At 57.0% G+C, this 113101-nt stretch carries 111 protein-coding genes (1 of these 111 cut by a window edge); 53 read left to right on the plus strand and 58 right to left on the minus strand.

The window, feature by feature from the left end; translation table 11 throughout:
• Window positions 1-461: 461 nt before the first annotated feature.
• On the plus strand, window positions 462-1415 hold the full coding sequence (locus tag USF70_RS18325; protein ID WP_320735894.1) for a nickel/cobalt transporter: 954 nt from the start codon (window positions 462-464) through the stop codon (window positions 1413-1415).
• A 33-nt stretch (window positions 1416-1448) separates the two neighbouring features.
• Here USF70_RS18325 and proP read toward each other — a convergent pair whose 3' ends face one another.
• Window positions 1449-2951 carry a glycine betaine/L-proline transporter ProP gene (gene proP, locus USF70_RS18330; RefSeq protein ID WP_029740241.1) on the minus strand — a complete coding sequence of 501 codons (1503 nt, stop codon included), beginning with the start codon at window positions 2949-2951 and terminating at the stop codon, window positions 1449-1451.
• Between the two features lie 648 nt (window positions 2952-3599).
• Between proP and kdgT the strand changes: the two genes are divergently transcribed.
• Window positions 3600-4592, plus strand: coding sequence for a 2-keto-3-deoxygluconate transporter (kdgT, locus tag USF70_RS18335; RefSeq protein WP_033144443.1), 993 nt, complete (start codon window positions 3600-3602; stop codon window positions 4590-4592).
• A gap of 44 nt (window positions 4593-4636) precedes the next feature.
• Here kdgT and USF70_RS18340 read toward each other — a convergent pair whose 3' ends face one another.
• Together USF70_RS18340 and crfC are read right to left on the minus strand one after the other, a co-directional pair.
• The gene (locus USF70_RS18340) at window positions 4637-5512 is read right to left on the minus strand and encodes a diguanylate cyclase regulator RdcB family protein (protein ID WP_033144442.1); all 876 of its coding nucleotides are present in this window, start codon (window positions 5510-5512) and stop codon (window positions 4637-4639) included.
• On the minus strand, window positions 5509-7854 hold the full coding sequence (crfC, locus tag USF70_RS18345) for a clamp-binding protein CrfC (RefSeq protein ID WP_182382930.1): 2346 nt from the start codon (window positions 7852-7854) through the stop codon (window positions 5509-5511). The genes USF70_RS18340 and crfC overlap by 4 nt, the downstream gene beginning before the upstream one ends.
• Window positions 7855-8449: 595 nt before the next feature.
• Between crfC and USF70_RS18350 the strand changes: the two genes are divergently transcribed.
• From USF70_RS18350 to phnP, 16 genes are all read left to right on the plus strand, one after another.
• Entirely contained in the window at window positions 8450-8785 is a 336-nt protein-coding gene (locus tag USF70_RS18350) for a zinc ribbon domain-containing protein YjdM (RefSeq protein ID WP_023310096.1), read from the plus strand.
• An 80-nt stretch (window positions 8786-8865) separates the two neighbouring features.
• Complete coding sequence (gene yjdN, locus USF70_RS18355; protein ID WP_045889388.1) at window positions 8866-9309, plus strand: VOC family metalloprotein YjdN; 444 nt, start codon at window positions 8866-8868, stop codon at window positions 9307-9309.
• A 173-nt stretch (window positions 9310-9482) separates the two neighbouring features.
• Entirely contained in the window at window positions 9483-10271 is a 789-nt protein-coding gene (gene phnC / locus USF70_RS18360) for a phosphonate ABC transporter ATP-binding protein (RefSeq protein WP_033144439.1), read from the plus strand.
• A gap of 24 nt (window positions 10272-10295) precedes the next feature.
• Window positions 10296-11312 (plus strand): phosphonate ABC transporter substrate-binding protein, encoded by a 1017-nt coding sequence (gene phnD, locus USF70_RS18365; RefSeq protein WP_232938892.1) that lies wholly within the window; start codon window positions 10296-10298, stop codon window positions 11310-11312.
• Between the two features lie 117 nt (window positions 11313-11429).
• Complete coding sequence (phnE, locus tag USF70_RS18370) at window positions 11430-12209, plus strand: phosphonate ABC transporter, permease protein PhnE (RefSeq protein ID WP_023334213.1); 780 nt, start codon at window positions 11430-11432, stop codon at window positions 12207-12209.
• A gap of 20 nt (window positions 12210-12229) precedes the next feature.
• A complete protein-coding gene (gene phnF / locus USF70_RS18375; protein ID WP_023310091.1) occupies window positions 12230-12955 on the plus strand; it encodes a phosphonate metabolism transcriptional regulator PhnF in 726 nt (241 codons plus the stop codon).
• Window positions 12956-13408, plus strand: a complete 453-nt coding sequence (phnG, locus tag USF70_RS18380; RefSeq protein WP_033144437.1) for a phosphonate C-P lyase system protein PhnG — start codon at window positions 12956-12958, stop codon at window positions 13406-13408. It begins immediately after the preceding gene.
• A complete protein-coding gene (gene phnH, locus USF70_RS18385; protein ID WP_032662532.1) occupies window positions 13405-13989 on the plus strand; it encodes a phosphonate C-P lyase system protein PhnH in 585 nt (194 codons plus the stop codon). The genes phnG and phnH overlap by 4 nt, the downstream gene beginning before the upstream one ends.
• Complete coding sequence (locus USF70_RS18390) at window positions 13989-15053, plus strand: carbon-phosphorus lyase complex subunit PhnI (protein WP_320735895.1); 1065 nt, start codon at window positions 13989-13991, stop codon at window positions 15051-15053. Before phnH ends, USF70_RS18390 begins: the two co-directional genes overlap by 1 nt.
• A complete protein-coding gene (phnJ, locus tag USF70_RS18395; protein ID WP_033144435.1) occupies window positions 15046-15891 on the plus strand; it encodes an alpha-D-ribose 1-methylphosphonate 5-phosphate C-P-lyase PhnJ in 846 nt (281 codons plus the stop codon). The genes USF70_RS18390 and phnJ overlap by 8 nt, the downstream gene beginning before the upstream one ends.
• Window positions 15888-16643, plus strand: a complete 756-nt coding sequence (gene phnK, locus USF70_RS18400) for a phosphonate C-P lyase system protein PhnK (protein ID WP_048976472.1) — start codon at window positions 15888-15890, stop codon at window positions 16641-16643. The genes phnJ and phnK overlap by 4 nt, the downstream gene beginning before the upstream one ends.
• Window positions 16644-16652: 9 nt before the next feature.
• Window positions 16653-17333, plus strand: a complete 681-nt coding sequence (gene phnL / locus USF70_RS18405; RefSeq protein WP_232938894.1) for a phosphonate C-P lyase system protein PhnL — start codon at window positions 16653-16655, stop codon at window positions 17331-17333.
• Window positions 17330-18466 carry an alpha-D-ribose 1-methylphosphonate 5-triphosphate diphosphatase gene (gene phnM / locus USF70_RS18410; protein ID WP_069303539.1) on the plus strand — a complete coding sequence of 379 codons (1137 nt, stop codon included), beginning with the start codon at window positions 17330-17332 and terminating at the stop codon, window positions 18464-18466. The genes phnL and phnM overlap by 4 nt, the downstream gene beginning before the upstream one ends.
• Entirely contained in the window at window positions 18463-19014 is a 552-nt protein-coding gene (gene phnN, locus USF70_RS18415; RefSeq protein ID WP_134211171.1) for a ribose 1,5-bisphosphokinase, read from the plus strand. The genes phnM and phnN overlap by 4 nt, the downstream gene beginning before the upstream one ends.
• On the plus strand, window positions 19007-19441 hold the full coding sequence (gene phnO, locus USF70_RS18420) for an aminoalkylphosphonate N-acetyltransferase (RefSeq protein ID WP_069303537.1): 435 nt from the start codon (window positions 19007-19009) through the stop codon (window positions 19439-19441). The genes phnN and phnO overlap by 8 nt, the downstream gene beginning before the upstream one ends.
• 9 nt (window positions 19442-19450) lie before the next feature.
• Window positions 19451-20209, plus strand: a complete 759-nt coding sequence (gene phnP / locus USF70_RS18425) for a phosphonate metabolism protein PhnP (protein WP_073001676.1) — start codon at window positions 19451-19453, stop codon at window positions 20207-20209.
• A gap of 40 nt (window positions 20210-20249) precedes the next feature.
• On the opposite strand, the gene yjdP is transcribed toward phnP, so the two are convergent.
• The gene (yjdP, locus tag USF70_RS18430; protein WP_033144428.1) at window positions 20250-20573 is read right to left on the minus strand and encodes a DDRRRQL repeat protein YjdP; all 324 of its coding nucleotides are present in this window, start codon (window positions 20571-20573) and stop codon (window positions 20250-20252) included.
• A gap of 69 nt (window positions 20574-20642) precedes the next feature.
• Window positions 20643-22925, minus strand: coding sequence for an ATP-binding protein (locus USF70_RS18435; RefSeq protein ID WP_320735896.1), 2283 nt, complete (start codon window positions 22923-22925; stop codon window positions 20643-20645).
• A gap of 233 nt (window positions 22926-23158) precedes the next feature.
• Here USF70_RS18435 and USF70_RS18440 point away from each other — a divergent pair, with 233 nt between their 5' ends.
• The 6 genes from USF70_RS18440 to USF70_RS18465 all read left to right on the plus strand — a co-directional run bounded on the left by USF70_RS18440 (window position 23159) and on the right by USF70_RS18465 (window position 29322).
• Window positions 23159-24679 carry a sugar ABC transporter ATP-binding protein gene (locus tag USF70_RS18440; RefSeq protein ID WP_023310078.1) on the plus strand — a complete coding sequence of 507 codons (1521 nt, stop codon included), beginning with the start codon at window positions 23159-23161 and terminating at the stop codon, window positions 24677-24679.
• Window positions 24676-25671: an ABC transporter permease subunit gene (locus USF70_RS18445; protein WP_032662554.1), complete on the plus strand. Its 996-nt coding sequence runs from the start codon at window positions 24676-24678 to the stop codon at window positions 25669-25671. The genes USF70_RS18440 and USF70_RS18445 overlap by 4 nt, the downstream gene beginning before the upstream one ends.
• 32 nt (window positions 25672-25703) lie before the next feature.
• Complete coding sequence (locus USF70_RS18450) at window positions 25704-26645, plus strand: ABC transporter substrate-binding protein (RefSeq protein WP_320735897.1); 942 nt, start codon at window positions 25704-25706, stop codon at window positions 26643-26645.
• Between the two features lie 115 nt (window positions 26646-26760).
• Window positions 26761-27447 (plus strand): D-lyxose/D-mannose family sugar isomerase, encoded by a 687-nt coding sequence (locus USF70_RS18455; RefSeq protein WP_047059282.1) that lies wholly within the window; start codon window positions 26761-26763, stop codon window positions 27445-27447.
• 10 nt (window positions 27448-27457) lie between these two features.
• The gene (locus USF70_RS18460; protein WP_033144425.1) at window positions 27458-28318 is read left to right on the plus strand and encodes a ketose 1,6-bisphosphate aldolase; all 861 of its coding nucleotides are present in this window, start codon (window positions 27458-27460) and stop codon (window positions 28316-28318) included.
• Window positions 28318-29322, plus strand: coding sequence for a carbohydrate kinase family protein (locus USF70_RS18465; protein ID WP_039262394.1), 1005 nt, complete (start codon window positions 28318-28320; stop codon window positions 29320-29322). Before USF70_RS18460 ends, USF70_RS18465 begins: the two co-directional genes overlap by 1 nt.
• On the opposite strand, the gene USF70_RS18470 is transcribed toward USF70_RS18465, so the two are convergent.
• The gene (locus USF70_RS18470; RefSeq protein WP_029740750.1) at window positions 29319-30050 is read right to left on the minus strand and encodes a response regulator; all 732 of its coding nucleotides are present in this window, start codon (window positions 30048-30050) and stop codon (window positions 29319-29321) included. The two genes, USF70_RS18465 and USF70_RS18470, sit on opposite strands and share 4 nt — an antisense overlap.
• 256 nt (window positions 30051-30306) lie before the next feature.
• On the opposite strand from USF70_RS18470, the gene fdhF reads away from it, so the two are divergent.
• From fdhF to USF70_RS18485, 3 genes are all read left to right on the plus strand, one after another.
• Window positions 30307-32454 carry a formate dehydrogenase subunit alpha gene (gene fdhF, locus USF70_RS18475; protein ID WP_080352831.1) on the plus strand — a complete coding sequence of 716 codons (2148 nt, stop codon included), beginning with the start codon at window positions 30307-30309 and terminating at the stop codon, window positions 32452-32454.
• Between the two features lie 323 nt (window positions 32455-32777).
• Complete coding sequence (locus USF70_RS18480; protein WP_032644722.1) at window positions 32778-32930, plus strand: Hok/Gef family protein; 153 nt, start codon at window positions 32778-32780, stop codon at window positions 32928-32930.
• Window positions 32931-33051: 121 nt separating this feature from the next.
• A complete protein-coding gene (locus USF70_RS18485) occupies window positions 33052-33726 on the plus strand; it encodes a tetratricopeptide repeat protein (RefSeq protein WP_064672981.1) in 675 nt (224 codons plus the stop codon).
• Window positions 33727-33809: 83 nt separating this feature from the next.
• Here the strand turns inward: USF70_RS18485 and gltP are convergent, their stop codons facing one another.
• Entirely contained in the window at window positions 33810-35123 is a 1314-nt protein-coding gene (gltP, locus tag USF70_RS18490; RefSeq protein ID WP_023310067.1) for a glutamate/aspartate:proton symporter GltP, read from the minus strand.
• A 423-nt stretch (window positions 35124-35546) separates the two neighbouring features.
• Here gltP and acs point away from each other — a divergent pair, with 423 nt between their 5' ends.
• The 3 genes from acs to actP all read left to right on the plus strand — a co-directional run bounded on the left by acs (window position 35547) and on the right by actP (window position 39601).
• Window positions 35547-37505: an acetate--CoA ligase gene (gene acs, locus USF70_RS18495; protein WP_058842101.1), complete on the plus strand. Its 1959-nt coding sequence runs from the start codon at window positions 35547-35549 to the stop codon at window positions 37503-37505.
• 135 nt (window positions 37506-37640) lie between these two features.
• Entirely contained in the window at window positions 37641-37955 is a 315-nt protein-coding gene (locus USF70_RS18500) for a DUF485 domain-containing protein (RefSeq protein WP_023310065.1), read from the plus strand.
• The gene (gene actP, locus USF70_RS18505) at window positions 37952-39601 is read left to right on the plus strand and encodes a cation/acetate symporter ActP (protein WP_033144419.1); all 1650 of its coding nucleotides are present in this window, start codon (window positions 37952-37954) and stop codon (window positions 39599-39601) included. The genes USF70_RS18500 and actP overlap by 4 nt, the downstream gene beginning before the upstream one ends.
• Before the next feature lie 32 nt (window positions 39602-39633).
• Here actP and USF70_RS18510 read toward each other — a convergent pair whose 3' ends face one another.
• Both USF70_RS18510 and USF70_RS18515 read right to left on the minus strand, forming a co-directional pair.
• Window positions 39634-40323, minus strand: coding sequence for an LrgB family protein (locus USF70_RS18510; RefSeq protein WP_023310063.1), 690 nt, complete (start codon window positions 40321-40323; stop codon window positions 39634-39636).
• The gene (locus tag USF70_RS18515; protein WP_021242769.1) at window positions 40316-40726 is read right to left on the minus strand and encodes a CidA/LrgA family protein; all 411 of its coding nucleotides are present in this window, start codon (window positions 40724-40726) and stop codon (window positions 40316-40318) included. The genes USF70_RS18510 and USF70_RS18515 overlap by 8 nt, the downstream gene beginning before the upstream one ends.
• A gap of 102 nt (window positions 40727-40828) precedes the next feature.
• Between USF70_RS18515 and USF70_RS18520 the strand changes: the two genes are divergently transcribed.
• Window positions 40829-41716 carry a LysR family transcriptional regulator gene (locus USF70_RS18520; RefSeq protein WP_023310061.1) on the plus strand — a complete coding sequence of 296 codons (888 nt, stop codon included), beginning with the start codon at window positions 40829-40831 and terminating at the stop codon, window positions 41714-41716.
• A gap of 509 nt (window positions 41717-42225) precedes the next feature.
• On the opposite strand, the gene USF70_RS18525 is transcribed toward USF70_RS18520, so the two are convergent.
• The 4 genes from USF70_RS18525 to soxR all read right to left on the minus strand — a co-directional run bounded on the left by USF70_RS18525 (window position 42226) and on the right by soxR (window position 47165).
• Window positions 42226-43872: a Na+/H+ antiporter gene (locus USF70_RS18525; protein ID WP_033144417.1), complete on the minus strand. Its 1647-nt coding sequence runs from the start codon at window positions 43870-43872 to the stop codon at window positions 42226-42228.
• 150 nt (window positions 43873-44022) lie between these two features.
• Window positions 44023-45372: a guanine/hypoxanthine transporter GhxP gene (ghxP, locus tag USF70_RS18530; protein ID WP_023310059.1), complete on the minus strand. Its 1350-nt coding sequence runs from the start codon at window positions 45370-45372 to the stop codon at window positions 44023-44025.
• Between the two features lie 294 nt (window positions 45373-45666).
• Complete coding sequence (locus tag USF70_RS18535; protein WP_069303531.1) at window positions 45667-46338, minus strand: glutathione S-transferase family protein; 672 nt, start codon at window positions 46336-46338, stop codon at window positions 45667-45669.
• Between the two features lie 368 nt (window positions 46339-46706).
• Window positions 46707-47165 (minus strand): redox-sensitive transcriptional activator SoxR, encoded by a 459-nt coding sequence (gene soxR, locus USF70_RS18540; RefSeq protein WP_023331806.1) that lies wholly within the window; start codon window positions 47163-47165, stop codon window positions 46707-46709.
• 98 nt (window positions 47166-47263) lie between these two features.
• Between soxR and soxS the strand changes: the two genes are divergently transcribed.
• Window positions 47264-47590: a superoxide response transcriptional regulator SoxS gene (soxS, locus tag USF70_RS18545; RefSeq protein ID WP_013095071.1), complete on the plus strand. Its 327-nt coding sequence runs from the start codon at window positions 47264-47266 to the stop codon at window positions 47588-47590.
• Between the two features lie 6 nt (window positions 47591-47596).
• Here the strand turns inward: soxS and USF70_RS18550 are convergent, their stop codons facing one another.
• Entirely contained in the window at window positions 47597-49162 is a 1566-nt protein-coding gene (locus USF70_RS18550) for an EAL domain-containing protein (protein WP_029740210.1), read from the minus strand.
• A 645-nt stretch (window positions 49163-49807) separates the two neighbouring features.
• On the opposite strand from USF70_RS18550, the gene USF70_RS18555 reads away from it, so the two are divergent.
• Window positions 49808-50089 carry a YjcB family protein gene (locus tag USF70_RS18555; RefSeq protein ID WP_008503385.1) on the plus strand — a complete coding sequence of 94 codons (282 nt, stop codon included), beginning with the start codon at window positions 49808-49810 and terminating at the stop codon, window positions 50087-50089.
• A gap of 62 nt (window positions 50090-50151) precedes the next feature.
• Here the strand turns inward: USF70_RS18555 and ssb1 are convergent, their stop codons facing one another.
• Complete coding sequence (gene ssb1, locus USF70_RS18560; RefSeq protein ID WP_029740211.1) at window positions 50152-50682, minus strand: single-stranded DNA-binding protein SSB1; 531 nt, start codon at window positions 50680-50682, stop codon at window positions 50152-50154.
• Between the two features lie 251 nt (window positions 50683-50933).
• Between ssb1 and uvrA the strand changes: the two genes are divergently transcribed.
• Entirely contained in the window at window positions 50934-53756 is a 2823-nt protein-coding gene (gene uvrA / locus USF70_RS18565; protein ID WP_320735898.1) for an excinuclease ABC subunit UvrA, read from the plus strand.
• 3 nt (window positions 53757-53759) lie between these two features.
• Here the strand turns inward: uvrA and USF70_RS18570 are convergent, their stop codons facing one another.
• The 4 genes from USF70_RS18570 to tyrB form a co-directional block, all read right to left on the minus strand.
• The gene (locus tag USF70_RS18570) at window positions 53760-54113 is read right to left on the minus strand and encodes an MmcQ/YjbR family DNA-binding protein (protein WP_023310053.1); all 354 of its coding nucleotides are present in this window, start codon (window positions 54111-54113) and stop codon (window positions 53760-53762) included.
• Window positions 54114-54115: 2 nt separating this feature from the next.
• Window positions 54116-54532 (minus strand): secondary thiamine-phosphate synthase enzyme YjbQ, encoded by a 417-nt coding sequence (locus tag USF70_RS18575; RefSeq protein ID WP_023310052.1) that lies wholly within the window; start codon window positions 54530-54532, stop codon window positions 54116-54118.
• 113 nt (window positions 54533-54645) lie between these two features.
• Window positions 54646-55359, minus strand: coding sequence for an acid phosphatase AphA (gene aphA, locus USF70_RS18580; protein WP_032662578.1), 714 nt, complete (start codon window positions 55357-55359; stop codon window positions 54646-54648).
• Window positions 55360-55628: 269 nt separating this feature from the next.
• Entirely contained in the window at window positions 55629-56822 is a 1194-nt protein-coding gene (gene tyrB, locus USF70_RS18585) for an aromatic amino acid transaminase (protein WP_069303530.1), read from the minus strand.
• A 206-nt stretch (window positions 56823-57028) separates the two neighbouring features.
• Here tyrB and USF70_RS18590 point away from each other — a divergent pair, with 206 nt between their 5' ends.
• The 6 genes from USF70_RS18590 to USF70_RS18615 all read left to right on the plus strand — a co-directional run bounded on the left by USF70_RS18590 (window position 57029) and on the right by USF70_RS18615 (window position 59978).
• A complete protein-coding gene (locus USF70_RS18590; protein WP_023334176.1) occupies window positions 57029-57586 on the plus strand; it encodes a DUF2589 domain-containing protein in 558 nt (185 codons plus the stop codon).
• A gap of 75 nt (window positions 57587-57661) precedes the next feature.
• Window positions 57662-58264 carry a DUF2589 domain-containing protein gene (locus USF70_RS18595; protein WP_033144414.1) on the plus strand — a complete coding sequence of 201 codons (603 nt, stop codon included), beginning with the start codon at window positions 57662-57664 and terminating at the stop codon, window positions 58262-58264.
• The gene (locus USF70_RS18600; RefSeq protein ID WP_048976345.1) at window positions 58264-58713 is read left to right on the plus strand and encodes a lysozyme; all 450 of its coding nucleotides are present in this window, start codon (window positions 58264-58266) and stop codon (window positions 58711-58713) included. The genes USF70_RS18595 and USF70_RS18600 overlap by 1 nt, the downstream gene beginning before the upstream one ends.
• An 18-nt stretch (window positions 58714-58731) precedes the next feature.
• Window positions 58732-59214 carry a ribonuclease domain-containing protein gene (locus tag USF70_RS18605; RefSeq protein WP_083239555.1) on the plus strand — a complete coding sequence of 161 codons (483 nt, stop codon included), beginning with the start codon at window positions 58732-58734 and terminating at the stop codon, window positions 59212-59214.
• A 65-nt stretch (window positions 59215-59279) separates the two neighbouring features.
• Entirely contained in the window at window positions 59280-59687 is a 408-nt protein-coding gene (locus USF70_RS18610; protein WP_032662592.1) for a hypothetical protein, read from the plus strand.
• The gene (locus USF70_RS18615; RefSeq protein WP_033144410.1) at window positions 59688-59978 is read left to right on the plus strand and encodes a hypothetical protein; all 291 of its coding nucleotides are present in this window, start codon (window positions 59688-59690) and stop codon (window positions 59976-59978) included.
• Between the two features lie 84 nt (window positions 59979-60062).
• Here USF70_RS18615 and USF70_RS18620 read toward each other — a convergent pair whose 3' ends face one another.
• A complete protein-coding gene (locus tag USF70_RS18620) occupies window positions 60063-60656 on the minus strand; it encodes a response regulator transcription factor (RefSeq protein ID WP_223862650.1) in 594 nt (197 codons plus the stop codon).
• A 317-nt stretch (window positions 60657-60973) separates the two neighbouring features.
• On the opposite strand from USF70_RS18620, the gene USF70_RS18625 reads away from it, so the two are divergent.
• On the plus strand, window positions 60974-62104 hold the full coding sequence (locus tag USF70_RS18625) for a hypothetical protein (RefSeq protein WP_320735899.1): 1131 nt from the start codon (window positions 60974-60976) through the stop codon (window positions 62102-62104).
• Window positions 62105-62155: 51 nt separating this feature from the next.
• On the opposite strand, the gene alr is transcribed toward USF70_RS18625, so the two are convergent.
• Both alr and dnaB read right to left on the minus strand, forming a co-directional pair.
• Complete coding sequence (gene alr, locus USF70_RS18630; RefSeq protein WP_029740224.1) at window positions 62156-63235, minus strand: alanine racemase; 1080 nt, start codon at window positions 63233-63235, stop codon at window positions 62156-62158.
• A 16-nt stretch (window positions 63236-63251) separates the two neighbouring features.
• Complete coding sequence (gene dnaB, locus USF70_RS18635) at window positions 63252-64664, minus strand: replicative DNA helicase (protein ID WP_023310046.1); 1413 nt, start codon at window positions 64662-64664, stop codon at window positions 63252-63254.
• 66 nt (window positions 64665-64730) lie between these two features.
• Here dnaB and USF70_RS18640 point away from each other — a divergent pair, with 66 nt between their 5' ends.
• Entirely contained in the window at window positions 64731-65714 is a 984-nt protein-coding gene (locus USF70_RS18640) for a quinone oxidoreductase (protein WP_039264131.1), read from the plus strand.
• Window positions 65715-65898: 184 nt separating this feature from the next.
• On the opposite strand, the gene pspG is transcribed toward USF70_RS18640, so the two are convergent.
• The 4 genes from pspG to USF70_RS18660 form a co-directional block, all read right to left on the minus strand.
• Window positions 65899-66141 (minus strand): envelope stress response protein PspG, encoded by a 243-nt coding sequence (gene pspG / locus USF70_RS18645; protein ID WP_023310044.1) that lies wholly within the window; start codon window positions 66139-66141, stop codon window positions 65899-65901.
• Window positions 66142-66277: 136 nt separating this feature from the next.
• A complete protein-coding gene (gene dusA / locus USF70_RS18650; RefSeq protein ID WP_232938901.1) occupies window positions 66278-67273 on the minus strand; it encodes a tRNA dihydrouridine(20/20a) synthase DusA in 996 nt (331 codons plus the stop codon).
• Window positions 67274-67355: 82 nt separating this feature from the next.
• Window positions 67356-68666: a conjugal transfer protein TraF gene (locus tag USF70_RS18655; RefSeq protein ID WP_167818942.1), complete on the minus strand. Its 1311-nt coding sequence runs from the start codon at window positions 68664-68666 to the stop codon at window positions 67356-67358.
• Between the two features lie 172 nt (window positions 68667-68838).
• Entirely contained in the window at window positions 68839-69327 is a 489-nt protein-coding gene (locus USF70_RS18660) for a cupin domain-containing protein (RefSeq protein WP_023310041.1), read from the minus strand.
• 115 nt (window positions 69328-69442) lie between these two features.
• Between USF70_RS18660 and zur the strand changes: the two genes are divergently transcribed.
• Window positions 69443-69955 (plus strand): zinc uptake transcriptional repressor Zur, encoded by a 513-nt coding sequence (gene zur / locus USF70_RS18665; RefSeq protein ID WP_219940418.1) that lies wholly within the window; start codon window positions 69443-69445, stop codon window positions 69953-69955.
• A 69-nt stretch (window positions 69956-70024) separates the two neighbouring features.
• Here zur and USF70_RS18670 read toward each other — a convergent pair whose 3' ends face one another.
• The 4 genes from USF70_RS18670 to USF70_RS18685 all read right to left on the minus strand — a co-directional run bounded on the left by USF70_RS18670 (window position 70025) and on the right by USF70_RS18685 (window position 72841).
• Complete coding sequence (locus USF70_RS18670; RefSeq protein WP_014830284.1) at window positions 70025-70234, minus strand: CsbD family protein; 210 nt, start codon at window positions 70232-70234, stop codon at window positions 70025-70027.
• Between the two features lie 120 nt (window positions 70235-70354).
• Window positions 70355-71692 (minus strand): MATE family efflux transporter DinF, encoded by a 1338-nt coding sequence (gene dinF / locus USF70_RS18675; protein ID WP_232938902.1) that lies wholly within the window; start codon window positions 71690-71692, stop codon window positions 70355-70357.
• A gap of 63 nt (window positions 71693-71755) precedes the next feature.
• Window positions 71756-72364: a transcriptional repressor LexA gene (gene lexA, locus USF70_RS18680; protein WP_023310039.1), complete on the minus strand. Its 609-nt coding sequence runs from the start codon at window positions 72362-72364 to the stop codon at window positions 71756-71758.
• Window positions 72365-72472: 108 nt separating this feature from the next.
• Window positions 72473-72841, minus strand: coding sequence for a diacylglycerol kinase (locus tag USF70_RS18685; protein WP_048980859.1), 369 nt, complete (start codon window positions 72839-72841; stop codon window positions 72473-72475).
• Window positions 72842-72995: 154 nt separating this feature from the next.
• Between USF70_RS18685 and plsB the strand changes: the two genes are divergently transcribed.
• Entirely contained in the window at window positions 72996-75416 is a 2421-nt protein-coding gene (plsB, locus tag USF70_RS18690; RefSeq protein ID WP_033144402.1) for a glycerol-3-phosphate 1-O-acyltransferase PlsB, read from the plus strand.
• A 119-nt stretch (window positions 75417-75535) separates the two neighbouring features.
• On the opposite strand, the gene gntU is transcribed toward plsB, so the two are convergent.
• The 5 genes from gntU to USF70_RS18715 form a co-directional block, all read right to left on the minus strand.
• Window positions 75536-76876, minus strand: coding sequence for a gluconate transporter (gntU, locus tag USF70_RS18695; protein WP_010436459.1), 1341 nt, complete (start codon window positions 76874-76876; stop codon window positions 75536-75538).
• A 3-nt stretch (window positions 76877-76879) separates the two neighbouring features.
• On the minus strand, window positions 76880-77407 hold the full coding sequence (gene gntK, locus USF70_RS18700; RefSeq protein ID WP_008503362.1) for a gluconokinase: 528 nt from the start codon (window positions 77405-77407) through the stop codon (window positions 76880-76882).
• A gap of 126 nt (window positions 77408-77533) precedes the next feature.
• The gene (gene gntR, locus USF70_RS18705) at window positions 77534-78529 is read right to left on the minus strand and encodes a gluconate operon transcriptional repressor GntR (protein WP_021242747.1); all 996 of its coding nucleotides are present in this window, start codon (window positions 78527-78529) and stop codon (window positions 77534-77536) included.
• Window positions 78530-78630: 101 nt separating this feature from the next.
• Window positions 78631-79326, minus strand: a complete 696-nt coding sequence (locus USF70_RS18710; protein WP_003861565.1) for a pirin family protein — start codon at window positions 79324-79326, stop codon at window positions 78631-78633.
• A gap of 122 nt (window positions 79327-79448) precedes the next feature.
• Entirely contained in the window at window positions 79449-80486 is a 1038-nt protein-coding gene (locus USF70_RS18715) for an oxidoreductase (RefSeq protein WP_320735900.1), read from the minus strand.
• Window positions 80487-80742: 256 nt separating this feature from the next.
• On the opposite strand from USF70_RS18715, the gene yhhY reads away from it, so the two are divergent.
• Window positions 80743-81231 (plus strand): N-acetyltransferase, encoded by a 489-nt coding sequence (yhhY, locus tag USF70_RS18720; RefSeq protein ID WP_045143059.1) that lies wholly within the window; start codon window positions 80743-80745, stop codon window positions 81229-81231.
• 88 nt (window positions 81232-81319) lie between these two features.
• On the opposite strand, the gene ggt is transcribed toward yhhY, so the two are convergent.
• Entirely contained in the window at window positions 81320-83065 is a 1746-nt protein-coding gene (gene ggt / locus USF70_RS18725) for a gamma-glutamyltransferase (protein ID WP_073001667.1), read from the minus strand.
• A 123-nt stretch (window positions 83066-83188) separates the two neighbouring features.
• On the opposite strand from ggt, the gene USF70_RS18730 reads away from it, so the two are divergent.
• The gene (locus tag USF70_RS18730) at window positions 83189-83566 is read left to right on the plus strand and encodes a DUF2756 family protein (protein WP_045888353.1); all 378 of its coding nucleotides are present in this window, start codon (window positions 83189-83191) and stop codon (window positions 83564-83566) included.
• On the opposite strand, the gene ugpQ is transcribed toward USF70_RS18730, so the two are convergent.
• The 10 genes from ugpQ to livK form a co-directional block, all read right to left on the minus strand.
• Window positions 83550-84296 carry a glycerophosphodiester phosphodiesterase gene (gene ugpQ / locus USF70_RS18735; RefSeq protein ID WP_320735901.1) on the minus strand — a complete coding sequence of 249 codons (747 nt, stop codon included), beginning with the start codon at window positions 84294-84296 and terminating at the stop codon, window positions 83550-83552. The two genes, USF70_RS18730 and ugpQ, sit on opposite strands and share 17 nt — an antisense overlap.
• Window positions 84293-85363: a sn-glycerol-3-phosphate import ATP-binding protein UgpC gene (locus USF70_RS18740; RefSeq protein WP_064672996.1), complete on the minus strand. Its 1071-nt coding sequence runs from the start codon at window positions 85361-85363 to the stop codon at window positions 84293-84295. Before USF70_RS18740 ends, ugpQ begins: the two co-directional genes overlap by 4 nt.
• A 1-nt stretch (window position 85364) precedes the next feature.
• Window positions 85365-86210 carry a sn-glycerol-3-phosphate ABC transporter permease UgpE gene (gene ugpE, locus USF70_RS18745; RefSeq protein WP_033144397.1) on the minus strand — a complete coding sequence of 282 codons (846 nt, stop codon included), beginning with the start codon at window positions 86208-86210 and terminating at the stop codon, window positions 85365-85367.
• Window positions 86207-87094, minus strand: coding sequence for a sn-glycerol-3-phosphate ABC transporter permease UgpA (gene ugpA / locus USF70_RS18750; RefSeq protein ID WP_033144396.1), 888 nt, complete (start codon window positions 87092-87094; stop codon window positions 86207-86209). The genes ugpE and ugpA overlap by 4 nt, the downstream gene beginning before the upstream one ends.
• Before the next feature lie 126 nt (window positions 87095-87220).
• Window positions 87221-88537 carry a sn-glycerol-3-phosphate ABC transporter substrate-binding protein UgpB gene (gene ugpB / locus USF70_RS18755; RefSeq protein ID WP_023310025.1) on the minus strand — a complete coding sequence of 439 codons (1317 nt, stop codon included), beginning with the start codon at window positions 88535-88537 and terminating at the stop codon, window positions 87221-87223.
• 351 nt (window positions 88538-88888) lie between these two features.
• Window positions 88889-89602, minus strand: a complete 714-nt coding sequence (livF, locus tag USF70_RS18760; protein ID WP_008500102.1) for a high-affinity branched-chain amino acid ABC transporter ATP-binding protein LivF — start codon at window positions 89600-89602, stop codon at window positions 88889-88891.
• A 1-nt stretch (window position 89603) separates the two neighbouring features.
• Window positions 89604-90371: a high-affinity branched-chain amino acid ABC transporter ATP-binding protein LivG gene (gene livG / locus USF70_RS18765; protein WP_023310024.1), complete on the minus strand. Its 768-nt coding sequence runs from the start codon at window positions 90369-90371 to the stop codon at window positions 89604-89606.
• Window positions 90368-91645 (minus strand): branched chain amino acid ABC transporter permease LivM, encoded by a 1278-nt coding sequence (gene livM, locus USF70_RS18770; RefSeq protein WP_023310023.1) that lies wholly within the window; start codon window positions 91643-91645, stop codon window positions 90368-90370. Before livM ends, livG begins: the two co-directional genes overlap by 4 nt.
• Window positions 91642-92568 (minus strand): high-affinity branched-chain amino acid ABC transporter permease LivH, encoded by a 927-nt coding sequence (gene livH, locus USF70_RS18775; protein WP_008500099.1) that lies wholly within the window; start codon window positions 92566-92568, stop codon window positions 91642-91644. The genes livM and livH overlap by 4 nt, the downstream gene beginning before the upstream one ends.
• Before the next feature lie 46 nt (window positions 92569-92614).
• Complete coding sequence (gene livK / locus USF70_RS18780) at window positions 92615-93724, minus strand: high-affinity branched-chain amino acid ABC transporter substrate-binding protein LivK (RefSeq protein WP_039264148.1); 1110 nt, start codon at window positions 93722-93724, stop codon at window positions 92615-92617.
• A gap of 424 nt (window positions 93725-94148) precedes the next feature.
• Between livK and panM the strand changes: the two genes are divergently transcribed.
• Complete coding sequence (panM, locus tag USF70_RS18785) at window positions 94149-94532, plus strand: aspartate 1-decarboxylase autocleavage activator PanM (RefSeq protein WP_023334145.1); 384 nt, start codon at window positions 94149-94151, stop codon at window positions 94530-94532.
• 177 nt (window positions 94533-94709) lie between these two features.
• On the opposite strand, the gene livJ is transcribed toward panM, so the two are convergent.
• From livJ to ftsY, 6 genes are all read right to left on the minus strand, one after another.
• Window positions 94710-95810, minus strand: a complete 1101-nt coding sequence (livJ, locus tag USF70_RS18790) for a branched chain amino acid ABC transporter substrate-binding protein LivJ (RefSeq protein ID WP_072163886.1) — start codon at window positions 95808-95810, stop codon at window positions 94710-94712.
• A 197-nt stretch (window positions 95811-96007) separates the two neighbouring features.
• Window positions 96008-97273 (minus strand): 4-aminobutyrate--2-oxoglutarate transaminase, encoded by a 1266-nt coding sequence (locus USF70_RS18795; RefSeq protein WP_029741816.1) that lies wholly within the window; start codon window positions 97271-97273, stop codon window positions 96008-96010.
• Between the two features lie 136 nt (window positions 97274-97409).
• A complete protein-coding gene (rpoH, locus tag USF70_RS18800; RefSeq protein WP_033144392.1) occupies window positions 97410-98267 on the minus strand; it encodes an RNA polymerase sigma factor RpoH in 858 nt (285 codons plus the stop codon).
• Window positions 98268-98518: 251 nt separating this feature from the next.
• A complete protein-coding gene (gene ftsX / locus USF70_RS18805) occupies window positions 98519-99574 on the minus strand; it encodes a permease-like cell division protein FtsX (RefSeq protein WP_032662628.1) in 1056 nt (351 codons plus the stop codon).
• Window positions 99567-100232, minus strand: a complete 666-nt coding sequence (ftsE, locus tag USF70_RS18810) for a cell division ATP-binding protein FtsE (RefSeq protein ID WP_025758973.1) — start codon at window positions 100230-100232, stop codon at window positions 99567-99569. Before ftsE ends, ftsX begins: the two co-directional genes overlap by 8 nt.
• 2 nt (window positions 100233-100234) lie before the next feature.
• On the minus strand, window positions 100235-101695 hold the full coding sequence (ftsY, locus tag USF70_RS18815; RefSeq protein ID WP_087823774.1) for a signal recognition particle-docking protein FtsY: 1461 nt from the start codon (window positions 101693-101695) through the stop codon (window positions 100235-100237).
• A gap of 127 nt (window positions 101696-101822) precedes the next feature.
• On the opposite strand from ftsY, the gene rsmD reads away from it, so the two are divergent.
• Entirely contained in the window at window positions 101823-102425 is a 603-nt protein-coding gene (gene rsmD, locus USF70_RS18820) for a 16S rRNA (guanine(966)-N(2))-methyltransferase (RefSeq protein WP_023334140.1), read from the plus strand.
• Window positions 102409-102690: a DUF1145 family protein gene (locus USF70_RS18825; protein WP_087823770.1), complete on the plus strand. Its 282-nt coding sequence runs from the start codon at window positions 102409-102411 to the stop codon at window positions 102688-102690. Before rsmD ends, USF70_RS18825 begins: the two co-directional genes overlap by 17 nt.
• A 60-nt stretch (window positions 102691-102750) precedes the next feature.
• Here USF70_RS18825 and USF70_RS18830 read toward each other — a convergent pair whose 3' ends face one another.
• Entirely contained in the window at window positions 102751-103107 is a 357-nt protein-coding gene (locus USF70_RS18830) for a DUF2500 domain-containing protein (protein ID WP_320735902.1), read from the minus strand.
• Window positions 103108-103236: 129 nt separating this feature from the next.
• On the opposite strand from USF70_RS18830, the gene USF70_RS18835 reads away from it, so the two are divergent.
• Both USF70_RS18835 and zntA read left to right on the plus strand, forming a co-directional pair.
• Window positions 103237-103863, plus strand: a complete 627-nt coding sequence (locus USF70_RS18835; protein WP_029741976.1) for a lysoplasmalogenase — start codon at window positions 103237-103239, stop codon at window positions 103861-103863.
• A 76-nt stretch (window positions 103864-103939) separates the two neighbouring features.
• A complete protein-coding gene (gene zntA, locus USF70_RS18840) occupies window positions 103940-106111 on the plus strand; it encodes a Zn(II)/Cd(II)/Pb(II) translocating P-type ATPase ZntA (protein WP_320735903.1) in 2172 nt (723 codons plus the stop codon).
• A gap of 88 nt (window positions 106112-106199) precedes the next feature.
• On the opposite strand, the gene ubiA is transcribed toward zntA, so the two are convergent.
• From ubiA to malK, 5 genes are all read right to left on the minus strand, one after another.
• A complete protein-coding gene (gene ubiA, locus USF70_RS18845; RefSeq protein WP_032662636.1) occupies window positions 106200-107069 on the minus strand; it encodes a 4-hydroxybenzoate octaprenyltransferase in 870 nt (289 codons plus the stop codon).
• 12 nt (window positions 107070-107081) lie between these two features.
• Window positions 107082-107579, minus strand: coding sequence for a chorismate lyase (gene ubiC / locus USF70_RS18850; protein ID WP_023334136.1), 498 nt, complete (start codon window positions 107577-107579; stop codon window positions 107082-107084).
• A gap of 180 nt (window positions 107580-107759) precedes the next feature.
• Window positions 107760-108713, minus strand: coding sequence for a maltose operon protein MalM (gene malM, locus USF70_RS18855; protein ID WP_320735904.1), 954 nt, complete (start codon window positions 108711-108713; stop codon window positions 107760-107762).
• 113 nt (window positions 108714-108826) lie between these two features.
• A complete protein-coding gene (locus tag USF70_RS18860) occupies window positions 108827-110164 on the minus strand; it encodes a maltoporin (RefSeq protein WP_072210885.1) in 1338 nt (445 codons plus the stop codon).
• Between the two features lie 71 nt (window positions 110165-110235).
• Window positions 110236-111345, minus strand: coding sequence for a maltose/maltodextrin ABC transporter ATP-binding protein MalK (gene malK / locus USF70_RS18865; RefSeq protein ID WP_023310005.1), 1110 nt, complete (start codon window positions 111343-111345; stop codon window positions 110236-110238).
• Window positions 111346-111715: 370 nt separating this feature from the next.
• Between malK and malE the strand changes: the two genes are divergently transcribed.
• Together malE and malF are read left to right on the plus strand one after the other, a co-directional pair.
• The gene (malE, locus tag USF70_RS18870) at window positions 111716-112906 is read left to right on the plus strand and encodes a maltose/maltodextrin ABC transporter substrate-binding protein MalE (protein WP_320735905.1); all 1191 of its coding nucleotides are present in this window, start codon (window positions 111716-111718) and stop codon (window positions 112904-112906) included.
• A gap of 125 nt (window positions 112907-113031) precedes the next feature.
• On the plus strand, window positions 113032-113101 hold the 5' end (the start) of the coding sequence (gene malF, locus USF70_RS18875; RefSeq protein ID WP_058842061.1) for a maltose ABC transporter permease MalF. It continues 1475 nt past the right edge of the window; only the first 70 of its 1545 coding nucleotides appear in the window; its start codon is at window positions 113032-113034; its stop codon lies off the right edge, out of view.

Raw genomic sequence — 113101 nt, forward strand, 5'->3', positions numbered from 1 at the left:
TTACGTATGTTCACTCAGAGACTTGGTATTCATTTTTCGTCTTGCGACGTTAAGAATCCATGTCACTTTGAGTGCCCACACAGATTGTCTGATAAATTGTTAAAGAGCAGTTGCAACGCGGCTTTCGCTCACCGTTGCGAGGTGGCGTATATTACGCTTTCCTCTTTCAGAGTCAACCCGTTATTTCAGAATTTTTCTCTTCAACCGACCGGGTTGTTTGTGAAGTGATTCACATCCGCCGTGTCGATGGAGGCGCATTATAGGGAGTTCTCAGCAGGCCGCAACCGCTAAATGACAGAAAAATGACTGACTGCTGAATTCCACAGCAAAACCCCGCCTTATACCTTTTTACACACAGACTTATCCACAATCATGAGCGGTTCGCGATGCGATCCTACGAATTGAGCGGGAAGATCAACTATACTAGCGGCAAATAATCTCCTCTGTGCAGGCCCCCCCTCATGACCACACAACGCCTCGCCCGCGACTGGCGTCTCCCTACCGCAGGTTTGATGCTGCTGGCACTCCTCTTTGCGGGTTTTACCCTGCATGCGCACTGGAACGCTTTTATCCAGTGGTGTCTCGCCACGCAAATTACGCTGCACCGCTATCTGGTGATGTATCTGCTGCAGCTTAATAACCACCAGTACAGCGGCGGATTATGGCTGTTAACGGGGGCTTTCCTTTATGGTGTCCTTCACGCCATCGGACCCGGACACGGAAAGTTCATCGTGACGACCTATCTGACCACCAATAAGGAAAGCGAACTGGCAGCCCGGGTTGTCCCCTTCCTGGGTAGCCTGATGCAGGGCGTCAGCGCCATTCTGTTTGTCTTTATTCTGGCGGTGGGGTTTAACCTCGCCTCAGGGGATATCAGTACCAGCCGCTGGTACGTGGAGAAGATAAGCGCTGTGCTTATTGGCGCATTCGGTGCATTCGTTATTTACCAGGCGCTGAAGAGCCTGCGCCCGCGCAGGATGACTATCTCCGCCATCAAGCCGCTTCATCATCATGACGAAAACTGTGGCTGCGGCCACCACGGCGTGGGGGTAAACCTGACACAAGGCGACTGGAAAACGCGCCTGGGCGTCATTCTGGCGATTGGCGCACGTCCGTGCAGCGGGGCGATCATGATTCTGATGTTTTCGAACGCGCTGGGCATTGTCACCTGGGGGGTAGCCGCGGTCATGACCATGTCTTTGGGCACCGCACTTTCTATTGTGGGGCTTTCCCTGGCTGTACGTTACGCCCGCGAGCGCACGGTGACCTGGTTCGGAGAGAGCGCCTCATTGAGATGGCTCGTACCGGCAGTCAAAATAGCCGGAGGGATAGTCCTGATCCTGTTTGCGACGGTGCTGTTCCTGACGGTGATCCCCGTCAGCGCCAATGGCGACTACATCGCTGCCGGATGCTAATAAAAGAAAACCCGCCGTTGGCGGGTTTCTTTATTACTCATTGATGCGTGGATGCTGGTCCACCAGTCGGGAGCGTTTTTTCTGCAGCTCTTCAATCTCTGCGTCAATATCCTCAATCTTCTGCTCTACGTTATCGTAGTGCTCGCGCAGGATCTCTTTCGCTTCCTGGATGTCAGACGCCGCAGGCGTTGCGCCTTTCAGAGGGCGATTCGCCGTCTCCTTCATGGTAAGACCTGTAATCAAACCAATCACCGCAATCACCATCAGGTAATAAGCCGGCATCATCAGGTTCTGCGTGCTCTCGACCAGCGAGGCGGCAAGCGTCGGGGTCAGACCGGCAATCAGCACCGAGATGTTAAAGGCCGCGGCCAGCGCGCTGTAGCGAATGTGCGTCGGGAACATCGCGGGCAACGTTGATGCCATCACCCCGATAAAGCAGTTAAGGATCACCGCCAGCATCAGCAGACCGGCAAAAATCAGCCCCAGCACATCACTGTTAATCAGAATGAATGCCGGAATTGCCAGAGCAAACAGCGCAACGCTTCCCAGGATAATGAACGGTCGACGACCAAAACGGTCACTCAACAGGCCCATAATCGGCTGCACAAACAGCATACCCACCATGATGGCGATAATAATCAGCACACCGTGATCTTCCGAGTAGTGCAGGTTATGCGACAGATAGCTCGGCATATAGGTCAACAGCATGTAGTAGGTCACGTTGGTCGAAATCACCAGACCAATACAGGTCAGCAGGCTGCGCCAGTGCTTAGTGGCAATCTCTTTGAACGACACCTTCGGACCATCCTGCAGCCCTTCGCGGTCACCCTGTTCCAGTTTTTCGACGTGCTGCTGGAAAGCAGGCGTCTCTTCCAGCGCATGACGCAGGTAAAGACCAATTATCCCCAGCGGCAATGCCAGGAAGAACGGGATACGCCAGCCCCAGTCGAGGAAGTTATCTTCGCCCACCACGGTTGAAATCAGTACCACTACGCCCGCGCCCATGACAAACCCGGCAATCGAGCCGAAGTCCAGCCAGCTCCCCATAAATCCGCGCTTACGGTCCGGGGAATACTCGGCAACAAAGATTGAAGCACCGGTATATTCACCGCCCACGGAGAAGCCCTGCGCCATCTTACATATCAGCAGGAGAATCGGTGCCCAAATGCCGATGGTGGCGTAAGACGGTATAAGGCCGATACAGAATGTACTGATCGACATAATGACGATGGTGATGGCCAGGATCTTCTGACGACCATATTTATCGCCGAGCATACCGAAGAACAGACCACCCAGCGGGCGAATCAGGAAGGGAACGGAGAACGTACCCAGTGCGGCGATCATCTGCAGGCTGGGATCGGCCCCGGGGAAAAACACTTTACCTAACGCATAGGCCACAAAGCCGTAGACACCAAAATCGAACCATTCCATCGCATTACCGAGCGAGGCTGCGGTAATGGCTTTACGCAGCTTTGCGTCATCAATAATGGTGACGTCGCGAAGCGTGATGGGTTTAATCTTTTTCCTTCTCAGCATAGCTATCCTCGTTGACTCGGCCCTGTCTGTTTCACAGTTCAGTTAGCGTTCTGTGAACCATGGGATCCGCTCCATGCGAATCGCCTTATTCAAGCGTAGCAGGTTTACTTACATTGACGTTTTACGTCGATACAACCGAACCTGTTGACGCCTGCCTGGGCAGTTAATGACCTTTTTACCCTACCAGCGTTTATATTTGTGATCAACTTCACACATATTTTCGTGTCTGGTCAGCTCAGGCAAATTTTTGTCAAGGAGTGCCAATAAGTACTTCCTTATCCCACCTAAAGAACATCCTCCCGCACGTCATTATTTCTTTCGTAACAGAAAAACAAACCACATTAATTCACATCAGGTTTACATAAATTTTCATCAGCAGGAACCGGCCTCAGGTTTTACATTGAATATGTGATAAAGATAACTAAAACGATGTTTTATTTTCATTGAATCAATATTCCAATGATCGCATCATAAATCCGAATTCAGCGTTTTACGTGTTTAAGGAAAAGGTTAATTGAGAGCACGCATTTAATTTTGTTGCAGGGCTTTCGAAAAAACACCACAAACAATACGAGCAATCAATTGAATTTATTGACTAATTTTTAACACCTATCCCCCGTACTGCGGGATCCGATGTGAGGTTTGTCTATGAAGATTAAAGCCACGATAGAACGTATACCCGGCGGCATGATGCTGGTTCCGCTGGTACTGGGCGCGATCCTGAATACCCTTGCTCCCAATACCGGAGCTTATTTTGGCGGTTTCACAAAAGGCATGATAACAGGCACGGTTCCCATTCTTGCCGTCTGGTTTTTTTGTATCGGCGCATCCATTAATTTACGGGCAACGGGGACAGTATTACGGAAATCCGGCACGCTGGTGATCACCAAAATAGCCGTAGCCTGGGCAGTGGCAATGATATGCGCGATGTTCATTCCGGAGAATGGAATTCAGACCGGGTTCTTTGCGGGTTTATCGGTCCTGGCGATTGTCTCGGCGATGGATATGACCAACGGCGGATTGTACGCCAGCCTGATGAATCAGTACGGGACGAAAGAAGAGTCCGGCGCATTTGTGTTGATGTCTCTGGAGTCCGGCCCATTGATGACGATGCTGATCCTGGGGTCTGCTGGCCTGGCCTCGTTTGAACCGCACCACTTTGTCGGCGCAATCCTGCCCTTCCTGGTCGGTTTCGCCCTTGGCAATCTCGATCGCGATCTGCGTGATTTCTTCAGCAAAGCCACGCCGGTGCTGATTCCGTTCTTCGGTTTCGCACTGGGGAACACCATCAACCTGAAGGTCATTCTTGATACCGGCCTGCTGGGCATTGTGCTGGGTGTCGCCGTGATCGTCATCACCGGTATTCCGCTGATTATTGCCGACCGCGTTATCGGAGGAGGAAACGGCACGGCCGGCGTCGCCGCCTCTTCAGCCGCGGGGGCTGCTGTTGCAAACCCGGTGATTATCGCCCAAATTAACCCGGCCTTCGAACCGGTCGCCGCTTCAGCGACGGCACTGGTTGCCGCGAGCGTAATTGTCACCGCGATTCTGGTCCCTATCATCACGGCGCTGTATGCGAAACGCTACGGGAATATGCAAGAGACCCTGCCTGAACCGAAGCCGATAGAAATGAATCATTAACACACCGCACCATTCCCTCTCCCAACGGGGAGAGGGTGAGGGATTTAGCCAAAAATCTCTTCCACCATCCCGTCCACAAGCCGTTTTGCCGAACAAAGCCTCGGCATACCCAGCGCGACGGTCTGCCAGTTTTGCGTCACTGACCAGCTCACCGGATGTTGATCCGCCTGACACCAGTCCCCCAGCCAGCCCAGCATGTCTTTATGATCGATTAAACCCGGAGAGGCCGGCGTTGTCAGCCACTGGTGATAGAAATGGCGGGTCGTGGGGGACGCATTGATGCCCTGTGCCAGATAGTTAGCCGCCATGCTGCGCAGGTTATCCTTAAGCATTGCCGCCACATCTTCATTCGCGAGGCGGCATGCGTCACCAAATGCCCCCCAACGCAGCTCTTCCAGGACGATAAAACAGCGCCCGGCCAGCGACCAGCCATCATAATGCCCGGCCCGCCAGCGGGTAAAAATCTGCTCGCTATGCTCACCCGCCTGCACCGTCAGCCCGCGCTGGGTTAGCGCCTTCTCTTTATAGGCGGCGCGTTGGGTAAAATGAGAAGCGAGTTCAGCGTACTGCTGCATCAGACCGGGGGACTGCTGGGCGCGCGGGTGCGTCTGCTGGCGCAAAGCAATCAGTTTCTCTGCCATCAGCGTCAGCGCGAGATGACCCGGGTCAAGCATGCCGGCCAGTTTTTCCGCCAGCCCCAGGCGCAGCGCCGCATTTTCATTGAGCATACCCGCCATCGCCCAGGGGCGCAGCCGGGTATGCGTCATGATTTCCTGAGTCAAACGCTCACGAAACTGAAGCTGTTGTGGTCCCAGGTGAGGATGACGCGCCGCGTCCACTCCCTGAACCAGATCGACCATAAATTTTGGATTAATACACTCCAGCGTTCGCCCGGGGCCGTCCAGTAGTGGTGTTGTCATGGTTGCTCTGCCGCGAATAGAGTTTGAATATCATCGCGTAACAGTCGGGTATCTTCCTGTATCCACGCCGCAGTCGTAATACTTTGCTTCAACAGCTGGCAGAGCGCTCGGGTTGAATGCTCATTCTGTTGACGCACTGCGAGGCTATCACGCAAGCTTTCCTGTAACCCGGTCAGGCACAGCGAGAATTCTGCAAAGAACGTCGCCATTCCTGCCGTAACAGAGACATCGACCTGCGCGGACAAAGCTTTACGTATTTGTTCACAAAACAGCTCAATATGTTGCTTAAATTTGTCATGTAGCTGCGCAATATCGATAACATAGCGCGTGCGCGTTTCCACATATTCATCCCAGCCCCAGCCCGGATTATTGAGCCAGCGAGAGACCGTTTCTCGCATGCTGCTCCCGCCTGATGACGGGCCTGCCTGGCTGTCATCCTGCGCTATCGCATCGTTAAACAGCGCCCGCGTATTGAAGTTGAGCTGGTGAGCCTGAAACGCCGGGAAACTGATTCGCGCCCGAAAACCCGCATGGCTCAGATGCTCTTTAATACGCGTTTCGATGGGGCGCATGGCTTCGTTCAGGGAACGCGCCAGCGTAGACTCTAGCTGGTCGAAGCGTAACGCCAGCTCCCGGCAGATTTTCGTCTGTGCATCCAGCATCACCAATTCGCAGGAGGAGCGGATTTTACTCAGCGCGATCTGCGCCTGTCCTTCATCGTCCAGAACCAGCTGCTTCAGCTCGTCACCGTGAGGGTTCTGCCGATCGATACCTGCCAAATCAAGAATATGCTGAGCGCTGAACACCTCGCCAATCGCCTGGTTAAGCGCGGTTTTTTGCGCTGCCATAAAGTCCGCGGTGGCGTTCAGCGCCTCCTCAACTTCATGTTTCACCTCATCGCTCACCACGCTCTGACGCGTCTGGAGAAGCGCCATGTCCTCTTCCAGACGTGCGATATTCAGTTCCAGCGCCTCAAAGGCAACCGTCAGCCCCTGATAGCGGAAGTCGAGGTACTCCCGGGCATTTTGTGCGTAGTTGAGCAGCTTGTGCGAGGCCGAACGCAGCGCGTAAAGCGAGGCATTGGCATAGGCGGCGTAGATCAGTTTGCGTATCGGTTGTTCGAAAAGCGAATCTTCCCAGAGCAAATCGGCAGCATGACGAATATGGTCTATATCGTCCAGGTCCGCCGTACGCCAGCGTCGCCCAAGCGCCGCTTCGGCAAAGTCCTGTACCCAGGGTTGCTCCTGATGATCCGGCAGTTGTCCGTGGGTACTCATCTCGTAGCGAGCGCGGTTCGCCAGATAGGCCCACATGGACGAAACGGGGTAGATCTGGCCAGGCGAAATATTGCCTTTCATTAAGGTGCCGGAGATCATCGCCCGGATCTGCTCTTCATCGTCGCTATTGCGATCTTTCTGATCGAATTTATTGACCAGCGCATACAGCGGCACGGATTTTCCCGCCGCGGAAATGGCCTGGCGGACTTCTTCATCAGAGATGGATTTAAGCTGGGTATAATCCATCACGGCCAGCACCGCCGACGCGCGGGACAACTGCTCGCTTAGCATTTTTTGCAGGTGCGGCTGTCCGGCCTCATTCGGCCCGGGCGTATCGAGCAGCGTCAGCTGTCCGAGGTGAGCATCCAGACCCGCAAGATGCACGAACTCCACTTCAATCACCGGAATATGTTCGATAGCCGCATACTCAGAGAACGGAAACTCCACCCCTAACGCCTGGGAAAGCCTCACCAGGTCGTTGAGGCTTTTCAGACAATGAAATATCGGCTGCGCGCCCAGGTGATGCTTCTCAAAAGCCTCTCCTTTTTCAATGCGCTCCAGCAGCGTATTCATGTCTTTATCAATTTCCAGATGCTGGGCCAGCTTTCCGCGATCGTAATCGCATAGCTTTTTCTGAAGCAGTTGGATCAATTCATCAATGGGCGAGGCATGTGAGAAATGCAGCACCGGCTCCTTCTGACCCGGCGTGTGGCGAATCAGGGTAGGAAGCGCCGTCATCGGACGATTGCGGTTCGGCAACACTTCGGTCCCCACAATCGCATTAATGGTGGTCGATTTCCCCGCTTTCATAGTGCCAACAATAGCCAGGACCATTTCCAGCCGGGTTATTTTTCGTAATTCATTATTCAGCATCGCCTGCTGCGCTTCGACACCGCGCGCGCTAAAATGCAAAGGTAAAACGTTGTTCTTTTCACCCGTAATAGCAGCCGCGGTGCTCTCCAGCATCGCAGTCGGCATTGATTTCAACGTATCAAGGTTTTGCCGGGCGAGCTGTAGCAAACGCTCAGCTTCCTGGCTTAATTCAAAAATGGTCTGTGTGTGCATGATAAAAGCCTTTCCTTAACGCAAATTTATTACTTTTATTAAGCCACTGGTATTAATTATGTTGTTCAGGCTTATATGATCACGTGTGGAAAACATGTCCGCCGAAATATAACTGATTGATGATAATCAGAAATAATTCGCTATCCTTGCATGGCGTGTATAGCTCCCCTCCTGGCCTGACGGCCAAAGGAAAAAAGCGTAGCCCAATTTTAAGAAACTTCAGGATATATCATCATTATTTACCCACCTAAAAAGAGAGGTAATACGCCCCTGCCAAAAGATATGGATGGCAGCGAAGTCAGGAGATAAATAACAATGTGTCGCTTCACCTTATCCGAAATGAAGGAGCGTAGCAATTTGCTGCAATAAAATATTCGATATATTTAGCGTCATTTCTTCCCAACGTGTTAATGAGGTAAGCATCGCTTAACTGACTGACAGGAAGTGTCACTCCCGATACGCTTTTTGCATTTTTTTAATTCACAATGTCACCGACAAACGTGTGGATTTGCGCTATACTTGCCGCCTTTTTCGGCACGCTGCCGTCATTTAGCTGGCACTTTCCAGCGCGTTTACACTTTTTGAGGATACCGATATGTCACTCCCACACTGCCCAAAATGCAATTCTGAATACACCTATGAAGATAATGGCATGTTCATCTGCCCGGAATGCGCTCACGAATGGAATGATGCCGAACCATCCCACGATGCTGATGCACTTGTCGTAAAAGATGCGAACGGCAATTTGCTGGCGGACGGCGACAGCGTAACCGTGATTAAAGATCTGAAAGTGAAAGGCAGTTCTTCCATGCTGAAGATCGGCACCAAAGTGAAGAATATCCGTCTGGTTGAAGGCGATCATAATATCGACTGCAAAATTGACGGCTTCGGTCCGATGAAGCTGAAATCAGAGTTCGTGAAAAAGAACTGATTTACCCGCCCGGTGGCGCTTCGCTTACCGGGTTTTCGGGAACTACACTTAACGGGCTTTTCTTACGTGAGGTAAAGATTATGCCGTTAAGTCCCTACATCTCTTTTGCCGGCAACTGTGCAGAAGCCACTTCTTTCTACCAGCAAGCCGTCGGCGCAGAGCTTCTCTATAAAATCACCTTCGGCGAAATGCCAAAAAGCGATAACAGCGAAGAAGGCTGTCCGTCCGGTATGCAATTTCCGGATTCGGCTATCGCTCACTCCAACGTCCGCATTGCGGGCAGCGATATCATGATGAGCGACGGGATGCCGCCGGGCAGCAACGCGCAATACGCGGGCTTCACGCTGGTTCTCGACACCCAGGACGTTAATGAAGGCAAACGCTGGTTCGACAACCTCGCCGCGGGCGGGAATATCGACATGGCCTGGCAGGAAACCTTCTGGGCACACGGTTTCGGTAAAGTCACCGATAAATACGGCGTGCCGTGGATGATTAACGTCGTTAAGCAGCAGCAAACGTCTTAGGCCGGATAAGCGCAGCGCAGCCGGCAACAGCGCCCGGTGGCGCTGCGCTGACCGGGCCTACGGTGACTGTCATCGCTTTCACTTCAACTCTTCAAACTCCCGCAACCCAGACTTAACCCAAATGTCACATTGATGCGCCAGCATGAGGCCACATTTATCGTGAGGCCCAGCACATGCAAACCGTCATCCGCGTCGAGAAACTGAGCAAGACCTTCCATCACAATAAGGCTCTGCATGCCGTTGATCTGACCGTCCAGCAGGGCGAAATGGTGGCGCTGCTGGGGCCATCCGGTTCAGGTAAATCCACCCTTCTGCGTCATTTAAGCGGCCTTATCACCTGCGATAAAACGCCGGAAAGCCACGTCGAGCTGCTGGGCAATACCGTGCAGCGCGCGGGGCGTCTCGCCAGCGATATCCGCAAGAGCCGCGCCCAGACGGGCTACATCTTCCAGCAGTTCAACCTGGTGAACCGCCTGACGGTGCTGGAGAACGTGCTGATTGGCGCGCTCGGCAGCACCCCGTTCTGGCGCACCTGTCTGCGCTGGTTCTCTCCTTCACAGAAGCAGGAAGCCTTGCAGGCCCTGACCCGCGTCGGCATGGCGCATTTTGCCCACCAGCGCGTCTCCACCCTGTCCGGTGGGCAACAGCAGCGCGTGGCGATTGCGCGCGCGCTGATGCAGAAAGCGCAAATCATTCTTGCAGACGAACCCATTGCCTCGCTGGACCCGGAGTCTGCCCGCATCGTGATGGAAACCCTGCGCGACATTAACCAGAACGACGGCATCACCGTAGTGGTCACGCTGCATCAGGTGGATTACGCCCTGCGCTACTGCGAACGCATTGTCGCCCTGCGTCAGGGACATGTGTTCTTTGATGGCGCGAGCCATCAGTTTGATAACGAACGTTTTGACCATCTCTACCGCAGCATTAACCGCGTCGAAGAGAACGCGCAGGCTGCTTAATTAAACCCGATCCGAGGAAAGTACATGAGCTACAAAGCCGTTGCCGCGCTGGCCTTTACCAGCATGTTCAGCCTCAGCACCCTGTTAAGCCCGGCGTATGCACAAGAGCAGGAAAAAGCGCTGAACTTCGGCATTATTTCGACGGAATCACAGCAGAACCTGAAGCCTCAGTGGGAACCGTTCCTGAAAGATATGGAAACTAAGCTGGGGATCAAAGTGAACGCCTTCTTCGCCCCGGACTACGCGGGCATCATCCAGGGGATGCGCTTTAATAAAGTGGACATCGCCTGGTACGGCAACCTCTCCGCCATGGAAGCGGTGGACCGCGCGAACGGCCAGGTCTTTGCCCAGACCGTCGCGGCAGATGGCTCCCCGGGCTACTGGAGCGTGCTGATCGTCAACAAAGACAGCCCGATCAACAACCTCAACGACATGCTCGCCAAACGCAAAGAGCTGACCTTCGGCAACGGCGACCCGAACTCGACCTCCGGCTACCTTGTCCCTGGCTACTACGTCTTCGCCAAAAACAACGCCTCCGCCAGCGACTTCAAACGCACGGTGAACGCCAGCCACGAAACCAACGCCCTGGCCGTGGCCAACAAGCAGGTGGACGTTGCCACCAACAACACCGAGAACCTCGACAAGCTGAAAACTTCCGCGCCGGACAAGCTGAAAGAGATCAAGGTTATCTGGAAATCGCCGCTGATCCCGGGCGACCCGATCGTGTGGCGTAAAAATCTCTCCGAGAGCACCAAGGACAAGGTGTACGACTTCTTCATGACCTATGGCAAAACGTCGGAAGAGAAAGCGGTCCTGGCGCGTCTGGGCTGGGCACCGTTCCGCCCGTCAAGCGACCTGCAGCTGGTCCCGATTCGCCAGCTGGCGCTGTTTAAAGAGATGCAGGGCGTGAAGGACAACAAAGGGCTGAAGGACGAGGAGAAGACCAGCAAAGTGGCCGCAATTGAGGCGCAGCTGGAAGACCTCGACCGCCTGACCGCCGCGCTCGGTGCGATGACGAGCGTGAATAAAGCGGTGCAGTAGTGCCTTTCTCCCTCTCCCCGTGGGAGAGGGCCGGGGTGAGGGCATCAGCGCGCACATTTCCCCCTCACCCTAACCCTCTCCCTCAAGGGAGAGGGGACTAAACCCAAAGGAGCCAACATGCAAACCATCACCCTCCCGCCGCCGAAGCGCAGCTGGTTCTCGCTCATAAGCTGGGCCATCCTGCTGGCGGTGCTGGTTATCTCCTGGAAGGGCGCGGAAATGGATCCGCTGCTGCTCTTCAAAGACGCGGGCAACATGGCGACCTTCGCCGCCGACTTCTTCCCGCCGGACTTCAGCCAGTGGCAGGATTACCTCAGCGAAATGGCGGTCACCCTGCAAATCGCCGTCTGGGGCACCGCCCTTGCCGTCGTTCTCTCCATTCCCTTTGGCCTGATGAGCGCCGAAAACATCGTGCCGTGGTGGGTATACCAGCCGATGCGTCGCCTGATGGACGCCTGTCGCGCCATCAATGAAATGGTCTTTGCGATGCTGTTCGTGGTCGCCGTTGGCCTGGGTCCGTTCGCCGGCGTGATGGCGCTGTTCATCCACACCACCGGCGTGCTCTCCAAGCTGCTCTCCGAAGCGGTCGAAGCCATCGAGCCCGGCCCGGTGGAAGGCATCCGCGCAACGGGCGCCAACAAAATCGAAGAGATCCTGTACGGCGTCCTGCCGCAGGTTATGCCGCTCCTGATCTCCTACTCCCTGTACCGCTTTGAGTCCAACGTCCGCTCCGCGACGGTGGTCGGCATGGTGGGCGCAGGCGGGATTGGCGTCACCCTGTGGGAAGCGATTCGCGGTTTCCAGTTCCAGCAAACCTGCGCCCTGATGGTGCTCATCATCGTCACCGTCAGCCTGCTGGATTTCCTCTCTCAACGTTTGCGTAAGCACTTCATCTGAGAAGCGAGGCTTTGTTTTCTATGCACTTATCCAGACATCCGACCAGTTATCCCACCCGCTGGCAAGAGATTGCGGCAAAGCTCGAAGTGGAGCTGCGCACGCACTACCGCTGCGGGGACTACCTGCCCGCCGAGCAGCAGCTTGCCGACCGCTATGAGGTGAACCGCCACACCCTGCGTCGCGCCATTGACCAGCTGGTCGAGCGCGGCTGGGTCCAGCGCCGTCAGGGCGTGGGCGTGCTGGTGCTGATGCGCCCGTTCGACTACCCGCTGAACGCCCAGGCGCGCTTTAGCCAGAACCTGCTGGATCAGGGCAGCCACCCGACCAGCGAAAAGCTGCTCTCGGTGCTGCGTCCGGCCTCCAGCCACGTGGCGGACGCGCTGGGCATTCAGGAGGGCGACGACGTCATTCACCTGCGTACCCTGCGTCGCGTTAACGGCGTGGCGGTATGCCAGATAGACCATTACTTTGCGGACCTCGCCCTCTGGCCTGTGCTCCAGCATTTCTCCAGCGGCTCGCTGCATGATTTTCTTCAGGATGCGACCGGCATTGCGCTCAAGCGCACCCAGACCCGCATCAGCGCCCGTCGCGCGCAGGCGAAAGAGAGCAAAGTGCTCGAAATCCCCAATATGGCCCCGCTGCTCTGCGTGCGCACCCTCAACCACCGTGACGGCGAGATCAACGCGACGGAATACTCCGTCAGCCTGACCCGCGCCGACATGATCGAATTCACCATGGAGCACTGAATGCACTTCGACACCGCCACCCGACAGCGCTGGATGCGCGTGCTGGCCCACAGCCAGCCTGCCGCGCTGGCTGCCCGCATGAACGCGCTCAGCCTGACGCCAGACTACGACACCCTTCGCGCCCCGGAGATCGGCCTCGTTCAGATCCAGGCGCGCATGGGCGGCACCGGAGAACGCTTTTTCGCCGGAGATGCCACCCTCACCCGCGCGGCAATCCGCCTGAACAGCGGCACGCTGGGCTACAGCTACGTGCTGGGGCGCGACAAAGCGCACGCCGAGCGCTGCGCGGTGATCGACGCGCTTTTACAGGAACAACCCTATTTCCAGACGTTAATGGAAACCCTTATTGCCCCGCTGGAAGCCGACCGCGCCGCGCGCATTGCCGCACGTCAGGCCGAAGTGAATACCAGCCGGGTCGACTTCTTTACGCTCGTTCGCGGAGACAACGCATGACGCTTCAACCTGCTTTTACCCTGGCCGTCCAGGATGCCCAACACAGTTTTCGTCGCCTGCTGAAAGCGATGAGCGAGCCGGGCGTGATCGTCTCGCTGCACCAGCTCTCCCAGGGCTGGCTGCCGCTGAACCTGGCGACCACCAGCGTGCTGCTGACGCTTGCCGACAACGACACACCGGTGTGGCTTTCGGGCGCGCTGTCGAACGATATCGCCAGCCAGAACCTGCGTTTTCACACCAGCGCTCCGCTGGTCGATCAGCCCCAGCAGGCGGTTTTTGCCGTGGCTGACGAGCAAATCAGCCATGAGCAATTGAACGCCCTGAGCGAAGGCAGCGCCGTCGCCCCGGAGACCAGCGCCACGCTGATCCTGCAGGTCTCCAGCCTGAGCGGCGGCCGCATGCTGCGCCTCACGGGGGCAGGCATCGCCGACGAGCGCATGGTCGCGCCGCAACTGCCGGAGTGCATCATTCACGAGCTGACCGAGCGCCCGCACCCGTTCCCGCTGGGCATTGACCTGATCCTGACCTGCGGCGAGCGCCTGCTGGCAATCCCGCGGACCACCCACGTGGAGGTGTGCTGATGTACGTTGCCGTCAAAGGGGGCGAGAAGGCGATCGCCGCCGCCCATGCGCTACAGGCGCACAGACGACGGGGCGATGAACGGCTTCCCGAGCTGAGCGTCGCCCAGATTGAACAGCAGCTAAACCTCGCCGTCGACCGCGTGATGACCGAGGGCGGCATCGCCGACCGCGAGCTGGCGGCGCTGGCCCTGAAGCAGGCCAGCGGCGACAACGTGGAAGCCATCTTCCTGCTGCGCGCCTACCGCACCACGCTTGCCAGACTGGCGGTCAGCGAGCCGGTGAACACGGCGGAGATGCGCCTGGAACGCCGCATTTCTGCCGTTTATAAAGACGTTCCCGGCGGCCAGCTGCTTGGCCCCACCTACGACTACACCCACCGCTTGCTGGATTTTACCCTGCTGGCGAACGGTGAATCGCCGCAGCTCAGCACCTCCGACGCCGAACAGGAACCGTCTCCGCACGTCTTCAGCCTGCTGGCAAAACAGGGCCTGGCGAAGACGGAAGAAGATTCAGGCGCGCAGCCGGATGACATCACCCGCATGCCGCCGGTTTACCCGTGCTCGCGCTCGTCCCGCCTGCAGCAGCTGATGCGCGGCGACGAAGGCTATCTGCTGGCGCTGGCCTACTCCACCCAGCGCGGCTACGGGCGCAACCACCCGTTTGCGGCCGAAATTCGCAGTGGCTATATCGACATTGAAATCGTACCGGAAGAGCTGGGTTTTGCGGTGAACGTCGGCGAACTGCTAATGACCGAGTGTGAAATGGTGAACGGTTTCGTCACCCCGGAAGACGAAGACCCGCACTTTACCCGCGGCTACGGGCTGGTGTTCGGCCTCGGCGAGCGCAAGGCCATGGCCATGGCGCTGGTCGACCGCGCCCTGCAGGCACCGGACTACGGCGAGCACGTTGCAGGCCCGGCGCAGGACGAAGAGTTTGTGCTGGCCCACGCGGATAACGTTGAGGCCGCTGGCTTCGTCTCGCACCTCAAGCTGCCGCACTACGTCGATTTCCAGGCCGAACTGGAACTGCTGAAACGCCTGCAACGGGAGCGCAAAAATGGCTAACTTAAGCGGCTACAACTTTGCCTATCTGGATGAGCAAACCAAACGCATGATCCGCCGCGCCATCTTAAAAGCGGTGGCCATTCCGGGCTATCAGGTGCCGTTCGGCGGCCGCGAAATGCCGATGCCCTACGGCTGGGGCACGGGCGGTATTCAGATCACCGCCAGCGTGATCGGCGAGGCGGACGTGCTGAAGGTCATCGACCAGGGTGCCGACGACACCACCAACGCCGTGTCGATCCGCAGCTTCTTCCAGCGCGTAACCGGCGTCAATACCACCGAAAAAACCGAAGACGCAACGCTGATCCAGACCCGTCACCGCATCCCGGAAACCCCGCTCACTGAAGATCAGATTTTGATTTTCCAGGTGCCGATCCCGGAGCCGCTGCGTTTTATCGAGCCGCGCGAAACGGAAACCCGCACCATGCACGCGCTGGAAGAGTACGGCGTCATGCAGGTGAAGCTGTATGAGGATATCGCCCGCTTCGGCCATATCGCCACCACCTACGCCTACCCGGTGAAGGTGAACGGGCGCTACGTGATGGACCCGTCGCCAATCCCAAAATTCGATAACCCGAAGATGGACATGATGCCCGCCCTGCAGCTGTTCGGCGCCGGGCGCGAAAAGCGCATCTACGCCGTCCCGCCTTACACCCGCGTGGAAAGCCTGGATTTCGACGATCACCCGTTTACGGTGCAGGAGTGGGACGAGCCGTGCGCCATCTGCGGATCCAAACACAGCTATCTGGACGAAGTGGTGCTGGACGACACGGGCAAACGGATGTTTGTCTGCTCCGACACCGATTACTGCCGCCAACAGAGCGAGGCGAATAGCCAATGAAACCGCTGCTTTCGGTTAATAACCTGACTCACCTGTATGCGCCGGGCAAAGGCTTTAGCGACGTGTCGTTCGAGCTGTGGCCGGGCGAAGTGCTGGGGATCGTCGGCGAGTCCGGCTCCGGCAAAACCACCCTGCTGAAGTCCATCTCCGCGCGCCTGACGCCGCAGAAAGGCGACATTTTGTATGAGGGCGCCTCGCTGTACGGCATGAGCGAGGCCGGGCGCCGTCGCCTGCTGCGCACCGAGTGGGGCGTGGTGCATCAGCACCCGATGGACGGCCTGCGCCGTCAGGTCTCCGCCGGGGGCAACATCGGCGAACGCCTGATGGCTACCGGCGCGCGCCACTACGGCAATATCCGCGCCACGGCGCAGCACTGGCTGGAAGAGGTGGAAATCCCCGCCTCGCGCATCGACGACCTGCCGACGACCTTCTCCGGCGGGATGCAGCAGCGCCTGCAGATTGCCCGCAACCTGGTCACCCATCCGAAGCTGGTGTTTATGGATGAACCCACCGGCGGGCTGGACGTCTCCGTGCAGGCGCGCCTGCTCGACCTGCTGCGCGGTCTGGTGGTGGAGCTGAACCTCGCGGTGGTGATTGTCACCCACGATCTGGGCGTTGCGCGCCTGCTTGCGGACCGTCTGCTGGTAATGAAGCAGGGCCAGGTGGTGGAAAGTGGGTTAACCGACCGGGTGCTCGACGATCCACACCATCCGTACACCCAGCTGCTGGTGTCGTCCGTATTGCAGAATTAAGAGGCCAACATGATCCACGTACAAAACGTAAGTAAGACCTTTGTGCTCCACCAGCAAAACGGCGTGCGCCTGCCGGTGCTGCAAAATGCCTCGTTAGAGGTCAGCAGCGGCGAATGCGTGGTGCTGCACGGCCATTCCGGCAGCGGAAAATCCACCCTGCTACGCTCCCTGTACGCCAACTATCTCCCGGACGAAGGCCACATTCATATTCGCCACAACGATGAATGGGTCGATCTGGTGCAGGCCCCCGCGCGTAAAGTGCTGGAAGTGCGCCGCACGACGATCGGCTGGGTCAGCCAGTTTCTGCGGGTGATCCCGCGGATCTCCGCTCTGGACGTGGTGATGCAGCCGCTGCTGGATCTCGGCGTGCCGCGCGAAGCCTGCGCCGCCAAAGCCGCCAGCCTGCTGACGCGCCTCAACGTGCCGGAGCGCCTGTGGCATCTCGCCCCGTCGACCTTTTCCGGCGGTGAACAGCAGCGCGTCAATATCGCCCGCGGGTTTGTCGTCGACTACCCGATTTTACTTCTGGATGAACCCACCGCCTCGCTCGACGGCAAAAACAGCGCCGCCGTGGTGGAACTGATCGAACAGGCCAAAGCGCGCGGCGCGGCGATCGTCGGGATCTTCCACGACGACGCCGTACGCAGCCGCGTGGCGGACAGATTGCACCCGATGGGGGTCCACGCATGATTATCAATAACGTCAGGCTGGTGCTGGAAAATGAAGTCGTTAATGGCTCGGTTGAAGTTCATGAAGGCGTTATTCGCGCCTTTGCCGAAACCCAAAGCCGTACCCCTGAAGCGATGGACGGTGAAGGCGGCTGGCTGCTGCCGGGGCTGATTGAGCTGCATACCGATAATCTGGACAAATTTTTCACCCCGCGCCCGAAGGTCGACTGGCCCGCCCATTCGGCGATGAGCAGCCACGACGCGCTGATGGTCGCCAGCGGCATTACCACCGTGCTGGACGCGGTGGCGATTGGCGACGTGCGCGACGGCGGCGATCGCCTGGAGAATCTGGAGAAGATGATCAACGCCGTGGAGGAGACGCAAAAGCGCGGCCTCAACCGCGCCGAGCACCGTCTGCACCTGCGCTGCGAGCTGCCGCACCACACCACCCTGCCGCTGTTTGAAAAGCTGGTCGGGCGCGAGCCGGTCTCGCTGGTCTCCCTGATGGACCACTCGCCGGGGCAGCGCCAGTTCGCCAACATTGAAAAGTATCGCGAATACTATCAGGGCAAATATTCTCTCAGCGATGCGGAGATGGCCCGCTACGAGGAAGAGCAGCTGGCGCTTGCCGCCCAGTGGTCGCAGCCAAACCGTCTCAGGATTGCCGCGATGTGTCGTGACCGCAATATCGCGCTGGCCAGCCATGACGACGCCACGCACGATCACGTGCGCGAATCCCATCAGCTTGGCAGCGTGATCGCCGAATTTCCCACCACGTTTGAAGCGGCTGAAGCCTCCCGCAGGCACGGCATGAACGTGCTGATGGGCGCACCAAACATCGTGCGCGGCGGATCGCACTCCGGCAACGTCGCGGCAAGCAGGCTTGCCTCCCTGGGTCTGCTGGATATTCTCTCGTCCGACTACTACCCCGCCAGCCTGCTGGATGCGGCGTTCCGGGTCGCCGACGACGAGAGCAACAGCTTTACGCTGCCGCAGGCGATTCGCCTGGTGACGAAAAACCCGGCCTCGGCGCTTAATCTTCAGGATCGCGGGGAAATCGCCGAGGGTAAACGCGCGGATCTGGTGCTGGCCCACCGCAAGGGCGAGCACGTTCACATCGACCACGTCTGGCGTCAGGGAAAAAGGGTGTTCTGATGGGAAGGCTCATCTGGTTAATGGGGCCCTCGGGTTCCGGTAAAGACAGCCTGCTGTCCGCCTTACGGCAGCGGGAACATCCGCAGCTGCTGGTCGCACACCGCTATATTACCCGCGCGGCCAATGCCGGGAGTGAAAACCATATCGCCCTGAGCGAGCAGGAGTTTTTCATCCGTGCCGGGCAAAACCTGCTGGCGCTGAGCTGGCACGCCAACGGTTATTACTATGGCGTGGGCATCGAGACCGATCTGTGGCTGCATGCGGGCTTCGACGTGCTGGTTAACGGCTCGCGTGCGCATCTGCCGCAAGCGCGCGCCCGCTATGAGGCGGCTCTGCTGCCGGTCTGCCTGCAGGTTTCGCCGGACGTCCTGCGCAGCCGGTTGCAGAGTCGGGGGCGTGAATCAGCCCGTGAGATCGATCAGCGGCTTGAGCGTGCGGCCCGCTATGCCCCGTCCGACTGCCACATCCTCAATAACGACGGAAGTTTGCTACAGTCAGTCGAGACCTTTTTATCGCTTATCCGTCAGAAGGAGAAACAGCATGCCTGACTGCCAGCTTCGCCCCGCCACCGCCGACGATGCGCAGAGTGTTTACGCCCTGATCTGCGAGCTCAAGCAGGCAGAGTTCGATCGCCAGGCGTTCCACGCCGGGTTTCTTGCCAATCTGCAGGATCGCAACATGCGCTACCAGCTTGCGGAGAGAGAGGGACAGGTCATCGGCATGATCGGGCTGCACATGCAGTTTCACCTGCACCATGCGCGCTGGATCGGCGAGATCCAGGAGCTGGTGGTGATGCCGCAGGCGCGAGGGTTAAAGGTCGGAAGTCAGCTGCTGGCCTGGGCGGAAGAGGTAGCGCGACAGGGTGGCGCTGAACTGACCGAACTTTCCACCAGCGTGAAGCGCACCGACGCGCACCGTTTTTACGTTCGTGAAGGATACACGCAGAGCCATTTCCGATTCACCAAACCGCTGTAGAGGTGCGCTATGAGTCTGACCATCACGTTGACGGGAACGGGTGGCGCCCAGCTGGTGCCGGTCTTTGGCTGCGACTGCGCGGCGTGTCGCCGGGCGCGCCTGCAGGATAACTATCGCCGTCGCCCGTGCAGCGCGGTGGTGAAATTCAACGATGCCGTCACCCTGCTGGATGCCGGTATTCCGCACCTGATGGACGATTGGCCGGCGGGCAGCTTCCAGCAGTTCTTGCTCACCCATTACCATATGGATCACGTTCAGGGGCTGTTCCCCCTGCGCTGGGGCGTGGGGGCGACGATCCCGGTTTACGGTCCGCCGGACGACGCCGGATGCGACGACCTGTTTAAGCACCCCGGCATTCTGGATTTCAGCCACACGGTCGAACCGTTTGTGATGTTTGAGCTTCAGGGTTTACGGGTCACGCCGCTGCCGCTCAACCATTCAAAACTGACCTTCGGGTATTTGCTGGAATCGGCCCACAGCCGCGTGGCCTGGCTCTCCGACACCGCCGGACTGCCGGAGAAAACGGTGAAGTTCCTGCTCAACAACCAGCCGCAGGCAATAATTATCGACTGCAGCCATGAGCCGCGCGAGGAAACGCCGCGAAACCATTGCGACTTAAATACCGTGATTGCGTTAAACGAAGCGATTGGCTGCCCGCAGGTGATCCTGACGCACATCAGCCATCAGTTTGACGTGTGGATGATGGATAACCCGCTGCCGCAGGGCATAGAAGCGGGCTATGACGGGATGATGCTGGTGCTGGATTAGGTTTTCTCCCTCTCCTGTGGGGGAGGGCAACAGGCCGCACTTAGCCTCGATCGTAATCGTCTTCTAACCTGCGCTCATCCTCTTCCAGACGACGTCTGTCGTCATCCAGCTGACGCTGACGTTCATCTAAACGACGGCGTCTGTCTTCAAGCTGCCGACGACGATCGTCGTATTGTCGACTGTCGATTTGACGGCTGCGGTCATAACGATCGTCGTCGTCATTGCTGCGGCTGCTGCTGGGGTTATAGGCATCGTTGATCGCCTGCTGAATGTTGCCAATAGCATCATCAACAATATCGGCATGAGCCAGTTGGCTGGTGAGTGACAGCAGACCGAATAACAGAGCAGTTGAGTAACGTTTCATAAGGCCAGACTCGCAGGTGAACTGGCCTTACGATAATGAACGGCGGGAAGCCGGGGTAGCGGAGGAATCTCAAATTACCATAACCTTGCGCAGCGCCTGCGCCAGCTGCACCCGCGTAAACGGCTTACGCAGTAGCGGGACGTCCGGCAGCTGAGGGTTATGCGCGGGCCGTAGATCCTGGCCGCTGATCAGCAGCACAGGAAGCTGCGGATAATGGCTGCGCACATGGTTAATCACCTCGGCGCCGCTGAGGCTGCCGGGCAGCATCAGGTCGCTGATAAACATGCCAATATCCGGTGCAGCCTCCAGCATATTCAGCGCCTGCTCGCCGTTGTCCGCTTCCAGCGTCAGGTAGCCGAGCTGATGCAGCTGCTCGCACAGGGTTTGCCGAACATCGGCTTCATCTTCCAGCACCAGCACCAGCCGCTCGCTATCGACGGAGGCGGTGGCTGACAGCGCTTCATCGTCTGCCGCAGCAGGCAGCACCGAGCGCGGGAGGTGAAGCCGGACGGTCGTTCCCTGCCCCGGCGCGCTTTCAATTTCCACGCGGCCGCCGGACTGACGCACAAAGCCGTAGACCATCGACAGGCCTAATCCGCTCCCGCTTCCGGTCTGCTTGGTGGTGAAGAACGGTTCAAAGACCCGGGATTTCACCTCCTGCGACATGCCGCTGCCGCGGTCAATCACCTCCAGCGCCACCAAATCCTGCCTGCGCCCGTCGCTGCGGGTGACGCGCTGATTCCAGGTCCGGATTTTAATCACCCCGCTTTGCCCTTCCATCGCATCGCGCGCGTTCATCACCAGGTTGATGATGGCGTTTTCCAGCTGGCTAACGTCAATCCACGCGGGCCACGCCGGGGTTTGCGCTTCAATCTCCAGGGTGAGGGTAGCAGGCAGGGAGTGGCGCATCAGCTCCCGGAGGTTCTCCAGCAGCGGCAGCATCTCTACCGCATGCGGCGTCAGGGACTGCTTGCGGGAAAACGCCAGCAGGCGCTGCGTCAGTAAGGCACCACGCTCGGCCGCCTTCAGCGCCCGGGTAATGCGCGGCGCGTCTTTTGATTCGGGGTCGGTGAGCTCAAGGCTGCCGATGATCACCGCCAGCAGGTTGTTAAAATCATGCGCCAGCCCGCCGGTCAGCTGTCCGACCGCCTTCATCTTCTGGCTGTGCAGCAGCGCCTCTTCCAGCCCCTGACGCTCAACGCGGTCGATCTCCATCTGCGTGGTTTTCTCTTTCAGCAGGCGCGTGGTGTGCTCAAGCGAGGCGGTATTGCGGGCAAACACGTTAAACGCGCGCGCCAGCTCGCCCAGCTCATCGCGCCGCTGGAGGGCGGGAACGGAGACATCCTGCTCGCCGTGAGCAAGGCGCGACATCGCCCGGGAAATCGCCGTCAGGTTAGAGGCCAGATTGCGGTAGATATACCAGCAGGCACACCCGGTGATGATCAGCGCCAGCACGGCGAAGAAGCTGATAAACACGCTGATGGACTGCAGCTCGTGATGGCTCTGGGCCGTGCGAAGCCGGGAGGCCTGCGCCACCTGCCCGACGTACTGATTAATGTCGCTGTTGAGGATCGCCACCAGCGCCTTAATGTGGAACATATACCAGCTTATCGCCAGGTCGCTCTCTTCCAGCTGCTTCGACAGCGGGGCGAGCTTGCCTAACTCGGCATTAAAATCAGGCAGAACCCCCTTCACGACCGGCTGTACGGCACTCCGGGGCAGCGCTGCGGCCACGGCGTCCAGTTGCTGAACGGTCGCGCGCGGCGAAGGGGTGTCGATGGCGGCGGCGATCAGCCGGTCCATCTCCATCAGCTGCTGCGCATCCGGCACGTTGCTGTCGTAACGGCGGTTGAGGTCCTGCAGATGACGCAGGTAGCTCTGGCTTTGATACAGCGAGCTCAGCAGCGCGTTACGCTCCAGATGGCGCCGCTGGCCGCGCTCAAGCATCTCCGTCACGCTCTGCTGTAGCTCATTGCTTCGTTGAATAATACGCGCCACCAGCGCCGGCTCCTGCTGCGCCAGCGGCGCTTCCGCAAGCTGTTCCAGCGAGCGGCGCAGCGCCATTTGCGTCTGCTTCAGGCGCTCGGCTTCGCCTTTGTACTCCAGCGCCCCGACGACCTGCGAAAGCCGCACCGCCGCCGTCGCCACGTTGGCGGTATCGCGGGCCAGGTTCATGCTGCCGGTCATATCGTCCAGCGTTTGCTGCTGAACCTGCTCCTGGATTTGACTGGCGTGACGAAAGCCGAGCACCGCCACGCCGCTCACCATTAGCGTCACGGCGACCACCAGCAGATTAAAAATCAGCAGGCGGCCTCGGGCGCTGGCGAAAAAGGGCGGACGGCGTGATGGCATGGGCTTGGGCTCCTGTGCGGTTTGGTGTCCCCTCACCCTAACCCTCTCCCCAAAGGGGCGAGGGAATGATTTGCTCCCTCTCCCTTTCAGGGAGAGGGCCGGGGTGAGGGTAGTTCAATAACTGTGATCTACATTAGCTATTCATAACTATGACAAATATGAACAGCTTCTGACATTTTGCATTTACGCACCTGTGATGAAGTGCAGATATCGGCATTCGCAGGAGATCCGCCATGAGCAGAACCCCGGTATTAGAGATGCGCAGCATTGCCAAAACGTTTGGCAGTTTCCACGCGCTCAAGGGTGTGGATTTGACGGTCTTTCCCGGAGAGATCCACGCGCTGATGGGCGAAAACGGCGCGGGAAAAAGCACGCTGATGAAAATCCTCGCGGGAGCCTATACCGCCACCAGCGGTGAGATCCTGATCGACGGTCAGCCGTTTCACATTAAAGGGCCGAAAGATGCGCTGGCCGCAGGCATTACCCTGATTTATCAGGAGATGCAGCTCGCGCCCAACCTGACCGTTGCCGAAAATATTTTTCTTGGCAGCGAGCTGTCGCGCGGCGGGATGGTGCAGCGCAAAGAGATGGCCGCCCAGGCGCAGGCGGTGATTGAGCGCCTCGGCGCACAGTTCAATGCCACCGACCTGGTGATGAAGCTGACCATCGCCGAGCAGCAGCAGGTGGAAATCGCCCGCGCGCTGCACCGCAACAGCCGCATTCTGGTGATGGATGAGCCCACCGCCGCCCTCTCCTCGCGGGAAACGCATCGCCTGTTTGAACTGATTTTGCGCCTGCGCGATGAAGGGATGGCGATCATCTATATCAGCCACCGCATGGCGGAAGTGTATGAACTCTCTGATCGCGTCAGCGTTCTGCGCGACGGGCAGTACGTCGGCAGCCTGACGCGCGACAAGCTAAACGCCTCCGAGCTGGTGCGCATGATGGTGGGCCGCCCGTTAAGCGACCTGTTCAACAAAGAGCGTGATATTCCCCTCGGCAGCCCGCGCCTCAACGTCCACCACCTCACCGACGGTAAAAAGGTACAGCCGTGCAGCCTGCAGGTCCGTTCCGGCGAAATCGTCGGGCTGGCGGGCCTGGTGGGGGCCGGACGCTCCGAGCTGGCGCAGCTGATTTTCGGCGTGCGTAAAGCCACCGGCGGCATGATTGAGGTCGACGGCGAGCCGGTGGTGATCCACTCCCCGCGTGCGGCCATCGAAAACGGCATCGGTTTTCTCACCGAGAACCGCAAGGAGCAGGGGCTGTTTCTGGAGCTGGCGGCGCAGGAGAACATCACCATGGCGACGCTGGAGCGCGACGCCACCTTCGGTATGTTAAACCGCAAAAAAGCCCAGTCGATTTCCGATGACGCCATTGCATTGCTCAACATCCGCGTGCCCCATTCGCAGGTGCGGGCGGGCGGGCTGTCAGGCGGCAATCAGCAAAAGCTGCTGATCTCCCGCTGGGTGGCCATCGGTCCGCGCATTCTGATTCTGGATGAACCCACGCGCGGCGTGGACGTCGGCGCGAAAAGCGAGATCTACCGCATCATGAACCAGATGGCGCGCAAAGGGGTGGCGATTTTAATGATCTCCAGCGAGCTGCCGGAAGTGGTGGGCATGAGCGACCGGGTGTACGTGATGCGGGAAGGCAGCATTGCGGGTGAACTCCACGGGCGCGACATCTCTCAGGAAAACATTATGACGCTGGCAACCGGCGTGAACGACACTCATCATCAGGCGGTGCAATCATGACAACTCCAACCCATCCGCAGCAGGTGGCGAAATCCGCCTCCGCCAAAAAAATGCTGATGAGCGATCTGATGCAAACGGTCGGCATCCTGCCGATTCTTATCCTGATTGTGGCAGTATTTGGCTTTATCGCCCCGAACTTCTTCACCGAGAGCAACCTGCTCAACATTACCCGTCAGGCGTCGATCAACATCGTGCTGGCGGCGGGAATGACCTTCATCATTTTAACCGGCGGGATTGACCTCTCCGTGGGCTCGATTCTGGGCACCACGGCGGTAGCGGCGATGGTGGTCTCGCTTATCCCTGAATTTGCGATGCTCTCCATTCCGGCCGCGCTGATGCTCGGCATGGTGCTGGGTCTGTTCAACGGCGCGCTGGTGGCCTTTGCCGGGCTGCCGCCCTTCATCGTGACGCTCGGCACCTATACGGCGCTGCGCGGCGCGGCGTATCTGCTGGCGGACGGCACGACGGTCATTAACTCCAACATCAGCTTCGAGTGGATCGGCAATAACTACCTCGGCCCGATCCCGTGGCTGGTAGTCATTGCCCTCGCGGTGATTGCTATCTGCTGGTTCATCCTGCGCCGCACCACGCTCGGCGTCCACATCTACGCGGTGGGCGGCAACATGCAGGCGGCGCGACTGACCGGCATCAAGGTCTGGCTGGTGCTGCTGTTTGTCTACGGCATGAGCGGCCTGCTCTCCGGGCTTGGCGGCGTGATGAGCGCCTCGCGCCTCTACAGCGCCAACGGCAATCTCGGCACGGGCTACGAGCTGGATGCGATTGCGGCGGTGATCCTCGGCGGCACCAGCTTCGTCGGCGGGATCGGCACGATCACCGGCACGCTGGTCGGCGCGCTGATCATCGCCACCCTCAACAACGGCATGACGCTGATGGGCGTCTCCTACTTCTGGCAGCTGGTGATCAAAGGGGCGGTGATCATCATAGCGGTGCTGATCGACAAATACCGTACCCGACACCATCAAAGTGCATAACAACAAAACCCTACAGCTTCGAGGAAAACAACATGCGTTTGAAACCGTTAGTGACCGCGCTCTGTGCTGGCGCGCTGCTTGCCGCATCGCCGTTTGCGCAGGCAAAAGATCTGAAGTCCATCGGCGTGACGGTGGGCGACCTGGCTAACCCGTTCTTCGTGCAGATCACCAAAGGTGCCGAGCTGGAAGCGCGCAAGCTGGCAGGCGATAACGTCAAGGTGACGCTGGTCTCCAGCGGTTACGATCTGGGCCAGCAGGTGGCGCAGATCGACAACTTTATTGCCGCGAAGGTGGACATGATCATCCTCAACGCCGCGGATTCCAAAGGGATCGGCCCGGCGGTGAAGCGCGCGAAGGACGCCGGGATCGTGGTCGTTGCGGTTGACGTAGCGGCGGAAGGGGCGGATGCGACCATCACCTCCGATAACACCCAGGCGGGCGAAATGGCCTGTAAGTACATTACCGATCGCCTGAAAGGCAAAGGCAACGTGGTGATCATCAACGGACCGCCGGTCTCTGCGGTGCAAAACCGCGTGGAAGGCTGCCAGACGGAATTCAAAAAACATCCGGATATCAAGGTGCTCTCGGATAACCAAAACGCCAAGGGCAGTCGTGAAGGCGGTCTGGAAGTCATGACCTCCCTGCTGGCGGCCAATCCGAAGATCGACGGCGTGTTTGCGATTAACGATCCGACGGCGATCGGTGCCGATCTGGCCGCGAAGCAGGCACAGCGCAACGAGTTCTTTATTGTCGGCGTGGATGGCAGCCCGGACGGCGAGGAAGCGCTGAAGCGCGAAAACTCGCTGTTTGTCGCGACCCCGGCGCAGGATCCGCAGGTGATGGCGGCAAAAGCGGTGGAGATCGGCTATGACATTCTTCAGGGCAAACCTGCGCCGAAAGCGCCTGTGCTGATCCCGGTGACGATGATCGATAAAAAGAACGTCGGCACGTATAAGGGCTGGACGGTTAAGTAACTTCGGTGCGGCCTGATGCCCTCACCCTAACCCTCTCCCACAGGGAGAGGGAACTTACTCCCCCTCCCCCTTGAGGGTGAGGGCTAGGGTTTTGCAAAAAAAGCCAGGAGTCCCCATGAAACGCTCCGACATCAATGAAATTCTCGGCCACACGCGACAGTTTTTTTCCATGCACGACGTGCACCTCCCGCCGTTTGCCAGCTTCCCGCCCACAAAATGGCAGCAGCTTGACCAGGCCGCATGGCAGGAAGTGTTCGACCTCAAGCTCGGCTGGGACGTGACGGCGTTCGGCGGCAACAGCTTTGCCGCTGAGGGCCTGACGCTGTTTACCCTGCGCAACGGCTCGCCCAACGGCGTGCCTTATGAAAAGTGCTATGCCGAAAAAATCATGCACGTGCGCGACGGCCAGGTGACGCCGATGCATTTTCACTGGCGCAAGCGGGAAGACATCATCAACCGGGGCGGCGGAAATCTGATTATTGAGTTATGGAATGCCGGGGCGCATGAAGAGACGGAAAACACCGACGTGACGGTCACCGTCGACGGCTGTCGTCAGACCCACGCGCCCGGCAGCCAGCTGCGCCTCACGCCAGGGGAAAGCATCTGCCTGACACCCACTCTGTACCACAGCTTCTGGGGCGAACGCGGCTTCGGCGACGTGCTGGTTGGGGAGGTGTCATCGGTAAACGACGACGAGCACGACAACCACTTTTTGCAGCCCGTTGCCCGCTATAACAACATCGAAGAAGACGAACCGGCGCTGCTGGTGCTGTGCAACGAGTACAACCTGTTCCGGATATAAGGAGTAAATGATGCCATTGATCTCTCTTGCCGACGGTCTGGAGCACGCCAGGGCGCATCGCTACGCGCTGGGCGCGTTTAACGTGCTCGACTCCCACTTCCTGCGCGCGCTGTTCGCCGCCGCGAAGCAGGAACGCTCGCCGTTTATCATCAACATCGCCGAAGTGCACTTTAAGTACGTGTCTCTGGATTCGCTTGTCGAAGCGGTTAAGTTCGAAGCCGCCCGTCACGATATTCCCGTGGTGCTCAACCTCGACCACGGCCTGCATTTCGAGGCGGTGGTGCGCGCCCTGCGCTTAGGGTTCAGCTCGGTGATGTTCGATGGCTCTACGCTGAGCTATGAGGAGAACATTCGCCAGACGCGGGAGGTGGTGAAGATGTGCCACGCGGTCGGCGTGTCGGTGGAGGCGGAGCTGGGCGCGGTCGGCGGCGATGAAGGCGGCGCGCTGTACGGGCATGCGGATGAAGCGTTCTTTACCGACCCGCAGCTGGCGCGCGAGTTTGTCGATTCAACCGGCATTGACGCGCTGGCGGTTGCCATCGGCAACGCGCACGGCAAATACAAGGGCGAGCCAAAACTCGATTTCCCACGCCTGGACGCCATTCGCCAGCAGACGGGCCTGCCGCTGGTTTTACACGGCGGCTCCGGGATTAGCGATGCCGACTTCCGCCGCGCCATCGAGCTCGGCATTCATAAAATCAACTTCTACACCGGCATGTCGCAGGCCGCACTCGCCGCCGTTGAACAGCGCATGGCGAACCGCCAGCCGCTGTACGATGAATTTGCCGAGCTGCTGCTGGGGATAGAAGAGGCGATTGCCGATACGGTCGCCGAACAGATGCGCATCTTCGGCAGCGCGGGGCAGGCATAATGGAACGCAAAGGCATCATCGCCGCAGGCAACATGCTGGTGGATCACGTCCACCAGATCGTGCAGTGGCCGGAGCGCGGCTGGCTGGCGGAAATCACCCACAGCGAACGCTCAACCGGCGGCGCGCCGCTCAACGTGCTGCTGACGCTGGCGAAAATGCACGTTGGCCTGCCGCTGCAGGCGGTGGGGCTGATTGGCGAAGATGCCGACGGGGATTACATTCTGGCGATGCTCGACCAGTACCACGTCAACCGCCAGCGGGTTCAGCGCACCACCTTTGCCCCGACCTCCATGTCGCAGGTGATGACCGATCCCAGCGGACAGCGCACCTTCTTCCACTCGCCGGGCGCCAACCGCCTGCTGGATCTTCCCGCCTTCGATCGCTTAGACGGATCGATGAAGATCTTCCATCTCGGCTACCTGCTGCTGCTCGACAGCCTGGATATGCCCGATGACGAGTTTGGCACCCGCAGCGCGCGCCTGCTGGCGCAGATGCGCGACCAGGGGTATGAAACGTCGCTCGATCTGGTTTCCCGCAAGGGCGACCCGCGCTATCAGCCGCTGGTGCTCCCAGCCCTGCGCCACCTTGATTATCTGGTGATTAACGAGCTGGAAGCCGGGGAGTTTAGCGGACTGGAGATGCGCGACGCCGACGATGCGCTGAATATCGCCCATATCGCCGATGCCGCGACGCAGCTGCTGGCGGCAGGCGTGCGTCAGCGGGTGGTGATCCACTGTCCGGAAGGCGCATGGGGCGAAGCACCGGGTGAGCAAGGCCGCTGGATCCCATCATGGTTGCTGGAGCAGAAAGAGATTGTCGGCAGCGTTGGCGCGGGCGATGCGTTTTGCGCGGGGTTTTTATACGGCTGCCATGAATCGCTGCCGCTCACGGAGAGCATTTATCTTGCACACGCCTGCGCGCGGGCCAGCCTGCTGGCCGCCAACGCGATTGACGGCGCGAAAACGCTGGCCGAGCTGCAGCTGTTTATCAAAGAGAATACCTAGGCCGCTTTCTCGCTGTGGGAAACATCGGTGGCAAACACATAGCCCAGCCCACGGATGGTTTTGATGAGCGCAGGCTGATGCGGATTAGCCTCGATCTTCCGGCGCAGGCGCATGATCAGCACGTCAATCGTGCGGTCGAACACGTCCGCGCTTTCGCTGTGGGTCAGCTCAAGCAGCCTGTCACGGCTTAGCACCCGACGGGCATTTTGCGTAAGCGCCAGCAGCAAGCCGTACTCGCCCTGGGTTAAGGGGACAGGGTTACGCTGCGGATCGCTCAGCTCACAGCGGGTGGTATCAAGCGTCCATCCGTTAAAAGCAATGCCCGCGACGGGCGCTGCAGGGACTTCCGCCGCCAGCACGCCCGTACGGCGCAATACCGCTTTTACGCGGGCGACCACCACGCGCGGATTGAACGGTTTGCCAATATAATCGTCGGCCCCCATCTCCAGCCCCACCACCACGTCTGACTCACTGCCCAGCCCGGTTAGCATGATCACCGGTAGCGCCGGGCGCTGCTTTTGCAGCTGCAGCAAAACCTGTAAGCCGTTGATATCCGGCAGCATCATATCCAGCAGCACCAGCGCGATATTCGGCTCCTGCTGTACCTGCCGCAGTGCATCCTGGCCGTTATGGCAGACAAGCACGCTAAAGACGTGCTCGCTCAGCACGTCCTGAAGCAGTTCGCAGACTGCCGTATCGTCATCAACCACCAGGATCGCCGGTTTCATCGTATGCTTCCGTCAGGGGATTATGTTAAGTCTGAACCATTCTGCCGTCGGCTCCAGTCAAATGGTTTTTTCAGTGACGGAAATTCAACCCATGTCACATCCGCTGCCCTGTCGACACGTCAATTTTGACGATTGGCTGCTTTTTGTCAGGGTTTTCACCGCGAAGGGACCGTAAAGTCAGGGTATACCCATACAAAAAACATGGCATAGAAGCTGCATAGTGGGTGCGAATGATTCGATTAACTGGAGCAGACTGATGAAAAAAGTCGTCACGGTTTGCCCTTATTGTGCCTCAGGTTGCAAGATCCACCTGGTGGTCGATAACGGCAAAATCGTCCGGGCGGAGGCCGCACAGGGGAAAACCAACCAGGGCACGCTATGCCTGAAAGGTTACTACGGCTGGGATTTTATTAACGATACCCAAATCCTCACCCCGCGCCTGAAAACCCCTATGATCCGCCGCGAGCGCGGCGGCAAGCTGGAAGCCGTCTCCTGGAGCGAGGCGCTGGATTACGTCGCCACGCGTCTGAGCGCTATCAAGGCCAAGTATGGCCCGGATGCGATTCAGACCACCGGCTCTTCACGCGGGACGGGGAATGAAACCAACTATGTGATGCAAAAATTCGCGCGCGCCGTTATTGGAACCAATAACGTCGACTGCTGCGCTCGCGTTTGACACGGCCCATCGGTTGCAGGTCTGCACCAGTCGGTCGGTAACGGCGCAATGAGTAATGCCATCAACGAGATAGATAACACCGATCTCGTCTTCATCTTTGGTTATAACCCGGCGGATTCTCACCCTATCGTCGCGAACCACGTTATTCGCGCTAAGCAGAACGGGGCGAAAATCATCGTCTGCGATCCGCGCAAAATTGAAACCGCGCGCATTGCGGATATGCACATCGCGTTGAAAAACGGCTCGAACATCGCGCTGTTGAACGCAATGGGGCACGTCATTATTGAGGAGAACCTGTACGACCAGGCGTTTGTCGCGACCCGTACGGAAGGCTTTGAAGAGTATCGGAAAATTGTCGAAGGCTATACGCCAGAGTCGGTGGAAACAATCACCGGCGTCAGCGCGCAGGAGATCCGCCAGGCGGCACGGATGTATGCCGGGGCGAAAACCGCCGCCATCCTGTGGGGAATGGGCGTGACCCAGTTCTATCAGGGCGTGGAAACCGTGCGTTCTCTGACGAGCCTCGCGATGCTGACCGGCAATCTGGGTAAAGCGCACGTCGGCGTCAACCCGGTACGTGGTCAGAATAACGTCCAGGGTGCCTGCGATATGGGCGCGCTGCCGGACACCTACCCGGGCTACCAGTACGTGAAGTTCCCGGAAAACCGCGCTAAGTTCGCGAAGGCCTGGGGCGTGGAAAGCCTGCCGGAACACACCGGGTATCGCATTAGCGAGCTGCCGCACCGCGCGGCGCACGGCGAAGTGCGTGCGGCCTACATCATGGGTGAAGATCCGCTCCAGACCGACGCCGAGCTGTCTGCTGTGCGCAAAGGGTTTGAGGATCTGGAGCTGGTGATTGTCCAGGATATCTTCATGACCAAAACCGCGGCGGCGGCGGATGTGATTCTACCGTCAACCTCCTGGGGCGAGCATGAAGGCGTCTACACGGCGGCGGACCGCGGCTTCCAGCGCTTCTTTAAGGCGGTCGAGCCGAAGTGGGACCTGAAAACGGACTGGCAGATCATCAGCGAAATCGCCACCCGCATGGGCTACCCGATGCACTACAACAACACTCAGGAGATCTGGGACGAGCTGCGCAATCTGTGCCCGGACTTCTACGGGGCAACCTACGAAAAAATGGGTGAGCTGGGATACATCCAGTGGCCGTGTCGCGATGAGTCCGAAGCCGATCAGGGGACGTCATACCTCTTTAAAGAGAAGTTCGACACCCCGAACGGGCTGGCGCAGTTCTTCACCTGCGACTGGGTCGCGCCAATCGATAAGCTCACCGACGAGTATCCGATGGTGCTCTCCACCGTGCGTGAAGTGGGCCACTATTCCTGTCGTTCGATGACGGGTAACTGCGCCGCGCTGGCGGCGCTGGCGGACGAACCGGGCTACGCGCAAATCAACACCGCCGACGCAGAGCGCCTCGGCATTGAGGATGAAGCGCTGGTGTGGGTGAATTCGCGCAAAGGCCGGATCATTACCCGTGCGCAGGTCAGCGACCGTCCGAACAAAGGGGCGGTCTATATGACCTACCAGTGGTGGATTGGCGCCTGTAACGAACTGGTGACGGAAAACTTAAGTCCGATAACCAAAACGCCGGAGTATAAATACTGCGCCGTACGCGTGGAGCCGATTGCGGATCAGCACGCTGCTGAACAGTATGTCATCGACGAATATAACAAGCTGAAAGCCCGACTGCGCGAAAGCGCAATGGGCTGAAGCCGTTAATTCATCAGTGAATAAAGGGGGTGAGATATTCACTCCCTTTTTATTTCCGATTAATTCATCAAATATATCAATTATTATTCTGGAAAGCGGCTCGCAGAAATAATGTAATTTTCGCGAAAAAGAATTACATCTTTGCATTTTAATTCAGAGGGATAAGATGTGCGGCGGGTGCTTAAGACTTTCTGTCTTGAGCATTGTTGAGGGACAGAAAGTAGAAAGCCCCGGGAAATTTTCATTTACCCGAGGCTACTCTCCCTCAACTCCGACAAGTTGAGAGTAGCCTCTTATTCTTTTTTTGACAAGGAGTAAAAGGCATGACGCCATTAAAAACTGCGTTAGGCATCGTCTTTATTATTTGCCTGACGATAGTGATCTTTACCTTTATTACTCGAGGTAAGTTATGCGAGTTTTCAATAAAGGGTGAACATCAGGAGGTGGCGGCAAAATTAGCCTGTAACGCAGGCTAACCTCTACGGGCGGAACCACTGTTCCGCCCGGCTTGCAGGATGCTGAGGTCTTAATGCACCCATTTTTTTCTTCTGTCGCCGCGATTATACTGCGCGGCGTGTACCCCGATGATAAGAACCCATGAAACATATTTTTCTGTTGTTGTTACTTTTTACATCGCTTGTCCGTGCCGACGAGATTGGCAGTCAGTACAAAGAACAGGCTGAAGCGGGTGACGCCCGTGCCCAGTATTATTTGGCCGATACATACTTTAGCTCCGGTGACAGCAAGCAGGCCGCGCTGTGGGCCGAGAAAGCCGCTAAAGGTGGCGATGTCGACGCCATGGGGCTGCTCTCTCAAATCCTCTTTACCCAGGGAAATTATGCGCAAGCTAAGGCACTGGCGCAGCAGGCAACCATCGCGGGCAGCAAACGCGGCGCGATCATGCTGGCGCGCGTGCTGGTCAACACTCAGGCAGGTACAACCGACTATCCCCAGGCCATCAAACTGCTGCAAACGGCGACCGAAGATATCGACAACGACTCCGCGGTAGATGCGCAAATGCTGCTGGGGCTGATTTATGCCAACGGCGTTGAAGTGGTCCAGGACGACGTACAGGCCGCCTCGTGGTTCAAGCGGAGCTCGGCACTTTCACGCACGGGCTACGCCGAGTACTGGGCGGGGATGTTGTTCAGGCAGGGTGAGAAAGGCTTTATCACACCCAATAAACAGAAAGCGCTGTACTGGTTGAACCTGAGCTGCACTGAAGGGTTTGATACGGGATGCGAAGAGTTTGATGCGCTGAGCGGAGAGTAAAGCATTGCCCGGTGGCGCTGCGCTTACCGGGCCTACGGCTTGTGTAGGCCGGGTAAGGCGAAGCCGCCACCCGGCTTTTAACATTACTGGTCAGCCGTCTTATCAAAACGACCCAGCACCTCGCGTTCATACGCCAGCGCTTTTTTACGATCGAATTTGTGTTCCCACTTGGCGATAACCAGCACCGCCAGGGCATTCCCCACCACGTTCAGCGCGGTACGCGCCATGTCGAGGATACGGTCCACACCGGCGATAAACGCCAGACCTTCCAGCGGAATACCGACGCTGCCAAGCGTTGCCAGCAGCACCACGAAGGAGACGCCCGGAACGCCTGCAATACCTTTGGACGTCACCATCAGCGTCAGCACCAGTACGATCTCCTGCCACAGCGACAGGTCAATGCCGTACAGCTGCGCAATAAAGATGGCGGCGATGCTCTGGTACAGCGTCGAACCGTCCAGGTTAAAGGAGTAGCCGGTCGGTACCACGAAGCTGGTAATAGAGGCAGGCGCGCCGTAGGCTTCCATCTTCTCAATGATGCGCGGCAGCACGCTCTCAGAACTTGCCGTGGAGTACGCCAGAATCAGCTCATCTTTCAGGATGCGAATCAGGATCCAGATGCTCAGCCCGCACAGGCGCGCCACGATCCCCAGCACCACCAGCGCGAAGAACAGAATGGCGAAGTGCACCAGGAGCACCAGCTTCGCCAGCGGCCACAGGGAGGCAAAACCGAAGTTCGCCACGGTGACGGCGATAAGCGCAAACACCCCTACCGGCGCGTAACGCATCACCATGTGCGTCACTTTGAACATGGTTTCGGAGATAGAGCGGAACACGGTCACCAGCGGCTCACGGTGCGTCGCCGGCAGGGAAGAGAGCCCCAGACCAAACAGCACCGAGAAGAAGATGATAGGCAGCATCTCGCCCTTCGCCATCGACGCCACGATGTTGGTCGGCACCAGCGACAGGATAGTGCCCATCAGGCCATGCGCATGGCTCTGCACGTCAGCGGTCGTACTTTGGTATTTCGAAATATCCACCGTTGCCAGCTGCGACATATCGATCCCGGACCCCGGCTGGAACACGTTCGCCAGCGTGATACCGAGGATAATCGCAACCGTAGTGATCACTTCGAAATAGATAATGGTTTTCGCACCAATACGGCCTAACTGTTTCGCATCGCCGACGCCCGCAATACCGACCACCAGCGTCGAGATCACAATCGGCACCACAATCATCTTGATCAGATGAATAAAGATATCCCCTGCCGGTGAAAGCAGGTTCGCAATCAGCCATTCGCGGCTGTCGCTATGATAGTGGAGGTAACTGCCCAGCAAGATGCCCAGCACAAGGGCGATTAAGATCTGCCAGGCAAGGCTGACTTTAACGTTTTTCATAGAAACTGACTTCCTCAATGAAGCGCCTTATTCACTCAAACTGCATGAACAGGGAGACATACTGAAAGGGTATGAATTGTGTTGCGTTGGTTTATGGGATTTTTTAACGCGGCGTATGAGTATCATTTGCGCGACCTGTTGCGCAAGCCTTAAAGAACGACGCGTTTCACTCACAAAAGCGACGATGACGGGAGTTTGTTCTAATTCTGACAAATAACCTTTTGTTATAAAAACGCTTTTTTAAACATAAATGTGAATAATCGTCAGCATCAATTATTTTCCTTCAAAGTTTCATTCGCTCAATTTTCATACTCTTCAAACAATGCGTGATCTGTAGCCCAAATAATAAACAAAGCTTGTAAAGCCCCTACAATTAACGTTTTTGCGACATATTATTAACATCTTACAAGGAGAAAAAAAGCCATGAGCCAAATACATAAACACGACATTCCCGCAAATATTGCGGACCGTTGCCTGATCACCCCGGAGCAGTACCACGAGAATTATCAGCAATCTATCACCGCCCCGGACACCTTCTGGGGTGAGCAGGGTCATATCCTTGACTGGATCAAACCTTATCAGAAGGTGAAGAACACCTCCTTTGCGCCCGGCAATGTCTCCATTAAATGGTATGAAGATGGCACCCTGAACCTGGCGGCGAACTGCCTCGATCGTCACCTCGCCGAGCGCGGGAATGAGACGGCCATCATCTGGGAAGGCGATGACGCCTCGCAAAGCAAACATATTACGTACAAAGAGCTGCACCGCGACGTGTGCCGCTTCGCCAACGTCCTGCTGGAAAAGGGCATTAAAAAAGGCGATGTGGTCGCTATCTATATGCCGATGGTGCCGGAAGCTGCGGTGGCCATGCTGGCCTGCGCGCGTATCGGCGCGATCCACTCGGTCATTTTCGGCGGGTTCTCGCCAGAGGCGGTAGCGGGCCGCATTGTCGATTCCAGTTCAAAACTGGTGATCACCGCCGATGAAGGCGTGCGCGCCGGACGCGGTATCCCACTGAAGAAAAACGTCGACGAAGCGCTGAAAAACCCGAACGTCAAAACGGTCAGTAACGTCATCGTCCTTAAGCGTACCGGCGGCAAAATCGACTGGACCGAGGGGCGCGACCTGTGGTGGAGCGACCTGATTGAGAACGCGAGCGACCAGCATCAGCCGGAAGAGATGAACGCAGAAGATCCGCTGTTCATTCTTTATACCTCCGGCTCCACCGGTAAGCCGAAAGGCGTCCTGCACACCACCGGCGGCTATCTGGTCTATGCGGCCACCACCTTCAAATACGTCTTCGACTACCATCCGGGCGACATCTACTGGTGTACCGCCGACGTGGGCTGGGTTACCGGACACAGCTACCTGCTGTACGGACCGCTGGCCTGTGGCGCAACAACGCTGATGTTTGAGGGCGTACCAAACTGGCCGACCCCGGCGCGTATGTGTCAGGTGGTCGACAAACACCAGGTCAACATTCTCTACACCGCGCCAACGGCGATCCGCGCACTGATGGCGGAAGGCGATAAAGCCATCGAAGGCACTGACCGCTCTTCATTGCGCATCCTCGGTTCCGTGGGTGAGCCAATCAACCCGGAAGCCTGGGAGTGGTACTGGAAGAAAATCGGCAACGAAAAATGCCCGGTGATGGACACCTGGTGGCAGACCGAAACCGGCGGCTTCATGATCACTCCGATGCCGGGCGCCACGCAGCTGAAGGCCGGTTCCGCAACCCGTCCGTTCTTCGGCGTGCAGCCTGCGCTGGTGGATAACGAAGGCAACCCGCTGGAAGGCGCCACCGAAGGCAACCTGGTGATCACAGATTCCTGGCCGGGTCAGGCGCGTACCCTGTTCGGCGATCACGATCGCTTCGAGCAGACCTACTTCTCGACCTTTAAAAACATGTACTTCAGCGGCGACGGCGCGCGTCGTGACGAAGATGGCTATTACTGGATAACCGGGCGCGTGGACGACGTGCTGAACGTCTCCGGCCACCGTCTGGGCACCGCTGAGATTGAATCGGCGCTGGTATCGCATCCGAAGATTGCCGAAGCGGCGGTTGTGGGCATTCCGCACAACATCAAAGGCCAGGCGATTTACGCCTATGTCACTCTGAACCACGGCGAAGAACCGTCGCCTGAGCTCTACGCTGAGGTGCGCAACTGGGTGCGTAAAGAGATTGGCCCGCTGGCGACGCCGGACGTGCTGCACTGGACCGACTCGCTGCCGAAAACCCGTTCCGGCAAAATTATGCGTCGTATCTTGCGCAAAATCGCGGCTGGAGACACCAGCAACCTCGGTGATACCTCAACGCTCGCGGATCCTGGCGTGGTGGAAAAACTGCTCGAAGAGAAGCAGGCCATCGCGATGCCTTCCTAGTGTTTTCTCCCTCTCCCTGTGGGAGAGGGCTGGGGTGAGGGCATCAGACCGCACCTTCCTCCCCTCACCCTAACCCTCTCCCCAAAAGGGAGAGGGGACTAAAAACAAACCTACCTTACCTTTGGAGACTCTGTGATGAATAACGATATTTGTCAGCAGATAGAGAATAGTGCGCACTACAGGGAGCTCGTCGATAAGCGGCAACGGTTTGCCTTCATCCTTTCCATCATCATGCTGGTTATCTACGTCGGCTTTATTCTGCTGATCGCCTTTGCCCCGCACTGGCTGGGCACCCCGCTGCACGAGGGAACCAGCGTGACGCGCGGTATTCCGATTGGCATTGGCGTGATTGTGATTTCATTCCTGCTGACCGGCGTCTACGTCTGGCGCGCGAACGGTGAATTCGATCGACTTAATAAAGCGGTACTGCAAGAGGTAAAAGCATCATGAAGAGAGTTCTGACGGCGCTCGCCGCCACGCTTCCCTTTGCCGCCCACGCGGCGGATGCCATTACCGGCGAGGTCCAGCGCCAGCCAACCAACTGGCAGGCCATTGTGATGTTCCTGATTTTCGTCCTGCTGACGCTGTACATCACCTACTGGGCGTCGAAACGCGTGCGCTCCCGTAACGATTACTACACCGCGGGCGGCAACATTACCGGCTTCCAGAACGGGCTGGCGATCGCGGGTGACTTTATGTCCGCCGCCTCGTTCCTCGGGATCTCCGCGCTGGTGTATACATCCGGCTATGACGGCCTGATTTATTCCCTCGGCTTCCTCGTCGGCTGGCCGATCATCCTGTTCCTGATTGCCGAACGCCTGCGTAACCTGGGCCGCTATACCTTCGCTGACGTGGCCTCCTATCGCCTGAAGCAGGGGCCGATTCGCACCCTCTCCGCCTGCGGTTCGCTGGTGGTGGTGGCGCTGTACCTGATTGCGCAGATGGTCGGCGCGGGTAAATTGATCGAACTGCTGTTCGGCCTGAACTACCACGTCGCGGTGGTGCTGGTTGGCGTGCTGATGGTGATGTACGTGCTGTTCGGCGGCATGCTGGCAACCACCTGGGTGCAGATCATCAAAGCCGTCCTGCTGCTATTCGGCGCCAGCTTTATGGCCTTTATGGTGATGAAGCACGTCGGGTTCAGCTTCAATAACCTGTTCACCGAAGCGATGGCGGTCCACCCGAAAGGGGAAGCGATCATGAGCCCGGGCGGGCTGGTGAAAGACCCGATATCCGCGCTCTCGCTCGGTCTCGGCCTGATGTTCGGTACCGCGGGCCTGCCGCATATCCTGATGCGCTTCTTCACCGTGAGCGATGCGCGTGAAGCGCGCAAGAGCGTCTTCTACGCCACCGGTTTTATGGGTTACTTCTACATACTGACCTTTATCATCGGCTTTGGCGCGATCATGCTGGTGGGGGCGAACCCGGCGTTTAAAGACGCGGCGGGCGCGCTGATTGGCGGTAACAACATGGCGGCGGTGCATCTGGCGGACGCGGTGGGCGGTAACCTGTTCCTCGGCTTTATCTCCGCCGTGGCCTTCGCCACCATTCTTGCGGTGGTTGCTGGGCTGACGCTCGCCGGCGCGTCTGCGGTGTCGCATGACCTCTACGCCAACGTTATCCGCAAAGGCGCGAGCGAGCGCGACGAGCTGAAGGTCTCGAAAATCACCGTGCTGGTGCTGGGCGTCGTGGCGATTCTGTTAGGCATTCTGTTTGAGAAGCAGAACATCGCGTTTATGGTGGGGCTGGCCTTCTCGATTGCGGCAAGCTGTAACTTCCCGATCATCCTGCTCTCCATGTACTGGTCGAAGCTGACCACGCGCGGCGCGATGATTGGCGGCTGGCTGGGGCTGCTGACGGCGGTGATCCTGATGATTCTGGGCCCGACCATCTGGGTGCAGATCCTCGGTCACGCAAGCGCTATCTTCCCGTATGAATACCCGGCGCTGTTCTCGATCGCCGTGGCGTTTATCGGCATCTGGTTCTTCTCGGCCACCGACAATTCGCCGGAGGGTAACCTGGAGCGTGAGAAATTCCGCGCCCAGTTCATCCGTTCTCAAACCGGCCTGGGCGTTGAGCAGGGCCGCGCGCACTAAGCCTTTCTCCCCGGTCATTCTGGCCGGGGAGCTTAAAACATCACCCACGCCACCAGCGGCGCAATCAGCACCATCACTACGCCTGAGAGCATCATTACCAGGCTTGCGACAACGCCCTCCTGCTGCCCCAGCTCATACGAACGTGCCGTGCCAGCCCCGTGCGACGCCGCGCCAAACCCCGCGCCTTTCGCCATCCCTTCCCGGATCGACAAGCGCAGGAACAACATATCGCCGACCGCCATACCGAACACACCCGTCACGACAACAAACAGCGCCACCAGGTCCGGCTGCCCGCCGAGCGGTTTAGCGGCCGCCAGCGCAAACGGCGTGGTCACCGAACGCACCGCCAGGCTGCGCTGAATTTCATCGGGCAGCGTAAACAGCCGCGCCAGCCAGACGGAGCTACACACCGCGACCACCGTGGCGGTGATGACGCCCGCGCTGAGCGACATCCAGTGGCGTTTGATAATCGCCAGGTTGTCGTAAACGGGGACGGCAAAAGCGATGGTCGCCGGGCCGAGCAGCCACAGCAGCCAGTGGGATTCGCCAATGTAGTTCTGCCAGGAGATGTGGCCGAAGACCAGCATCAGCACCAGCAGGATCGGCGTGAAGACCAGCGGCATCAGCGGCAGGGCATGAAAGCGGCGATACAGCCGCTTGTTGGCAAAGTAGATCGCCAGCGTCGCAATCAGGCACAAGACGCTGATCTGAAAATTAGTCATGTTTGTGCCTGCTGATTTCAAAGCGATACACTTTATCCACCACCCAGGCGGTTGCCCCCAGCACCATCAGCGTACTCAGCGCGATAACCGCAAAGATTCGCCAGCCGTCCACCATCAGCAGCTGCGCATAGTTCACCACCGCCACCACCGCCGGAACAAAGAACAGCAGCATCTCCGCCAGCAGCCAGCGCGCCCCGGCGCGTACCCAGTTAAGGGGGATCACGCGGCACAGAATAAGCGTCAGCATCAGCAGCATCCCGACAAGATTGGCGGGCAGCGGCAGATGCAGCCAGCCGACAAGATATTCCGCGAAAACAAACAGTCCCGCGTAGAGCAGTACCTGCACCGGGACCTGGAGTCGTTGCACAACGGCAGGCGTAACACGGCTTAACGCCACGGCCATGGGGGTTTTCCTCAAAAATGAGACGAGGCGCCAGTATAGAGAGCGCACGGTATGGACTGAAATGAATTAAAATCATCAAAGGTATAGTTTCGAGGAATAATCATGGACATAAGAACGCTGCGCTATTTTGTCGAAGTGGTTCGTCAGCAAAGTTTTACCCGCGCAGCGGAGAAGTTGTTTGTTACCCAGCCCACCATCAGCAAAATGCTGAAAAACCTCGAAGATGAACTGAACTGTACCCTGCTGATCCGCGACGGGCGCAAGCTGTTGCTGACCGACACCGGACGCGTAGTATTCGAACGCGGGCTGGCGATTCTGGCGGAGTTTCGCCAGCTGGAAGCAGAGCTGGGCGATATCAATCATCTGAAGAAAGGGGTGCTTCGCCTCGGCATTCCGCCCATGGTGGGGATGATGATGGCCGGGCCGATTAGCCTGTTTCGCCAGCGTTATCCCGGCGTTGAGCTGAAGATTTCGGAGTTTGGTGGGTTAACCGTCCAGCAGGCCGTCACCAACGGCGAGCTCGACGTGGCAATGACCGCCCTTCCCGTTGAGGAAGAGAGCGGTCTGGCGACGCTTCCGCTCTTTAGCCACCCGCTGTGCGTGCTGGTTCCCCGCTCCGGCGACTGGCTGAAGTTAGACTCGGTGAGACCTGAACTGCTCGGCGAGCACCCTCTGCTGATCTACAACGAAGACTTCGCTCTCAGCCGCCAGCTGATGACGCTGTTTAACCAGCATAACGTCAAGCCGCGCATAGCGGTGCGCAGCGGACAGTGGGATTTCCTGGCGGCGATGGTGCAGGCCGGCGTGGGGATTGCCATTCTGCCGCAGCCTATCTGCGAGCGTCTGGATAAAAACACGCTGCGCTGGATCCCGCTGGAGAGCGACCTGCACTGGCAGCTGGGGATGATCTGGCGCGAAGGGGTGTATTTATCGCAGAGCGCGCAGGCGTGGCTGCAGTGTTGTGAGGGGTTTTGGGTGCCCTCACCCTAACCCTCTCCCACAGGGCTGAGGAATCCCCAGTAATTTTTCACCTGAAGCGATGAACACTTCTTCTGCAAAATTAATGACTTACAGCGACACCCTGGTCCGACTGTAAATCGCCGAAGCGTTTCCGTAAGGCCGGGGCGAGGCGCAGGGATGCGCCGAGAGGGCGTGGCCTGCAGGGATGCAGGCTCATGCCCGACCCGATAGCCTGAAGGAATAAGCTGAGGGCACCGCGAAGCGGCGATTTACCGCCGGGAGCCCGGGTCGCCAGGGTGGTGGCGATTGAGCCACCCTGGCACGTTCACCGGTCATGTCGTTACAGAGTAGCAAGGAACATAAAGTGAACGGAATGACCTCCACAGCCGTATGTTCCCCCTCACCCCAGCCCTCTCCCTCAAGGGAGAGGGGGTCGTCCGTGCAGGCATTATTTTGTGGGAAACCCGCAGCCCACAAGGAGAGGGAACCGATCGAGCACGCAGGCCCGGTAAGCGCAGCGCCACCAGGCAAAAACAGCGCTACTGATTCTCTATCAACAGCGCTTCCAGCAGGTCCAGATCGTGCAGCAGCTTTTGCAGCGTTTCGTTGCTGATCTGGCGCGTGGCGCGCAGATGGTACAGCTCGGCGCGCTCTGAGCGCAGCGCCGCCAGGCGGAACCGGCGCTCCAGGTTTTCCTCCTGCAGCGAGCTTTCCACATCGTTACGCCCGTCCGCGCGGCGGCGCAGGTTACCAATCACGCGGGAACTGACTTCCGTCAGCAGCTGATTGTCGATGTTCTCTTCCGCATCCGCGGCCAGACGCTCTTCCATCTTCTGAATCGCGACAATTGCCACTTCGGCGGTGGCCGCCCGGGCAATACGCTCCTCTTTATGCTGCTGGGTCGAATCACCGGCATCAATATGCTGGAGTAAAATCGGCAGCATAATCACGCCGACAAACAGGGAGAACAGAATTACGCCCGCCGCAAGGAAGACCAGCTCGTAGCGCGCCGGGAAGACGTCGCCCGTGGGCAGCAGCAGCGGAATGGAGAGCACACCGGCAAGGGTGATCGCCCCGCGTACGCCCGCAAAAGAGGCGATCAGCAGCTCACGCGTTGTCCACGAGCCGAACTCCATCGGCTTTTTCTTCAGGAAACGTACGCTGAAGTTTTTCATCGTCCACAGCCAGCCGAAACGCACCAGCATCAGCGCCATGTAGATCAGCACGATGTCGGTAAACAGCATCCAGACCTCAACGTTCGGATCGGCCTCCGCCGCCACCAGCGAGGATTCCATAATGCCCGGCAGCTGCAGGCCCAACAGCAGGAACACCATGCCGTTAAAGACAAATTCCAGCATGGCCCAGGTGCTGTTGGCACGCAGACGCATGGCCAGCGGCGCGCGACGCATTACGCCGGAACGGGTGATGGTCATCCCCGCCGCAACCGCAGCCAGAATGCCCGACACGCCGATATGTTCGGCAATCAGATAAGAGGCAAACGGCAGCAGGAACAGCAGTACGATCTGCGTTGCGGGCTCATCGCCGCCCCAGCGGCTGAGGAAGCGCAATGAGCGGCCGTACAGCCAGCTCACCACGAAGCCCGCCAGAATACCGCCAATCGCCACCTTGAAGAATTCCAGGGTTGCGCCGCCGATGGTAAAGACCATCGTGCCCATCGCAACGGCCACGGCAAACTTCAGGGCGACCAGGCCGGAGGCGTCGTTCATCAGCGCCTCACCCTGTAAAATCCCCATGATTTTCTTCGGAATACGGCCTTCACCCACAATGCCGGACAGCGCCACGGCATCGGTTGGCGACAGCACGGCGGCCAGCGCAAAAGCCGGTATTAATGGAATACCCGGTACCGCCCAGTAGATCAGAAAACCAATCCCGACGACGGTGACCACCACCAGCGCCAGCGCCAGGCCGAAGATCTCGCGCCCGTGCTCAAGGAATTCTCGCGTGGGCGTTTTCCAGCCATCGGCAAACAGCAGCGGCGGGATAAACAGCACGAGGAACAGTTCGGGGTCAAATTCCACGTGCAGGCCAAACGTCGGCCACGCCAGCAGCGCGCCGATGGCAATTTGCATTAATGGCAGGGGGACCTGAAAGGGCAGTACGCGTGTAACCACCCCGGATAGCGAGACCACAAGGGTCATGATGAGTATTGTGAAGAAGATTTCCATGCGTTCCCTGTTTGCTGTGTTGCTTATGTACTCCGGAAGGCGTCGTGCCTTTTATTCTATCTTCTCCAGAGTAACGCAAAAGGCAACAGGATGAGTCCTGAAAATAAAAATGGGCGGCCTGAGCCACCCGTTTTCGCATCAATGGACAACTTAGATTGCCCAGCCGCCCGCGTAGAACGCTACCAGCGCAACGGCGATAATCACGGTGCCGACGTTCAGCTTGCGCCATTCACCGGAGACCAGACGACCAATCACCAGCGACGCGAAGCCGATCATAATGCCGGTCACGATGTTACAGGTCAGGACGATGAAGACCGCGGTAATCAGGCCAGACATCGCGTCCACGAAGTCCGCAAAATCGATTTTCGCTACGTTGCTCAGCATCAGCAGGCCAACGTACATCAGCGCTGGCGCGGTCGCATACGCCGGAACCAGATAGGAGAGCGGAGAGAGGAACAGGATCAGCATGAACAGCACGCCGACGGTGATCGCCGTCAGGCCGGTTTTACCACCTGCCGCCGTACCCGCTGCGGATTCGATGTACACCGCCGCAGGCGCCGCGCCCACCAGGCCGGAGAAGACGCTGCTCAGGGAGTCGGTAGTCAGCGCTTTGCCGCCGTCAATAATCTGACCGTCTTTATCCAGCAGGTTCGCCTGACCGGCCACCGCACGAATGGTACCGGTCGCGTCAAACACGGCGGTCATGACCAGCGCCAGCACGCTTGGCAGGATCACCGGGTTCAGCGCGCCAACGATATCCAGGCTGCCAATCAGGGAGTTGCCTTTGTCATCGCTCAGCGACGGCATGGCGAAGATACCGGAGAAGTGTACGGTTGGATCGAAAATCAGGCCGACAATAGAAACGCCGATAATGGTCAGCAGAATGCCGCCAGGCACCTTCAGTTTTTCCAGACCGATAATCACCGCCAGACCGATCAGCGACATGATCACCGGGAAGCTGGCGAAGTGGCCCAGAGCTACCGGCAGACCGTCCAGCGGGTTCTTGATGACCAGACCGACGCCGTTGGCGGCGATCAGCAACAGGAACAGGCCGATACCGATGCCGGTACCGTGCGCCACGCCCTGCGGCAGGTTGCGCAAAATCCAGCTACGGATGCCGGTCGCTGAAATCACGGTAAACAGCACACCCATCAGGAACACGGCACCCAGCGCAACCGGTACGCTGATGTGCTGACCCAGCACCAGGCTGAACGCGGTAAACGCGGTCAGAGAGATGGCGCAACCAATCGCCAGCGGCAGGTTCGCCCACAGACCCATCACGATGGAGCCCACGCCGGCCACAAGACAGGTCGCCACAAAGACAGCCGCTGGCGGGAAGCCTGCTTTGCCCAGCATGCCCGGCACAACGATGACGGAATAAACCATCGCCAGAAACGTTGTCAAACCGGCAACAATTTCCTGGCGCACGGTGCTGCCGCGGGCCGAAATTTTAAACATGGCGTCAAGTGAACCGCCAGTACGCGCAGATGGCGTAGACATAGAAAACATCCCCTGAGAGTTTTTTAGGAAGTCCGTAAGCGAGGTGGAGACGCCACTGCCAGCTGAACGTCAAATCCTTGTGTTGCGTTTGTGACGAAAGGGCGTCACAAAAAAAGCAAACGTTTAGCTCCGCGCTTACAAACGGGTGGTCAAATTAAGGCAAACGATTATCTAGCGTAATCCCCGCCCTTTTCAACTGAACTTTCTCGTTTTTCGCTAAAATTCACTTATGACGCTGAAGAAATAAACAGAGGATGCGCAAACGTTATCGTCTATGCGCAATTTGTTTACATTTCAGTCCTCGCCCGGGATAGATAATGGGCCCCCCTGTTCCAGGGTTCTTTGCCAGCCTGGGGTGTTCTCAACTTTTGTCTTCCACGCCAGAATATGCGGCAGATTAGCGATACCGCCTCGCGCCAGCAGGGCAAAGATCGGGAAGCTCATCTGGATATCGGCCATGCTGAGCGAATCCCCGGCAAACCAGCTGTTTTCGGCAAGATGTGACTCAATAAAGCGCGCATGGGTTTCCAGCTGACGGTTGAGATACGCTTTCTGCACCCCCTGCCCCAGCGCTTTGCCCAGGGTTCTGATACCAAACGGCACCGGCGGCTTGCCGAGGCTGTTGAAGACAAGCTTCATTAACAGCAGCGGCATCAGCGATCCTTCGGCGTAATGCAGCCAGAAGCGGTATTGCACCTTATGCGCCGGATCTAAAGGTTTAAGGCGTGACTCGGGATCGTACGTTTCCTGCAGGTACTCCAGGATGGCGCCCGACTCTGCAAGGATCAGTCCGTTATCTTCGATAACCGGCGATTTGCCCAACGGATGCACCTTTTTGAGAGCCTCCGGCGCCAGCATATTCTTTTCGCGCTGGTAGTGGACGATCTCATAAGGCAGGCCGAGTTCTTCCAGCGCCCAGATCGCGCGGTGCGAGCGCGACTGGTTAAGGTGGTGTACCGTGAGCATGGTTTTCTCCTGTTATTCATACTTTTTAACTATAGAAAATTGAACAACACCGCGAAAAAAATTCGTCTAAAAAACGGTCGGTGAGGCTGGCGAAAAAACGGGTCTTGCATAGAATTAAAGTGTCAGCACAATCCGGAACCTCCCCAACCAGCTCGACACTGAGGGGTGCTGATGTCGGGGGAAACCCTCCCGTGAACCAGCGGGATAGAGTGAAAGACAAAGACCGGGAAAAACTAAAGCGCCCTTATGTGGCGCTTTAGTTCTTTATAATGCTTTTGCCGGGTGGCGCTTCGCTTACCCGGCCTACGTTCCCGGTTTTGTAGGCCGGGTAAGGCGCAGCCGCCACCCGGCAAACCGGCCGCACAATCTCAATCCTCTTCCAGCAGCCGCGCCCCCGTCCCCTGCTCGCCCAGCCTGTCGCCGGGGTTACGCAACGGACAATCGCTACGCGACAGGCAGCCGCAGCCGATGCAGCCATCCAGCTCGTCACGCAGCGCGACCAGCGTATGAATACGCCTGTCCAGCTCTTCACGCCACTGGGACGACAGCTCTTTCCACTCTTTCGGGCTAAGCGTATGCCCTTCCGGCAGCACGCCAAACGCCTCGCCGATCGTGGCCAGGGGAATTCCGATTCGTTGCGCAATTTTGATAATCGCCACGTAGCGGAGCACGTCGCGAGTATAGCGACGCTGGTTGCCCCCGTTGCGGATGCTTTTAATTAACCCTTTGCTTTCATAGAAGTGGAGCGCGGATACCGCAACGCCGCTTCGCTTCGCCACTTCACCGGGAGTTAACAGCGCTTTAATTCGCGGCAATCTCTTTTCCATAAAACCTCTTTACCTCAAGTTAACTTGAGGAATTATACTCGCCCGCAGAGAAAACGACGAATTAACCGAGATAGTTGTATCTACAGAGGGGCAACCTTATGTCGCATCAGCAGATTATTCAGACGCTTATTGAATGGATTGATGAACATATCGACCAACCGTTGAACATTGATGTGGTCGCTAAAAAGTCGGGCTATTCGAAATGGTATTTACAGAGAATGTTCCGCACGGTCATGCATCAGACGCTGGGTGAGTACATTCGCCAGCGCAGACTGCTGCTGGCGGCGCAGGCGCTACGCTCAACGCAGCGGCCCATTTTTGATATCGCGATGGACCTTGGCTATGTGTCGCAACAAACCTTTTCCCGCGTGTTTCGCCGCGAGTTTGACCGCACGCCGAGCGACTATCGCCACCAGTTGAATTAATCGCCCTCAGTGCAAAGGCTGCTGCTGCCAGGTCATAAATTCCTGGGGCGGCATCGCTTTCGCGAAGTGCCATCCCTGACAAAACTGGACGCCGCGCTTCAACAGCCAGCTTACCTGCTCTGCCGTCTCTACCCCTTCCGCAATGGTTTTCAGCCGCAGGCTTTGCGCCATCTCGATAATATGCTCGGCGATCAGGTGACTGGTACTGTTGGTCGTTAAGGTATCGATAAACGATTTATCGATTTTCAGAATATCCACGTTCAGCGAGTAGAGGTTGTGCAGGTTCGAGTAGCCGGTACCAAAATCATCGATCGCGACTTCATAACCCGCCTGACGGAAAGCCTGAATCACCGGGGTGGTTTTTGGCACATCGATAAAACCGCGTTCCGTCACTTCTATTTTGATTTGCTGCGCACGGACGGCGTAGTGGCGGGCCTTGTCGGAAATCATGGCGATCAGCCGCGAGGAGTGGAAATCCGTGGCCGACAGGTTAATCGAAATATAGAGATGCGGATGCTCGGCCAGGAAATGGCCCAGATCGTTGAACACCTCCTCAACGACATAGTCCGTAATCCGCTCGCTCATCCCCTCATTTTCCGCCAGCGGGATAAACTCAGCCGGGCTCATCACCTGCCCATTAAAGCCAGGCCAGCGCAACAGCGCCTCCGCACCCACACACTGGTTATTCTTAATATCAATAATCGGCTGATAGTGGACGCAAAGCTGTCGTTTGTTCAGCGCGCGGTGCAGTAAGCGCCCCGGCGAATTAAGCTCACGATGGGTACGCGACCATACCAGCAAAATAATAATGCTGCAGATCATGCCCAGCGGTAGCGTCAACGTCGCCTGGTGATAAAGCGTTTCATAAAAGCGTTTATTTGATGTCGAGACAATGGCCGCAATCGGTCTTTTGGGAGATGTTACGATCGTATAAAAGCGGTTATCTTTTTGAAATACCGATTCCTTATCCCGAATCATCGAATTTAATAAAGAAACATTGGCTTTCTGGCTGACGGAAAAGAAAGCATTGGTTACCGTGTCGTACACACCCCAGGAGAGAGAATGATCCGCGGACATGACTTCGCTGTATGAAAGCGGATTGACGACCACCACATAATTTCCGCGCTGCATATATGTCATTTTATAGCCAGTATAAAATGGGGTATCGCGATAATAATAGATAGCGACGTCAGGTTTGCGCGTGTAATTAGCGACAGGAATGGCGTAGGGGTGATCCGGTGTAAAAACGGTCGAACAAAGAAAATTCTGACCTTCAGCGTAAATTAAATCGGCGACAAACAGGCGGCCACGAACAACGTTCAGCATATATTGACGGTGTCCCGGCGTGCAAAGCTCGCCCTGATATTTTACCGCCTCGTCCCTGGCCAGCTCAACCTGTTGAATAACCAGCTCTGTTTTGTCTAAAGCCAGTTCAGCAAATGTGCGTAGCTGGGCGCTTGTTTCAGACACGGCACGCAGTTGGGCAAACCATAGCGCAAGCATCACCGGCAGCATAACTACCATGATGATCCCTACCACCCTGAGCATTTTGCGCCGCGCGCTACGATTCATTTCCCGCCCTATATCCCTGCATGTTGTACGCCTGTAGTACTTAAGGCCGGATGCTTTGTTAAACAGGTGATTACGTTGCATGAATCATGCGAAGTTAGCAACTGACTTTTAGTATTAAAAATCTTAAATTTCGTTATGCCGATAATATTTTCCCGTAAGTTAAACTGTAAGTATTCGTTCCGTTTCAATTAAGGAAAATAATTATCCAGCTCGTCAGGCAGACGGGAAGATAACACAACAGACAATCGTTGATTAAGCCAAACGTCTTACAGCATGAAAAAAGTACAATTTCATCATGACGTTTTATGCTATTTGCTCTGAGCCATTGTGTTCGTTGATTTATAAATAGTCAGCCTACACCACAATATTTTGAGTATTGGCGGAGAATAATGCCCCTCTTATAAAAACTGCATTTGCGCTATCCCCACTTGCCCGAAGGGCATTTTCGGCAAGCTGTGGCTCCGCCTCCTCGTGCGCCGAAGGCAGGACCAGCCCGCGCAATCGCCTTTTCTGAGGAATAAAATCCTCTTTTTTGATCGTTCAGATGCTGGCGAATAAATCAACAAATGTGATATAGTTCACACATATTTTGTAACGAGAAACACCGTTTCATTCAGTTCGTCTGTTTTATAGAGGATGGGTTTTATGGCAACCATTACTACCAGCATGGTTCTCCTGCGCTGGCCTTTGTTGAGTGCGGTACTGATGTTTTTAGCCAGCACGCTGAACATTCAGTTTCGTAAATCTGACTATGCGGGTCTTGCTGTTATCAGCACTCTGCTGGGGCTGGGTGCGGCCTGCTGGTTTGCAACGGGCCTGCTTGGCATCACCCTGCTGGATATCGCCGCCGTCTGGGAAAATATTAAAGTGGTGATGGTTGAGGCGATGAGCCACACGCCGCCAGACTGGCCGATGGTGATTACCTGATCCCTGACGGAATAAAAAAACCCAGACGATAGTCTGGGTTTTTTGTTTTCAGCACGCGGAAATCAGAACGGAATGTCGTCGTCGAAATCCATTGGCGGTTCGTTAGACGGCGCCGGAGCAGACTGCTGCTGCGGACGAGACTGTGCGCCGCCGCTGAACTGGTTGCCGCCCTGCGGCTGCTGAGGCTGACCCCAACCGCCCTGCTGCTGGCTCTGACCGCCACCTGCCGGTGCACCACCGCCCTGACGGCCACCCAGCATCTGCATGGTACCGCCCACGTTGACCACGACTTCTGTGGTGTACTTCTCAGCGCCGGCCTGATCGGTCCATTTGCGGGTACGCAGCTGGCCTTCGATATAGACCTGAGAACCTTTACGCAGATACTCACCGGCCACTTCGGCCAGTTTGCCAAACAGCACTACACGGTGCCATTCGGTCTGCTCTTTCATCTCACCGGTCGCTTTATCACGCCAGGATTCGGAAGTAGCCAGCGTAATGTTGGCAACTGCGCCACCACTCGGCATGTAGCGTACTTCCGGGTCCTGGCCCAGATTACCGACGAGAATCACCTTGTTTACGCCTCTGCTGGCCATGTTCGTGTCTCCTGAATACGTTTCTTAATAGTGTAAACGCGCGAGTGTACCATTTCCACGCGGCAATTTGCATAGTTGCGTAGTCGGTTCAGAAATCTCTCGCGGACTCTACATTGTTACACAGCCAATCAGAAAATGCATTCCAATACTGTATATTCAAACAGGTCAAATTGTGTCATAATTAGCCGTTTCTGACAGCCGTTTGTCCTTCAAACAAATCAGGCAATCCGTGTTCCAACCGGGAAAGGTGAATGGATAAGATCGAAGTTCGGGGCGCCCGCACCCACAATCTCAAGAATATCAACCTCATAATCCCTCGCGACAAACTCATTGTCGTGACCGGGCTTTCGGGGTCTGGCAAATCCTCACTGGCTTTCGACACTTTGTATGCCGAAGGACAGCGTCGTTACGTTGAATCGCTCTCTGCGTACGCGCGTCAGTTCCTGTCGCTGATGGAAAAACCGGATGTCGACCACATTGAAGGGTTGTCCCCTGCTATCTCTATTGAGCAGAAGTCCACCTCGCATAACCCGCGTTCAACGGTCGGTACCATTACCGAAATTCATGACTACCTGCGTCTGCTGTATGCCCGCGTGGGTGAGCCGCGCTGCCCGGACCACGACGTCCCGCTGGCGGCCCAGACCGTAAGCCAGATGGTGGATAACGTGCTGTCGCAGCCGGAAGGCAAACGCCTGATGCTGCTGGCGCCGATCATTAAAGAGCGAAAAGGCGAACACACCAAAACGCTGGAAAACCTGGCAAGCCAGGGCTATATCCGCGCCCGTATCGACGGCGAGGTGTGTGACCTGTCCGACCCGCCAAAGCTGGAGCTGCAGAAGAAGCACACCATCGAAGTGGTGATTGACCGCTTTAAGGTGCGCGACGATCTCGCCACGCGTCTGGCGGAATCTTTTGAAACGGCGCTGGAACTCTCTGGCGGCACGGCCGTGGTCTCCGACATGGACGACCCAAAAGCGGAAGAGCTGCTCTTCTCCGCCAACTTCGCCTGCCCGATTTGCGGCTACAGCATGCGCGAGCTCGAGCCGCGCCTGTTCTCATTCAACAACCCGGCGGGCGCGTGCCCGACGTGTGACGGCCTGGGTGTTCAACAATATTTCGATCCGGACCGTGTGATTCAGAACCCGGAGCTGTCGCTGGCGGGCGGGGCCATTCGCGGCTGGGACAAGCGTAACTTCTACTACTTCCAGATGCTGAAATCGCTGGCGGAGCACTACAAGTTCGACGTCGAAGCCCCGTGGGCGAGCCTGACCCCGAACGTGCACAAAGTGATCCTGTTCGGTTCCGGCAAAGAGAACATCGAGTTCAAGTATATGAACGATCGCGGCGATACCTCCGTGCGCCGCCACCCGTTCGAAGGGGTGCTGCACAACATGGAGCGCCGCTACAAAGAGACCGAATCCAGCGCGGTGCGCGAGGAGCTGGCGAAGTTCATCAGCAACCGCTCCTGCGCCACCTGTGAAGGCACGCGTCTGCGTCGCGAAGCGCGCCACGTGTTTGTGGAAAACACCGCGCTGCCTACCATCTCAGACATGAGCATCGGCCATGCGATGGACTTCTTCAACAATCTGAAGCTCTCCGGCCAGCGCGCGAAAATCGCCGAAAAAGTGCTGAAAGAGATTGGCGATCGCCTGAAATTCCTCGTGAACGTCGGCCTGAACTACCTGACGCTTTCCCGCTCGGCAGAAACGCTCTCCGGCGGTGAAGCCCAGCGTATCCGTCTGGCGAGCCAGATTGGCGCGGGCTTAGTCGGCGTGATGTACGTGCTGGATGAGCCGTCCATCGGCCTGCACCAGCGCGACAACGAGCGCCTGCTCGGCACGCTGGTCCACCTGCGCAACCTCGGTAACACGGTGATCGTGGTCGAACACGATGAAGATGCGATCCGCGCGGCTGACCACGTCATCGACATTGGCCCTGGCGCTGGCGTACACGGCGGCCAGGTGGTCGCGGAAGGGACGCTGAAGGACATCATGGCGGTGCCCGAGTCGCTGACCGGTCAGTTCATGAGCGGCAAGCGTAAGATTGAGGTGCCGAAACAGCGCGTAGCGGCAGATCCGGAAAAAGTGCTGAAGCTGACCGGCGCGCGCGGCAACAACCTGAAAGACGTCACCCTGACGCTGCCGGTTGGCCTGTTTACCTGCATCACCGGCGTGTCCGGTTCCGGTAAATCGACGCTGATCAACGATACGCTGTTCCCGATTGCGCAGACGGCGCTGAACGGCGCGACGCTGGCCGAGTCTGCGCCGTACCGCGACATCCAGGGTCTGGAGCATTTCGATAAAGTTATCGACATTGACCAGAGCCCGATTGGCCGTACCCCGCGCTCTAACCCGGCAACCTATACCGGCGTCTTCACGCCCGTACGTGAACTCTTTGCCGGTGTGCCGGAAGCGCGTTCACGCGGCTATACGCCAGGACGCTTCAGCTTTAACGTTCGCGGCGGCCGCTGCGAAGCGTGCCAGGGCGACGGCGTGATCAAGGTTGAAATGCACTTCCTGCCGGATATCTACGTGCCGTGCGACCAGTGCAAAGGCAAACGCTATAACCGCGAAACGCTGGAGATTAAGTACAAGGGCAAGACCATCCACGAAGTGCTGGACATGACCATCGAAGAGGCGCGCGAGTTCTTTGACGCCGTCCCTGCGCTGGCGCGTAAGCTGCAGACTCTGATGGACGTCGGCCTGACCTACATTCGTCTGGGGCAGTCGGCCACAACGCTATCCGGCGGTGAAGCGCAGCGCGTGAAGCTGGCGCGTGAGCTGTCAAAACGCGGCACCGGTCAGACGCTCTACATTCTGGACGAGCCGACCACGGGCCTGCACTTTGCCGATATCCAGCAGCTGCTCGAGGTTCTGCATCAGCTGCGCGATCAGGGCAACACCATCGTGGTCATCGAACATAACCTGGACGTGATTAAAACCGCTGACTGGATTGTCGATCTCGGCCCGGAAGGCGGCAGCGGCGGCGGTGAAATTCTCGTCTCCGGTACGCCAGAGACCGTTGCAGAGTGCGAAGCCTCGCACACCGCGCGCTTCCTTAAACCGTTGCTGTAATTGTCACACGGAGAGTTGCTGTCGGGTGGTTTCCGGCAGCAGCTCAACCGCCTGCTGATAGGACGCGTCCACCAGGTAGTAAATCTGCGAGCCAGGAATCGACCCATCCAGATAGACGGTGCTCCAGTGCGCCTTATTAAGGTGCTTGCTCGGCCTCACGTCATCATGCTGCTGGCGTAGCAAATCCGCCAGTTCAGGGCTGGTTTTCAGCGACGCCGCCGGACGGCCTTCCACCTCTTTCACCATCGCAAACAGCACATCTCCCACTTTTATCTGCGTGGCTTTCCAGTCGCTATGAACGCTCTGCTCCGCGCCGGGCTTGCTCATGCAGTACTGAAGTATCTCCGAAATTGTCATCTTTATTCCCCTTGTAGCGTGGCGATAATTTTACGCGAACCACCGTGAATGCGATGCTCTCCCAGCCAGATCCCCTGCCACGTACCCAACAGCAGCCGCCCGTTGTGAACCGGCAGCATCAACGACACGCCCAGCAGGGAAGATTTAATATGGGAAGGCATATCGTCCGCCCCCTCATAGTCATGCTCGTAAGGCGCGTTGTCCGGGACACTCTTCAGAAAATGGTGCTCCATGTCGGACCGGACGGTGGGATCGCAATTTTCATTAAGCGTGAGAGAGGCTGACGTGTGCTGAAGCAGCAGATGCAGCAAACCCGTTTTCACCCGCGACAGATCGCGGAGTTGCCCGATGACTTCATCCGTCACCAGGTGAAATCCGCGTGGTTTAGCGCTTAAGGTCAGGGTCTGTTGGTACCACATGTGCTGCTCCGTGATGAAAGATGAATCTTTCTAAGTGTGCAGCAAGAAGACGAAAGGTAAAACCCGCAGCAGCGAGATTTGATTAAAAAAGAGTCAAACCCGCTGCCGGGTACTTAATACTCCGAATTGACGATCACCTCTTCGCCAAACTTTCCGGCCATCGGCAGCGGTCGATAGGTCGAGTTAGAGGCGCGCAATACCCTGATCCCTCTGGCCCCCACGTCATGCGCGGCGGTGATGTCGTTATCCGAATCGCCGTAGAATACTTTGATATTTTTCTTTTCCAGCCACTGGGTCTTGGTGTTTTGCCCCTCTTTGTCACCGGCAAAAATGACCGGGTTCATGCTGGTCGCCGGGATCTGGAAATCATCCTGCAGCGTTTTAGAGACGGTTTCGGTTTTGGTCTGACTGCGGCCGGTAACAAAGTAGATGCTGTCACCGCGCTTCACGTGCATAGCAATAAGCGCACGGGCAACCTCTTTCGGGATGCTGAATTCATCCCAGCCGTTATTCATTTTTTCCCAGAATTCCGGGTTCTTCAGATACGCTTCGCTGTCGGGTGAATACGTTTTCTTCCCGCGCCAGAAGCCAGGGCTTGAGAACAGTACGGTATCGTCAATGTCAAAACCCACGGCCATTGGCGCGCGGCCGATCAGGCTGTTTTCGATTTGGGCCACGGAAACCCAGTGAATGGGCGCCTGCTCGGCGAGAATGGCGGCGGTGGTGCCGGTGTAAAGCGGCGTCGGGGCAGAAGCTCGCGCGACGACGGCGCTGTTAAGCGAGAACAATAAGCAGGCGGCGCTGAGCGCCAGTGTGATCTTGCGCATATTTTCCCCTGAATATTCAGTTTGTTATCGTTTTAATTTGAGCGGATGGTCAAAAAACTATCCGACCATAACCCCAGCGGGAGGTGAAGGGAAGGAGTTTTTGCTTATGAAGCGGAATAAAAAGAAGACGATCACAAAGCGTGGAAGAGGCGTGTAGGCTCGGTAAGCGAAGCGCCACCGGGTAATGATTGGCACCGGCGCAAACAAAAAAAGCCGGGTGGCGGCTGCGCCTTACCCGGCCTACATAGAGCATGCAAGTAAGTGAATACTTACATTACAGCAGCAAACGCCTGCGCCACGCGATGAACGTTGCTGGCATTCAGGCCCGCCACGCACATACGGCCGCTGGCGATCAGGTAGACGCCGAACTCTTCCCGCAGACGATCGACCTGCGCCGCGCTCAGACCGGTATAGCTGAACATCCCGCGCTGCTTGAGCAGATAGTCGAAGTTATGTCCCGGCACGGCCTCTTTCAGCACGTTAACCAGCTCCTGACGCATGGCCAGGATGCGCTTACGCATCGCTTCCACTTCGGCAAGCCAGGACGCTTTCAGCTGTTCGTCACCGAGAACCGTCGCCACCACCTGCGCACCAAAGTTTGGCGGGCTGGAGTAAATGCGGCGCACCGTCGCCTTCAGCTGGCCCAGGACGCGACCCGCCGCTTCGGCGTCTTCACAGACCACGGACAGACCGCCAACGCGTTCACCGTAAAGGGAGAAGATTTTAGAGAAGGAGTTGCTGACCAGAGCAGGCAGCCCGGCGCTGGCCACGGCGCGGATGGCGTAAGCATCTTCTTCCATGCCCGCGCCAAAGCCCTGGTAGGCGATGTCGAGGAACGGAATCAGGTCGCGGGCCTTCAGTACCTCAATCACCGCATCCCATTGGGCGTTGGTGAGATCCGCCCCGGTCGGGTTATGGCAGCATGGGTGCAGCAGCACAATACTGCGCGCCGGCAGGGTGTTCAGTTTTTCCAGCAGAGCTTCAACGCGCACGCCGTTCGTTTCGCTGTCGAACCACGGATAGGTCGCCACGTTGAAACCTGCGCCCTCGAAGATCGCAACGTGGTTTTCCCACGTCGGGTCACTGACCCACACGCCTGAATCCGGGAAGTATTTTTTCAGGAAGTCTGCTCCCACTTTCAGCGCACCCGAGCCGCCCAGCGTCTGGATGGTCGCCACGCGCTTTTGCGCGAGCACCGCGTGATCGGCACCGAATAACAGCGGAGCGATGGTGTTGCGGTAGGCGTTTAACCCTTCCATCGGCAGATAAAGAGAAGCACCGTGTGGAACAGCGTTCAGACGCGCTTCGGCTTCGGCAACGGCTTTTAATTGAGGAATGATGCCATCCTCGTTGTAATACAGACCGATGCTGAGGTTCACTTTGTCGCTGCGAGGATCTTCTTTGAAACGCTCCATTAAGGAGAGGATAGGGTCGCCGGCATAGGCGTCAACTTTCTGAAACACGCGATGGTTCTCCGGAATTCGATGAGGCAGGTATTTCAACAATAAACTGGAATATCACTCAACACCACCCCTTAAGATTATCCTGCGATCGGCATAGGTTTTTTGCGTCCTCTCGCCATGACATTTACCCAATATTTTCCCCTTCTCGCTTTCCGTAATGTGGCTCCTGCGCAACCGCGCATTCACTGATTCAAGGAGTTCACATCATGGATTCACAATTTATTGGTTCAGTTATTAACGCCCTGCCGCTGGAACATATGATCGGCGGTCCGCTGCAGGCGATGATCAAAGCACAGGTCCAGGCGAGCAAGGCCTATACCGACTTCCTGCTCTCCGTCTGTATTAAAGACGGTAAAGCTGTCGCGATCGAGTTCGATTACGACGAAACCGTGGTAGACGAACAGGGGGTCAATAAAGGCAGCGTGACCCGCAAGATGAGTATTCCGCTCCTGGCGGCGGTCACCCACCCCATCATCTGTATCGAGGACGGTACCATCGACTTTGAGCTGGAAGTGAGCCAGAGCGAAGCCAGTTCCAGCAGCACCGAAGCGGAGGCCTCCGTGGAAGCGTCCGTCGGCTGGGGCGTTTTCAAAGCGAAAATGACCGGCAAGGTCTCCCATAAATCGGAGCAGACCCGTTCGACCGATACACGCGCGAAATATTCCATTCATACCCAGATTAAACGCCAGGAGCCACCTGAAGCTCTGCAGCGCGTGATTGATTACCTGACCAACGCCAAAACCAAGCCTGTCGCCGCGCAATAATCTTCCACGCCGCGACATACGTGCGATTCCGTAACGCAGGGGCTACCCGGGTAGCCCTTTTTCCAGGAGCGAAATATGTCTTTTAAAAAATGGCTGCGCGGCGGCAAGGATGAGGAGCCGGAAAACAGGGCGGGCAAAGAGGATGAAGGCACGCCACCGGTACAGGAAAACACGCCTCCAGCGCCTCCAGCCGATATTCCCGGCGTGCCGATCTCGCTTGAAGATATCACGCGTGGGATGCAGTACGCGGCCACTGCGGCCAACGAACTGATTGCTCAGCAGTATATGAAGGCATTGGATCCCTTTTTCGAACCCGCAGAAGACGGTTCGTTAATTCCACGCACGGTACAGCTGGCGCTGGATGAAAAGCATTACTTTGACCTGCCCTTGGTCGCGCTTTCGACACCGCGCGGGCTGATGCTGGAAAAGATGAAGGTCAACCTGACGATCCGCACGGAAGGCATGCAGGCGCCTTCCCGCCAGTCCGGTGAAAACGAATTTGGCCGCTTTCACGTCAGCCTTTCGCCTTCCAGCGATAACAAAGGCGGGCGTGACAGCCGCCACGTCGATGTAGAGATGCAATTTACCGCACTTGAGCCACCGGAAAGCGTCATGCGTTTGATTGACGAATACACCAACAAGGTGATTCCCCGCCCGAAAGCAGAGGAGACTCCGTAATGCAAAAACAACCAGAACGTACAGGTGACAGGGGCATTCAGCTTATTTGCCAGTTTGAAGGGCTGAGGCTGGAGCGTTATCGCGATGCCGTAGGTTTATGGACCATCGGCTACGGCCATTTGATCCTCAAAGAGGAGATGGAAAAGCTCACCAAAATTACCACCGGTGAAGCCAAAGATCTGCTGCGCAAAGATCTGAAACGCACCGAGGACGGCGTGAAAAAACTGCTGAACAACGCTTCGACGCAGAACCAATTCGACGCGCTGGTTTCGTTCGCCTTCAACCTTGGCGTGGGCAATTTAAAGAAATCCACGCTGCTCAAAAAATTCAACGCAGGCGATATCCAGGGCGCCGCACTGCAGTTCAAAAGCTGGAATAAGGCAGGCGGTAAGGTTTTGACCGGGCTTACCCGACGCCGCGAGGCGGAAATGAAGCTATTTCTTAGTTAATTCAACAGGAAAATTACAATGAAACCACTTTACATAGTGAAAATGGCCGTACTGTCTGTTTCGTTATTCAACGTGTTACAGGCAACCGCCGCCATGCCAACCTGCGAAGAGGAAATAAAGGAAGCCAACACCTTTTTATCTTCTCAGGGTATGGTGCCCGTCAATAACGTGACCGATCTGGCGACAACGCTTCGTCATATAAAAAATTTTGGGCGCCTGCCCGACCGCTATATTACCTCGGATGAGGCCAAACGCCTCGGCTGGTCGGGAAGTGAAAGCGAATCGCTTTGGGGTCTTAAACCCACCAATCAAAAATGGATCGGTGGCGATAAATACAGCGATCGCGCTCTTCCTTCCAGTCAGCCCTGGCTTAGCGCGGATGTCGATGTCGTGAAGGGGTATCGCTCTCCCAAGCGTTTGATTTACAGCCTGTCAGGGCAACAGCGCTTTATTACGACCGATAAGTATCAGCATATTGTTGAGCTGGATCCCTGCCAATAATAAGCGCCCGTTACGATAATAAATCCCCTTTTCCGAGGGGATTTATCCTTGCAGAGGATGAACGTATGTCTGACATCTATCTCCCGACCCTCATCAGTGAAGCCTTGCTGGCTTTTTCAGGTTTATTTGGCGGCGTCAGTATCTCGTTTTTCTGGCAACCGCAGCGATTGCACCAGCACAGCCGATTTATGGCAGGCATTATTTTTGGTGGAATCAGCATGGGCGCGGCCGTCGCATTAGGTGGATTAGCAGCCCGCTGGTTAAAGATAGACCTTAATCAGGCCGATATCACGCTTGGTTTAGGGTATATCCTCGGGGCAATGAGTAATGGCCTGATCGTCTGGCTGGCAAACTTTTTTCGCCGGCATGAGCAGCGCGATATTTTTGATGTTGCAAGCGTCATTAAAAATAAAGTCAGACATGAGTCACTTTCTCCGCCTGATTTAACCCACAACAAACCCGATGGAGAATAAATGCTTAACATAATGAATGGCTGGGTGCTTCCCTTTATTATCTTCGTCGACCTGGTAACATCGCTGCTGATTTTGTTTGCCGCCTATAGCCGAAGAGTCCATGCCCTGCCGGTAATGTGTAAAATTGGCTTAGCCGCCCTCGCCTTTGGTTTTTTTGGTGAGAGCAGCTTAAACATGAAATTTATTCTTACCGGTGCTGATATACTGAGTGACAGCTTTCCATTCTGGCTATTGCAGGACTTCGGAACGCTGGTGGTGGTGATATATTATTTCAAATCTCAGTACCGTTAAAAAACAAAGCGCAACAGAGGTCCATCTGTTGCGCTTTTCTTTTAACGCATTTTGGCTGCAGCCCTTCGCTTTGCTGAAAATCGGCTAATTAGACATATATTTAAAATAGAGCATTGCGGCCTGTGTCCGATTGTTGACCTGTAGTCGGTGAAAGATGGATTCCAGATGCACTTTGACCGTACCTGCGCTGATATTCAATTGCCGGCTGATCTGCTTATTTGTTCCTCCATTCGCCAGCAGCTTAAGAACTTCCTTCTGCCGACGACTCAGGGAATAGATTGGCAAACCGCCAGTGGGTTGTTCTCGCTGGACCACGGCTTGCTCCGGAAAACAGACCACCCCCGAGGAAACCATGCAAAGTATCTGGCTGATTTTCTCCGCGGGGAGATCCTTGGTAAAAATGCCCTTAATGCTTTGGCGGATGTAGAAGTTGAATATCTTATCCGTCGTTTTTCGTAACATCACCACGATCGGTAGCTCAGGCCAGTTTGTCATCAAATTAGTGATAAAATCACGGCACTTCATTTCACCATCCAGCAAAATAATGCTGACCGGCATAGAGGTTAAAATTGCGTGTGCATCTTCAAAGTTGTTCGCTGCAAAAACAGTGCATTCCGGCATGACGCGTTCCAGCTCTGTTTTCATACCGTGAATGAAGATCGGTAATTCATCGATCATTAATATATTCATCGTAGCATAACCCCGTGTGAAATCTATTTTCTTAGGTTATTCAACCAACTTATTCCGAAATTAAGTATGCGTGCTATTACAAAACTGTAAAAACAGCATTCGGCATAAGGCAAATGTCATATATCCAAAGCAAAAAGTTAAGCAGTACTACACATTAAACATAGCCATGTTTAATTAAGAACGATCTTATCGTTATTAAAAACAGCCTGGGCTCAATAGCATATTCCCAGAAATATTGCTGGCACTTATTATTTTACTGCACGCGTGCCATCCACCTACATATTAATATTTCAATGAGGTCATTTATGACAATACTAACAGTGTATTTCTGTGGTACTGGATCTAATAAATTTGATGAGTTTCATGCTAATTACTGGAACGGCGAGCTCATCTCTTCTCTGGCAGCCAATAACAAGGGTAAAGAGTTCGCCGAATGGGTCATCCTTGATGGTCCGGGGAGCGGCAATCTACAAAGCGATGAGCTTTGGGTCAAAAGCGGAGAATATTCTCAGCTTCGCGCCCAGCTTCTGGGCAGCGGCTGGAATGAGAATGTTCAGCATGCGATCAATATTATCAAGGGCCACGTTGACTGGCAGCGTGAGAAGCTCACAAAAGAAAACTATGAGCAGCTTAAAAAGGCGGGCGTACCGATTCAGGACGTGGAGGTTACCGGTTCCTTTTGGTGGCGCAAATATGACTATGGCGATCGTAAAGTGACCCAGCAGGCGCTGCAGCAGCAAATCATCAAAACCTTCCGTCAGGGGCAGATCCTGCCCACTCAGGTGAACCTTGTTGGGTGGAGCCGGGGCGGAATTAGCTGCCATATGCTTGCCAATGCAATGCTGGCCGACCCCCTTTTGACGACGATTCCGGTGAATATTTTTGCGGTCGATCCGGTTCCGGGCATGGGTAATTTCCAGGCGGACAAAGTCACTCTGGGCAGCAACGTTAAGGAGTATGTGGCTTTCTATGCCAGACATGAGCGATCAAAAGGTTTCTCGTGCGTCATTCCGCAGACCGATAGCGCGACAAAAGTCCATATTTATCCCATGTCTGGTCGCCACGCTACGCTGGTAGGGAATGCTTCGGCCAATGGGAATAGCGGGGAAAAAGTGGTCCATGAGCCCGGCACGATCGTGCGTCATTTCGCCGAAGTTTGCCTGCAAAGATGGGGCGTCACGCTGGATAAAAAGCTCAATCTGGATGGAGTGCAGCTGCTGGAATTGCATCAGGCCATTCAGCGTAACGCTCCGCTATTCGCCGAGATGCAGAAAACGGTGTACACCATTTCGGAAAACGATGGGGGGGAGCGTTATGTCTCGTTGGGCAGCACCGGAAAACGGTTCTCGTCCATCCAGGGTTCGCGCTTCAGTCCGGAGTCAGGGCTCGCGTCGGATTATTTGACTAATCAGGCGATCTATAACGTGTTGAAATAAGCGTTACGCGTCCAACGGCAGCTAATGCCGTTGGACGACTATCTGCGAGTCTCAGTCGATGTACTTCATCGCAACCCTTGACGTCAGGCGCGTGATAAGTTCGTAAGCACTCACTTTCGTAATTTCAGCAATGCGTTCGACGGGCAAACCTTCGCCCCACATCACGACATCGTCGCCGGGCTTATCCTGGGCTTCAGGCCCCAGATCGACACAAATCATGTCCATCGCCACGCGGCCGACGATCTTCACCTCGCGACCGTTGACCAGAACCGGCGTGCCCGACGGCGCGGCGCGCGGATAGCCGTCACCATAGCCCATCGCCACCACGCCGAGACGGGTATCACGCTCGCTGGTCCAGGTACCGCCGTAGCCCACCGGCTCGCCCGCTTTATGGTCACGCACGGCAATCAGGTTAGAGACCAGCGACATGACCGGCTGGAAGCCAAAGTCCGGCCCCCAGGGTTTATTCTCCAGCGGCGACACGCCGTAGAGAATGATGCCCGGTCGCGCCCAGTCGAAATGCGACTGCGGCCACAGCAGAATACCGCCGGATGCCGCAATCGAGCGCATCCCCGGCTTGCCTTCGCAGAAGGTGTTAAAGATATCCAACTGGCGCTCGGTCGCACCGCACTCGGGCTCATCGGCGCGGGCGAAGTGGCTGACGATATTCACCGGCTGGCGCACGTTTTTGCACCGGCATAAACGCTGATAAAACGCTTCCGCGCTTTCCGGACGCACGCCCAGACGATGCATGCCCGTGTCGAGCTTCATCCAGACGGTCACCGGCTCGCTCAGCTCGGCGGTTTCGAGTGCGGTTAGCTGTTCTTCGTTATGTACCGCGGTATGCAGATGCTGGTCAGCAATGGTCGGCAGATCGCTGGCTTCGAAAAAGCCTTCGAGGAGCAGTATGGGTTGAGTAATACCGCCCGCGCGCAGGCGGAGGGCTTCTTCAAGACGGGCGACGCCAAAGGCGTCGGCATCGGGGAGCGTTCGCGCGGTCTCCAGAAGACCGTGTCCGTAAGCGTTCGCTTTCACGACTGCAACGAGCTTGCTGGCAGGCGCCAGTTCACGCAGACGTTGCAGGTTGTGTCGCAGAGCGCGGCGGTTAATAACAACAGTTGCCGCTTGCATTTGAATTCCTTAGAAATTACTCATCATCATATTGAGGACCGGCATAGTTGTCGAAACGCGACCACTGTCCGTTAAAGGTCAGGCGCACCGTCCCGATAGGGCCGTTACGTTGTTTACCAATAATAATTTCGGCGATCCCTTTCAGGTCGCTGTTCTCGTGATAAACCTCATCACGGTAGATAAACATGATTAAGTCGGCATCCTGCTCGATGGAGCCGGACTCACGCAGGTCAGAGTTGACCGGGCGCTTGTCGGCGCGTTGTTCCAGAGAGCGGTTCAGCTGCGACAGCGCGACTACCGGTACGTGCAGCTCTTTGGCTAACGCCTTGAGCGAGCGGGAAATCTCCGCAATTTCAAGCGTACGGTTGTCGGAAAGCGACGGGACGCGCATCAGCTGAAGGTAGTCGATCATGATGAGGCCGATGCCACCGTGTTCACGGGCGATACGGCGCGCGCGGGAGCGCACTTCCGTCGGCGTCAGGCCGGACGAGTCATCGATATAGATGTTACGTTTTTCCAGCAGAATGCCCATGGTGCCGGAAATGCGCGCCCAGTCTTCATCATCGAGCTGGCCGGTACGAATGCGGGTCTGATCCACGCGCGACAGCGACGCCAGAGAACGCATCATAATCTGCTCGGAGGGCATCTCAAGGCTGAAGATCAGCACCGGCTTATCCTGCAACATCGCCGCGTTTTCGACGAGGTTCATCGCAAAGGTAGTTTTACCCATCGACGGGCGCGCGGCGACGATAATCAAATCCGACGGCTGCAGACCGGCGGTTTTCTTGTTCAAATCGTCATAGCCGGTGTTTACCCCGGTCACACCGTCGTGCGGCTGCTGGAACAGCTGTTCGATACGGGCAACGGTGGCGTCGAGGACATCGGCGATGTTTTTTGGACCTTCGTCTTTATTGGCGCGGCTTTCGGCGATTTTAAAGACGCGGGATTCAGCCAGATCGAGCAGGTCTTCGCTGGTGCGCCCCTGCGGATCAAAACCGGCCTCGGCGATCTCATTCGCCACCGAGATCATCTCGCGGACGACGGCTCGTTCGCGCACGATATCGGCATAAGCGCTGATGTTCGCTGCGCTAGGCGTGTTTTTTGACAGTTCCGCCAGATAGGCAAACCCGCCGCAACTGTCGAGCTGACCAAGACGCTCCAGCGATTCCGCGAGCGTGATCAGGTCGATTGGGCTGCCCGACTCCTGCAGGCGCGCCATTTCGGTAAAGATGTGGCGGTGCGGGCGGGTGTAGAAATCTTCCGCCACGACGCGCTCGGCGACGTCGTCCCAGCGTTCGTTATCCAGCATTAAACCGCCCAACACCGACTGTTCCGCTTCAATCGAGTGCGGCGGGACCTTTAACCCTGCGACCTGGAAATCACGCTCGCGAGGTTCAGTCTGTTTGTTGAAGGGTTTGTTTCCTGCCATAGTGAATGGAGTTACCGAGATAAAGAGTGGGTCGAAAGATTACCATATTTTTCTTACGGAGGGAGCATGGCAACGCGCATTGAATTCCAGAAACACGGTGGGCCAGACGTACTGAAAGCGGTGGAGTTTACCCCTGCCGCGCCTGGCGAAAACGAAGTGCAGGTTGAAAACAAAGCCATAGGCATAAACTACATCGACACCTATATTCGCGGAGGTCTCTATCCGCCGCCGTCAATGCCGAGCGGCCTGGGCACCGAGGCGGCCGGGGTCGTCGTCAAAGTGGGCAGCGCGGTTAAGCATATTAAAGAGGGCGACCGCGTGGTGTACGCGCAGTCTGCGCTGGGCGCTTACAGCTCCGTCCACAACGTTCCGGCGGATAAAGCCGCCCTGCTGCCTAACGCCATCTCCTTTGAGCAGGCGGCGGCCTCGTTCCTGAAAGGTCTGACGGTTTACTACCTGCTGCGCAAAACCTATGAAATTAAGCCCGACGAGCAGTTCCTGTTCCATGCCGCAGCGGGTGGCGTCGGGCTCATCGCTTGTCAGTGGGCAAAGGCGCTGGGCGCGAAGCTGATCGGCACGGTCGGAAATGCACAAAAAGCGCAGCGCGCGCTGCAGGCGGGCGCCTGGCAGGTGATTAACTACCGTGAAGAGAGCATTGTTGAGCGGCTGAAGGAGATCACCAGCGGCAAAAAAGTGCGCGTGGTGTATGACTCTGTGGGGAAAGACACGTGGGAAGCGTCGCTGGACTGTCTGCAGCGCCGTGGTCTGATGGTCAGCTTCGGCAATGCGTCAGGCGCGGTAACCGGCGTTAACCTCGGTATTCTGAATCAGAAAGGTTCGCTGTATGTGACTCGCCCTTCCCTGCAAGGATACATCACCAACCGGGAAGAACTTGAGGAAGCCAGCAACGAGCTGTTCTCGCTGATCGCCAGCGGCGTCATCAAAGTGGATGTGGCAGATGCGCAGAAATTCGCGCTGACCGATGCGCAGCGTGCGCATGAGGTGCTGGAGAGCCGGGCAACGCAGGGGTCGAGCTTGTTGATTCCCTGAGCCCCAAAAAGAAATTGGGCTTCCCGTGGGAAGCCCTTTCTTTTTTTAGTTCGGCTGTATGTAGGGTACAGCTCGATGAATTCTTTAACGGCAGTCATAGTGACAGATTCGATAACTAAATCCTATTCTGTTCTAAGCCATGCCGCCGGAAAAGTTACAAGTATGTGACGAACCCCTCAATACCTTAGTAACGGAAGCGGTTATTGCGCTGATAACTGGGCACTTTTGGCGCTTTAATCGCCCGAATCACCCACACGACCGCAATGGCCAGCAGTAGCCACGGCAATAGTTTGATCGTCAGCGCAAACAGTCCGCCAATAAACATGACCACCGTCGCCACCACGATAGCCGCCAGAATGCCGAGCAGCGAAACGCCTGTCGCTAACAGCATGACAAAAAAGCCAATCACAAAAAGTAGTTCCAGCATGGTGCTCTCCCACGAGTTCCCGAGTAATGCACTCAGCATTACAAGAATCATGCCAGCATTAACCTGTTGTTATTAAAGCAAAACGCCCCGCGAACGTTCGCAGGGCGTGGTGAATTTGACGAACTTTTAGCGAAAGTTATCGCTTGTCCGCCACCAGTCGCAGCGCATGTTCCAGCACCTCCATATCGGCTCCGGCTTTATGCGCATTCTCGCTCAGGTAGCGGCGCCACTGACGCGCGCCCGGAATACCCTGGAACAGGCCAAGCATATGGCGGGTGATATGACCGAGATAGGTGCCATTGCTCAACTCACGCTCAATGTAGGGGTACATCGCACGCACGACGGCAACCGGATCGGTGTCCGCGCCTTCGATGCCAAAGATTTCGCGATCGACCGTCGCCAGAATGCCCGGATTCTGATACGCCTCGCGGCCGACCATCACGCCATCCATATGCGCCAGATGCGCTTTGGCCTCTTCCAGCGACTTGATGCCGCCGTTGATGGACATCGTCAGGTGCGGGAAGTCACGCTTCAGTTGATACACGCGCGGATAGTCCAGCGGCGGGATCTCACGGTTCTCTTTCGGGCTGAGGCCGGAGAGCCAGGCTTTTCGCGCGTGGATGATGAACATCTCACACTCGCCTTTCCCGGATACCGTGTTGATGAAGTCGCACAGGAATTCGTAGCTGTCCTGGTCGTCAATGCCGATACGGGTTTTGACCGTGACCGGAATGGAGACCACATCGCGCATCGCCTTGATACAGTCCGCTACCAGCTGTGCATTCCCCATCAGACAGGCGCCAAACATGCCGTTTTGCACGCGGTCGGACGGGCAGCCAACGTTCAGGTTGATCTCGTCGTAGCCGCGTTCTTCCGCCAGCTTCGCGCACTGCGCCAGCGCGGCCGGATCGCTGCCGCCCAGCTGCAGGGCAACCGGATGCTCTTCTTCGCTATAGGCCAGATAGTCGCCCTTCCCGTGAATGATTGCGCCCGTGGTCACCATTTCGGTGTACAGCAGCGTATGGCGGGAGAGCTGGCGCAGGAAATAGCGGCAGTGTCTGTCCGTCCAGTCGAGCATCGGCGCAATGGAGAAACGGTGTGCAGGGAAAGCGGTCTGTAATTCTGACGACATGGCGAAGTTTTAAGCATCTGGTGGAAAAGGGGCGCTACTATAGCACAAAGAAAAGCCGGAGGCGCAGCGCCTCCGGTGGACTTTAGAACGTCATGCTCAGCTGAGCCCCGGCGCCCCAGGTTTCGTCCTCGCCGTACAGGCCCATCAGGTCAACATGAACGGTACTGAACGGCGCGAAGCCGACACCGCCGGTAAAGACATTGCTGTCGTTACCCTTCACGTCCGCGCGATAACCCGCACGCACCGCCAGCCAGCTGAGCGGCGTAACCTCAGCACCGACGCCCACGTACTGCGACGTATCTTCGCTCTTGAAGCCTTTGGTTTCCGTCAGATCGCCATCGGCGGTCAGCGTCACCAGGTCGTTATGCCAGGCGGCGCCGGCGGTTACCAGCGGACGGATCTGGTAGGTGTCTTTGTAGCTCACCACTTCTCCCGTCCGGCCGTTACGGATACGGATATCTTTGGTGTCGATATCGCGCGACATCAGGTTTTGCCCGCTCACGCCAACCGTCCAGTGTTCGCCGAAATCAGCCGCAATACCGGCATCGACGTTAAAGCCCGTGTCGTCCGTGCGGTAGCGGCTGTCGTTCCACTTGTTACTGTCGTAATCGTAGATTGACGTGGTGTAGTTATAGACCCAGGTTTTTTGCAGCTTTGGCGTCACGCCTACGGAAACCGGGACGCCGCCGAGGTTAAACTGACGGGCAACGGCAACACCATAGTCGGACACAATCGCTGCCCGGCCAGACGCCGTTGAGTTGAGATTTTTAGTGATCTGATCCGTGCCGTTCAGCGCAGCGTCCAGGGCAACACCGGCAGCCACCACCTTGCTTTGTTGAATACCGCGCAGATAATCAATATCTTGCTGATCGATAGACGAACTCACCCGGCCATGGGCGTAGCCTTTCGCCATAAAGGCCACGGAAAGCACATCGTTAGGGATACTCACGGCAAGCCCGGCACCTGCCGTCGCGCGTGCGGTTTTACCCTTGAGATAGTCCAGCTCATCGGCCAGATCTTTGGCCGCGCCCTGGAATTGATTAATGGAACCTAACGGATTGGTGATGATCTCCCTTGGCGTGAGGTCATCAACCACATCCTTATAGTGATTGATTTTGTCGTTGATGGTATCAATCTCGTCCTGAAGATTGTCCTCATCCGTCACCTGTACGCCAACGGACGGCAAAATGACCGTCACATCATCGTCCGGTTTTGCCTTTGCCAGCAACGCGGGGTTGATTAACGCCCCGCTACCATAGCTCCCGGAGGCAACGCCAGTGCCACCCATTGCGTCGCTACGTGATTCTGTCCAGGTATTGGCTGCTCCCGCCTGATTTGCCATAAACAAGGAAACAGCGATACTAACCACCGAAAATTTAAAATTTTTTTTCACAGTATGCCCGTTATAGTCTGTTATGAAATAACCCCTGTCTGTTATCACCCAAACAGGAACGAACTATTGCTGTGAATAAGTTGTAAAAGACCCGCTATTTCTATCCCTAAGTAAAACTCCCTTACGGCCTGTTATATTTTGTGACGGCCCTCAATATTTATAGAAGAGGAAATTATTTTTTCCCAGGTTTTCCATCATGCGGTCCAAAAAACTGGGGCGGGTGGTCTACCCAGCGATCCTCACGCGTGGCGGCATACACGGGGTTAAGCGGATAGTAGATGCGGTTGTGCTTTTTGTTGGCCTCGCCAACGACCAGTAACCGCACCTCTTCGTCCGTGTTGTTGATAAAGGTGTGGCAGATACCGGTTCCGGCAGGAAACCCCACGCTGTCGCCCGGTTCAAGTTTCCATAAATAGCCATTGATCCACGCTTCTGGATGACCTTCGAGCACATAAACGAACTCTTCTTCATCGCTTTCCGCGTGCGGATAGGACGTCCTGCGCCCTGGCGGTAAACGCTCGTGATGGATACCAATGCGCCCGAGCCCAAGCTTGCGAGCCAACGGGGCGCCGATAGAAAAACGCTCATCGCTATCTGGATAGGTCGAATCATCCGCGCCTTCAACGTCGCGCCAGTGCCGAATACAGTCAGGTTTTTTCATTGTTTATTTCCCGGTTTGCAATGGGTCAGGTATAGCACAGACTGGCGGATCTCGGCGTTTTTACCAGAACATGATAAAGTGAGGGTTTTCCGTCCTATAACATCCGGGGTGCTAAATGGATAAGTCCACAAAAGAGCTGTTAGCGCAGGCCGAAAAGCTGTGTGCGCAACGCAATGTGCGCCTGACTCCGCAGCGCCTCGAAGTCTTACGTCTGATGAGCCTGCAGCAGGGTGCCATCAGCGCTTACGATCTGCTGGACCTGCTCCGCGAAAGCGAGCCGCAGGCGAAACCACCGACCGTGTATCGCGCCCTGGATTTCCTGCTGGAACAAGGATTCGTGCATAAAGTTGAGTCCACAAACAGCTACGTGTTGTGCCATCTGTTCGATCAGCCCACCCATACATCGGCGATGTTTATCTGTGACCGCTGCGGCGTGGTGAAAGAAGAAGGTGCGGAAGGCGTGGAAGATATTATGCATACGCTGGCGGCGAAAATGGGCTTTGCCCTGCGTCATAACGTGATTGAAGCGCACGGGCTGTGCTGTGCCTGCGTGGAAGTGGAAGCCTGCCGTCATCAGGACGCATGTCAGCACGACCACTCTATTCTTGTGAAGAAAAAACCGCGTTAGCAGTAAAAGCAAAGGCGGCTCATGGCCGCCCTCAGGGTGTACTTCCTTGTACTTGCGGGTATAGCCCGGTTACCAGCGGTAGTCGTTGCGTTTTTCCCAGTCGCCCACTTCTTTTTCCGCCTGGTCTTTTGCGTAGCCGTAACGCTCCTGGATTTTACCGACAAGCTGATCGCGTTTACCTTCAATGACGGTCATATCGTCATCGGTCAGCTTACCCCACTGTTCTTTCGCTTTACCTTTGAACTGCTTCCAGTTGCCGCCGATTTCGTCTTTATTCATCATCGTGTCCTCTTAGTTAAGCGTCGGTTCGTAACGTCCGTTACGTTCTTTTCTGCTGGACGTGATAATTATTGTAGTTAAGGATTCGGCAGTTGATTTCATATTCGGAATCTTTAACCGTCACGATATATCGTTACGTGAAGGGAACCAGGTATCGTTTTGCCAGTGGCGGTGCCAGATAAAAGCCAGCGATATCCCTCGCAGCGAGAGGAAAACGGCCAGGGCCAGCCACAAACCGTGATTACCCAGCCAGGGAAGCGTCAGCAGCGTCAGACCAAACCCGGCCGCCGCGACCGCCATGCTGTTACGCATTTCCGCTCCGCGCGTCGCACCAATGAACATGCCGTCCAGCAGATAACACCAGACGCCGACCACCGGTAAGATGACTTGCCAGATGAGATAGTGACTCGCCAGCTCGCGCAGCGCAGGAAGAGACGTAAGCAACGCGACGATTTGCTCACCAAAGCAGGCGTAAACCAGGCCAAACGCCAGCGCCACCAGCCCAGACTGGCGGCAGGCTGCCCACCAGACGTCCCTAAGCTGCCCGCTTTCGCGCGCGCCGTATGCCTGCCCGGAATGCGCTTCTACCGCATAGGCAAATCCGTCCAGCGCGTAGGCGGTAAAGGTCAGCAGCGTCATCAATACCGCGTTGACCGCGACGATTTCTGGCCCCAGTCGGGCCCCGAAAACCGTCAGCGCGCCGAAGCAGAGCTGAAGCAGCAGCGAGCGCAGCATGATGTCACGATTAAGTGCCAGCAGCTTACGGATATTGCCGCGCCATGCGGTTTTGAGCAGCGCCAGAGAGATGCCGCGCATCGCCAGCACGCGCCAGACCATCCACAGGCCAATAATAAAGGTTCCGTACTCGGCAATCGCCGTCGCCAGCGCCGCGCCCCGCACGTTCATATGCAGGCCCATTACCAGCCAGACATCCAGCACAATGTTGAGAAGGTTGCCTGCCACCAGCAAAATCACTGGCGCACGGGCGTACTGCACGCCCAGTAGCCACCCCAGCAGAACCAGGTTTGCCAGCGAGGCGGGCGCGCTGAGCCAGCGAATTTCAAGGAAACGACGCGCCTGAGCCAGTACCGCCTCGCTGCCGCCGACAACATGGAGCGCAAGGTCGATCAGGGGCGTACGTAATAAAACGATTAACACTCCCGCGCCAAGCGCAAGGATCAGCGGCTGGACCAGCGCGCGCGCCAGACGCAGCGGATCTTTTGCACCATAAGCCTGTGCCGTGAGCCCGGTGGTGCTCATGCGCAAAAAGAGCAGCAGCATAAACAGGAAGCTGGTTGCCGTCGCGCCAATCGCCACGCCGCCAAGATAAACAGGCGAATCAAGATGACCAATAACGGCAGTATCGACCAGCCCCAGCAAGGGCACGGTGATATTGGAGAAAATCATCGGCAGAGCGAGACGCCACAATGCCTTATCTGATTCCGTCAGCAGTGACATGAAAAATACCGGGAGTGGAGAATGAAGCAGGCTACAGCGGCGCCATAGCCTGTCAGGAAGAGGTTACAGCCATTCACCGTTGCGAATGACCCCAACCGCCAGTCCTTCGATAGAGAAGTTGTGTTCGCGGAGGTCGACCACAATCGGGGAGAATTCGTTGTTTTCAGGCAGCAGCTGAACGGTGTTACCCTGTTTTTTCAGACGCTTGACGGTAACTTCATCATCAATGCGCGCGACAACTACCTGGCCGTTACGCACATCCTGCGTTTTGTGCACCGCAAGCAGATCGCCATCAAGAATACCGATGTCTTTCATCGACATACCGCTAACGCGCAGCAGGAAATCTGCGCTCGGTTTGAACATGCCAGGATCGACCTGGTAGTGGCCTTCAATATGTTGCTGTGCCAGTAAAGGCTCACCGGCGGCAACACGGCCTATCAGCGGAATGCCCGTCTCTTCTTCCACCAGCAGGCGGATACCGCGTGACGCGCCTGAAACAATCTCAATCACGCCTTTACGCGCCAGCGCTTTCAGGTGTTCTTCGGCAGCATTCGGAGAACGGAAGCCCAGACGCTGCGCGATTTCCGCACGCGTGGGTGGCATACCCGTCTGGCCGATATGATCCCGGATGAGATCAAACACCTCTTGCTGCCTGGTCGTTAACGCTTTCATTCCGCCCCCTGGGTGTATATACAGTTATGCTGTGAGTATATACAGTCAAAGGCGATTTTGGAACCAAAAACTGCACAAAAAACCAGGGACTTAATTATTCCTCGAGGCTCATCGGAAATGTGACCAAAGCAGCGTGACCCAGGTGATAACGGCAGTGATAATCGCCAGCAACACGGCAGCAGAGCCCATGTCTTTTGCGCGGCCAGAAAGCTCGTGGAAATCTGAACCAATGCGATCAACAACGGCCTCAATAGCGCTATTAAGAATTTCCACTATCATCACCAGAAGCACGGAACCGATAAGAAGTACGCGGGTAATAGCATCAACATCAAGGAAAGAGGCGATGATCACCGCGATGATAGCGGCGACGCCCTCCTGGCGAAAGGCGGCTTCGTTGATCCACGCGGCACGGAAACCTTTCCATGAATAGCCGGCGGCTTTGATGATACGCGTTAACCCAGTGGTATTATTGGCCATTAAAAGAACCTTTTATGAAAAAAAGCGTCAGTAACAGGAACTGTAGCGCGTTTCGCTACAGCCTGAAGTATGACGGGTAACAACAGAAATTTTGCGCGCTTTCTGTTATCCTTGCGCCGCAATTGCATTATTAACCAGAGGCTTTACATCGTTTATGTCCGGCTGGCCACGAATTTACTACAAATTACTTAATTTACCATTAAGCATCCTGGTAAAAAGCAAGTCTATCCCAGCAGAACCCGCGCTGGAATTGGGGCTCGATACCTCGCGTCCTATTATGTACGTTTTGCCTTATAACTCGAAGGCAGACTTACTGACGCTTCGCGCCCAGTGTCTGGCGCATGACTTACCGGACCCGCTTGAACCGCTTGAAGTTGACGGTACGCTGCTGCCGCGCTACGTGTTCATTCACGGTGGACCGCGCGTGTTTACCTACTACACGCCAAAAGAAGAGTCCATCAAGCTGTTCCACGACTATCTTGACCTGCACCGCAGCAACCCCGATCTGGATGTGCAGATGGTGCCGGTATCGGTGATGTTTGGTCGTCGTCCGGGCCGTGAAAAAGGTGAAGAGAATCCGCCGCTGCGCATGCTTAACGGCATCCAGAAGTTCTTCGCGGTCTCCTGGCTGGGACGCGACAGCTTTGTGCGTTTCTCCCCTTCCGTTTCGCTGCGTCGAATGGCGGACGAGCACGGTACCGACAAGATCATCGCGCAAAAACTGGCGCGCGTGGCGCGTATGCACTTCGCCCGCCAGCGCCTCGCTGCCGTAGGGCCGCGTCTCCCGGCGCGTCAGGATCTGTTCAACAAGCTTTTGGCCTCCAAAGCGATTGCCCGCGCCGTTGAAGACGAAGCGCGCAGCAAGAAAATATCGCATGAGAAAGCCCAGCAGAACGCCATTGCGCTGATGGAAGAGATTGCAGCGAACTTCTCTTACGAGATGATTCGCCTGTCCGATCGTATTCTCGGCTTTACCTGGAACCGCCTGTATCAGGGCATCAACGTTCATAATGCTGAACGTGTGCGTCAGCTGGCGCACGATGGCCATGAGATTGTCTATGTTCCCTGCCACCGCAGCCACATGGACTACCTGCTTCTTTCCTACGTGCTCTATCACCAGGGGCTGGTACCGCCGCACATTGCTGCCGGTATCAACCTGAATTTCTGGCCAGCAGGTCCGATTTTCCGCCGCCTGGGCGCGTTCTTTATCCGTCGCACCTTCAAGGGCAACAAGCTCTACTCCACCGTGTTCCGCGAATATCTGGGCGAGCTGTTCAGCCGCGGCTATTCCGTGGAGTACTTCGTGGAGGGCGGTCGTTCCCGTACCGGACGTCTGCTCGATCCGAAGACCGGCACGCTGTCGATGACCATTCAGGCGATGCTGCGCGGAGGAACCCGTCCAATCACGCTGGTGCCAATCTACATTGGCTATGAGCACGTGATGGAAGTGGGCACGTACGCCAAAGAGCTGCGCGGTGCGACCAAAGAGAAAGAGAGCCTGCCGCAGATGCTTCGCGGCTTGAGCAAGCTACGCAATCTCGGTCAGGGCTACGTGAACTTCGGCGAACCGATGCCGCTGATGACGTATCTGAACCATCACGTTCCCGAGTGGCGTGAATCCATCGATCCTATCGAAGCGATTCGTCCGGCCTGGCTGACGCCAACGGTCAACGGCATCGCGTCCGAGTTGATGGTGCGTATTAACAACGCCGGTGCGGCTAACGCCATGAACCTGTGCTGTACGGCGCTTCTGGCTTCGCGTCAGCGCTCGCTGACCCGCGAACAGCTCACGGAGCAGCTGGATTGCTATCTGGACATGATGCGCAACGTGCCGTATTCCGTTGATTCAACCGTGCCTTCTGCTACCGCCAGTGAGCTTATCGATCACGCGCTGCAGATGAACAAGTTTGAAGTCGAAAAGGACACGATCGGCGACATCATTATTCTGCCGCGCGAGCAGGCAGTGCTGATGACCTACTACCGCAACAACATCACCCATATGCTGATGCTGCCGTCACTCATGGCGGCTATCATCACCCAGCATCGCCGTATTTCGCGTCAGGAGCTATTGCGTCACGTTGAGACGCTCTATCCGATGCTGAAAGCGGAGCTGTTCCTGCGCTGGAGCAAAGACGAGCTGGCGGGCGAACTGGACAAACTGACGGAAGAGCTGCGTCGTCAGGGGCTGATCACCGTCTCAAACGACGAGCTGCACATCAATCCGTCGCGTTCCCGAACCCTGCAACTGCTTGCGGCCGGTGCGCGCGAAACGCTGCAGCGCTACGCCATTACGTTCTGGCTGCTGAGTGCGAACCCGTCTATCAACCGCGGCACGCTGGAGAAAGAGAGCCGGACGCTGGCACAGCGCCTGTCCGTTCTGCACGGCATTAACGCCCCGGAGTTCTTCGACAAAGCGGTCTTCAGCTCTCTGGTCCTGACGCTGCGTGATGAAGGCTACATCAGCGATACGGGAGATGCCGAGCCGGAAGAGACGCTGAAGGTGTACCAGATGCTGGCCGAACTCATTACGTCGGATGTGCGTTTGACGATCGAGAGCGCGACGCAGGGCGAGTGATGTGAAAAAGCCGGGTTGGTGGTTTCACCTGACCCGGCCTGGCGTTCTGCATAATATAAAGGCCCGGTAAGCGTTAACGCTACCGGGCCTTATTTTTGAGCCTTGTTAAATCACCGCATTCAGCTCAGCAGTGTGAAAGCAATCATCCCGACAATGGCGCCCGTCGTGCCAAGGATGGTTTCCATCAGCGTCCAGGTTTTCAGGGTTTGCGCTTCGGTGGCGCCGGTAAATTTACCGAACAGCCAGAAGCCCGCGTCGTTAACGTGAGAGACCACAATCGAACCGCCCGCGATACAAATAGACAGCGCCGCCATCTGCGCACCGGAATAGTTCAGCTGTTCAATCACCGGCATCACCAGACCCACGGCGGTTAAGCACGCCACGGTTGCGGAACCCTGGATGATACGCACCGCCGCAGCCAGCACGAAGCAGGTGACCGCAATCGGCAGGCCCATCCCGGTCAGCGCTTCGCCCAGAGCCGGACCCACGCCGGAATCCACCAGCACCTGCTTGAACACGCCGCCAGCGCCGATCACCAGCAGGATAATACCCGCAGGCTGCAGCGCGGCACCGCAGATCTCCATCACCCGGTCTTTTGGCATTCCCTGACGCATCGCCAGGCCGTAAATCGCCACCAGACAGGCCACCAGGATCGCCGTGAACGGGTGGCCGATGAACTCGAACCATTCGTAGGCGCTGGAACCTACCGGCACAAAGCGCGCGGCGATGGTTTTCAGACCCACGAGAACCAGCGGGAGCAGGATCAGCGACAGGCTGAAGCCGAAGGACGGCATTTTGCCCTCGCCCAGGTGCGGCTCGGTGATGTCGTCCGGAATATGCAGCTCAACGTAACGGCTGATGAAGTTGCCCCACAGCGGACCGGCAATAATCATCCCCGGGATTGCCGCGCACAGACCAATCAGGATCATCCAGCCAAAGTCAGCGTGCATCTGGGACGCCAGCAGCATCGGCGCAGGCCCCGGCAGCAGAAACGCTGCGGCCGCCGCCACGCCCGCAAACAGCGGAATAACCAGCTTCACGAGGTTAGTGCCGGTATGGCGCGCCATGGAGAACGCGACGCTTATCAGCAGCACAACGGCCACTTCGAAGAACAGCGGCAGCGCGCAAATCAGGCCAGCCAGACCAATCGCGTAGTGCGCGCGGCTGTGGCCAAAGGATTTCAGCATCTTGACGGCAATCTGGTCGACCGCGCCCGTCTCGTGCAAAATCTTGCCAAACATCGCGCCAAGGGCGACCACAATCGCCAGGAAGCCCAGCGTGCCTCCCATCCCTTTTTCCATCGTCGCGGCGATCTTGTCGAGCGGCATACCGGAAAAGAGACCTGCACCTATAGAAACCACCATCAAAGCGACAAAAGCGTGCATACGCGCCTTCATCACTAAAAACAGCAGCAGCAACACGGAACCCACTGCTGTCAAAACTAGCGTTAATGTACTCAAAACTTACTGCCTTTTATTAATGACCTCGATGGTGCTGGCAACAACACCTTCCAGTGACTGATCGATATCAACCACTAAGACGTCTTTCTCATCTTCACCCGGCTCCTGCAGCGCTTCGAACTGCGTCACCAGCATCTGGGTTTTGAAGAAGTGACCTTTACGCGCCTTCAGGCGGCTTTCAATCACCTCGAAGTCCCCTTTCAGGTAGATGAAAGAGAGGTTCGGGTTGCCATCGCGCAGCAGGTCGCGGTAGGTTTTTTTCAGCGCAGAGCAGACAATCAGGGAGACTTTGTTGGTACGCTGCATGGCGAACGCGGCGTCATTCAGCGCCTGCAACCACGGTTTGCGGTCGTCGTCGTTCAGCGGCTCGCCTGAGGCCATTTTCATGATGTTGCTGCGCGGATGGAGGAAGTCGCCATCAAGGAACGCTGCCTGGAGTTGATGCGCCACTTCGCTGGCTACGGCTGATTTCCCGCTACCGGAAACGCCCATCAGGACGTAGACGTGGTGATCGTGATTAGTCGTGCTCAAAGGGTGTCCCTCAGTCAATTGTTACGGGTAACAGTTATCGGTAACATTGTCCTGCCGGGGCAAAAGAGAAGCAATATCCAAACGTGCGCGAAGTGAATAAGTGTGAGCTACTTCAAATTTGTCAGTTCAAATAGATCCACCCGGTGACAAGGTGAAACCTAAATCTAACATTTTTGGGGTAACCGTCTCGCCACGAATGCGCGCCAGCAGGCGTTCTGCGCCAATGCGGCCCATACGTTCACGCGGGGTCAGGACGCTCGCCAGACGCGGCTCCATCACCTGGCCAATGTCGTGGCCGTGGAAACCGGCAATTGCCATATCATCCGGGATCTTGAGCCCCAGACGCTGGCACTCAAACGCCGCGCCGACCGCAAGGTCATCGTTGGTGCAGAAAATACCGTCCAGTTGCGGATACTCGCGTCGTGCCTGACGCATCAGCTCAATACCCGACGTATAGGAAGAGGACTGCTCCACCATCACGCTGTACGGGGTTAGGTTCGCGTCGAGCATCGCCTGCTCGTATCCCTTCTGTTTGATGATAGTACGTTCATCAAGACGCGCACCCAGATAGGCGATATGACGATGCCCACGGGCGATGATGGCCGCCGTCATCTGGCGCGCCGCTTCGAAGTTATCGAACCCCACGGCGATGTCGAGGCACGGCGACTGGCTGTCCATCAGCTCCACCACCGGGATACCGGCCACTTCAATCATTTTGAGCGTGCGGGCAGTGTGGGTACGTTCCGTTAAAATCAGGCCGTCGATGTTCCAGGAAAGCATCGATTCAAGACGTTCCTCTTCCAGTTCCGGCTTGTACCCGTAGTGGGCGAGCATGGTTTGATAGCCAAAAGCATCGGTGACGCTTTCAATGCCGCGCAAAACTTCGGCGAAAACCTGGTTGGTCAGGGAAGGAAGCAGGACGCCCACCGCACGGCTGGTCGCATTGGAGAGAATATCGGGCGCGCGGTTGGGGATATAACCCAGTTCATCAAGGGCCGCGGCAATCTTGCCACGCAACGCCACGGAAACCTGTTCCGGGTTACGTAAAAAACGGCTGACCGTCATTTTGGTCACACCGACGCGATCGGCGACATCCTGAAGTACGGGGCGTTTCTTTTTCATCGTCCTGAGAAATCTTGAAGTGAGAGATTTGCTCAGTTTATCACGGACAAAGCCCATCCTTCCCCTGTCAAAGGGAAGGATGGGCATTTATTTATGATTTATTAGACCGGCGGCAGGTCAAACAGCAGAATTTCACTTTCGCTGTCGGCATGCACGGAGAGCGCCTGCTCATCCCAGACGGCGAGGCCATCGGCGGTTGTCGCTTTGGTGCCGTTGATAGACACTTCACCTTTCACCACCTGGATCCAGACGCGGCGGTTGGCGGCAATCTGGTGCACAGACTGTTCGTCTTTCGCCAGCGCCCAGCGGTACAGCTCCATATCCTGATGCACCTTCAGGGAACCTTCACGCGCATCCGGGGACAGCACCAGCTGTTTGCCCTGTTTCGCGTCGAAGCGGCGCTGCTCGTAGCGCGGCGTGATGCCGGTCTCTTCTGGAATGATCCAGATTTGATACAGGTGCAGTTTTTCCGTTTTGCTCGGGTTGTACTCGGAGTGACGCACCCCGGTACCCGCACTCATAATCTGGAACTCGCCCGCCGGAACCTGCTCTTTGTTGCCCATGCTGTCCTGGTGTTCCACCGCCCCTTCCAGCACATAGGTCAGGATTTCCATGTCCTTGTGCGGGTGGGTACCGAAGCCCTGGCCTGCATCAATCACGTCGTCGTTAATCACGCGCAGTGCGGAGAAGCCCATGAAGTTCGGGTCGTAGTAGTCGGCAAACGAGAATGAATGCCATGAGTCCAGCCAGCCATGATTCGCGTGACCACGTTCGTTTGCTTTGCGTAAGTAGATCATTGTTTCACCCTCAGTTCGTTTCGATGGAGTAAGTGTGGACGCAAACCGCCTGGGATCATAGAGGGTGAAAATTGACTCCTCTGTTCAAAAATTATGAACAAGCGCAGAGGAGCCGTTTTTGCTTATTTCGCGAGGGTTACCGTGGCAGGAGAAGCCTGCTCAAAGGCCCGCTCGAGGATTTCCAGGTTGGTCAGAACGTCAGATTCCTTGACGTAATTCGGCGCGCTAGTTGTGAGAGTTTCATACAGCGCATCGTAGACGCGGCCATAGTCGCCAATTTCCGGTTTCAGCTCTTCCCTGACCGTTACGCCCTCATCGTTCACATACTCCAGCACGCCCACGGAATTATCCGCCGCAAAGCCCGGTTCACCCGGCATGATGTTGGCCTTCAGGCTGGTCTCCTGCTGGTCGATGCCGTACTTAATGAACGATCCTTTGGTGCCGTGAACGATAAATTTCGGATAGTCGATTTTCACCAGATGGCTGGTTTTGACGATGGCCTTCAGGTCGCCGTAGAACAGCTGCGCTTCAAAGGTGTCGTCCGGGTTGGCTTTGTTACGCAGGCTGCGGATGTCATACGCCACGTGGTCTGGTCGGCCAAACAGGGAGATGATCTGGTCCATCGTATGCACGCCCAGACCATAGAACGAGCCGTCCTGCGGCAGGCCTGGTTGGGTTTCCGCCACCGGACGGTAGTAATCGAAGTGGCTTTCGATTTCCACAATGTCGCCCAGCTTGCCGCTTTCAATCGCCTTTTTCGCCGTCAGGAAGCAGCTGTCAAAGCGACGGTTCTGATACGGCGTGACGGTCAGGCCTTTACTTTTCGCCAGCGCGAACAGCTCTTTTGCTTCGGCGATGGTCGGGGTGAACGGTTTTTCCACCAGCACGTTTTTGCCCGCTTCCAGCGCGCGTTTCGCATAGTCAAAATGGCTGTCGGCATGGGTGCAGACAACAACCAGTTTGACCAGCGGGTCGTTAAGCACTTCATCAAGATCGCTGGTGAAATGGATATGGGAATACTGCGGGGATTGCTCTTCCGGCTTCGCGCGGCGGCGGAAGATGTGCGCGACGTGCCAGCTGTCTTTACGGTTGAGAACATACGGCAGGTGGTAGCGGGTCGTACTTTTACCAAATCCAATAAATGCGCAATGTAGTGTCATGGCTCAGTCCTTTTGGAAGGTTACTGAGTCTAACCATAACAAAAAAAAAGCCAGCTAAAAGCTGGCTAAAGTAATACTGGAAGCAATGTGAGCAATGTCGTGCTTTCAGGTTCCCGTAGCGGTCTTCCTGAATGCAGAGCAATAATAATCATTCTCATTCGCACTTGTCCAATACTTTTTGCAAAAAATAGCGGTTGACTCAAATTTTAAAGTCATTGATGTTGAAAGGGACGTTTAACTGACTGAGGAATAAGGAATGAGTGAGATAGTGATACGCCATGCGGAACCGAAAGATTATGACGCCATTCGTCAGATCCACGCCCAGCCGGAGGTGTACCACAACACACTACAGGTTCCTCATCCCTCTGAGCAAATGTGGCAAGAACGGCTATCCGACCAGCCCGGCATCAAGCAGCTCGTCGCCTGCATAGACGGTCATGTCGCCGGCCATCTGTGCATCGTCGTCGCGCAACGCCCGCGCCGCAGCCATGTGGCTGATTTTGGGATTTGTGTCGGCGCGCAGTGGCAAAACCGGGGCGTTGCCAGCGCTCTGATGCGCACCATGATTGATATGTGCGATAACTGGCTGCGCGTTGACCGCATTGAGCTGACGGTATTTGTCGATAACGAACCGGCGATTGCGGTGTACAAAAAACACGGGTTCGAAATTGAAGGCACCGGCAAACGCTATGCCCTGCGCAACGGCGAGTATGTGGATGCGTATTATATGGCGAGAATGAAGTAGTTTGTTGCCCTCACCTTAACCCTCTCCCACAGGGAGAGGGAATGAAAAACGTAGGCCGGGTAAGGCGAAGCCGCCACCCGGCAAACCATCAATACCCCGCCGACAAATCATCCACCGACCGCGGATCCGACGCGCCAAACAGCGCCCCGTCCGGCCCGACCATAATGCTCTGGGTGCTGCCCATCGCCTCCTTCACCGCCACCTTCTGCCCGCGCTGTTCAAGCAGCTTGATGGTGTCCGGGCTAAAGCCCTTCTCCACGCGCAGCTCGTCCGGCAGCCACTGGTGATGGAAACGCGGTGCGTTGGTCGCTTCGGCGACGTTCATCCCAAAGTCGATGCTGTTCACCACCATCTGCAGCACGGTAGTGATAATACGGCTCCCGCCAGGGCTGCCGGTCACCAGCCAGGTTTTCCCGTCTTTCACGACAATGGTGGGCGACATAGAAGACAGCGGACGTTTCTTAGGCCCTACTGCATTCGCATCGCCGCCCACCAGCCCGTAGACGTTCGGCACGCCCGGTTTGGCAGAGAAGTCATCCATCTCGTTGTTCAGCAGAATACCGCTGTTGCCCGCCACAATCCCGGTGCCGAAGGTGGTGTTGAGCGTGTACGTCACCGCCACCGCGTTACCGTCTTTATCCACCACCGAGAAGTGGGTGGTCTGGTTGCTTTCGTACGGCGCCAGCTTGCCGGGGCGAATCTCGCTCGACGGTTTAGCCTTGTTGATGTCGATCTGATCGGCAATGGATTTGGCATACGCCTTGTTGGTCAGCGCCTGCCACGGCACCTTCACGAAATCCGGATCGCCGAGATATTCCGACCGGTCGGCGTAGGCGCGTTTTTCCGCTTCCGCCATCACCTGCATGGCGTCCGCGCTGCCGAAGCCGAACTTGTGCATATCGAAGTTTTCGAGAATATTGAGGATCTGCACGATGTGGATCCCGCCGGAGGACGGCGGCGGCATGGAGAAGACCTCATATCCGCGATAGGTACCGCTAATCGGCTCGCGCTCCACCGCCTTGTATTCCGCCAGATCCGCTTTGGTGATGAGCCCGCCGTTCTTCTGCATCTCTTCGGCAATCTGGTCGGCAATTGCCCCTTTGTAGAAGGCATCCGGACCGTGCTCAGCAATCAGCTCCAGGCTTTTGGCGAGGTTCTTCTGCACCAGCCTATCGCCCTTCTTCAGGGGCTCACCGTCTTTCCAGAAGATGGCCTTGCTGTTTTCGTGATTCGGAATGACTTCGCTGCCGTAGGTCTTGAGATCGTCCGCCAGCGCATCGTTTACCACAAAGCCGTCGCGCGCCAGCTTGATCGCAGGCTGCACCACCTTGTTTAGCGGCATCGTGCCGTATTTTTCCAGCGCCAGCGAGAAGCCCGCAACGGTGCCCGGCGTGCCGGTAGCGAGGTGCGAAGTCAGGGATTTTTTGCTGTCAGGGTTACCCTGATCGTCGAGGAACATATCGCGGGACGCCTGAGAAGGCGCCATTTCGCGGAAATCGATGGCGGTGGTTTTGCCGTCTTTAGTGCGCAGCATCATAAAGCCGCCGCCGCCCAGGTTCCCCGCCTGCGGATGCGTCACCGCCAGCGCATAGCCGACGGCGACCGCTGCATCCACCGCGTTACCGCCCTGCCTGAGAATATCGACGCCCACTTTTGTTGCCAGCGCATCCACTGACGCCACCATGCCATGGGTTGCCCGCACGGGATGAAAAACATCTTCCTCCACGCCGTAAGAGACCGGAGGCGCCGCTGGCGGGTTGGCCGCCACGCTAAATGTACCGCCTGCCATCAGCGCGGCGATGGCGACCCAGCGCAAAAACGTTGGTTTCATCATTATTGTTCTCCAGGTGAAGGGATCCATATTCCCCGCTTAAGCCTGGTTCACAACTCCTAAAAAATCATCGTCATGGTGAAATCGGGGTAAACTTAAGAGAGACCTCAAAAGGAGGAAATGACAATGAAACGCTTATGGATCCTTACGGCGCTGATCCCGTTTGCCGCGCTCGCACAGCCACTCAACACCCTGAACAACCCGAACCAGCAGGGTTACGTTATCCCGAGCCAGCAGCGTATGCAGACAGAGATGATGAGCCAGCAACAGCAGCAGAAAGGGATGCTTAATCAGCAGCTTAAAACGCAGACCCAGATGCAGCAGCAAAGCCTGCAAAATCAGATGAACGCCAACACCCAGCGCGTGCAGCAGGGGCAGGTGCGCGAGCAGCCGCTGCCTAATAAAAACGGCGGGATGTTAGGAGGAATGACGTCGTCAGGCAGCGGACAGCAGCACATGCTGCCGCCGCAGTCGAATGGCAGTATGCTTAATCCGCAGAACTAAAGTCCGGGCCGATCAGGTCGATTGCATCGGTACAGATGCTGTCCACGCCCCAGCGCAGCAGTTCGGCTGCGCGCTGGGGTTTGTTAACCGTGTAGACCAGAATATGCAGGCCCGCGTCCTTCAGCATCTTCACCCGCGCCTCATCCAGCAGCCTGTGGTTGAGATGGATAGAAACGCACGCTAAGCGTGCCGTCAGCTCGCGCCAGTCCTCGCGCCACTCGTCAAGCAGCAGCCCGCGCGGCAGCTCCGGCACGGCCGCCTGTGCGGCCTCCAGCGCATCGATTTCAAATGATGACAGCAGCGGAGCGGTCATCCCTTCCCACAGCTCGCGCGCGGCCAGGGCAATCACTTTGCCCGTCAGCGGCCCGGTGCCGGTGGTCGGTTTGATTTCGATATTGGCCATCATGCCGTGCTGGCGACAGCGATCGGCCACTTCCGCCAGCAGCGGCAGCGGTTCGCCTTTAAATTCGCCGCTGTACCAGCTTCCGGCGTCCACCTTCAGCAGATCGCGCCACGGCAGCTCGCCCGCCACGCCCCAGCCGTTGCTGGTGCGTTCGAGGTTATCGTCATGCAGCAGGAAAATTTCGCCGTCTTTCGACAGCTTGGCGTCGAACTCGATCATCGTGTGACCGTAGTGCGCGCCGACGTCAATCGCCGCCAGGGTGTTCTCCGGCGCCAGCTTACCGCCGCCCCGGTGGGCGACGACGTGGGGATAAGGCCAGTTGCTCATACTCGTTGTCCTGTTTCACCGTCAAACAGGTGCAGATGGTTTTCCGGCAGGTGCAGCCACAGCGTGCTGCCTGCTTTCGGACGCTCCTGATGTGCCAGGCGCACCACCATTTTTTGCTCGCCCCAGCGCCCGTGCGCCAGGTTATCTGCACCCAACATCTCCAGCGTGTCCATCACCAGCGGCACGCCGCCGTCCGCCTGAGAGGTTAAACCAATATGTTCCGGGCGGATACCGAGCGTCATCTTACGCCCGGCGTAGCCACGATAGTACCAGTTGATCGGCAACGCCATCCCGCTTTCCAGCTCAAAATGCGTGCCCGCGCTGCTGATACGCCCTTCCAGCAGGTTCATTGCCGGGCTGCCGATAAAGCTCGCCACAAAGCGGGTGGCCGGTTTCTCGTACACTTCCACCGGAGTGCCAATCTGTTCGGCGATGCCTTTGTTCATCACCATCACGCGCTGGGCGAGGGTCATGGCTTCGACCTGATCGTGGGTCACATACAGGGAGGTGGTGTTCAGGCGACGGTGCAGCTGCTGCAGCTCAAGACGCATCTGCACGCGCAGCTTGGCGTCGAGGTTAGACAGCGGCTCGTCGAACAGGAATACCGCCGGATCGCGCACGATGGCGCGCCCCATCGCCACGCGCTGGCGCTGGCCGCCGGAAAGCTCGCGCGGGCGGCGCTTCAGCAGTCCGTCCAGCTCGAGAATGCGCGCCGCTTCTTTCACGCGCTCGTCGATATGGCCTTTGCCCATGCCGCGGATTTTCAGCCCCCAGGCCATGTTCTCTTCCACGCTCATGTGCGGATAGAGGGCGTAGTTCTGGAACACCATTGCGATGCCTCTGTCTTTCGGCTCCATCTCGGTGACGCGCTGACGGTCAATCCAGATATCCCCGGAGGTCACGCGCTCCAGCCCCGCCACCATGCGCAGCAGGGTGGATTTGCCACAGCCGGACGGGCCGACCATCACGATGAATTCTCCGTCCGCCACGTCGAGCGTCAGCGGCTGAATCACCTGGGTTTTGCCATCCCAGCTTTTGGTTACTGCCTGAAGTTTTAAACCTGCCATCTTATTTCTCGCTATCGACCAGGCCGCGGACAAACGCGCGCTGCATGGCTAAAACAATGACTACGGGTGGGATAAGGGTGAGCAGCATCGCCGCCATCACCTGGTTCCAGAGCGTGGTGCCTTCGCCGGTGGCGATCATGCCTTTGATGCCCGCCACGGCGGTGCCGAGGTTAACGTCCTGAATAATCAGCAGCGGCCACAGGTACTGGTTCCAGCCGTAGATAAAGGTGATCACAAACAGCGCCGCAAGGTTGGTTTTCGACAGCGGCAGCACGATGTCCCTGAAGAAGCGCATCGGCGACGCGCCGTCGATGCGCGCCGCTTCAATCAGCTCGTCCGGCAGGGTCATAAAGAACTGGCGGAACAGGAAGGTGGCGGTCGCCGAGGCCATCAGCGGCAGGGTTAAGCCCGCGTAGCTGTCGAGCAGCTTCAGGTTGGCAATCACTTCTACCGTCGGGAAGATACGCACCTCTACCGGCAGCATCAGGGTGATAAAAATCATCCAGAAGAAGAGGTTACGCAGCGGAAAGCGGAACCAGACGATGGCGAAGGCCGAAAGCATCGACACCGTAATTTTGCCGACCGTAATGCCAAACGCCATGATGAAGCTGTTGAGCATCATCAGCCAGAACGGCGCGCTGTTGGCGCCCACGCCCTGAGTCCAGATGGTCTTCATGTTCTCGAACAGATGCCCGCCGGGGATCAGCGTCATCGGCGTGTCGAACACCGCTTTGGTGTCCAGCGTGGCGGCGACAAACGCCACGTACAGCGGGAAGAGGATGACGATAATCCCTAAAATCAGCATGGTATGGCTGAAAATCGTCAGCCCGCGACGGTTCTCAATCATTGGTAGCGCACCTTACTTTCGACATAGCGGAACTGCACCACCGTGAGGATGATGACGAGGAACATCAGCACGACCGACTGCGCGGCGGAGGCGGAGAGATCCAGCCCCGCAAAGCCTTCGCGGTAGATTTTGTAAATCAGCGTGGTGGTCGCCTGCACCGGGCCGCCTGCGGTCGCCGCGTCGATCACCGGGAAGGTGTCGAAGAAGGCGTACACGAGGTTAACCACCAGCAGGAAGAAACTCACCGGGGCGATCAGCGGCAGCGACAGCCTGAAGAAACGACGAATGGGCCCTGCGCCGTCAATCGCCGCGGCTTCCACCAGCGAGCGCGGAATGGACTGCAGCGCGGCAAAGAAGAACAGGAAGTTGTAGCTGATCTGCTTCCACACCGAGGCGAACACCACCAGGAACATGGCCTGACCGCTGTTCTGGGCGTGGTTCCAGTCGTAGCCGAACTCGGCCAGGAAGTGGGTAATCAACCCGCGACCGGGGTTAAACAGGAAGATCCACAGTACGGCGGCGACGGCGGGAGCCACGGCGTAAGGCAGCAGCATCAGGGTTTGATAAATACGGCTGCCGCGCACCACGTAGTCCACCAACGCGGCGAAAAACAGCGAGGCAACCAGACCGCTGACGGTCACCAGCGCGCTGAACTTCATCGTCGTCCAGAAGGAGTCCAGGTAGTAGCTGTCGTGGAACAGTGCGGTAAAGTTGTCCAGGCCAACAAACTGGCTGGAAAGCCCGAACGGGTCGACGCTTTGTACCGAGTACCACAACGCTTCGCCCGCAGGCCAGATAAAGAAGATAACGGTGATGACCAGCTGCGGCGCGACCAGAAGATAGGGCAGCCAGCGGGAACGGAACACCGGACGGGATGATGACATAGGTTTGCTCTGTAGGTATTCACCCCTCACCCCGGCCCTCTCCCCAAAGGGGCGAGGGAGAAAAGACGGCTCCGCGCAGTCCCCTCTCCCCTATGGGAGAGGGTTAGGGTGAGGGGCAGGTTTGAATTACGATTTGGTCGACTGCTCAAAGCGGCGCAGCAGCTGATTCCCGCGCTCTACCGCAGAGTCCAGCGCCTGCTGTGGCGTTTTCTTCCCGGTCCACACGCTTTCCAGCTCTTCATCCACGATGGTGCGGATCTGCGGCATGTTGCCCAGACGCAGGCCTTTGGTGAACGGCAACGGCGGCTTGTTCAGCATCTGACGCGTCGCAATGTCCGCCCCTGGGTTCTTGCTGTAGAAGCCCTGCTCGCGGGTCAGGTCGTACGCGGCTTTGGTGATCGGCAGGTAGCCGGTCTTCTGATGCCATTCGGCGGCGTTTTCAGGCTTGGCCAGGAAGTCGAGGAATTCGGCTACGCCTTTGTAGGTGCCCTTGTCTTTACCCTGCATCACCCACAGGCTCGCCCCGCCGATGATGGCGTTCTGCGGCGCGCCCTTCACGTCAGCGTCGTACGGCATCATGCCCACGCCGTAGTTGAATTTGGCGTAGTGACGGATATCCGCCAGCGAGCCGGAAGAGGCGGTGGTAATGGCGCAGTCGCCGTTGTAGAACTTCTCGGTGGATTCGTCTTTACGTCCGAAGTAGCTGAAGTCGCCCTTCTTGTTCAGATCGGCAAGCAGCGCGATATGCTTCACCTGCTCAGGCTTGTTGAACTCCAGGACCGCATCGGTGCCGTCGAAGCCGTTGTTTTTGGTCGCAACCGGCAGACCGTGCCAGGCGCTGAAGTTTTCAATCTGGATCCAGCCCTGCCAGCCGCTGGCGTAGCCGCACTTCATCCCCGCCGCCTTCAGCTTCGCGGTGTACTCCGCCAGGTCCTGCCAGGTTTTTGGCGGCTGCTCCGGGTCTAAACCGGCTTTTTTGAAGGCGTCTTTGTTGTAGTACAGCACCGGCGTGGAGCTGTTAAACGGCTGAGACAGCAGGTGGCCGGTTTTGGAATCGGTGTAGTAACCCGCTACGGTCGGCACGAACTGCGACTCGTCGAAGTTGATGCCCGCTTCTTTGAACACTTCATACACCGGTTTGATGGCTTTAGAGGCCATCATGGTGGCGGTACCCACTTCATAAACCTGTAACAGGGCCGGTGCGTTACCCGTACGGAAGGCGGCGATGCCCGCGCTCAGGCTCTGCTCGTAGTTGCCTTTGTACACCGGCACAATTTTGTAATCCGGATGGGTGTCGTTGAAACGCTGCGCCAGGGAGTCAACTTCTTTACCCAACTCCCCTTCCATGGAATGCCAGAACGGAATGGTGGTGACAGCCATTGCGTTCGTCGCAAAAGCCAGACCCAGTGCCAGACCCAAAGCTGTGTGTCGTAACGATGTCATTGTCATCTCTCTTATTGTGCCGGATGCGCGATATCACGCGTTTTATGCTCGCGAGGTAACATGACATGCTCGAATTACAGAAAAATAACTGTTTGTTTACAGATAAGTGACAGCCAGGCGTCAGGGGGATGATGGTTGTGTGAAAGGGGCTGGGGGTGTGGTTTAGGTGCGGTCTGGTGTTCTCACCCCGCCCCTCACCCACAGGGAGAGGGAAAAAACATTAAAAAAGGCAACTTGCGTTGCCTTTTTGCTTTTACCTCGTGCGGTCTGGTGCCCTCACCCCGACCCTCTCCCACGGGGAGAGGGAGAAAACATTAAAAAAGGCAACTTGCGTTGCCTTTTTGCTTTTACCTATCCGCCCAGATACGCGCTCCGCACCGCTTCGTTCGCCAGCAGCGCGTCGCCGGTATCCTCCAGCACCACGCGGCCGTTCTCCAGCACGTAGCCACGATCGGCGAGCTTCAGCGCCTGGTTGGCGTTCTGCTCGACGAGGAAGATGGTCATCCCCTCTTTGCGCAGCTGCTCGATGGTGTCGAAAATCTGCTGGATGATGATCGGCGCCAGACCGAGCGACGGTTCGTCCAGCAGCAGCAGGCGCGGCTGGCTCATCAGCGCGCGGCCAATCGCCAGCATCTGCTGCTCACCGCCGGACATGGTGCCCGCACGCTGGATGCGGCGCTCCCACAGGCGCGGGAAGAGTTCATATACCCACTTGATGCGGGTCTGGTATTCATCGCGGTGAGCGAAGAACCCGCCCATCGCCAGGTTCTCTTCCACCGTCATGCGGGAGAAGACGCGGCGCCCTTCCGGAACAATCGCCACCGCCTCGCGCATGATTCTGGCGGTCTGCCAGTCGGTAATGTCTTTACCATCGAACACAATCCGCCCGCTGGTGGCGCGCGGGTCGCCGCACAGGGTGCCGAGCAGCGTGGTTTTGCCCGCGCCGTTGGCGCCAATCAGGGTCACGATTTCACCCTGATTGATATGCAGGCTGACGTCGTGCAGCGCCTGGATCTTGCCGTAGTGCGCGTTGACCTTGTCGAACGTTAACATCGCTTTTTCCATCTTATGCCTCACCAAGGTATGCGCGGATCACGTCCGGGTTGTTGCGGATCTCTTCCGGCGTGCCGTTTGCCAGCGGCGTGCCCTGGTTTACCACGTAGATACGGTCCGAAATGCCCATCACCAGCTTCATGTCGTGCTCAATCAGCAGGATGGTGGTGTCGTGACTGTCGCGCAGCTCGGCAATCAGCTCGTCCAGCTCTTTGGTCTCTTTCGGGTTGAGCCCTGCCGCCGGTTCGTCGAGCATCAGGATTTCCGGCTGCGTCACCATGCAGCGCACGATCTCCAGGCGACGCTGGTCACCGTAGGCCAGGTTGCTCGCCTGACGGTTGGCGTGCTGCAGCAGGCCAATTCGGTCGAGCCAGGTGGCGGCGCGGTCAAGCGCTTCATCCTGCGCGCGGCGGAAGGCCGGGGTTTTAAGCAGGCCGGAGAACAGCCCGGTTTTCAGCTGCTGATGCTGCGCCACCAGCAGGTTCTCAATCACCGTCATCTCGCGGAACAGACGAACGTGCTGGAAGGTACGCACCACGCCCATGCGGGCGATCTGCTGGCCCGGCAACCCTTCCAGGTGCTGATCGCGCAGCATGATGGTGCCGCCCGTTGGCTTGTAGAAACCGGTCAGACAGTTAAAGACCGTGGTTTTCCCTGCGCCGTTCGGACCAATCAGGGAGACAATCTCTTTCTTGTGCAAATCCAGATTCACGTTGTTGACCGCCAGCAGGCCGCCAAAACGCATCATCAGACCGTTAACGGATAATAATGGCTGACTCATGCCTGCTCTCCTTTCGCTTGCCCGTTCTTCAGCTTCAGCTGTGGACGGGTCATCGGCAGCAGACCCTGCGGACGCCAGATCATCATCAGCACCATCAAACCACCCAGCATCAGCATGCTGTATTCGTTAAAGTCGCGCATCAGCTCGCGCGAGACCACCAGCAGGATGGCCGCGAGGATAACGGCGAACTGCGAGCCCATCCCGCCGAGCACCACAATCGCCAGCACAAAGGCGGATTCGGCGAAGGTGAACGATTCCGGGCTAACGAAGCCCTGACGCGCGGCGAACAGCGTTCCGGCGAAACCGGCAAACGCGGCGCTGATGGTGAACGCGGTCAGCTTGATGCGGGTCGGGTTCAGGCCCAGGGAGCGGCAGGCGATCTCATCTTCACGCAGCGCTTCCCACGCGCGGCCCAGCGGCATGCGCAACAGGCGGTTGATCACGAACAGGGTAATCACCACCAGCAGCAGCGCCACCAGATAGAGCCAGATCACGCGGTCGGACGGGTCATACTTCACGCCGAAGAAGTTGCTGAAGGTATCCCAGCCGCCTTCGCGGGCGGTACGGCTGAACTCCAGGCCGAAGAAGGTCGGTTTCGGGATCTGGCTGATGCCGTTCGGGCCGCCGGTCACTTCGGTGTTGTTGAGCAGCAGGATACGGACGATTTCACCGAAGCCTAAGGTCACAATCGCCAGGTAGTCGCCACGCAGGCGCAGTACCGGGAAGCCAAGCAGGAAGCCTGCAGCGGCAGAGACCAGCCCTGCCAGCGGCAGGCAGGTCCAGAAGCCGAGACCGTAATAGTGGTTCAGCAGCGCGAAGGTATAGGCGCCGATGGCGTAGAAGCCGCCGTAGCCCAGCACCAGCAGGCCCGAGAGCCCCACGACCACGTTCAGACCGAGACCGAGAATCACGTAGATCATGGTCAGAGTGGCGATATCCACGGTGCCACGCGACACCACGAACGGCCACGCTACGGCGGCCACCAGCAGCGCCACGAGGAACAGCTTCTGCTTAACAGTAGAACCGTCGATTGCCGGCAGGACGAATTTCGGACCGGAGACGTTTTTCAGCGTCTTCTGGAACAGCGGACGCAGCAGCTGGAACAGGAACACCACGGCCGTACCGATAAATACCCACTGCCAGCGGATGTCAGCTGCGGTATCGACAACCAGTTTGGTGCCATTCAGCTCAAGCTGGACGCCCATAAAGACGCTGGCCAGCACGAAGAACATGGCGGCAGAGAGCAGCGCCATTGCAAAATGCATCGGTTTCATACTTTCTCTACCTCCGGACGGCCCAGAATACCGGTAGGCATCACCAGCAGAACCAGAATCAGCAGGGCAAACGACACCACGTCTTTATATTCCGTGCTCAGGTACGCCGAGGAGAGCGCTTCGGCCACGCCCAGGATCAGGCCACCGATCATCGCGCCCGGAATACTGCCGATACCGCCCAGAACCGCCGCGGTGAAGGCTTTCATCCCGGCCATAAAGCCGATGTACGGGTTGATCACGCCGTAGAACTGGCCGAGCAGGACGCCCGCCACCGCCGCCATCGCGGCGCCAATCACGAAGGTCAGGGCAATCACGCGGTCGGTGTTGATGCCGAGCAGGCTCGCCATCTTCAGGTCTTCCGCGCAGGCGCGGCAGGCGCGTCCCATACGCGAGTAGCGGATGAACAGCGTCAGGGCAAGCATCGCAATAAAGGTCACGACCCAGATAACCAGCTGCATGGTGGTGATAGAGGCCGCGAAGTTTTCGCTGGCCCCCACAATCCACTGGCCGTTAAACAGGCTTGGCAGCGCCACGTCGCGCGAGCCTTCGGTCAGGCTGACGTAGTTTTGCAGGAAGATCGACATCCCGATCGCGGAAATAAGCGCAATCAAACGCTTGGAGCTGCGCACCGGCCGGTAGGCCACGCGTTCAATGCTCCAGCCGTAGGCGCTGGCAATCACGATCGCGCCGACAAACCCGGCGGCGACCAGCAGCCAGCTGCTGTCGATGCCCATCATCATCAGGGCGGCGATAATCATAAAGGAGACGTAGCTACCGATCATGTACACCTCGCCGTGGGCGAAGTTGATCATGCCGATAATGCCGTAAACCATCGTATAGCCGATGGCGATCAGCGCGTAGGTGCTTCCCAGCGTAACGCCGTTAAACATCTGCTGCAGGAAATAGAGAAACTGCTCGGACATATGCAAACCTTTTTATACCCGCCCGTCATGCCGGGCGGTGGGATAATTATTTGGCGGCCGAGGATGAACCGTCGGCGTGCCACTTAAAGACACCAAACTCAAATCCCTTCAGATCGCCTTTCTCATCCCAGTTCAGCGGCCCAATCACGGTGTTCGCCCCGTGTGCTTTTAAATCTTTCACCAGATCCAGCGGTTCTTTGCTGCCGGAGCGATCCAGCGCGGTGGCCAGAGACTGTACGGCCGCGTAGGTGATCCAGACGTACGGACCACTCGGATCTTTCTTCTGCGCCTTGAGCGCATCCACGATAGCCTTGTTGGCCGGATCCTGGTCATAGCGTTTTGGCATCGTCACCAGCATGCCTTCGGCAGAATCCCCCGCGATGTTTGACAGGGAGGCATTGCCCACGCCCTCTGGCCCCATAAACTGGGTTTTCAGACCGGTGGCACGCGCCTGACGCAGCATCTGGCCCATCTCCGGGTAGTAGCCGCCGTAGTAAACGAAGTCGATATTCTCTTTTTGCAGGCGAGCAATCAGCGCGGAGAAGTCTTTCTCACCGGCGGTAATGCCGTCGAAGAAGACGATGTTCGCGCCGCCTTTTTTCAGGCCGTCCTGCACGGAGCGCGCCAGGCCTTCGCCGTACTGCTGTTTGTCATGAATAATGGCAATGCGCTGTGGCTTAACGGTCTCGAGGATGTATTTGGCGGCGGTGGGGCCCTGCGAGGAGTCCAGACCGGCGGTACGCATAATGTGCTGGTAGCCGCGCTGGGTCAGTTCCGGGTTCGTTGCGCCTGGGGTGATCATCAGAATGCCTTCGTCTTCGTAGATATCAGACGCCGGCTGCGTGGAGGATGAGCACAGGTGGCCGATCACATACTGAATACCGTCGTTGACGATTTTGTTGGCGACCGCGACGGCCTGTTTAGGATCGCAGGCGTCGTCATATTCCACGCCCACCAGCTTGTCGCCTTTGATACCGCCCTTGGCGTTGATGTCTTTGATGGCCTGGCGCGCGCCGTTGAACTCCATGTCACCCCACTGGGCAACAGGGCCGGACATCGCGCCCACTACCGCAACTTTAATGTCGTCTGCCATAGCGGCATGCGAGATCGACAGTGCGACCATCCCCGCGATTAACGTCTTCGCGTTCCTTTTCATCTCTGAATCCCCATTCGTGATGTCGTGTTTATATTTTGTTTTATTATGGTTAAAAAGCATTCTGTACTTTTAATGAACAACGCTATTTTTACCAGTGCCTTTAATGGTTTAGCGCAGTTTTTTGTCAAAAACCAGACTAAAATCTCTATTTTTCAGGCGATTAAGCAAAGATAATATTCTGAAATCAGGCAGAGATAAACAAATAAAAGTGCAGTTTGCAGCATAAAATAACGGTACAAAGCGCCGAATAAATCACTACCGTTCAGGTTAAAATTCTGCTTATTTTTCGATCCATGTGTTTTCAAACTGCCCAACGCGTTGCCAAAAAACTAATCACCTGGTTAATGAGAATAAAAAGAGGAAGCCGCTGAGTGAATAAATTGAGTACACTGCCCCTACTCAATCTGATTTGGACAAGTGGCTAATGAAACTGACTATCGTGCGTCTGGTGACCTTTAGCGACCAGGATCATATCGACCTGGGCAAGATCTGGCCGGAATATTCCCCTTCGTCGCTGCGCGTTGATGAGACCCACCGCATTTATGCCGCGCGTTTTAACGAACGCCTGCTGGCAGCGGTTCGCGTAACCCTGAGCGGTACAGAGGGAGCGCTGGACTCGCTGCGCGTGCGTGACGTCACCCGTCGTCGCGGTGTGGGACAGTATTTAATTGAAGAAGTGATCCGCGAAAACCCGAGCGTGACCTCATGGTGGATGGCTGATGTGGGCGTGGAAGACCGCGGCGTGATGGCGGCGTTTATGCAGGCGTTAGGGTTTACGGCGCAGGAAAGCGGGTGGGAGAAGCGCTAAAAGAAAGCCGGGTGGCGGCTGCGCCTTACCCGGCCTACATTATCTGCCGCATTTTCCCAAGCATTTCGTGTTGCAGGAAGGCGGCAAGTTATGAAATCCCCGGGAGCTTACATAAGTAAGTGACCGGGGTTGAATAACGCAGCCAACGCACCTGCGGCGCGAAAGGCGACGGGAAAATTATTTGGCGTCTGTCGCCGTACCGTTAGCATGCCAGTCAAACACGCCGAACTCGAAGCCCTTCAGGTCGCCCTTCGCGTCCCAGGAGAGTGGTCCCATGACGGTCTCGACGGTATTCGCTTTCAGCCAGGTGGCAATCTCAGCCGGATCGGCTGACTGGTTCAGGCCCGCCTGCAGAGACTGCAGCGCCGCGTAGGTGGTCCAGACGAACGCGCCGCTTGGATCCTGTTTCTTCGCCTTGATGGCATCTACGATAGGTTTGTTCGCAGGGACCTGATCGTAGTTCTTCGGTTTGGTCACCAGCAGGCCTTCAGCTGATTCACCCGCAATGTTAGACAGGGAAACGTTCGCCACGCCTTCCGGGCCCATAAACTGGGTTTTCAGGCCCGCAGCGCGCGCCTGGCGCAGGATCTGGCCCATTTCCGGGTGGTAGCCACCGTAGTAAACGAAATCAATATTCTCTTTCTTCAGACGCGCCACCAGGGTGGAGAAGTCTTTCTCACCGGCGGTGATCCCGTCGAAGAACACCACGTCGGCATTCGCTTTCTTGAGGTTATCCTGCACTGAACGCGCCAGACCTTCACCGTACTGCTGCTTGTCATGAACGATGGCAATGCGCTTCGGCTTCACTTTTTCAACGATGTATTTCGCCGCGGTTGGGCCCTGGTCAGAGTCCAGACCGGTGGTGCGCAGGGTCAACTTGTAGCCACGCGCGGTCAGCTCCGGTGCGGTCGCTGCCGGGGTGATCATCAGAATACCTTCGTCTTCGTAGATGTCAGACGCTGGCTGAGTAGAGGAAGAGCACAGGTGACCGATAACGTATTTGATCCCGTCGTTCACCACTTTGTTCGCGACCGCGACCGCTTGTTTCGGGTCACAGGCATCATCATATTTTACGATCTGCAGTTTTTCGCCCTTGATACCGCCCTTAGCATTAATGTCTGCAACCGCCTGTTCAGCGCCGGTAAATTCCTGGTCGCCGTACTGTGCTACCGGACCGGACATTGCGCCAACCACAGCCACCTTGATGTCTGCCTGTGCCATGGTGCTGAATGCCAACGCGATACATCCTGCCAGTAACGCTTTACCCTTCATGTTCATCCTGAGATTCCCCATTATTATGGTTATTACGATTGTTGTGATGTTGTTGTGCAGCGCTTTATGTCAGTTATAGGTGTGCTGTCCGCGCTTTTTCAGCATACTCTGCTAAAACATACCCGATTTTTATGATTTTGGAATAGCTAATTTGAAATGAATATATGATAAGCCCGGCAGGGATTTTCGCCGGGCATATGGCTTTAACGTGTCAGCGACGCGGAGATAATGTCCAGCGCTTTACGGAACTGCGCTTCAGGGATAGTCAGCGGATACAGGAAACGAATGACGTTGCCGTAGACGCCGCAGCTCAGCAGCAGCAGCCCTTCCTGCAACGCGCGCTCCTGCACCTGTCGAGTAAATTCCGGCGAAGGCTGGCCCGTTTGCGGGTCGTTAAACTCCACCGCCACCATCGATCCCTGCGCGCGAATGTCAGCGATATACGGGCAGTGTTCCTTCGCTTTGTTCAGCACTTCCACCAGGTGATGGCCAAGATGCGCCGAACGCGTGCAGAGATCCTCTTCATCAATCACGTCGAGCACGGCATGCGCCGCCGCAATCGCCAGCGGGTTCCCGGCGTAGGTACCGCCCAGCCCGCCCGGTGCAGGGGCGTCCATGACCTCCGCACGGCCCGATACCGCTGAGAGCGGCATCCCGCCCGCCAGGCTTTTCGCCATGGTGATCAGATCGGGCTTCACGCAGTGGTGTTCCATCGAGAACAGCTTGCCGGTACGGGCGAAGCCGCTTTGCACCTCGTCGGCAATCAGCAAAATACCGTGGGTGTCGCACAGGGCGCGCAGCGCCTGCATAAAATCAGCTGGCGCAATGTTGAAACCGCCCTCTCCCTGAACCGGTTCGAGAATAATGGCCGCGACCTGATCGGGTGCGATATCCGCCTTAAAGATGCGTTCCAGGCTTTTCAACGCTTCCGCCGTGCTGACGCCGTGCAGTTCATTCGGATACTGCGCGTGATACACCGAACCGGGGAACGGGCCAAAGCCGAGCTTGTACGGCGCAACTTTGCCGGTCAGCGCCATGGTCATAAAGGTGCGGCCGTGGAACGCGCCGCCGAAGGTGATAAGGCCGGGACGTTTGGTGTACGCTCGGGCAATTTTGACCGCGTTTTCGACCGCCTCAGCCCCCGTGGAGAAGAACGCGGTTTTGGCCGGACCGTCAACGGGCACGCGCTGGTTGATGCGCTCGGCAAGCGCCACATAGCCTTCGTACGGCACAATCTGGTACGCCGTATGGGTAAACGCGTGGAGCTGTTTTTCAATCGCGGAAATGACTTTTGGATGGCGATGGCCGGTATTCAGCACCGCGATCCCGGCGGCGAAGTCGATGTACTCGTTACCTTCCACGTCCCACACCGTGGCGTTTTCAGCTTTATCAGCATAGAAGTTACACATCACGCCGATGCCGCGCGGCGTCGCCTGTAAACGCCGGTCGTTCAGTTCGTTATTTTTCACCCTGTCCCCCTGAGAAAGTCGCCTGCTTAGCGCATCAGTAAGTGTTTGCCAGGGGGAGGGAATTCGCCAGAGCGGGCGCTAAAAAAACAAAACCCCCGGACTTTCATCCAGGGGTTCTCGGTGTACTTCGCGGAAATTACGCTTCGATAGCGGCGCGAAGTTTTTTCATGGCGTTCTTTTCAAGCTGACGGACACGTTCCGCAGAAACGCCGTAGCGGTCGGCCAGCTCCTGCAGCGTGGACTTGTTGTCTTCGTCCAGCCAGCGGGCGCGGATAATATCCTGGCTACGCTCGTCGAGGCCTTCCATCGCATGGGTCAGCTTGTTCGCGGCCTGATCTTCCCAGTTATCCTCTTCGATGCCGTCAGCAAAGTTAGAGGTTTTATCCTGCAGATACAGAACCGGCGCCATCGGCTGGCTGTCAGATGCGTCGTCGTCGGAGGACATATCAAAGGTCATGTCCTGCGCGGCCATACGGGATTCCATCTCACGCACGTCTTTGCTGGATACGCCCAGCTCGCGCGCCACCATTTCCACTTCATCCTGATTGAACCAGCCCAGACGCTGCTTGGCTTTACGCAGGTTGAAGAACAGTTTGCGTTGCGCTTTTGTCGTGGCGACTTTCACGATACGCCAGTTGCGCAGCACGTATTCATGAATTTCTGCTTTGATCCAGTGCACAGCGAAGGAGACGAGTCGCACACCCACTTCCGGGTTAAAGCGACGCACAGCCTTCATCAGGCCGATGTTACCTTCCTGAATCAAGTCCGCCTGCGGCAGGCCATAGCCCGCATAGTTACGAGCAATGTGAACAACAAAGCGCAGGTGAGACAGGATCAGCTTTTTCGCTGCTTCCAGATCGCCCTGGTAATGCAGCTTTTCAGCAAGCTCCTTTTCTTCCTCGGCCGTTAACATCGGCCAGGTGTTCGCAGCCCGGATATAAGATTCCAGGTTACCAACAGGGGCTAAAGCTAAAGTTTGCATTTCTTTGGTCATTCATTCCTCTCAATGTTTCTTCTGGTCCTGGTCGTCCCCGTCAGGCAACAACCATGCCAAAGCGTTTGAGCAACGAGATTAGCATTCACTCTTTTATCAGACAGTGATTTTATCCACAAGTTCCAGGTGCAACGGTGAATAAATTACGCACAAATTGTGACATGAAGATGATAACAGGGGAAGCGACAACAGGGACGCTTTCCCTGCAGAGCGAGCATCTCGGTGCAGGGAAAGATTATATCACGCTTTTATTAGTCGGGAGTAAAGTGACGTAAATGTTGAACGGTTGCCAGCCAGGCTGCCACCCACCCAATCATCGAACAAACCAGCAGCAGCAACAGACACTCATCGAAGCCTAACCCGCTGATATCAAACTTGGTTCCGAAAACCTGCGCCACTTCAGTGACGGCGGACGAAAGCCGCATCACCAAAATTTCTGACAATATCAGTGAAAGAAATGCACCGGAAAAACCGAGCAATGCGCCACCGTAAAGGAATGGTCGGAGGATGAAACCATCCGTCGCACCAATCAGTTTCTGCACGTTAATAGTATCGCGACGGGCAAAGATGCTCAGGCGCACGCTGTTGCCGATGACGAGGAAGACCGCCGCCACCATCAGCACGCCAATCATCGCCGCGACGCGTCCTACCAGCCCGGTCAGGGCAGCAAGGCGCGCAAACCAGCTGTCGTCCATGCGCACTTCATCAATGCCCTTGATGCGCGTGATGCGATCGCGCAGGGTGTTAAGCGAATCGGTCCCCTGGAAATCCAGCTTCGGGATCACCACCGCCACGGCGGGCAGCGGGTTCTCTTCGAGCATATCCAGCGCGCCGCCAAAACCAGACCAGTTACGGAACTCGCCCAGCGCGTCTTCACGGGAGAGATAGTTGACCTTCTCCACGCCCTGCTCGGCCTGGATTTGCCCGACCACCTGTGCCGCGGCGTTATCGTCGAGCGCTTTATCCATATAGACCGTGATCTGCGGAGACGGATAATACTGTGAGGCCGCCTGGTTGACGTTTTTATAGACCATATAGCAGACGCTTGGCAGCGTCAGGGAGATGGCGATCACCATCACCGTCAGGAACGTCGCCAGCGGTTTGCTTTTCAGGTCCTGCAGCGCGCCGTGGAAGGCGTAGCGCACCTGCTCGTTAAACACGTTGGTTTTACGGGAAGCCGGTTTTGGCGCGGCCTTCTGGCGCTTCGGCGCATTACGATTGCCGTCACCACCGCCCTGCGGCTTACGGAAACGGTCAAACCGGTTTCCGAACTGCCGAATCTGGTTTATTGCATCACGCTTATTCACCGTGGCCTCCGTGCAAATGCCCGTCGCTCAGGGTCAGCATGCGGTACGAACGACGGGAAATGAGCCCGATGTCGTGCGTCGCCATCAATACGGTGACTCCTACGCGGTTGAATTCCTCAAACAGACGCAAAATCCCTTCGGACAGGGCATCGTCCAGGTTACCGGTTGGTTCATCCGCCAGCAGTACGGCAGGCTTGTTCACCACCGCGCGGGCGATGCCCACGCGCTGCTGTTCACCGCCGGAGAGCTGGATCGGGAAGTTCTTCGCTTTGTCCAGCAGCCCGACCTTATCCAGCGCCGCAGAGACGCGACGGCGGATATCGTCATAGCTGGCGCCGGCAATAATCAGCGGAATGGCCACGTTATCGAAAACGGTGCGATCCATCAGCAGGTGGTGATCCTGGAAAATCATGCCGATCTGACGACGCAGGAACGGCACTTCGCGGTTTTTCAGGCGGCTGATCTCATGGCCGCCAAAAAAGATTTTCCCGGCGCTTGGCCGCTCGATCCCACAGATAAGCTTGAGCAGGGTACTTTTCCCCGCGCCGGAATGGCCGGTCAGGAATGCCATCTCGCCCGGCTGCAGGTGGAATGTCACCCCCTGCAGCGCTTGTCTCCCACCGAGATAGGCCTTGCTGACGTGTTCAAAGCGAATCATTGTTAGTCCTCTCGGGCAAATAATGCCTCAATAAAGTCGTCCGCCTTAAACGGACGCAAATCCTCAATACGCTCGCCCACACCGATGTAGCGGATAGGAATACCGAACTGATCGGCCACGGAGAAGATCACCCCGCCTTTCGCGGTGCCGTCCAGCTTGGTCAGCGCGATCCCCGTCAGTCCTACCGCTTCATTGAACAGCTTCGCCTGGCTGATGGCGTTCTGTCCGGTGCTGGCATCAATGGTCAGCATAATTTCATGCGGTGCGTCTTCGTCCAGCTTCTTCATGACGCGGACGATTTTCTTCAACTCTTCCATCAGGTGCGATTTGTTCTGCAAACGCCCTGCGGTATCGGCAATCAGCACGTCCACGTTGCGCGCCTTCGCCGCCTGGATGGCGTCGAAGATCACGGACGCAGAATCCGCGCCGGTATGCTGGGCAATCACCGGAATGTTGTTGCGCTGGCCCCAAACCTGCAGCTGCTCAACCGCTGCCGCGCGGAAGGTATCGCCCGCCGCCAGCATCACCGATTTGCCCTGCTGCTCGAACTGACGCGCCAGCTTGCCGATGGTGGTAGTTTTACCCACGCCGTTCACGCCGACCATCAGAATAACAAATGGCGTTTTGCCTTCAATATTAAGCGGTTCGTCAACTTTTGCGAGAATTTCACCCATCTCGTCTTTCAGCAAACCGTACAGCGCTTCGGCGTCGCGCAGCTGTTTGCGGCTCGCCCCTTCGGTCAGATTGGCGATGATCTTACGGGTGGTTTCCACGCCGACGTCCGCAATCAGCAGCTGTTCTTCCAGCTCTTCAAAGAGATCGTCGTCGATCTTCTTGCCGCGGAACAGACTGATAAATCCGGAACCTAAGTTTTCTTTGGTTTTGAGCAGGCTGCGCTTCAGGCGCGCGAAGAAACCTTCTTTGGTCGGTTTTTCCTGCTCCTGGACGCTCTCTTCTTCGGCCTGCTCTTCTACCGGCACGACGATAATCGCCTCTTCCGCGGCTTCTGCCGCCAGCGCCTGGGCTTCCAGCTCTTCATCGGTCAGCTCTGGCTCGAGTGCCGCTTCTTCTTCCACCGCCTCAACAATTTCAACGGTTTCCGCTTCGGCCTGCCACTCCTCGGCAGACACCTCTTCGGCTTTCACCTCTTCCGGCAGCGGCAGCTCTTCGTGTTCGATAACGGCCTGCGGCGCTTCGGCAAGGGCCTCAATGACAACCGGCTCTGGCTTCTCGCTCTCCTGAACCTGTTCCGTGACCTCAACCACCTCTTCAGCAAAGGATTCAATCTCTTCTTTGCTGTGCGCCGTTTCTTCCGCTTCGACAACCGCGGCGGTTTCTACAGGCGTTTCAGGCTGTGACTGCTCTTCAACGGCTTGTTGCTCTTCGGTTTTCTGTTCTGTTTCTTGCTCTTTTTCACCGAAGCCCAGCCAGGAAAAGAAGCCACGTTTTTTTTGTTTTGCCATCTGCGACTACACTCCTCGCGGCGCTATATACATGGAAGCTAAAAAAATGATGAAATAGTCTAACACTTTACTTAATTGACATCACCGCCCGCAATCGCAGGCCAATTGTTAACAGAGCTTTCCTGAGATGAAGAAACCCAACCGCGCCCCGGCCGGTCAAATTCGTATTATCGGCGGTCAGTGGCGAGGCCGGAAATTACCGGTGCCGGACAGCCCCGGTTTACGCCCTACTACTGACCGCGTGCGCGAGACGCTGTTTAACTGGCTGGCCCCGTCAATGGTAGACGCCCACTGCCTGGACTGCTTCGCCGGAAGCGGCGCGCTCGGCCTGGAAGCGCTGTCGCGCTATGCCGCCAGCGCCACGCTGCTGGAGATGGAGCGCGGCGTGGCGCAGACGCTGCAGCAAAATCTGGCGACGCTGAAGGCGAGCAACGCCAAAGTCGTGAACACCAACACGCTGAGTTTTCTTGCGCAGAAAGGCACGCCGCATAACGTGGTGTTTGTCGATCCGCCGTTCCGCAAGGGGCTGCTGGAAGAGACGTTATCCCTGCTTGAGCAAAACGGCTGGCTGGCGGATGACGCGCTAATTTACGTTGAAAGCGAAGTGGAAAACGGTCTGCCGCCGGTTCCCACTCACTGGGATCTGCACCGCGAAAAGGTCGCAGGCCAGGTCGCTTACCGTCTTTATCACCGTCAGGCACAAGGAGGCTCCGATGCCGGTACTGACTAACCTGGGACGTTTGCTGATGCTGGGCGTCTGGGCATTTTTGATTTTAAATCTTGTGCACCCGTTCCCGCGCCCGATGAATATTTTCGTTAACGTGGCGCTGATTTTCACGTCGTTTATGCACGCCCTGCAGATGGTGATGCTGAAAAACGGCCTGCCGAAAGACGGCCCGCAGATGACGGGCTGGCAGCAGCTGCGCGTGTTTATTTTCGGGGTGTTTGAACTGCTGGTGTGGATGAAAAAGTTTAAGGCGCAGGTGAAGAAGTAAGGGGCGGCCTGATGCCCTCACCCTAACCCTCTCCCACAGGGAGAGGGGACCGTTCGTGCATTATTCCGTCCTGAACCCTTCAAACCGCGTCCCTTTGTAGCTCAACGTCCCTTTCTCCCCCACCGTCAGCTGATGGTACTGCTGCGCCTCCAGGCGGAAGGTCATCTCCAGGCCGCCTGCTTCCGGCCTAAAGCTCGCTTCATAGCGCATTGCTGTGCCCGCAGGCGTCACCTGCTGCTGGCGCGAGCGGCGGTCGTTGAGCGGTTTCTCGCGTTTGTTGGTCACCACCATGCGCTTTTGCATCAGCGGTGCGGCATCGTTATCCGCCTTCTCGCGGCGCTGCTGCACGAAACGGAACGAGGCGGCAATGACGATAATCGCCACCACGATAATGAAAAAAAGCGGTATCTTGCTCATTCGACAATCCCATCAGATTTTGCGGAATTCAGGATACCTTGCCTCCCCCGCCATTGCCAAACGCCCGCCCGCGTCACTACACTGGATCAGAAACTGATTATTCAGACTTAACAGATACAGGGAGTTAATATGCTTTGGTCATTTATCGCTGTCTGTTTTTCCGCATGGCTTTATGTCGATGCATCGTACCGCGGTCCCACCTGGCAGCGCTGGTTGTTTAAACCGGTCACGCTGTTGCTCCTGCTGCTGCTGGCCTGGCAAGCGCCGATGTTTAACGCCGTCAGCTATCTGGTGCTCGCCGGGCTGTGTGCATCACTGATTGGCGATGCCTTAACCCTGCTGCCGCGCCAGCGCCTGCTGTACGCCGTTGGGGCGTTCTTCCTCTCCCATCTGCTGTATACCATCTACTTTGCCAGCCAGATGACGCTCTCCTTCTTCTGGCCGCTGCCGCTGGTGCTGCTGGTGATTGGCGCCCTGCTGATTGCGGTGATCTGGTCGCGTCTGGAAGAGATGCGTTTGCCGGTCTGTACGTTTATCGCCATGACGCTGGTGATGGTGTGGCTGGCGGGCGAACTGTGGTTCTTCCGTCCGACCGCTCCGGCGATGTCCGCGTTCTTCGGCGCCGCGCTGCTGCTGATCGGGAATGTCGTCTGGCTGGGCAGCCACTATCGCCGCCGCTTCCGGGCGGATAACGCGATAGCCTCCGCGTGTTACTTTGCCGGGCATTTCCTGATTGTGCGTTCGCTGTATATCTAAATTGCGCTTGACTCTGGAGTCGACTCCAGAGTGTATGCTGCGGTTAATGAGAAAATTATCATTGCCGGAGACTGCCATGTCGACTCCAGAAATACCTAAAAAAGTTCCTCAATTCTCGGCACTTAAGCTCAGCCCGGCTCCGTCGAAAGACGACTGCTGCTGCGAAGGCGCGTGCGAAACGCCAACTCAACCCCTTCCTGAAAGCGGCAACCGCTACAGCTGGGTCGTCAACGGCATGGACTGCGCGGCCTGCGCCCGCAAGGTGGAAAACGCCGTCAAGCAGGTGCCGGGCGTGAGTCACGTTCAGGTGCTGTTCGCCACCGAAAAGCTGCTGGTCAGCGCCGATAGCGACGTCAGCAAACAGGTTGAAGCCGCCGTCAGCAAGGCGGGCTATACCCTGCGTAGCGAAACGGCGCCCGTTGAAAAAGCCTCCTCCCTGAAAGAAAACCTGCCGCTCATTACCCTCATCATCATGATGGCCCTGAGCTGGGGTCTGGAGCAGATTAACCATCCGTTCGGCAATCTGGCGTTTATCGCCACCACGCTGGTCGGCCTGTTCCCGATTGCCCGTCAGGCGCTGCGCCTGATGAAAAGCGGCAGCTGGTTTGCCATCGAAACGCTGATGAGCGTGGCTGCAATCGGCGCACTGTTCATTGGCGCGACGGCAGAAGCGGCGATGGTGCTGCTGCTGTTCTTAATCGGCGAACGCCTTGAGGGCTGGGCGGCGAGCCGGGCGCGTAAAGGGGTCAGCGCGCTGATGGCGCTGAAGCCGGAAACCGCCACTCGCGTGATAAACGGCACGCGTGAAACGGTCGCCATCAATACGCTGCGCCCGGATGACGTGATTGAGGTGGCCGCAGGGGGGCGTCTGCCCGCCGACGGCGCGCTGCTTACCGCCACCGCGAGCTTTGATGAAAGCGCCCTGACCGGGGAAGCCATTCCGGTAGAGCGCGCCGCGGGTGAAAAAGTGCCTGCTGGCGCCACCAGCGTCGACCGTCTGGTGCAGCTCACCGTGCTTTCCGAGCCGGGCGACAGCGCCATCGACCGTATCCTTAAGCTGATTGAAGAGGCAGAGGAGCGCCGCGCGCCGGTCGAACGCTTTATCGATCGCTTCAGCCGGATTTATACCCCTGCCATCATGCTGGTTGCCCTGCTGGTCACCGTCGTCCCGCCGCTGTTCTTTGGCGCGCCGTGGGAGGGCTGGATTTATAAAGGGCTGACGCTGCTGCTGATTGGCTGCCCGTGCGCGCTGGTGATTTCCACCCCGGCGGCGATTACCTCAGGTCTGGCGGCGGCGGCGCGTCGCGGCGCGCTGATTAAGGGCGGCGCGGCGCTGGAACAGCTGAGCCAGGTTCAGCATATCGCCTTCGATAAAACCGGTACGCTGACCGTGGGCAAGCCGCAGGTGACCGGCGTGTATCCTCAGGAAACCAGTGAAGATGAGCTGCTTACATTGTCCGCCGCCGTTGAACAGGGGTCCACTCACCCGCTGGCGCAGGCGATTGTGCGAGAAGCGCAGTCGCGCGGGCTGAATATCCCTCCGGCAACCGCCCAGCGGGCGCTGGTCGGGTCAGGGATTGAGGCCACCGTTGACGGTAAAAAGGTGCTGATTGTCGCGGCAGGCAAGTCTTCCAGTCCAGAGGTTGAGGCGTTAGAACAGACCGGACAAACCGTCGTGACCGTCCTGCAGGACGGCGTGGCGAAGGGAATGCTGGCGCTGCGCGATACTCTGCGCGATGACGCCAAAGAAGCCGTAGCGGCGCTGCACAAGCTGGGCGTGCAGGGCGTTATTCTTACCGGTGATAACCCTCGCGCGGCGGCAGCGATTGCCGGTGAGCTGGGGCTGGAGTTTAAAGCCGGACTGTTGCCTGCGGATAAGGTCAGCGCCGTGACGGCGCTGAACGCCCGCGCGCCGCTGGCGATGGTCGGTGACGGGATTAACGATGCCCCGGCGATGAAAGCGTCCACCATCGGTATAGCGATGGGCAGCGGAACCGACGTGGCGCTGGAAACGGCCGACGCGGCGCTGACCCACAACCGCCTGACCGGGCTGGCGCAGACGATCGCCCTGGCGCGCGCGACGCGGGCCAACATCCGTCAGAACATCGGCATTGCGCTCGGTCTGAAGGGGATTTTCCTGGTGACGACCCTGCTCGGCATGACCGGACTGTGGCTGGCGGTGCTGGCGGATACCGGGGCAACGGTGCTGGTGACGGCGAACGCGCTTCGGCTGCTGCGTCGCCGATAAAAAAAAGCCCGGTGGCGCTAACGCTTACCGGGCCTAGATGTCCTGCTAACTCGTAGGTCGGGTAAGGCGAAGCCGCCACCCGACTTTTTTATAAGAAATAGCTCATCGCCAGGCCTAAAAACAGCACCAGACCAACGTAGTTGTTGTTCATAAACGCTTTAAAGCAGGCGTCGCGTTCACGCTTCGCAATCAGCTTTTGCTGATAAGCAAACAGCAGTCCCGCCACCAGCACGGACCAGTAAAACTCCCAGTTCAGCCCGTTCAGGCGACCGATCGCAACCATCAGCGCCAGTACCGCGACCTGCAGGATGCCGATAATCAGCTTGTCCTGACGACCAAAGAGGATGGCGGTGGATTTGATGCCAATTTTCAGGTCATCGTCGCGGTCTACCATCGCGTATTGCGTGTCATACGCCACCGCCCAGAGAATGTTCGCCAGGAACATCAGCCAGCAGCTGAGCGGTAAGGACTCACTAACCGCCGCAAACGCCATCGGAATCGACCAGCCAAACGCCGCGCCCAGCACCACCTGAGGCAGGTGGGTATAGCGCTTCATAAAGGGATATACCCAGGCCAACGCCAGCGCCGCAACGGAAAGCAGAATGGTCATGGTGTTGAGGGTTAACACCAGCAGGAAAGAGAGCAGCACCAGAACAATGAACAGCACGCGGGCTTCTTTCCCGGTGACCTGCCCGCTGGGTAACGGACGACCGGCAGTACGCTTAACATGACCGTCGAATTTACGATCGGCATAGTCATTCACCACGCAGCCCGCCGCGCGCATCAGCCAGACGCCGGCAACGAACACGGCCAGGATCCACAGCGGCGGCACGCCTGGCGTGGCGAGCCACAGCGCCCAAAGGGTCGGCCACAGCAGCAGTAACGCGCCAATGGGTTTATCGGTACGCATTAAGCGGTGATACGCCAACAGCTTATTCTGCGTCAGGCTCCACTCCATTTTTTCTTCCTCTTAGTACAACGGTGATGCCGGTAAAAAAAGCTCCGTCAGAATTAACGGTTTACCGCTCAGGCGAAGGCGGGAACGACGCCCCCAGAGTTCGGCATCACGACCAATCTCAATAAAATCCCGGGTAAGCTCAGACGAGGTAAAAAGGTAACGCCCCAGAGGCGTTTTCCCCAGACGTTGCAGCGCGAGCTCTGGCCCGGAAAGGGTGGACTCGGGGACCACCGTCCGCCCGGCAAGCCACGGCTCACCATCAGCACAGAGTAAAATTTCGCGCAGCCAGTAGCGTGGCTCTTGCGGCAGCAGCGGCAGCTCGCTGGCGATCTCATCACCAGAGACAAACCCTTCCTGAATCAGGGTCACCGTGACCGTTTTACCCTGTTGCTCAAAACGTTTCGTCATGGAATCTTCCAGCAACAACCAGTCCAGTTGCTGCGGATCAAGCGCAGGTATTTGGTCGAAATAGCGCAGCGCACGCAGTTGCGTTAGCGCAGGGTGTGACATGCCAGACTCTCCGATACATAACGTAATGGCATTGTATCGCAGAAACACGGATTGAGGGGGGCCAAACGTTATTTAACGATCACGATCGCAACATGGGCGCAACAGCCTGGCCGATACGAAAAAAAGTGCGCCCACTCAGGCGCACCAAACTACTAACAAATCAGCACTGTGGGGAAACGGTTACCCCTTGCCTTTTACACTGCTGATAAAGGTGGAACGGGCAGTGGTTGAACCTAAACGTTCGGCTTCATCAAGCAGTTTCAGCGCTTTATCGACATCGCCGCGCTTCACCGCCTGCTTAATGGCGTTGTTGAAGTACTCTTCGGTGTCGTTCAGTACCGGCTCGGCTTTCTTCGCTGGGGCAGGAGTTGCGGTCGCTACCGGTGCGGCTGCCGTGGCAGCTGGCGCGGTATAGGCAGGAGCAGCTGTGTTACCTACAGTGACAGGGCCGGAACCGGAAGAGCCAAACAGCGGGCCGACCAGCACGCTTGAACCGCTGTTCGTTTTCACCTTCAGCTTTAACATTCCGTCGGTGACGTGACGAGCAATCGGGTCTGGAATATCTGGAATCGCGTTACCGGTACCTTTTGCGTAGGCTTTAGCCGGATCGAGCAACGTGGTGGTCTTCTGAAGATCTTGCTCAGTGGTAAAGACCAGAACGTAGAGTTTTTGCTGGCCCAGCGCTGGCGTAAGGCGCATGACGCCTTCCAGACGGTCGGCGCTCATCACGCCGGGCTCCTGATACGTAAAGTATTCACTTGGGAAAAAGGCAGATGGCGTCATGTTCTGATCGAGAATTAACACGTTTGGTGCAAATACACTCGTCTGCTTATTAACTTCACTGGTCAAGGTAATGGCCAGTTCACCAATATTGGCGGGTACGCTATACGCAGCGACAGGGCCGGTAATACCCGGAACATTAAGTGACTGACCAGCCGTTGAGAGCTGGGTGGTCTGGGTTTTAGACTGATCGACAGGGGTCCAGACAAGCTGTTGCAATGCCGCTGTCGGAATGGCTGGCGCGGATGTTGTGTTTTGCGGAACGAAATTGACGTTAGCGAGCGTTACAGCAGGCGCGCTTGCTAGCAGCCCTGCGGTTAAACAAAGGGCAAGGAGAGTTTTGTTCATTTTCATTGTTATCACCTCAAAATGCACAGGTTCAGCGGTAGCCAGGCAATAGCGCGCCGTCCCAAGGATTGAGGGGCTTGCGCCCCTCAGTTTGGTCATTACGTCAGGTTAAGACGGGATTACCACCAGATTTCCATCTGGGCGCCGAAGGACCACTCATCGTTGTCGCCGCGGCTGAAGCTTTTCGCAGTGGTATCGCTATAGGCCATGCCTGGGGTGTAACCCGCAACGGAGTTTTTACCTGAAGGCGCATAACCCCATTTCTCATCCCACTTGGCATAGGTGGCGAAGACGCGGATTGCTGGACGTGACCAGATGCTGTCGCCAGCCTGCCACTGTTGTGCCAGGGTGATTTTATACTGGTTGTTGGTTTCGCCAGTTTCCTGAGATTTGACGTTGTCGTAGCCCACTTCAAGCAGAGTGCTCATGATAGGCGTCCATTTGTACATAGGACGAACGCCTACGGTCCACCATTTCGTACCGTTGTTGTTATCCCAGTTGATATCCTGGTACATACCGACGTACATCAGATCCCAGCTATCGCCCAGGGAGATAGCACCGTGGTCAAGTACGCGCCACAGGTGCCCGTTGTTGTTGATGCCGTAGTTGATATCGTCAGTGGTGCCAATGTTCGAACCTTGCGACAGACCTTTACCCTGAGAGGTCATAGAGTCAGTTGCATATTGCAGAACGAATTTGTTGTAGCCTTTCAGCATGCTCTGCGTGTGTTCAGCGGTGAACATCCAGCCATCTTTAGATGCGCCGTCGATCAGGTGATAATCATCACGTGGGTTTGCTCGGCCGTAATCAGCCCCCAGCTCCAGGGTACCGCCCGGGTTAATTTCCATCTGGGCTAAACGCACGTCAAAGACATCGTTCGCCGTGCGAGTGGTGTAGTCATAAACGCTGTTGCTGGCGAAGGATGAAGAACCGCCGGCTTCAGAAGAACGGGTTGCAGCCAGAGAGAGCTTACCAAAACCTACGTCGATGTTTTCCAGACCTGCACCAGGACCTGAAATATCCCAGTAGTAGAAGTCGATCATGTGGACGTCATGACGCTGATAGAAGCGCTTACCGGCCCAGATAGTCGAACCTGGCAGCCACTCAATCAGGTTTTTACCCTGCACGTTGGCTTCACGGAACGCCGGGTCAGTGGCCTCCCAGTCGTTCTGTTGCGCCACGGAATACGCGACGTTGGTGTCGAAGTAGAAGCTCTTATCGCCCTCTTTCCACACTTCCTGGCCCAGTTTCAGTTCCGCATAGGTTTCACATTCGTTACCCAGACGGTATTTACTTTGAGCACCGGTTGCCTGGAAGCACTGTTGTTCGCCGCCACTACCCGTCCAGCCGATACCGGAACGAGCATAACCATGGAAATCCACGGCCATTGCCTGAGCAGACATTACGCCCGCTGCGACGGCAACTGCCAGAGGAAGTTTGCGCAGAGTAATCATCATTCTATCTCCTGAGATCATTGCTTTTCTTTGAACACTTCACCTGTCGGTTTCGTGTCTTCTTTTGGGATTGCTTAAACGCCTGGCTCTTTGTGCAACCGACGACATGCAGTGCCATCCTCACGGAACAGATGGCAACGCTCTGGCGGCAAGCCGATAGCGAATGTGGCACCCTCTTCTACCAACACCACGTCGTTCTGGCGGTAGACCAGGTTCTGACGGATGGCGGGGATCTGGATATGAATCTGTGTTTCGTGACCAAGCTGTTCGACGACCTGAACGTCACCTTCCAGGGTCACATCAGCGATGTGGCTCGGCAGCAGGTGCTCAGGACGAATACCGAGGGACATGTTTGCCCCGACCTGTACGTTGGCGCTGTCGACCGGCAGCCAGACCTGCTGGCGGTTTGGCAGCTCCACCTGTACCTGTTCAATGGCTGTCGCGGTCACTTTGACGGGCAGGAAGTTCATCTTTGGCGAGCCAATAAAGCCCGCAACAAAGCGGTCTGCCGGGTAGTGGTACAGCTCCAGCGGTTTACCCACCTGCGCCACGCGGCCGGCATCCAGCACCACGATTTTGTCGGCGAGGGTCATCGCTTCCACCTGATCGTGGGTGACGTAAATCATCGTGCGGCCAAGACGCTTGTGCAGACGGGAGATTTCAATACGCATCTGGACGCGCAGGGCGGCATCCAGGTTAGAAAGAGGTTCATCGAGCAGGAACACGCGCGGTTCGGCCACCAGCGTACGGCCAATCGCCACACGCTGACGCTGACCACCGGAAAGCGCTTTTGGTTTACGCTCCAGCAGGTGGGCCAGCTGTAACACTTCCGCCACCTGCGTCACGCGCTGGTTAATGACCTCTTTCTTCGCGCCGGCCAGCTTCAGGCCGAAGGACATATTTTCGGCAACGGAAAGGTGTGGATAGAGTGCATAAGACTGGAACACCATACCGACGCCACGTTCGGCAGGCGGGATGTCGTTCATTCGGGTATCACCAATCAGCAGGTCGCCGCTGGTAATCGTTTCAAGACCGGCAATCATACGCAGCAGAGTAGATTTACCGCAGCCTGATGGGCCAACAAACACCACGAATTCGCCTTCGTTGATGTCCAGATTGATGTCTTTCGACACCACAACGTCACCCCAGGCTTTCGTTACATTACGCAGCTGTACGCTCGCCATGCCCTTCTCCCTTCGTTACAACCTGTCACCGACAGAAACATTCAAGATAAGTTCACTATGGGGTATCCATTACTTTCCCGAATCCTCCACCCCCCGCCTTTTTTATGGGGGAGGAGGCGGGAGGATGAGGGAGCAGGCTCTGCGACCGCCATGGGCGGGCTGAGGCAAAATTCGTGAAGCCGCCTGCAAAATTCGGTGGGTTTTTATGTGCGCCAGCACTCATAACTTAAATTTATGCAACGGAGATCACACAAACGGGGGGTGGGGCGTAGGGGTTGGGAGGATGGAAAGAGGATGTCAAATAAGGAGACTGAGACACGTTGAACCACTGAAGTCATACCACGAGACATCACCAAAAAGGATGGCAGCTATGAATATCAAGACTGGCGCACGCGTTTTCGCATTGTCCGCCCTCGCAGCAATGATGATTTCCGCACCGGCGCTCGCCAAAATTGAAGAAGGCAAACTGGTTATCTGGATTAACGGCGACAAGGGCTATAACGGCCTGGCCGAAGTGGGCAAAAAATTCGAAAAAGATACCGGCATCAAAGTTACCGTAGAACACCCGGACAAGCTGGAAGAGAAGTTCCCGCAGGTTGCAGCAACCGGCGACGGCCCGGACATTATTTTCTGGGCGCATGACCGTTTCGGGGGTTACGCGCAGTCTGGTCTGCTGGCTGAAGTGACGCCAGATAAAGCCTTCCAGGACAAACTGTTCCCGTTCACCTGGGATGCCGTTCGCTATAACGGAAAGCTGATCGCTTACCCTATCGCGGTTGAAGCCCTGTCTCTGATTTACAACAAAGACCTGGTACCAAACCCACCTAAAACCTGGGAAGAGATCCCGAAACTGGATAAAGAGCTGAAGGCGAAAGGTAAATCCGCGCTGATGTTCAACCTGCAAGAGCCGTACTTCACCTGGCCGCTGATCGCTGCCGACGGCGGTTACGCGTTCAAGTTTGAAAACGGCAAATATGACGTGAAAGACGTGGGCGTGGACAACGCTGGCGCGAAAGCGGGTCTGACCTTCCTGGTTGATCTGATCAAGAGCAAACACATGAACGCGGATACCGACTACTCCATCGCGGAAGCGGCGTTCAATAAAGGCGAAACCGCGATGACCATCAACGGTCCGTGGGCCTGGACCAACATCGACAAGAGCAAAGTCAATTACGGCGTGACGCTGCTGCCAACCTTCAAAGGCAAGCCGTCTAAACCGTTCGTTGGCGTGCTGAGCGCGGGCATCAACGCCGCCAGCCCGAACAAAGAGCTGGCGAAAGAGTTCCTGGAAAACTACCTGCTGACCGATCAGGGTCTGGATGAAGTGAACAAGGACAAACCGCTGGGCGCCGTCGCGCTGAAATCCTTCCAGGATCAGCTGGCGAAAGATCCACGTATCGCGGCCACCATGGATAACGCCCAGAAAGGCGAAATCATGCCGAACATCCCACAGATGGCTGCGTTCTGGTACGCCACGCGTACCGCGGTCATCAACGCTGCAAGCGGTCGTCAGACTGTCGATGCCGCGCTGAAAGATGCTCAGGGTCGTATTACTAAGTAATGACGTAGTCCCCTCTCCCTTTAGGAGAGGGTTAGGGTGAGGGTTGGCGCTATCCGCACGCCCTCACCCCGGCCCTCTCCCCCAGGAGAGGGAGAAAAGATCAAACGTTGTAGAGGAAAAACCCCATGGATGTCATTAAAAAGAAACGCTGGTGGCAAAGCGACGCGCTGAAGTGGTCAGCGATAGGTCTGCTGT

It is taken from the genome of Enterobacter sp. 237C8 (assembly GCF_034106865.1).
Taxonomy (GTDB): Bacteria; Pseudomonadota; Gammaproteobacteria; order Enterobacterales; family Enterobacteriaceae; genus Enterobacter; species Enterobacter asburiae_B.

Excerpts from the sequence above, each read along its gene's own strand:
- USF70_RS18835 (WP_029741976.1), top strand. The coding sequence starts at position 103,237 with ATGCTTTGGTCATTTATCGCTGTCTGTTTTTCCGCATGGCTTTATGTC.
- rsmD (WP_023334140.1), top strand. The coding sequence starts at position 101,823 with ATGAAGAAACCCAACCGCGCCCCGGCCGGTCAAATTCGTATTATCGGC.
- zntA (WP_320735903.1), top strand. The coding sequence starts at position 103,940 with ATGTCGACTCCAGAAATACCTAAAAAAGTTCCTCAATTCTCGGCACTT.
- ftsY (WP_087823774.1), bottom strand. The coding sequence starts at position 101,695 with ATGGCAAAACAAAAAAAACGTGGCTTCTTTTCCTGGCTGGGCTTCGGT.
- USF70_RS18535 (WP_069303531.1), bottom strand. The coding sequence starts at position 46,338 with ATGCTCACGGTACACCACCTTAACCAGTCGCGCTCGCACCGCGCGATC.
- ssb1 (WP_029740211.1), bottom strand. The coding sequence starts at position 50,682 with ATGGCCAGCAGAGGCGTAAACAAGGTGATTCTCGTCGGTAATCTGGGC.
- USF70_RS18685 (WP_048980859.1), bottom strand. The coding sequence starts at position 72,841 with ATGGCCAATAATACCACTGGGTTAACGCGTATCATCAAAGCCGCCGGC.
- livJ (WP_072163886.1), bottom strand. The coding sequence starts at position 95,810 with ATGAACATGAAGGGTAAAGCGTTACTGGCAGGATGTATCGCGTTGGCA.
- phnJ (WP_033144435.1), top strand. The coding sequence starts at position 15,046 with ATGGCTAACTTAAGCGGCTACAACTTTGCCTATCTGGATGAGCAAACC.
- rpoH (WP_033144392.1), bottom strand. The coding sequence starts at position 98,267 with ATGACCAAAGAAATGCAAACTTTAGCTTTAGCCCCTGTTGGTAACCTG.
- USF70_RS18620 (WP_223862650.1), bottom strand. The coding sequence starts at position 60,656 with ATGATCGATGAATTACCGATCTTCATTCACGGTATGAAAACAGAGCTG.
- USF70_RS18520 (WP_023310061.1), top strand. The coding sequence starts at position 40,829 with ATGGACATAAGAACGCTGCGCTATTTTGTCGAAGTGGTTCGTCAGCAA.
- phnD (WP_232938892.1), top strand. The coding sequence starts at position 10,296 with ATGAGCTACAAAGCCGTTGCCGCGCTGGCCTTTACCAGCATGTTCAGC.
- phnE (WP_023334213.1), top strand. The coding sequence starts at position 11,430 with ATGCAAACCATCACCCTCCCGCCGCCGAAGCGCAGCTGGTTCTCGCTC.
- phnH (WP_032662532.1), top strand. The coding sequence starts at position 13,405 with ATGACGCTTCAACCTGCTTTTACCCTGGCCGTCCAGGATGCCCAACAC.
- USF70_RS18715 (WP_320735900.1), bottom strand. The coding sequence starts at position 80,486 with ATGACACTACATTGCGCATTTATTGGATTTGGTAAAAGTACGACCCGC.
- ugpA (WP_033144396.1), bottom strand. The coding sequence starts at position 87,094 with ATGTCATCATCCCGTCCGGTGTTCCGTTCCCGCTGGCTGCCCTATCTT.
- USF70_RS18350 (WP_023310096.1), top strand. The coding sequence starts at position 8,450 with ATGTCACTCCCACACTGCCCAAAATGCAATTCTGAATACACCTATGAA.
- yjdN (WP_045889388.1), top strand. The coding sequence starts at position 8,866 with ATGCCGTTAAGTCCCTACATCTCTTTTGCCGGCAACTGTGCAGAAGCC.
- zur (WP_219940418.1), top strand. The coding sequence starts at position 69,443 with ATGGATAAGTCCACAAAAGAGCTGTTAGCGCAGGCCGAAAAGCTGTGT.
- phnL (WP_232938894.1), top strand. The coding sequence starts at position 16,653 with ATGATCCACGTACAAAACGTAAGTAAGACCTTTGTGCTCCACCAGCAA.
- ggt (WP_073001667.1), bottom strand. The coding sequence starts at position 83,065 with ATGATGAAACCAACGTTTTTGCGCTGGGTCGCCATCGCCGCGCTGATG.
- USF70_RS18860 (WP_072210885.1), bottom strand. The coding sequence starts at position 110,164 with ATGATGATTACTCTGCGCAAACTTCCTCTGGCAGTTGCCGTCGCAGCG.
- gntR (WP_021242747.1), bottom strand. The coding sequence starts at position 78,529 with ATGAAAAAGAAACGCCCCGTACTTCAGGATGTCGCCGATCGCGTCGGT.
- livG (WP_023310024.1), bottom strand. The coding sequence starts at position 90,371 with ATGAGTCAGCCATTATTATCCGTTAACGGTCTGATGATGCGTTTTGGC.
- livF (WP_008500102.1), bottom strand. The coding sequence starts at position 89,602 with ATGGAAAAAGCGATGTTAACGTTCGACAAGGTCAACGCGCACTACGGC.
- kdgT (WP_033144443.1), top strand. The coding sequence starts at position 3,600 with ATGAAGATTAAAGCCACGATAGAACGTATACCCGGCGGCATGATGCTG.
- USF70_RS18660 (WP_023310041.1), bottom strand. The coding sequence starts at position 69,327 with ATGAAAAAACCTGACTGTATTCGGCACTGGCGCGACGTTGAAGGCGCG.
- USF70_RS18510 (WP_023310063.1), bottom strand. The coding sequence starts at position 40,323 with ATGACTAATTTTCAGATCAGCGTCTTGTGCCTGATTGCGACGCTGGCG.
- USF70_RS18570 (WP_023310053.1), bottom strand. The coding sequence starts at position 54,113 with ATGACAATTTCGGAGATACTTCAGTACTGCATGAGCAAGCCCGGCGCG.
- ftsE (WP_025758973.1), bottom strand. The coding sequence starts at position 100,232 with ATGATTCGCTTTGAACACGTCAGCAAGGCCTATCTCGGTGGGAGACAA.
- proP (WP_029740241.1), bottom strand. The coding sequence starts at position 2,951 with ATGCTGAGAAGGAAAAAGATTAAACCCATCACGCTTCGCGACGTCACC.
- USF70_RS18450 (WP_320735897.1), top strand. The coding sequence starts at position 25,704 with ATGCGTTTGAAACCGTTAGTGACCGCGCTCTGTGCTGGCGCGCTGCTT.
- USF70_RS18830 (WP_320735902.1), bottom strand. The coding sequence starts at position 103,107 with ATGAGCAAGATACCGCTTTTTTTCATTATCGTGGTGGCGATTATCGTC.
- USF70_RS18440 (WP_023310078.1), top strand. The coding sequence starts at position 23,159 with ATGAGCAGAACCCCGGTATTAGAGATGCGCAGCATTGCCAAAACGTTT.
- plsB (WP_033144402.1), top strand. The coding sequence starts at position 72,996 with ATGTCCGGCTGGCCACGAATTTACTACAAATTACTTAATTTACCATTA.
- phnM (WP_069303539.1), top strand. The coding sequence starts at position 17,330 with ATGATTATCAATAACGTCAGGCTGGTGCTGGAAAATGAAGTCGTTAAT.
- USF70_RS18610 (WP_032662592.1), top strand. The coding sequence starts at position 59,280 with ATGTCTGACATCTATCTCCCGACCCTCATCAGTGAAGCCTTGCTGGCT.
- pspG (WP_023310044.1), bottom strand. The coding sequence starts at position 66,141 with ATGCTGGAACTACTTTTTGTGATTGGCTTTTTTGTCATGCTGTTAGCG.
- USF70_RS18710 (WP_003861565.1), bottom strand. The coding sequence starts at position 79,326 with ATGATCTACTTACGCAAAGCAAACGAACGTGGTCACGCGAATCATGGC.
- USF70_RS18435 (WP_320735896.1), bottom strand. The coding sequence starts at position 22,925 with ATGCCATCACGCCGTCCGCCCTTTTTCGCCAGCGCCCGAGGCCGCCTG.
- USF70_RS18605 (WP_083239555.1), top strand. The coding sequence starts at position 58,732 with ATGAAACCACTTTACATAGTGAAAATGGCCGTACTGTCTGTTTCGTTA.
- ubiC (WP_023334136.1), bottom strand. The coding sequence starts at position 107,579 with ATGTCACACCCTGCGCTAACGCAACTGCGTGCGCTGCGCTATTTCGAC.
- USF70_RS18825 (WP_087823770.1), top strand. The coding sequence starts at position 102,409 with ATGCCGGTACTGACTAACCTGGGACGTTTGCTGATGCTGGGCGTCTGG.
- phnO (WP_069303537.1), top strand. The coding sequence starts at position 19,007 with ATGCCTGACTGCCAGCTTCGCCCCGCCACCGCCGACGATGCGCAGAGT.
- dusA (WP_232938901.1), bottom strand. The coding sequence starts at position 67,273 with ATGTCGTCAGAATTACAGACCGCTTTCCCTGCACACCGTTTCTCCATT.
- livH (WP_008500099.1), bottom strand. The coding sequence starts at position 92,568 with ATGTCCGAGCAGTTTCTCTATTTCCTGCAGCAGATGTTTAACGGCGTT.
- livM (WP_023310023.1), bottom strand. The coding sequence starts at position 91,645 with ATGAAACCGATGCATTTTGCAATGGCGCTGCTCTCTGCCGCCATGTTC.
- USF70_RS18615 (WP_033144410.1), top strand. The coding sequence starts at position 59,688 with ATGCTTAACATAATGAATGGCTGGGTGCTTCCCTTTATTATCTTCGTC.
- ghxP (WP_023310059.1), bottom strand. The coding sequence starts at position 45,372 with ATGTCTACGCCATCTGCGCGTACTGGCGGTTCACTTGACGCCATGTTT.
- ugpQ (WP_320735901.1), bottom strand. The coding sequence starts at position 84,296 with ATGAGCAACTGGCCTTATCCCCACGTCGTCGCCCACCGGGGCGGCGGT.
- malE (WP_320735905.1), top strand. The coding sequence starts at position 111,716 with ATGAATATCAAGACTGGCGCACGCGTTTTCGCATTGTCCGCCCTCGCA.
- USF70_RS18740 (WP_064672996.1), bottom strand. The coding sequence starts at position 85,363 with ATGGCAGGTTTAAAACTTCAGGCAGTAACCAAAAGCTGGGATGGCAAA.
- USF70_RS18590 (WP_023334176.1), top strand. The coding sequence starts at position 57,029 with ATGGATTCACAATTTATTGGTTCAGTTATTAACGCCCTGCCGCTGGAA.
- USF70_RS18325 (WP_320735894.1), top strand. The coding sequence starts at position 462 with ATGACCACACAACGCCTCGCCCGCGACTGGCGTCTCCCTACCGCAGGT.
- USF70_RS18390 (WP_320735895.1), top strand. The coding sequence starts at position 13,989 with ATGTACGTTGCCGTCAAAGGGGGCGAGAAGGCGATCGCCGCCGCCCAT.
- gltP (WP_023310067.1), bottom strand. The coding sequence starts at position 35,123 with ATGAAAAACGTTAAAGTCAGCCTTGCCTGGCAGATCTTAATCGCCCTT.
- yjdP (WP_033144428.1), bottom strand. The coding sequence starts at position 20,573 with ATGAAACGTTACTCAACTGCTCTGTTATTCGGTCTGCTGTCACTCACC.
- ugpE (WP_033144397.1), bottom strand. The coding sequence starts at position 86,210 with ATGATTGAGAACCGTCGCGGGCTGACGATTTTCAGCCATACCATGCTG.
- soxR (WP_023331806.1), bottom strand. The coding sequence starts at position 47,165 with ATGGAAAAGAGATTGCCGCGAATTAAAGCGCTGTTAACTCCCGGTGAA.
- USF70_RS18595 (WP_033144414.1), top strand. The coding sequence starts at position 57,662 with ATGTCTTTTAAAAAATGGCTGCGCGGCGGCAAGGATGAGGAGCCGGAA.
- livK (WP_039264148.1), bottom strand. The coding sequence starts at position 93,724 with ATGAAAAGGAACGCGAAGACGTTAATCGCGGGGATGGTCGCACTGTCG.
- lexA (WP_023310039.1), bottom strand. The coding sequence starts at position 72,364 with ATGAAAGCGTTAACGACCAGGCAGCAAGAGGTGTTTGATCTCATCCGG.
- USF70_RS18340 (WP_033144442.1), bottom strand. The coding sequence starts at position 5,512 with ATGACAACACCACTACTGGACGGCCCCGGGCGAACGCTGGAGTGTATT.
- ubiA (WP_032662636.1), bottom strand. The coding sequence starts at position 107,069 with ATGGAGTGGAGCCTGACGCAGAATAAGCTGTTGGCGTATCACCGCTTA.
- USF70_RS18465 (WP_039262394.1), top strand. The coding sequence starts at position 28,318 with ATGGAACGCAAAGGCATCATCGCCGCAGGCAACATGCTGGTGGATCAC.
- USF70_RS18470 (WP_029740750.1), bottom strand. The coding sequence starts at position 30,050 with ATGAAACCGGCGATCCTGGTGGTTGATGACGATACGGCAGTCTGCGAA.
- phnC (WP_033144439.1), top strand. The coding sequence starts at position 9,483 with ATGCAAACCGTCATCCGCGTCGAGAAACTGAGCAAGACCTTCCATCAC.
- USF70_RS18670 (WP_014830284.1), bottom strand. The coding sequence starts at position 70,234 with ATGAATAAAGACGAAATCGGCGGCAACTGGAAGCAGTTCAAAGGTAAA.
- aphA (WP_032662578.1), bottom strand. The coding sequence starts at position 55,359 with ATGCGCAAGATCACACTGGCGCTCAGCGCCGCCTGCTTATTGTTCTCG.
- USF70_RS18515 (WP_021242769.1), bottom strand. The coding sequence starts at position 40,726 with ATGGCCGTGGCGTTAAGCCGTGTTACGCCTGCCGTTGTGCAACGACTC.
- dnaB (WP_023310046.1), bottom strand. The coding sequence starts at position 64,664 with ATGGCAGGAAACAAACCCTTCAACAAACAGACTGAACCTCGCGAGCGT.
- USF70_RS18555 (WP_008503385.1), top strand. The coding sequence starts at position 49,808 with ATGGCAACCATTACTACCAGCATGGTTCTCCTGCGCTGGCCTTTGTTG.
- acs (WP_058842101.1), top strand. The coding sequence starts at position 35,547 with ATGAGCCAAATACATAAACACGACATTCCCGCAAATATTGCGGACCGT.
- panM (WP_023334145.1), top strand. The coding sequence starts at position 94,149 with ATGAAACTGACTATCGTGCGTCTGGTGACCTTTAGCGACCAGGATCAT.
- phnG (WP_033144437.1), top strand. The coding sequence starts at position 12,956 with ATGCACTTCGACACCGCCACCCGACAGCGCTGGATGCGCGTGCTGGCC.
- USF70_RS18460 (WP_033144425.1), top strand. The coding sequence starts at position 27,458 with ATGCCATTGATCTCTCTTGCCGACGGTCTGGAGCACGCCAGGGCGCAT.
- alr (WP_029740224.1), bottom strand. The coding sequence starts at position 63,235 with ATGCAAGCGGCAACTGTTGTTATTAACCGCCGCGCTCTGCGACACAAC.
- dinF (WP_232938902.1), bottom strand. The coding sequence starts at position 71,692 with ATGTCACTGCTGACGGAATCAGATAAGGCATTGTGGCGTCTCGCTCTG.
- soxS (WP_013095071.1), top strand. The coding sequence starts at position 47,264 with ATGTCGCATCAGCAGATTATTCAGACGCTTATTGAATGGATTGATGAA.
- ugpB (WP_023310025.1), bottom strand. The coding sequence starts at position 88,537 with ATGACATCGTTACGACACACAGCTTTGGGTCTGGCACTGGGTCTGGCT.
- USF70_RS18640 (WP_039264131.1), top strand. The coding sequence starts at position 64,731 with ATGGCAACGCGCATTGAATTCCAGAAACACGGTGGGCCAGACGTACTG.
- USF70_RS18730 (WP_045888353.1), top strand. The coding sequence starts at position 83,189 with ATGAAACGCTTATGGATCCTTACGGCGCTGATCCCGTTTGCCGCGCTC.
- yhhY (WP_045143059.1), top strand. The coding sequence starts at position 80,743 with ATGAGTGAGATAGTGATACGCCATGCGGAACCGAAAGATTATGACGCC.
- USF70_RS18455 (WP_047059282.1), top strand. The coding sequence starts at position 26,761 with ATGAAACGCTCCGACATCAATGAAATTCTCGGCCACACGCGACAGTTT.
- USF70_RS18485 (WP_064672981.1), top strand. The coding sequence starts at position 33,052 with ATGAAACATATTTTTCTGTTGTTGTTACTTTTTACATCGCTTGTCCGT.
- USF70_RS18525 (WP_033144417.1), bottom strand. The coding sequence starts at position 43,872 with ATGGAAATCTTCTTCACAATACTCATCATGACCCTTGTGGTCTCGCTA.
- malM (WP_320735904.1), bottom strand. The coding sequence starts at position 108,713 with ATGAAAATGAACAAAACTCTCCTTGCCCTTTGTTTAACCGCAGGGCTG.
- actP (WP_033144419.1), top strand. The coding sequence starts at position 37,952 with ATGAAGAGAGTTCTGACGGCGCTCGCCGCCACGCTTCCCTTTGCCGCC.
- USF70_RS18575 (WP_023310052.1), bottom strand. The coding sequence starts at position 54,532 with ATGTGGTACCAACAGACCCTGACCTTAAGCGCTAAACCACGCGGATTT.
- USF70_RS18480 (WP_032644722.1), top strand. The coding sequence starts at position 32,778 with ATGACGCCATTAAAAACTGCGTTAGGCATCGTCTTTATTATTTGCCTG.
- phnF (WP_023310091.1), top strand. The coding sequence starts at position 12,230 with ATGCACTTATCCAGACATCCGACCAGTTATCCCACCCGCTGGCAAGAG.
- USF70_RS18445 (WP_032662554.1), top strand. The coding sequence starts at position 24,676 with ATGACAACTCCAACCCATCCGCAGCAGGTGGCGAAATCCGCCTCCGCC.
- malK (WP_023310005.1), bottom strand. The coding sequence starts at position 111,345 with ATGGCGAGCGTACAGCTGCGTAATGTAACGAAAGCCTGGGGTGACGTT.
- USF70_RS18625 (WP_320735899.1), top strand. The coding sequence starts at position 60,974 with ATGACAATACTAACAGTGTATTTCTGTGGTACTGGATCTAATAAATTT.
- phnP (WP_073001676.1), top strand. The coding sequence starts at position 19,451 with ATGAGTCTGACCATCACGTTGACGGGAACGGGTGGCGCCCAGCTGGTG.
- uvrA (WP_320735898.1), top strand. The coding sequence starts at position 50,934 with ATGGATAAGATCGAAGTTCGGGGCGCCCGCACCCACAATCTCAAGAAT.
- USF70_RS18550 (WP_029740210.1), bottom strand. The coding sequence starts at position 49,162 with ATGAATCGTAGCGCGCGGCGCAAAATGCTCAGGGTGGTAGGGATCATC.
- USF70_RS18600 (WP_048976345.1), top strand. The coding sequence starts at position 58,264 with ATGCAAAAACAACCAGAACGTACAGGTGACAGGGGCATTCAGCTTATT.
- USF70_RS18500 (WP_023310065.1), top strand. The coding sequence starts at position 37,641 with ATGAATAACGATATTTGTCAGCAGATAGAGAATAGTGCGCACTACAGG.
- phnK (WP_048976472.1), top strand. The coding sequence starts at position 15,888 with ATGAAACCGCTGCTTTCGGTTAATAACCTGACTCACCTGTATGCGCCG.
- crfC (WP_182382930.1), bottom strand. The coding sequence starts at position 7,854 with ATGCACACACAGACCATTTTTGAATTAAGCCAGGAAGCTGAGCGTTTG.